The following is an 86,745-nucleotide window of genomic DNA, read 5'->3' as shown; positions in this document are numbered from 1 at the left end:
CACCACATCCCCCTTCTTCCACCGCCTGCTGATCACCGCATACCCTTTCTCCATCTTATACGCCACCATCTCCCCATTCACCTTTATTCCAACCTGCGCCCCCACACTATCCTTAAACCAATACAACCCACCCGGTATCGCCTCTCCTCTCACCCACCCCGGTATCCGCACATGCAAATCAAACTCACCCGCCTTCGCCGGATCCACCTTCAATAAAATATTCCCCTCCCACGGATAATTATGCTGCTGCGTAATCACCACCTCCGCATTGTTCACCTTCAATGAAGCCGTACTATTGATAAACAAATTCACATACACCTTATTCCCCTCCTGCGCATACATATATCCCGGTACCGAAGGCAAAAACCTCACTAAATTCGTCGGACAACATGAACACTCAAACCAACCCGACCTCGCTCCCTCCAAACTCCCATGCTTTACCCCATCCGTCACCTGCATCGCATTCGTATAAAAAAACGACTGCCCATCCAATCCCAATCCAGCTATCAACCCATTATACATCACCTTCTCCAACAGGTCTATATACTTCGCATCCCCATGCAACAAAAACATCCGCTCATTCCAAAACGCATTCCCTATCGCCGCACACGTCTCATTATACGCCGTCGCATTCGGCAACTCATAATCCTCTCCAAATCGCTCCCCATCTGGCACCGCACCAATCCCTCCCTGCACATAGATCTTCTTCCCCGTCATATTATCCCAAATCCTGTCTATCGCCGCCAGATACGCAGTATCCCTGTCTATCGCCGCTATATCTGCCATCGCCGCATATAAATACATCGCACGCACCGCATGCCCTTCCGCCTCGTCCTGCGCCGTCACCGGCCGGTCATCCTGCCAGTATTTCCCATTCTTCCACTCATTCTTACTATCCTTATCATATCCCCGCTTTCCCCTTTCATCTATAAAAAACTTCGCCAACGCCAGGTAATCTTTTCTGCCTGTAATACGATACAATTTCACCAACCCCATCTCTACCACCTCATGCCCCGGTGCCACCCCTCTCTTCCCCGGTCCAAATGTCTTCACCAGCAAGTCCGCATTCTTCAATGCGATATCCAAAAAATTACGCTTCCCCGTCGCCAGGTAATGCGCACTCGCCGCCTCAAACAAATGCCCGGAATTATACAACTCATGACTCAACACATGCTCATTCACCCAACGCTCAGGACCCGCCCACTCCGGTGGATGCAAAGGATCTATCGTCCTCGCCGTATACAAATACCCATCCGGCTCCTGCGCCTTCGCCACTATCGCTATCAATGAATCTACATACCGGTCCATTTTCTTATCCGGCGTCACCGCCATCGAAAACGATGCCCCCTCTATCGTCTTATAAATATCCGTATCATCAAATGTAAACTTCGTACAAAACTTCCCCGAACGCGCCGCCGCCATCTCAAAGTTCTTCACCCGCCCCGTATTTTCACACCGCGCAAACGATGCAGGGATCGTCACTGTATGGTTGATCTGTATACGCGGCAACCAAAAATTGTCTGCCAATTTTACCGCTGTAAAATTCACAGCCCGAATCGGATAATCTGCCTGCTGGGCAAATACACTACCAGCATAAAATAATGATAATGATAAAAATAATCGCTTCATAATCGTGCCTGTTTTTGATCAAAAGAAAAAGGGCCGTAGCCCTCTTCCATAAAAGACCTCCTGTAATAAACTAGTACCCTGTATTCTGTTTCAGATTCGCATTCTTGTTTAACTCCGTCCTCGGTATCGGGTACAGACTCCTGTAATCCCCATTCGGACTATGCGAAAACCAACTCTTCTTCGTAAATACACCAAACCGGATCATATCCTGGCGCCTTCTCCCCTCCTGGCTAAACTCCCATCCCAATTCATCCAGGAAACGTCCATACATCACATCATTCCCCCCTTCAAACGTGGAATCTTTATGATTTCTCAACCCGTAATTATATACACTCCCCTTCAGCAAATCTGCACCCGTCACCACTGCCTTTGCCGGATTGGTAGAGAATGAACGCTGACGCACCATGGTCACCAACGTCGCCGCATCACTGGTATTCCCCATTCGCAACAAACTCTCCGCCTTCATCATCAACACATCCGCATACCTGAACAAAGGCCAGTCATTACTCAACTGCACCTGCGCCTTCTGCTTGATCTCAAACTTCCCTAACCTGTATCCATGTATCTCCTCAGAGGCATCTATGCCCGGTACCGCATTGATGTAATTCAATGGCTTCCCTGTATAAGCCCCCATTGTACACATCAGTGGCTCACCCGCTGCACTGTACTGCGGCCCCTTGATCCAGTTGTCTCTCAGGCGGTCATCCTCCGCATCGTAAGTACTGATGAACTGCGGTATCGCACATATACCACCCCATGGCGTTGACTTCAGGTTATACGTCGCCTGGTTCGCCGGCTGTAAGGTTTCCATATGAATGTCAAACGCATTCCAGTTCGTTACATACGTATCATCAAACGGCAACGCAAATATGATCTCATGTGAGTTTTCATTCTCTGTAATGAACACATTCTTCTGCGCCGCCTCCAGAGCAAATCCTACATTAGAATTGATAATCGTATCGCACTGCTTGATACACTGCTGCCACGCCGGCGTACCACTATACACCTCCGCATTCAGGTACATTTTTGCCAGCAACGCATGCGCTGCCCACTTGTTGAATTTCCCATACGTCGTCCTGTCATTCTTATCACTCAACAATGGTAAATAAGTATTCACCTCATTGATGATAAAATCATATACCTCTTTACGTGTATTCTGTGTAGGCAGATAACCCGCCGGTACATTGAACTGCGTCACCAAAGGTACATTGCCGTAAAAATCACACAACACATAATAATAGGATGCACGCAACACATGCAACTCCGCTATCGTAGCCCGTTTCAATGCCGAATCTGTAACCGGAATGGCACCTGATTCCAGCTGGTAGATCACCCGGTTACAATTCGTAATACCTGCATATGTACGCCCCCACGTCTGCACCACTATATCATCATCCGCCGTCCAGGTATGCTCATGTATACGCAGGTAAATACCACCATCCACCCATCCATTCGGCCTAGCGGGTATCACCACCTCATCACCCGATACCTCCTCTGCGCGGAATAAGCCATTCCAGTCATTCAACACATGCCGCCAGTTCACATATGCAGCCCCTACCAGGCCCGCCAGGTCTTCCGCTGTTGGCTTAAACTGGCTGTCAATAATCTTATTATAACTGGTATCTTTTAGTTTGGTACAGGCCATCGCAAACAGCACTGCTACCCATATATATCTTCTCATTGCTTTGGTTTTAAAAGTTCAGGTTCACACCAATTGTATATGTTCTTACAGCAGGATATTTATCCCTGTCATCCACACCAGGTGCCAGTCCCAACCTGTTTACTTCCGGATCTATCCCCTTGTAACCTGTCAGCGTCAGCGTATTCAGTGTAGAAGCATATACCCGCGCACCATGGATGTACTTGCTCTGTATGTGATTGAAATTATAGCCTAAAGTGATGTTATCTATCTTCCAGAAATCACCATTCTCCACATAGTTACTGTTGAACTCCAGTGGCATATCAGTACCCAGTACCGCCTTGCCAAACACCTTGTCATATGCCGACCGCAGGCGGTTATACTGCTGTAACCCGGTGTTTTCATAATACATGCGCTGTACATTCAATATCTGGTATTTAAACGCACCACGCATCGTTACATTCAAATCAAAGCGCTTGTAACGGAACGTATTGTTCCACCCACCATAATACCGGGGTAAACCATTCCCTAATACCCGCTTGTCTTCAAATGCATGCTGGTATTGGCTATATGCTACCGGCTTACCATCACGCCCCTCATAGATCCATTTACCATCGCTGGAAATATCCACCACCTTAAAACCATAGAAATCGCCAATATTACGACCCACCCTTACAATATTGGTAAATGACTGGATAGGCTCTCCCGTACTCCCTGTGGTGATGTAATCCACACTTGATTGATACAGTTCATTGGAAAGCGTCAGCAACTTATTGGTGTTCGTAGAAAACATCAAACTGGTCGTCCACTCAAAATCGTTTGTCTTTACCGGGATGATATTCACCATCACCTCGAGTCCTTTGTTCTCCATCTTGCCCACATTGGCACGGGTACTATTATATAAGTTCGGCGGACTTGGTACTGCGTAATCATACAGCAAACCATTGATCCTCCTGATATAATAATCCACATTACCACTCACACGCCCATTGAACAAGGTATAGTCAATACCAAAGTTGGATTCATGCTTCTCTTCCCAACGCAGTTTATCATTCGGATTCTGAGAAGGCCCCAGCGTCTGTATCCACACACCATTGTTATACACATACTCACCATAACTCAGGATCCCCACTCCCAGGAACAGGTCTGTCGGCTGGGTACCTGTTACCCCATACCCCGCACGGAGCTTCAGGTCTGTCAGCCAGCTGATGCGCTTCATAAATGGCTCGTTGCTCAGTCTCCAACCCAGTGACACCGCCGGGAAATTACCCCATGGTTGTTTAGTACCGTACAACTGGCTCGCGGCCTCATGTCGTAAGCTGGCCAATAACAAATACTTATCATCATAACTATAGGTAGCCCTGCCAAAGAAACCAATCAGGTTTGTTTGTGACCGCTCACTGTATTGTACAGCCAGCCCCTGTTTCAATGCATACCCTATACCTATATTATTGTAGGAAAAACGATCAGTCGGGAAATCCCAGTTCTGCATATAAGCATTGCGATAATCAGTTTCCTGGTAACTATAACCGCCCATTACACTGAACTTATGCTTGCCGATATTCTTATTATACTGTGCTGTCAATTCCATCAGCCGCTGAATATTCTGTGAAGATCCGGTAGAAGCATATCCGTTCCTGCCATCACGCAGTGTTGAAATGTGCTGCTTGGTCTCCGCATAACCACGCTCTTCATTATACCTTGTATAAGAAAACAAGGCAGACAATTTCAGTCCTTCAACCGGTAGCAAAGTAATGGTACTGTTCATACGCGTATTCTGCGAAGTATTCTGCCCATCGCTTTCATACAGCCTGGACAAAGGATTCTCATAGTTGAACAAACCTGTTTGCTCAAACCACTTACCCGTTGAATCGTAAATGGGAGAAGTCGGATTCCGGATCAGCGCCTGCCTGTAGGTATAACCATTAAAACTATAACCGTCGCCAGTAGTGATAAATTGATTATTCGCATTCAATAATCCTACATTAATACGCAGTTTATCATCCAGCATACTGTGGTTGATATCTACCCTGCCTGTAAAAGTATTATTGTCAGATTTCTTCATGATCCCTTCCAGTGCACGATAGTTTACATTCGCGAGGTAATTGGTCTTGCTGTTACCACCACGGAAGGTCAGGTTATGCACATGAGTGACCGGCGTTTGTGAAATCGCTTTCTGCCAGTCTGTATTCGCACCCAGGTCCCACGACTTATCACGGGTACCCGCTGCAATCTGCCTGCGATAATCTGCGGCTGTCAACATATCCGGCTTACGCGCAATGGTCTGTGTACCCACATAACCACTATAGTCTACTGAACTGCTATATGCACCACTTGGTCTGCGGGTGGTAATGATGATCACACCATTCGTACCACGCGTACCATAGATCGCAGCAGCAGAACCATCTTTCAGTACATCCATAGATTCAATATCTTCCGGTGCCACTGTTTTCAGATCACCGGGAATACCATCGATCAGTACAAGCGGACTACTGTTCGCCCCTAACAACGTTGTATTACCTCTCAGCAGGATCTGTGTGCCACTGGTAGGATCACCACTGGGCGCTGATACGGTAAGACCCGCTACCTTGCCCTGTAACAGTTGTCCGGCATCGAGTACATTACCTTTTACAAAGTTTTCAGACTTCACCGTCGCCACAGCACTGGTCAGGTCTCCTTTCCGCTGACTACCATATCCAATCACCACTACGTCCTGCAGGGAGTTTTCACTGAGTGACAGGCGGATAGTCAGCTGACTACTGCCTTTTACGGGAATCTCCTGTGTTTTATACCCTACATAACTCACCACGATTGTATCATTATCGGCAGAACTATTCAGGGAAAAGATACCTTTCTCATTAGAGATCGTACCTGCATGAGACCCCTTGATAGAAATACTTACACCAGGTAACGGCTCTCCTTTTTCATCTGTCACCACACCAGAAATTGGCTTTGCAAACACAGCGGGAGCTGACTTCTTAATAATGACATAATGCCCGTTCTGCACATAAGCCAGGTCATTAGGGCCCAGTACAGCATCCAGGATCTCTTTCACAGAACGCTCTTTATCATCGAGCGAAGGCACAGCAGCCATCTGTGCAATACTCCCATCAATAATAAAAAGGAGTTCACTGTTGCGCTCAATTTGCTTGAGCACCTTATCCAGTTTGGCATCATGAATATTCAGGTGCAGTCGGATGGCGCTCAGATCCTGCCCGCGACTATCACGGGCTACTAACAGCAGCGTCGTTGTACATAAAACCAGTGTGACCAGGAACAGGAAGCGCATGATCTTTAATAACGGTTGAAAACGTTCGTATAAGGGAATAGGAATCCCACCTAAAATACCGCAGTATTTCATATCTTTAAATGCATTTTGTATGATGTAATAGAATACAGTGCCGTAGCGCTGACGCATCTGAAGTTTGCAGACCGTGGATGCTGAAAGCGCTATGTTCTTTTATTATGAAGAATCACCGGCGGGCATGCTGATAAATTTCATAACGGGAATATTTGATCAATAAAAAAACTATCCTTAATTACTACAGCCACTACCTGATATCGTCACCTCCCTCTTGTCTTCACTAATACGATATGTGGAATTGTTAATCTTACACAACATGGATAAAATGAACGGTAAATCGGCTGCCTGGTCAAAACTCGCCAGGAAAGTACAGTGCGCAAGTGATGCATTGTCAAAGTGAATATTTACATCATACTTCCTGCTTAAGCGGTGCGCGATTTCTTCAAATGTTTCATTGTTTACTTCAAAGCTGCCATCTATCCAGGCTTTATACACAACCGCATTTACCTGCTTTTCTTTGATCACACCTGTGATGGGTTCCAGGGCAATTTGTTTGTTGGCAGTAAGCACCTTCGATTGCTGGTGCTGATCCTGCACCTGTACCTTGCCGGTGGCGACGGTGATGAGTACTGTAGGATCATTCTTATAGGCTTTAACGTTGAAAGAAGTCCCTAACACAGTGGCCGTGCAGGCACCCGCTTTGACGACGAAAGGGCGGCCTGCTGCCTGTTTGATATTGAAAAAGGCTTCCCCTTCCAGTAAGACTTCCCTTCTATTGTTGGTTTCATTGTACGTCAGTTTACTATCTGCATTGAGCCACACGGCAGAGCCATCCGGCAGCACCAAACGATTCTGATGCTCACGCGGTACATAGACCGCCATCTGCCTCACCGGCTCACGGTGATTATTGTAATAATAACCGGCAGCAATCAATAACAACACAGCAGCCGCAGCAGCACTTATCCATTTGAATGGCCGTCTCTTGCTGCCCGGTTGAATATTTTTCCTGATCCGCTCCGCCATGGCAGCATCGGGTACAGGAGTAAGCATTACTTCCCTGTCATGGTACCACTGCTGCAAACGCGCTATTTCAGCCGGTGTAGCAGTGCCATTCAGCCATTTTTCAGCTAGTTCCTGAATATTTTCTTTCGACATGGAAGTTGCCCTTTTATAAGTAGAGTATATTTTAAAAGAGTTACCCTTGGTCTTTCAAAAAAAAATTATAAAAATAAAGTCGTGTACAAAGTACCCAGTTTCAGACGCACTGTTTTAAGTGCACGGGTCAGATGTCCTTCGGCGGTTTTCACGGAGATATTGAAAGATTGGGCAGAGGCAGAAAGGGAATGATCTTTTAGTTTGTTGTCAGCAAACACCTGGCGGCTTTTCTCAGGCAGTTCTGCAGCAACGGTATCCACCAGTTGTAACAGCAGGCGCGCGTTCACAATCGCAGAGATATCAGGAGCCGATTGCGTCATAGTAGCCATCTCCTGCATACGTGCACGGATAGTCTCCTGCCGGGCATGATAATGGAAAATAGCATATCTCGTAATGGCAAACAGATAACTTTTCAGCGTAGTGATTTCAATAGAATGACGCTTCTCCCAGAGAATAATAAACGTATCCTGTACAATTTCTTCTGTAATTTCTTTCGAGGGAAGTCGCTTATAAGCCACACGAAACAACACCTCCCAGTAACGGGAGTATACTTCATTAAAAGCCGGAATAGAATCCGCTTTTATCAAATTCCATAAATCGGAATCCTGATGAAGATGCGCATTTTTCACGTGGTACTTATAAAGTATATATTATAAGTGTGTAAGCTACAATTATTTTTCGTTTTCACCAATAGTCAGCATCCCTATCGTTTGCTCCGCCACATTGGCTGTTTTCTACCCGTTAGCTGGACTTATCCGGCGTTCACTGCATTCATCATTGTCACCCCCACCACACCCGCTGTTTCGGTCCGTAATCTTGTTTCACCAAGAGAAACCGGTTTAAAACCTTTGCCAAGGGCCAGCGCAATTTCTTCCGGCGTAAAATCCCCTTCGGGCCCGATCAGGAGCAATGTATCCCGCCCCTTTTCCATCGCCTGCCAGAGATGTTGCTTCTGCTCAGGAAGGCAATGTGCAATGAATAACTGATCTGCAGGAGGCGCTTTGACCAGTGTATCAAAACTGGCTGGCGCTGACAGCTCCGGCAGATAATATTGCTGGGATTGCAGCATAGCAGCAACGAGGATATTCTCCAACCTGTCTGCCCGGAACTTCTCCTTTTCTGAACGATGACTGACCAGGGGAATAATAGATTGAATACCAATTTCTGTAGCCTTCTCCAGGAACCACTCTATACGGGAGGTGTTTTTTGTAAACGCAATTGCTATTCTGACCGGTGCCGCGACAGGAGGCATTAGGGTATACCGGGATATTGTTACAACACACTTCTTACGGTTGTCGTCCGTTATAATGGCGGTATAATGCCCTCCCCTTCCATCTGTCAGGATCACCTCGTCTCCCGCTGTATGGCGCAATACCATAATGCAATACTTGGAGCCAGGTTCATCCATTGTATAAGTAGCCGCTGCCGGCAGCAATTCTTTCGCGTAAAACATGGGTGCAAAGCTATCTAATTGCCACGAGAAAATGAATGCAGGCCAGCATAAGAAGTGTCAAAAACGTGGTAGTCGCAAATCCCCCCAATTATTGACGTACCCGCCCCTCACAAAATATTACGAACAAAACTAAGTTTGCAATTGTAAATTATATCATATGAAAGCGACTAAAATCATCTACTGGGTTACGACCATTATCTTCTTCCTCTTCGAAGGTGTCATGCCTGCCATTTATGGGAATTCTGCCATGGCCAAAGAAGGCTTTGTTCACCTGGGATATCCGGACTATTTCCGGGTATTACTCACCATCTTTAAGGTAACGGGTGCGCTGGTATTAATTCTTCCGTTCTTCAAAGGCAGGATCAAGGAATGGGCTTATGCTGGCTTTACCTTCAACCTGATTAGCGCCGCTGTATCCCATGCTGCTGTCGACGGCTTGTCAAACGGTCAGACCTTCTTCCCTATTTTTGTCATGCTGATCCTGGCAATCAGCTATTTCACTTATCATAAAATATATGGCGTACCTTCACGGCTCTAATACAATACGATGCCAGGAAAGACGACCATTGTTTTATTTTTAGCATGCATTTCAGCCAGCGTACACGCACAAACAACCGCAATCCGGAAAACGATCGATTCTATTGCCACACATGCCAAAGCACGTATCGGCGTCTCCGCCTTACTGCTGGAAACCGGTGACACACTCACCTATCGTGGCAATGACCATTACCCGATGCAAAGTGTGTACAAGTTCCCTATCTCTATGGCAATACTGCATCAGGTAGACCTGGGGAAATATAAACTGGATGAAAAAATTACCATTACCAGCAACGACATCATGCCGCTAGGACATAGCCCTATTCGTGATGCACACCCACATGGGGGAGTAACGATGTCGCTCAGGGAAATTTCCAGGTATAACATCCAGGAAAGCGATGGCACCGCCTGCGATGTATTGCTACGCCTGTTGGGGGGCACTAAAAAAACAAATGATTATATCAAAAGCCTGGGGGTAAAGGGTATCAACATCGCTACTACCGAAAAAGAACAGCAAAAAGATGATACCACCCAATATCACAACTGGGCCACACCTATAGGACTGACCCAATTGTATAAAGTCTTTTATCAGGGGAAAGCATTGTCTAAACAATCATATGATCTCCTCTGGAAAGATATGGCGGAATCCTTCCCGGGGGCCAAACGCATCAAAGGGCTATTACCCCCTGGTACCATCGTTGCACATAAAACAGGCACCTCCGGCACGCATCAGGGATTTACCGCCGCTACAAATGACAGCGGTATCATAACCCTGCCAAATGGGAAACACCTTGCACTGGCTGTATTTGTGTCAGATGCAAAAGGAACAGAAGCTGAAAGAGAAGGCTATATCGCACAAATTGCTAAAGCATTATACGATTATTGGGCGACCAGGTAATTACCTGGTCCTCCATTTTCGAAACACATTTTCAAATATCCGCTGCAACACACTCTTGTCATCCACTATAATCTCACCTACCCCTTCCATCTCTCCCCTGTAATCCAGCCACTGCCTACGGGTTGTGTACAATCCCTTCTCCAGTCGCAGATCTGCTGTATATACACTGTCCTCCGCCTGGATAGTCGCTACACTGGCCTTCAACGCCCCATATTCCTCAAAAGGATATTCCGCAAATTTCAATAACACCTCCTGCGAAGGCTTTACCTTGCCTGATTTATACCTGCTGATCACCGCCTTTACATGGTACGTTGTATCCATCCCCCTCACCACACGGCTCAACCATACCTTCGATGGAATCGTATCAGGCAGTCGTATATATGCCCCTCCTACCAACACGATCATGACCCCAAAGGCAATCACGGTAATACCCCTCCTGATCACCCAGGAAGGTACCCGCCCGATAATCTCCTGCACTTCCTCACTATGTTCATTAAATTTCATACAACAAGGTTTTAATTGCCCAGTTCCAACTGATTCTTAACAAGCGAAAAATAATGGCCCCGCATCATTGTCAATTGCTGGTGATTGCCTATCTCCACTATCTTCCCCTTCTCCAACACCACGATCTGATCCGCATTTTTAACTGTACTTAACCGGTGGGCGATAATGAACACCGTCCTGCCCGTAAAAAACTTCTGCAGGTTCTCCATAATAATACGCTCATTGTTCGCATCCAGCGTACTGGTCGCCTCATCCAGGAATATAAACTTCGGCTGCTTGTAAATCGCCCGCGCAATCAATATCCGCTGCTTCTGCCCGGAACTGATATCATTGCCCGATGTACCAATCTTCGTATTCAACCCCAACGGCAGGTTGTTAATAAACTGCTCTATATTCGCCATCCGGACCGCATAGAACAGCCGCTCTTTATCAATCTCCTCCTGCACCGCTATATTCTTCGCAATTGTATCCGCAAAGATGTATCCATTCGTCATTACCACCCCACACTGATCTCTCCACCACCGCGCCGATACATTGTTCATATCCGTATTCCCTATATAGATCTGCCCTTCCGCCGGCTCATAAAATTTTAACAACAACTTCATCAATGTCGTCTTTCCACTACCACTTGTCCCCACGATGGCGGTCACCTTCCCCATGGTCAGATCAAGGTTGATATTACTCAACACATAAGCCGACGAAGGCCCCCCGTACTGAAAGGATATATCCTGCAAGCGGATAATCCCCTCCCTGGATGGCATCACCTCTTCCACGACCTCCCTGTGATGTCCATTTAAATGAGCCGGCTTATGCAACTCCAGCTCATGATCCGGCCGTAGCTCATCCGGCCGCTCCTCCTCCTCCCGCGTATGAATTTCACTCAACCGCTCCAAACTGATCTTTGCATCCTGCGCCCCCTGTATAAAATTGATCAACTGGTCCACCGGAGAATTCAACTGCCCTATCACATACGACACACTCAGCATCATACCCAGCGACATATGCCCTTCCAACACCTCCCGCGCCGCTATATAAGTAGCCAATATATTCTTCAACTGTGAAAAGAAATTCGATCCCACCAGCTGGTATTGATTCACCACCAACCCACTCACATTGATCTTGAACATCTTCGCCTGTATCCGCTCCCATCCCCACCTAAATGTCGTCTCACTGTTATTCATTTTAATTTCCTGCATACCAGACACAATCTCAAACAACGAATTCTGATTGTCCGTCAACTGCTGAAACCGCGCATAATTCAATTCCCTGCGCTTTTGCTGGTAAAACAATATCCACACGATTGCACATACCGACCCCCCGAAGAAAACCCAGAACACCGTCATACTATACACCGCCAATACCACAGAAAACACCACCAGGTTCACTAATGAAAACAACGTATTAAAGGAAGTCCCCGTCAGAAATGCCTCTATCTTGTTGTGATCTGCTATCCGCTGACTAATGTCACCCGGCATCTTCGTATCAAAAAATCGTACAGGCAACCTCATAAGTTTACCGAGAAAATCAGATATGATCGAAATATTAATCCTGCTCCCAATATGCAGCAACAACCATCCCCGTATTACATCGATGGCCGTATTTCCTGCAAACAATGCCAGCTGTGAGATCAATATCAACGACACAAATTCCGGATGCTGCTGATTGATTCCATAATCTACCAATGCCTGCGTCAGAAAAGGAGCAATCAGCGACAATACACTCCCCACTATCATTCCCAGCAATAACTGGAGAAAATAGTACTTATAAGGCCGCACATAATTCAGCAGGAACGAAAAGCTCTTTACCTCTTTTTTTTCCCCTTCGTTATCATAAAATGATGCCGTAGGAGACATTAATAAGGCGATCCCGCAATTGTCTGCCGTCCTGATCCATGCCTTCAGAAAGGTGGCCTTGTCTACTTTCACCAAGCCATAGGCAGGATCCGCTACCAATATCTTCCCATTCCGCCGGCTGTTATAATCCTGCGGAGGTAATACTACAAAGTGATTCTGGTTCCAATATAAAATACACGGCAACGTCGCCTCACTATCCAGCTGCTCAAACGACAATTTCGCACCTACCGTACGAAAACCCATCTTGGTAGCCAGGTCACTGATGTTCTTGAGGTTCACACCTTCTCTCGTCATATAAGACTGGTCCCTTAATGTCTGCAATGAATAATGCTTGCCATACCAGGCTGCTATCATCTTCAGACAGGTAGGTCCGCAATCCATTTTATCCAGTTGCCTGTATATAGGAAATTTTCTACGCATTCAGAGGCTGCTTATGGCTGTTAAAATCATTCAGGGCAAAGTTAGTGGCACTGATATCCTTTCTCAGGTTCTCCTGCAACTGTAGTTTCTCATCCAGGTGATATTTCAGTTTCGCCAGCAACTCCTCCTTCCGCGGATAATCACCCTGCTGGATCAATAGCTGCATATCCTGGAAGAGGGAGATCTTCAGCAGGTCAAACATCATACTCGTGGGCTCATTCATAAACTCAATAAAATTTTCCACGAACAATGGATAGTCCCGCTTTCTGAAAGTATTCTTCACTTCGAGCCAGTTGGATATGATCACTCTTTCTATTGTATCAGGTGCTATCTCCAGCCCCTCAAAAATTGCCGTATACATATCAGGACAATCCGGGAAATCTGCCGCCATACGAATAGTAATCGCCACCATTGCCCGGAAAGTCTCATAGGTATAATACTCCCTTGCATACGGAATAGCACGCCATACCGCCGGGTCCTGGTAAATACCACCTTTCAGTGAACCAGGCGTACCATTAAACAGGTACTTCATAAGGTCTTTCGCGACCTTACACCCCTCCTGCCAGTTACCACTACGTAGCCAGGAACGGGATATATTCCGGTACTGCTCAAGACTCCTGAAGAATAAGGAATGTATCCCGATGCTAACGAGATAATCATTCATTGCCACACATTCCATACTGAAATCGATCGCCTTGTCATGTCGTTTTATCTTATGATAATAAAGTGCTTTTACAGAAAGTCCCCATTGCTTGGCATAGAGATACAAATGTCCGTTCAACTGCTTTTCTATCGTATTTTCCAACTCATAAAAACCCGCCAGCCCTACCTCGCCCTTCGAAAGCACAATATCCCTCGCAATCGTCCCGAACTTACGGGTCAGCACATACACACTTTCCATTTCTTCTTCGCCCGTGCTATAAGGCAGCATTTCCTTGTGCTGCAGAATAGCAATCAGTTTTCCATAGTTATACAGCATCGTGATCTCCCTCGAGGATACAGGGAATTCATCACATACTGCCATTAATGTATCAAGAGAACGATGAAGAGCTTCCATACAAACTACATTTTTAAAAATTAAGCGATCATAAGTAACTTCCCTAACGGCGGCAATGACTTGTCATCATACCGCATCAATGCAGTACCAATTCCAATCACTCCCCAGCCAAAACATACATGCCAGTATTCAGAAGCGTTGAGCAGCCTGCTCCTGTAACCTGCATAGTCACCCCCGTGTATGCCGTAAAAAGGTATCTGCCGATACCAGTAATCTGCCCTTTCCAGGTACCTGGTATCATTCGTTTTCTCATACACTTTTTCAAACATCGCAGCTACGCCAGCTGCACCGTATATAAAACCGGCATCGAGGGTCAGCCCGTCCTCACGCGATCGCAGCAGACAATCTTCCATAGCCGCTTCCGCTTTCTTTTTCAAGGTGGCATCCTGCAACGCCACTGCCGCCCTGTACAACCCATAGGCCGTACCCAGATCTCCATAACATAGGGCAAACTGTTTGGGCTCAACCTTATCATTCCATATCAGCGGAAAAATACCCCGCTCCTGCGTCCGCATCTGCTTACTGACAAAATGGGCCGTCTTTTCCAACAGATCCCTGCACACATCTACCTCAATACCCGCTTCCATAATGCTGCTTACAATGTTCATGACAGCAGCACTACCATGCGAAATACCAATATATACCCTGTTATAAATGGAAGGAGACTTCCAGTAATAATCACCGTCATCATCCGTAAAAGCCTGCTTCCGCAGCCCCCTCACCAGTACACCCAAACTCTCTGCCACCAAAGGGTTCGTCTGATACCTGTACATGAAATAATGACCTGCTGCCAGCGCACCACTATTGTAATCAAAATCCCCCATCTCTATTTTGCTTTTCATCAGCGTAGCCAGGGCGGCATCAATGTCCGGCAATACATTGTCTGTATCCACATCCAGCAAAGCAGTCTCCTTCAGGAATAATAGCATCCGCCCGGTCTGCCCCAGGTGATTATCCAGTGAATCCGTCGCATATACACGCTTGTAACTTTCGCTCAGGAAAGCCAATCCTTCTTCTAAATATTTCATGGCAGGTTTCAGGTAACTATCATCCCTGGTATACCTGGCGTAATAACTGTAAAACAAGGTGAGCCCCGTTAGCCCAGTGTCAAATGCAGCATTCTGTAACAGGTGATCCTTCCCGGTAAACCCCTGCCTGATACGTTCAATCTCTTCACTGATCACAACATTTTTCTGAGTAATTGTATCCATAGGTTAACGCTCATTTATTGATAACGATAATTGTCTGCCCATTGCTACCAGTGAATCATAATACCTGTAAAGTGTATCATATATCACCAGCTCATGAATCCGGTGCCGGGCCAGGAACGTCCGGTTCATCGTCATATGAATATAACTGTTCAGTAATCCATCCAGCCGGTCCCCGTCTACCTTGTTACATATACTTTCTATAGTAGCCGCATGTTGCTCCCTTCTCTCATTATAACTTTCCATCGCGGCCAGTACCTGCGTAGTCCGCTTAGCCGGTACAAACACCTCCTGTATCAATGCTTTATTGTTCCTGTATTTATTGCTGAGCGACTGATCAAACCGGATAGCACTTTCTTTCGTTTTACCTGAAAACTCCCTGAAAAAGTAATTCCGCAGCTGCTTCATAAAATCCCGCTTGCGGTGCAGGTCATATTTAAAATCATCCAGCAACTGATCTACATTATACAGCGCCATCTGCCAGCGCAACTGTTCCCCCTTCTGCCCCTGCAGATGATCCAGCATATTGATCACAGCTTCACTGTCATAATAAAAAATGCTTTCACTGTCTTCCATCGTCAACGCACCATACCGCTCCAACTCACGCTGATAAGTATCCATCATACACCTGGTAACCTGTCCCGACTCTATAAGCGGCTCAAGCTCCCCATTCAGCTTTTCCACTATGCTATGCCACCCCGCTATATCAGTGCCTTTTAATAACCGCAACCGGATATGACTCTCAGGATCATTGTACCGGATATAAAACCACTTATCAATCGCACCACTGGCCTTCCACTCCTGCACCAGCGGCTGTATAATATCTCTAAGCAACAGATCCATCGTCTTAAAACCACTATAGATCTTGAAGTACATCCACTCGCTGCCGGGACCAAATGTACGCTTACACTGCACGGCCCCATCTACCAGTTCTTTTGCCGGTTTCTCCTCAAAGACAGGATGTGTCACAGACATCGGTACAATGATCTCATTGCTGTAACTGCCCTTCTCATCCTTTATAAAACAATTCTCAGGCGTAAATACATGTTCCATAAAAGTTACCCCTCCCTTCCTCATCGCCTGTATAACATGCCCCTTACAAAACTCATTGGTCGTATCTATCAGCAGTTCGTTATCACCTTCCGACAGGATCACATACCGCGGTACCTGGTATTTCTCCAGGAATGCATCCAGTGACGCTGCCAGTACCTCAACACTGCTATCGGCTGCCCGGGCGAGGTACCACCGCTCCCTGCCAAGAATAATGTTCTTATATTCAACCCGTGGTAAATGTGGCTCCAGGGTGTAATTATACCACTGCCACCTGAAACCCACATTTACATACATGGATTGCAGATCATTCAAAAAACGCACAAAAGGCTGCGCCAGGTCCGTATTAAAAGCATTCGTATGACACGGCAATATTTCTTTGTTCAGTCGCTTTGACCTGATCACAATCCTGTTTCCCCGCACTGATACAAGTATGTCATTCACATCAATTCTATAAGCAGGTTCCACGCTGGACTGGCTCAGGAAAGCAATTTCATATGCACGCTGTGTAGGACGGAGTGACAGGTTTGCAAAATGCCCTTCCGGCACATAAGCGATCTCCGCCATCACCCGCTCCTTGTTTACATCTTGTTCCCGCTGTGTAATAGCAAGCATCTTTTCTTTGAGGATCTCATCCCCGTGTGCAAACCGCGATATCAGTTTGGCAGCAGAAGGCGCATGCAATTGGGTGGCGAGAAATCTATATGCCCCCCTGTCAATCGCTTCACAGGAACTAGCCAGCAAACTGCCAAACAGGTAACAGGAGGCATTCTGCACCGGCCGCTCCGGCGTGTTGCTCCTTGCACGCAACATCGCCAGGTCCTCCGCTGTAATCGTTACTACCGTTTCACCACTTTGCCACCAACTACGTAATTTCTTCTCCGCCAGCTCCTCCTGCGCAGTCTTCCTCCTTCCCATATCCGCACCAGCGGGAGGAGTGATGGAAAGCTGCTCTATCAATGGCATGTATTCTACATTCCCGGTAGTAGCCAGTCCATAACCAATCCCCACATCAGGATCTAACGCCATGACCAACGGCACCTCCTGTTGTTCATACCGCTCCGAGAATTTTTTCATAAACGTCTCCAGCAACGGGGACAGGTAAGACGGGATAGCACTCGTCAGCTCATACGAAGCTGCCGCCAGCTCACTGATCACCTGTTTATTGATATTGTTTTGTTGCATTTGAAAGAACATATCCATCTGCAACACCTCCAGGTCCTTTATGGGAATAACGCTACCAGCCTTCTCTTCCACCGCCTGGTATCCCTCCAGGGAAATGTCTTTCATCAGCTGCAATGACTCTTCCAGGGGAACACAAAACTGATCCTGCCCAAGTTCTTGCAAACGCTGAATCAATGCAGGTACAAAATTTTCATTGGCAATGGCAGGGGTCAACTCATGGGTAAGCACCTGCGACTGGATCAGCCCGTGGATAAAATTGCTGATCGCCTGCTCATCGGCAATCGTCTTCCTGATCTCATTTGTCAGTGTATCGATCGTCACACCATCCCTGGCCAGCGCCAGTACCATATCGATATAGTCACTCGCCGTCAACGCACTCAGTGTATGACTACGCTTACCTGCCTTCATCGTATACTCGACATACAAATAGCGATACCCGATCCTATACAGGGTGTTGTTCACATAGTACCTGATCTGTCCCCTTAATGACGTATGCTTCGCCAGCCGCTCCGTCAGTTCATTGATATAACTCATATCAAACCGGGCAACCTTCCGCACCTTGTCAGCGTCGAAATGCACTCCACTCTCCCCTTCCAGTATAGTACCGCAGGCAGATCCGGCGAACAAACCAAATGGCGTACTACGGGTACACATCCGGGAATAGTATTTATGAAGACCAGTCAGCAGCTTCTTTAACTTCTTAGGGGATAACTCTTCTCCTTCCAGCCATCTTTGCAGAGACAGGTACAAATCCCTGGATGAAATATAAATCGCCTCCAAAAAATGAGGGTCACTAAACAGCTGTTTCACCACCGTCATATCTCCCTTATCCAACTGTGCATTCAGATACAGGATGTTCTCAATAGGCCTGGCCGGGGCACGCAGCAGATAAAAATCTTCTAACACGTAATCCTTCATACAAAAAGTTTAATAGGTTCTACCTTTTTCTTCAGTATTACTTAGCTTACTTTGCTGTCTGGCTTTCGTTTTACCAAACTTGTAAGAGATGGAAACACGAACTTTACGCGCATCAAAATAGTTATTGTAATAAGTAGTCACACCATTCACCGTACTATGGAAATGCGTCTTCATTGTCCTGAAAATATCTGTGGCATTCAAACCAAGGGATAACCGCTTATGGTAACACAACATGGTAAGCCCCATATCAATACCATAATAAGCATCAAATTTATTCACACCGGAAAGTTGAGGAAAGATATAAGAAGCATCCAGGCTGCCCATCAATGTCTTTCCCTTATTAAAATAAAAAGTATTGCTGGTCGATACATCCGCCCCCCATCCATGCTGACTGGCAGCATTTGCCACCCTGGAGCGCGTATCCAGGTAGTACACAGCAGCAGTATTAGAGTTCTCCAGCCAGTTGCCCACATTGAAATTCACCGTTTCGTTCACACCATAACTACGCTGTGAATAATAGTTCTGCCTGGTCAACCGCGATACCTTCGTCACATCGTCAGTAAGCAGTATCTGGTCATACACATTATTCAGCACATTTACCATCACCCTTGTGATGAGCATATTATTATGAATGTAATTCAGCTGAAAAGTATTGTTATAAAAGGGTTGCAGGTAAGGATTCCCTTCGTAATAAAAATACTCGCTGATGTATTGCTTAAATGGATTCAGGTACCAGTAGTTCGGCCTGTTAATACGCTTTCCGTAAGAAAAAGAAAAACTGTTCTGCTTGTCTTTCGTATACCCGATATATACAGTCGGAAATAACTTCAGATAATCATTTTTTGTGGTCTGCCGCTGCGTTACGGAGTAACCTGTCGTTTGTGTGTACTCCGCCCGCAAACCGACCTGGAAACCCCATTTGCCTTTATTTTTTACCGCATTGATATAGGCCGCTTCGATCCGCTCTTTATAGGTAAATGAATTACTCCTGGTCGTATCGTATTTATAACCAAGATCAGTATAATTATAATAATTGGTGCCGCTCTTTGTATCAATATAACTGAACTTACCACCAAAGGAAAAAGTCACAAAACGAGGCCGCAGGTTTACATCCGCCTGTAAAGTGTAAGCCTGTACATCCTGGGGAGCCGTGTTCTTGAACCTATATTGATTAGTAAGTTCATTGTCAAGATCAATCACATCACTTTGTGTAAGCTGTTCCAGTTTGTTATTAAAAGTGAAGTAACCACCATCTACACTAAACTTACCCCCCAGCGTATCGAATTTATTTTCATAATGCAGGTTAAAATCATGACTCTGGGTATGCCGGTCAATATGGTTCTGTGCATCTATCAGCGAATCTAACTGCTGCAATCCAATAGTGGTATTCGAATGTTCACGGGTGATAGTTTTCCTGCTGGAATAAATATAAGTCAACCCAATGAGCTGTCGTTTGTTAATATTGAAATCAACAGAAGTACGGGACAAAATATTTTTATTATCGTTCACTGATTTTCTTTGCTGATTCCAGGTCTGGTCAGTATAATAGGTAATAGGGTTGGTCAGCTCATTGTACAGGTTTTTTGTACCATTCAGACTGGTACTGATATTCCATTTATTCCTGTTCAGGTTCAGTAACCCACCTCCGTTAACGCCACTGTAAAATGCCTGGGTAAAAGCACCATTCACACTCCCACTAAACCCTTCCTGGCGTTTCTTTCTCGTCACAATGTTAATTAACCCATAACTGCCACTGGCATCATACTTTGCCGGAGGATTAGGGATCAGCTCAATTCTCACAACTTCACCCGCAGGCATGGAACGTAACAGGTTGATCAGGTCTTCACCTGATACATGAAGTAAGCGATCGTCCAGCAATACGTTGAGCATGCCGGTACCACGCAGGGAGAGTGAGCTGTTGCTGACTCTTACACCCGGCATTTTTGCTACTGCATCCAGTGCAGTCGCGCCGGTTAACGCTACATTGTTTTCTACATTCAGTACAGTTCTGTCCAGTTTTTCTTCCAGCACGGGCTTCCGGCCATTCACCGTAACATTCTTCAGGGTAGTCACAGCAACCGCCAACACAATCGGAGGAAGCGTCACATTGGTATCACCGACCGTGATCGTATTCAGGTATTCGTTAAAAGCAAGATGTTGAATGTGTAAAAGATAACTTCCCCTATCAATATTCTTCAGAACGAAAGTACCATTGTCACCAGACTTCACAGCATTCACCACCTGTTGACTGGCACTGTTCAGCAATTCCACACGGGCCCCCGCCACAGGCAAATGAGCACTGTCATACAATGACCCGGAAACAGATAATTGCTGCGCAATAGCAGGCAACAACAAGAATAAAAGCAGGAATAAAAAAAGGATAGATTTGATTCTAAGCATCTGAAAAAAATGTAGTAACATCCCTCTGTATGTACGTACAGAGGGATGATAAAAATTATGATTATATAAGCTTATTCTTCCTCCGCAAAGCAAGTGCTTGCACCAGAACCACAACCTGTAGAACCACCGCTACCACAGGTGCTAGCGCCAGAACCGCAACCAGTAGAACCAGCAGCTAATTCTTCGCTTACACCGCCAGTGATTTCCAATAATTGCTTTTCATCAAGCTTTGCAATGGTCTCTTTATCGAGAGATAATGGGTTTAATACTACCTTTTTCATAATCAATGAATGATTTTTTCAGATGATTAAATGTGAGATAAATAATTATTCAGCAACAGGAGATTCTACAAAACATTGGCTACCACCAGAACCGCAACCAGTGGATGTACCAGTAGAGCATTTGCTGCCACCAGAACCGCATCCTGTAGAACTACCGTCGGCTTCTTCACTGATACCACCAGTGATTTCCTGCAATTGCTTTTCATCAAGCTTAGCAATCGTTTCTTTATCGAGCGCTAAAGGGTTTAATTGGAGTCTTTTCATTTTTTTGCTCTTTTAAAAATCCAGGGTTAAAACTCCATGCCCGGACAGCAGGGAGGAATTACAGGGTCTATAATTAAGCTTCATCTACCAGGCACTGGCTGCTTCCTGAACCACAACCGGTTGAACTACCGGTATCAGAATCGCTGCTGGTACCACCAGTGATTTCTAATAATTGCTTTTCATCAAGCTTGGCAATTGTTTCCATGTCGAGGGCTAAAGGGTTTAACGCGATTTTTTTCATATTAGATGATTTTAAAAAATGATGAAGTCTCTACTCTTTGGGTCAGGATTTTCGAGTTCCACCTGTGTTGCGCAACAATAAGTTTCTGAGTTTATATGCAGATAAAAACTGGTTCCGATAGGAGATAACAATCCCATATGCCTTTACATGTTGTAAAGCACATCACACCCCTCATTGTAGACGAGAAAGAAATAACAGGCCGTCCCCTAAGCAAGGAAGTAAATTGCATCACGACGACATTACATCCCCGCAAAGTTGTACATAGCTATCTCAGAAAAAAATACTACCCCACAGCAAAATCACTGCACTGTTCGTACATTCAATTCTACCTAAATGTTACTGTATGAAATTAAATGAAGTTCCCCTTGGCTAAAGGATAAATATATTGCGTCTACTCCTTTACAAACTCATCATCGGTTAATACGGGATAACTCTCTGAATAAGGGCTAAACTATTCATCGAATTTTTGGCTTAGATTATTATGAAATTAATGGCTAATAAGATGATTATTTCGACTGGTTGTAATCGACTACATTCCAAAAATAACAAGAAAATGATTTCAAAAAATTGATTTTGGAGAATATTTTTATCATGTGAAATGGAACAAAAATTGCACTTAGCGGGGTACATTCTCAGGAAGTATTAAATACACTGGCATAGGGATGTGTAAGCGAATCAAAAAATCGAAGTTTCTCGACGAAAAATACCGGGAAATCACGGTATCTGGCAACCCGCAAAATAACGTTACGCCCGATTTTAACTTTTCTTTTTTTATTAAGTATTTCGTCCTGTAACTGCCGCTTAATGATCGCTGTCTCCAACCCATCCTTCAGCATGCGTTTTACACGCCCTACCAGGTTCCTGTATAGCTTTACATCCTTGATACCCAATGAACGATACACAACTGATGCCAGCGGAGATGCTAGCTTCATCAAAGCCGCATCTGCCATCAATGGTTTGAATGCCGGGTCCGTCTTCACCCGCGTCGCAGACAACGAACTTTTAGCACGCAGCACAAACCTGCCGCTCCTTAACGGAGCGATCGTCAACCCCTGGCGGGTACGTTGCTTAAAAGGTCGTTGTCCATTGATGATCATACCATGAATATACCACTAAAAGCTCATGATACCGTCGTTAAAGCGTTCAATTGAGTGGTCTTATGCTGAAAGCGCAGGAACAATAATACGGAGGCCGTGAGTAGTCCCAATAATAATCCCCACCAGATTCCCTGTATACCATATCCTAAATGAATACCTAATAAATAAGCACCCGGTAATCCCAATACCCAGTAAGCGAGCATAGTGATCACTGTAGGTATCTTCACATCTCCCAGTCCACGCAGTATACCCAGTCCTACCACCTGTGTGCCATCGAACAACTGGAAGAACGCTGCTATCAGGATCAAGTGTGCAGCGATCTCTATCACCGCCGGATCATTGATATACATCAGTGGCAATACCCTGCATCCCACCAAAAAGATCAAGGCGGTCGCTCCCATCATGATCAACACCATATGATAACTCGCTATCGCTGATAAACGTAATTCCTTCAACTGCTTCGCACCAAAATGATTCCCACTCTTAATACCCGCTGCCGCCGAAATACCACTCGCCATCATATAAGTAATAGAAGCCAGGTTGATCGCTATCTGGTGCGCTGCCTGCTCCCTCGCACCAATCCACCCCGCCATAATGATCGCACTACTGAACGCACTGATCTCAAATACATATTGCAACGCGACCGGTGTGCCAATCCCCAGGATCTTTTTAATGCTCTCCCAGGAAAAATACCTGTTCGTAAACTCCTGCAGGTAAGGCTTAAAACGATCGGCTGTCAACACATACCAGCACATAGCCACCGCCATCAGAATACGGTCTGTCAGTGTACCAATCCCTACCCCGATCACTCCCAATCTTGGCAATCCTGCTACGCCATATACCAGCGCAATTCCCACTACAATGTTGACAATATTCCCGATGATACTGATGTGCATTGCCTGCTTGGTAAATCCTAATCCCTCCGCAAATTGCTTAAAGGATAAAAATACCATCAAAGGAAAATAAGAGATCCCGAGTAACTTCAAAAATGGCCTTGCCTGCACCACCACTGCAGGTACCTGGTCTAACGTATACAGGTAATTACTCCCTGCATAGATAAGGGTACTCATCAACAATCCCATCACGAGGTTAATAACCAGGCTATGGCGCAGCAGGTTGCCACAGGCAACCTTATTTTGTCTGCCATATTCCTGCGCAATCAGGGGCGTCAGTCCATAAGACATCCCGATGCCAATCACCATACAGATAGAAAAAATACTACTCCCCAGCGCAACAGCTGCCAGCGGTACATCCCCCGTATGCCCGATTATAATGGTATCAGACAGGGCGACCATCGTATGCCCCAGCTGACTGATGACGACCGGGTATGCCAGTTTAAAATTGTCCTTATAATAAGCTTGATATTTAGTCCACACGTTGATAAAATTTGACAGGTTATGACTCATATTCAGGAATAAGTCACACCCGGATGTTGCTACAATTTGATTGAAATAAAAAAAGGCGCTTCGATGAAGAAGCGCCTTATATCTTGAACCTTTTTATTGCTAAAAAGGCGCCTCTTCATCGAAGTCCATATCATTCATACGGGATCCTTTCTGGATGTACAGTTTTGCTTCGTCCGTAGCACCATATGGATCATTATTACCCGCACTGGAGATCGGCATAAAGTTGCCGCCACCGCCACCAGGGTTCTCCAGACTACCATCGTCCTCAAAGCGCTGGAACTCCAGGATAGCTCTCAGTTTGATCGTGTCCAGCTGACCATTACGGTGTTTGGCTATACGCACGTGGGTCTCACCTTTATTGGATTCTCCCATCTCGTTGGTATTGATCTCATAATACTCAGGACGATACAGGAACATTACCATGTCAGCATCCTGCTCGATCGCACCGGATTCACGCAAGTCAGACAGCTGTGGCATCTTGTTACCATCCTTTCTTTTTTCCACATCGCGGGACAACTGTGACAGCGCAATGATCGGTACGTGCAGTTCCTTTGCCAGCCCCTTCAGGTCACGGGAGATCTTGGAGATCTCCTGCTCACGGTTACTACCCTTACCATCCGCACTACCACTCATCAGCTGCAGGTAGTCAATGATGATCACACCTACACCATGATTATGTACCAGACGACGGGCTTTGGCACGCAACTCGAAGATGTTCAGTGCCGGGGTATCATCAATAAAGATGGGCGCCTTGGCCAACCTTTCAATACCATGCGTCATCAGCTTCTTCATCTCGTATTCTTCCAGCTTACCACGGGTGATCTTTTCCAGCTTAATTTCTGACTCGGCAGAAAGAATACGCTGTACGATCTGCCCGGAAGACATTTCAAGGCTGAACACAGCTGCACCCTTCGGAAAACGGGGATGCAGGGCGGCATTTCTGGCCAGGTTCAGTGCAAATGCAGTCTTACCCACCGCCGGACGTGCCGCGATGATGATCAGATCCGTTGACTGCCAGCCATATGTTACCTTATCAAGAGAAGGGAACCCGGAAGGTACCCCTGTGATATCATCGCCTTTATTACGCAGATCCTCGATACGCTTCATGGTATTCACCAATACACGGTCGATACTGTCATAGTTTTTACGCAGGTGATTATTCGTCACCTCGAACAACTTACTTTCGGCGGAGTCGAGCAGGTCGAATACGTCGGCAGTGTCTTCGTATGATTCAGATAAAATTTCCCCGGAAATACGGATCAGCTCACGCTGAATGAACTTTTGCAGGATAATACGGGCATGCGCTTCAATATTGGCAGACGAAACCACCATATTTGTAAGACGGGTAATATAATAGGGACCGCCCACTATCTCCAGTTCCCCCATTGACCGTAACTCTTCTACCACTGTGAGGATGTCCACAGGCATGGACTTACCCGCCAGGCGGGTCATGGCAGTAAAGATTTTCTGATGTGCCTCTACATAAAAACATTCACCTTTCAAGATCTCTACCACGGTGTCAAACGCCCCTTTCTCCAGCATAATGGCTCCCAATACGGCCTCTTCCATTTCCTTTGCCTGAGGTGGAATTTTACCGTACATCATGGTAGATACGTCAACGGACGGCTTACGACGTACATTGCGGTCTTTCTTTACATTGAGATCCATTTATTTATAATCTGATTCTGTTAGCTAAATAGTATCGTATATGTCGTGGCTATCCTTAGTTTCTTTTACAATTTTTTGTACCCGTTATGTCCTTATCGATTGTCGAAATTGTAAAGCTTTTTAGGGCCGTAAAAACTAAGGTAACCGCATTTATTCATTTAACAAGGTTTGATTGTCTATATAGTTTATAAGACCAAATTCACAGGATATACACCCGCAAAATGTCAGTTATCCACTGACTCCAAAGCACTTATTCACATATTTAACGTCAAATCCCCATACAAAGGTGCACATAATCACAAACATTGTTAAAAAAGTTTTTCCCCAATGGTTTGGTGAAATCCCGGATGTGCGTATTACCGGACTTATCCACATACTGCAAAGATCGCTCCTTATTAGCAGAGATTGCTCACACTTCTTAGTCAGTTTTGTGCACAGTGGATAAAAATTATGCAAAACTAATCCCGGTTCACAAATCTGCCCCCAAAACATTCTTATTCTCGCGGGATATCCTGCTGATCCTGTCAATTAATTACCCTTCCGGCAGCCGAAAAAGTACCTCATTGACCCCTCAATTGCAACCGTTCATCGCATTCTACCTCCTTCCTCCCCCAAAAAGGCCCGTATTACCTGCCCTCATTCCCACATCCCCCTCCAATTCCACCCCTTCTACTGCCAGCATTGGCACATTCGTACATGAATATTACTTTTACGGACTTATTAATAAATGCCCCGTATCGCCTGCCCTCATCCCCATTCCCCTCCAATTCCTACCCATCTCCTGCCAGCATTGGCACATTCATACATGAATTTTACTTTGACGGACTTATTAATTAATGCCCCGTATCGCCTTCCCTCATCCCGGCAATTCCACCCCTTCTCCTGCCAACATTGGCACATTCGTACTTTAATTTTACCTTTACGGGCTTACTAATAAATGCCCCGTATCGCCTGCCCTCATCCCCCATTCCCATCCAATTCCTACCCATCTCCTGCCAACATTGGCACATTCATACATTAATTTTACCTTTACGGACTTATTAATTAATGCCCCGTATCGCCTGCCCTCATCCCGGCAATTCCACACCTTCTCCTGCCAACATTGGCACATTCATACATTAATTTTACCTTTACGGACTTATTAATTAATGCCCCGTATCGCCTGCCCTCATCCCCCATTCCCATCCAATTCCTACCCTTCTCCTGCCAACATTGGCACATTCACACATTAATTTTACCTTTACGGACTTATTAATTATACAAATGACTATTTCATACAATTGGCTGTGTGACTATTTGCCGGTGAAACCAACACCGGAGGAACTATCTGTGATCCTGACACGCATAGGTCTGGAAGTTGAAAGCCTGGAAAAATTCGAATCCGTAAAAGGCAGTCTGGAAGGACTTGTTATTGGCGAAGTGCTCACGACAGCACCACACCCCAATGCAGACAAACTGAAACTGACAACTGTCAATATCGGCGCCGCCGAGCCCCTCAATATCGTTTGTGGTGCTCCCAACGTAGCTGCAGGACAAAAAGTAGTGGTTGCTCCTATTGGTGTCACCATCTACCCCGCTTCCGGTGAGCCACTCACCATGAAAAAGGCAAAGATCCGTGGCGAAGAAAGCCATGGCATGATCTGCGCTGAAGATGAGATCGGCCTGGGCAGCAGCCACGCAGGTATCCTCGTTCTGGATCCTTCCCTTACCCCAGGTACCCCCGCCCGCGAAATATTCCACCCTTTTGAAGACTGGGTGTACGAAATCGGCCTCACTCCTAACCGCATGGATGCCATGAGCCATCTGGGCGTGGCAAAGGATGTGTGCGCTTATCTGAACAATACCGGTAACACGCTGGAGAACAAAGCAAAAATGCCAGCACTGGCAGCATTGCCAGAAGCAAAAGAGCGCTACGACATCAGCGTTACCATCGAAAATACTACTGCCTGCCCCCGTTATGCAGGTATCACCCTTACAGGTGTCAGGGTGGGCCCTTCTCCAGAATGGCTTACAAATCGCCTGCAGGCTATCGGTATCCGCTCCATTAATAATGTAGTGGATATCACCAACTTCATCCTGCATGAAACCGGTCAGCCATTGCATGCTTTCGATGCGGATACCATCAAAGGCCGTAAAGTGATCGTTAAAAACCTGCCACAGAATACGCTCTTCACCACCCTCGATGAAAAAGAACGTAAACTGGACGCTGCAGACCTCGTGATCTGCAATGGAGATAGCGAACCTATGGCCCTGGCAGGTGTATTCGGTGGCCTCCACACAGGAGTAGCCGATACCACTACTAATATCTTCCTCGAAAGTGCCTGCTTCAGCGCGGCCAGCATTCGTCCTACCTCGTTCCGTCATGGACTGCGTACCGACGCTGCCGCCCGTTTTGAAAAAGGCGTGGATATCTCCGGTACCGTCTACGTATTACAACGTGCCGCTGCCCTGATCTGCGAACTCGCCGGTGGCCAGGCTGCCTCAGGTATTGTAGATATTTATCCGCAACCTAAGCCGGCCGTAGAAGTGGAGACTTCCTGGAATTATATTCAAAAGTTAAGCGGTAAATCTTACCCTGCTGACAAAATTGAACGCATTCTCGTTAGCCTTGGATTCACCTTCCTGTCTAAAACGGAAGAACGCTTCCGCGTAGCGGTTCCATTCAGCAAACCAGATATCAGCATTCCGGCCGATATCGTGGAAGAAGTGATGCGTATAGATGGCCTGGATAATATTGACATTCCTACACAGGTATTGATCACCCCTTCTCCGGCATCCCGTCCTGACAAGGAAAAGATCCGTGAAAAGGTCGCGAATTACCTGGCTGCGAATGGTTTCAATGAAATCTTCACCAACTCCATCACGAATAGTAAGTACTATACACCTGAGGTATTGGCAACCACCGTTCGTATGATCAATAGTCTTACAGAAGACCTGGACATCATGCGCCCCTCTATGCTGGAAACCGGCCTGGAAAGCGTCGCCCACAACCTGAACCGCAGAAATGATAACCTGCTGTTCTTCGAATTCGGTAATACCTACGCCACCACAGGTGAACATAAATATGAAGAAACAGCACACCTGAGCCTGTACCTTACAGGGCAGAAAGTGGCTGAAAGCTGGCTGCACAAAGCTGCGCCGGTCGACTTCTACTTCCTGAAAGGATATGTGCAAAACGTATTACAACTACTGGGAATCAAAGGATTACAGTATAAGGAAGGTGATCAGCACACCTGGGAGATTCTGGTAAAGAATAAATCTGTAGTCACCCTCGGTGCTGTGGACAACGCAAAACTGAAACAGTTCGATATCAGACAACCCGTTTGGTTTGCAGACTTCAACTGGGTCAATGTGTTAAGCTTGTTGCAGAAAACGGAAAGCTTCTATAAGGAAATTCCAAAATTCCCTTCCGTACGTCGCGACCTGGCCCTGATCCTGGACAAACAGGTGAAATATGCAGCAGTAGAGGCAGCCGCTAAAACGGTGAAATCTCCACTCCTGCAGGACCTGAACCTGTTCGACGTATTCGAAAGTGAGAAACTGGGTAACAATAAAAAGTCTTACGCCGTGAGCTTCACTTTCCAGGATGCACAAAAGACGTTGACTGACAAGGAGATTGATGCAGTAATGGAAAAACTCATCAAAACCTTCCAGACACAACTGCAGGCTGAGATCAGAAAATAATGTAAATGCTCCACGCTGGAATAATAACCGGGGTGGAGCATTTTGTTAAAATCTCTTGAATATTAATCTCCGGTAGTTTCTATTATCAATTCATAATCCGTAATTTGTACTCACAAGTACATTTGAACATTGGCTTTGGAGCAACACATACTGAGAATTGAAGAAAAGCTGCAACAGTTGCTGAAAAAACTGCAACAGGTGCAGTCAGAGAATGTATCGCTCAAAGAAATGCTTCAAATTAGAGACAACGAACTGATAATGAAGCAACAGCAGCTCGATGAGCTGGATAATAAGTTACATTTGGCCAGGATCGCGGGGGCTGCCCAGGGTACTCCCGGAGATAAGGAAGACGATGAGGAGTTTAAAAAGGAAATGCGCAATAAGATCAACGAGTATATCAGGGAGATTGACCGGTGTATCGCCTTATTAAACATCTAAATGACACGACATGGAACCGCTGATCCCCATCAATATCGTCGTAGCAGACAGGTCCTACAGGATAAAAATCAAGCCGGAAGAAGAAGAGGAAGTACGCCGGACAATGAAGGAAGTGAATGAAAAGATCATAGAATTCAAGACTGCGTATGCGGGCAAAGACTTACAGGATTACATCGCCATGGCGCTGATCATGTACGCTACCCATCCTGTCACCCACGGCGGAAAAGTGCAGGCTGGCCTGCAACCATTTCTGGAGGAGAAACTGCAACATCTGGAGACATTGATCGATGAGCACTTAAAATAAAAATCAACCAACCTCGGTTCAGGAAATGCAAAAGAGTCCCTATTAATAATTTAAAAATGAAGGAAATATATTAATATGCACCCTGAAAAGAAGATGTTTGTAATAAAAAATGTTGAGTCTGGTAAGTAAAGGACCTACGGAAGGGACTGAATATCTTGAAAAAGTGGATTTCTAGTAAGTAATATATTCATATATAAATACGAAATAGCAATTTAAGTTTCAGCAAATTATTGTCGCTTCCCCGTTCATGAAAGCTACGCCTGACGGCCCGTCCAGGGAACAGGCCTGCCAAATAAGCCTACCAATCCTCAACAGTACTTCATTGCAGCGCATTCTTTTTTGTATTTTCGCGAATCGGTTCTAAACCCTCTACCTATTCCACGGATTAGGGATGTGGCCAGGAATGCAACATAAATCAAGTTAAAATTATTGAAATGGAATCTACTTTAATCGTAGCAATAACAGCAGTAGCTGCGTTGATCATAGGAATACTGCTAGGCAAGGTCATATTTGCTAAGAATACACAGATAAAAATACAGGAAGCTGAAGCACAGGCACAAAAGATCGTAGAAGATGGGAAAATAGCCGCTGAGAATGAGAAGAAGAACAGGATACTGGAAGCAAAGGAGAAATTCCTGCAGTTGAAAAGTGAACATGAAAAAGAAACCCTGCAGCGCAATCAGAAAATGGCAGATGCAGAAAACCGCATCAAACAGAAAGAACAGAGCCTGACACAAAAGACAGAGAACTTACAGAAACAGATGCAGGAGAATGAGGCGATCAAGGAAAATCTGAACCGCCAAATGGAACTGGTAGCTGTAAAACGCTCAGAACTCGAAAAGCACCAGGAAGAACATATTCGCCGTCTTGAAAAAGTTGCGGCGCTGACAGCAGAAGAAGCCCGTCACCAACTCATTGAAAGTCTGAAAGAAGAAGCCCGCTCACAGGCCCTCAGCCACATTCAGGAGATCATCGAGGATGCTAAACTGAAAGCAAACAAAGAAGCAAAGAAAATCATTATACAGTCCATCCAGCGTACGGCTGCTGAGCAGACCATCGAAAACGCCATCACTGTTTTCAACCTGGAAAGCGATGAAATCAAAGGTCAGATCATTGGCCGCGAAGGTCGTAACATCCGCGCTATCGAAGCCGCTACCGGTGTTGACCTGATCGTAGACGATACCCCTGAAGCAATTGTATTATCTTCTTTTGACCCACTGCGTCGTGAAATTGCCCGCCTGTCACTGCAAAGACTGGTACAGGATGGCCGTATTCACCCTGCACGTATCGAAGAAGTAGTAGAAAAAACCAAGAAACAACTGGAAGAACAGGTAATGGATATCGGTGAAAGAACCGTGATCGAACTGGGTATCCATGGTCTGCACAAAGAACTGATCAGACTTGTAGGTAAGATGCGTTTCCGCTCTTCTTATGGTCAGAACCTGCTCATGCACTCCAAGGAAACAGCTAACCTGTGTGCAGTCATGGCAGCAGAACTGGGGCTGAACCCTAAACTCGCTAAACGTGCGGGCCTGCTCCACGATATTGGTAAAGTACCTGATGAAGAAACTGAACTGAGCCACGCATTGCTGGGTGCTAAGCTGGCTGAGAAATATGGTGAGCATGCAGCCGTAGTCAACGCGATCGGTGCACACCACGATGAAATGGAAATGCAATATGTGATCTCCCCAATCGTACAGGCTTGTGACGCCATCTCTGGTGCACGTCCGGGAGCCCGTCGTGAGATCATGCAGAGCTACCTGCAGCGTATCAAGGATCTGGAAAACCTGGCCCTGGCCCATGATGGTGTGGAAAAAGCCTACGCAATCCAGGCTGGCCGTGAACTGCGCGTAATCGTTGAGAGCGAGAAAGTAACAGATAACGATGCAGATCGCCTCTCTTTTGAAATAGCAAACAAGATCCAGAATGATATGCAGTATCCTGGTCAGATTAAGGTGACTGTAATCAGGGAGAAACGTGCTGTTAATGTAGCGCGCTAATCCAGTAGAATTAATATATTTAAAGCAGGCTTGAAAGGCAACTTTCAGCCTGCTTTTTTAATTCCACTAATCACTTAACTCAATGATTATGCATCCCTTAGAATCACAAATCGAAGCCGCTGTCAGTTATCTCAATGAATTTAATGCCGACAAAGCCCGCGTGGGGATAGTATTAGGTACTGGTCTGGGCCAGTTAGTACAACACATCGCTGTGAGCAGAACAGTCCCGTACAATGAGATTCCCCATTTTCCCCTGTCGACGGTAGAGTCGCATAAGGGTCAGCTGATCTTTGGCAAGATTGGTGAGACCCCTGTAGTGGCAATGCAAGGGCGATTTCATTATTATGAAGGGTACTCTATGCAGCAAATTACATTTCCGATTAGGGTGATGAAGGCACTGGGGGTGCAGCAGTTATTATTGAGTAATGCAGCAGGCGGGATGCGACCGGCTTTCAAGAAAGGAGATATGGTGCTGTTGGACGATCATATAAATCTACAACCGGAAAACCCGCTTCGCGGGCTGAACTCCCCGTTATTCGGGACGAGATTTCCGGATATGAGTATGCCATATGATGAGGAATTGGGAAAGAAGCTGAAAGCAGCAGCGCATAAGGTGGGGTATTTCCTGAGAACAGGGGTGTATGTCGCAGTGATGGGGCCGAACCTGGAGACGAGAGCGGAATATCGGTTCCTGAGGATGATAGGGGGTGATATGGTGGGTATGAGTACCGTACCAGAGGTGATAGTGGCAAATCAGATCAAGTTGCCATGTGCAGCGGTTTCAGTGATTACGGATGAGTGTGATCCGGATAACCTGCAGGCAGTGAGTATAGAGGAGATTATCGAGGTGGCAGGCAAAGCAGATAAGCGATTGAGTGAGATAATGGTGGAGGTGATAAAGCAGTTGTAACACTGTTTTTTATAAAGCTGGCAGCAGGCCTTAGGGCCTTTGCTTATAAACTAAAACGCTTTTGCCGGATGGCAAAAGCGTTTTAGTTTATTTTGAACGGGTGTCATCTTCTTCATTTTCGTCTTGCTCATCGTCATCTTCGTCCTCCTCGTCATCCTCTTCAAAATCATCATCTTCGTCTTCATCCTCATCGTCTTCATCAAAATCCTCATCGTCCTCATCCATATCCTCATCCTCGTCTTCCTCGTCATCTTCTTCATCCTCATCTTCATCCAAGTCCTCTCCGTCCTCCAATTCCAGGTCTTCATCCTCATCCTCCCCATTGTCCTCCTCATCTTCATCAAAACCCTCTCCGTCCTCACCTGCTGCCTCCGCCACCTCACTATCTTCTCCCACTACCTCACCATTTTCCATCTCTTCATCCATCGGATCAGGAACATCTACTATTTCCTCAATATACACATGTTCAATAATCACATTTTCCGGGTAAGCTTTCTTATCGATTTCACCTGCTGGCTCTTCTCCTTCCGGCAACTCCGGCGACTCCGCCGGCTCCTCTTGCCCGGCTGACTCATCACTCTCCCCCTCTACCTCGTCTTCCGCCTTCGGCTCATCCACTTCTTCTACTTCTAACCCTGCCACTTCTTCAGGCGCCTGTCCCAACGGTAACTCCAGCTGCCCACTCACCTCATCTTCAATCACCGGCAAAATCTCCTCCTCTACCAACTCCCCATTCTCCGACACCCGCATACTCATCGCATCCGCGTCCTCACCGTTCCCATTCTCCTCCAAACCCGTCATCAACGTCGGTTGCACCCCTTCATCCTCAAATACCTCCTTCAACTTCGGCAAATCCTTCGGTGAATTCAACCCGAAATAATCCATAAACGCCTTCGAAGTAGAATACAGCAATGGCTTCCCAGGCAAAGTCTCACTACGCCCCGAAATCACAATCAACTCCTTCTCCAGCAATTTCGTGATGGAATAATCCGTACTCACCCCACGAATATGCTCAATCTCTCCTTTAGAAATAGGTTGCTTATATGCCACAATCGCCAGCGTCTCCAGCGCTGCTGTCGACAACCGCTTCAGGAACTTATCCCCATTCAGTTGCGCAACCGTCTGGTAATATTCCTTCTTGGTCAGGAACTGGAACCCACCCCCACTCTCTCTCACTTCAAACGCATAAAACTCCGTGCTATACTTTTCCCGTATAGCCTCAATGGCCGTCTCCACCTGGTCAACAGTTACCCTGTCTTCCAGAAAAGCCAGCGCATTATTTAACAAGTCGGTGATATCCAGCACAGGCAGGGGTCTGTCAGCAGCGAATATCAGTGATTCAACATGAGGTATGATCTGTGAGATTTCCATTATCCGGTTTTCAATTGCTGGCGCCAGCGCCTATAAGCTAAAAAGTCAAAGACCGAAAATACAGTCTTTGACCTTTATGATAAAATCTAAAAATATCGGTGTTAATACGATGTGTATAAGTCCGGTATTAACCCATGGGAAGAATATACCAACCACAATCAACCTATTCAAGCGTCCTTGTGGTCGTTATCCACACAGGATTAACCTTCCAGCGCAGCTGCACCACTCACGATCTCAGTCAGCTCAGTTGTAATCGCTGCCTGACGTGCACGGTTGTAGCTGATCTTATAGTTACGCAACAGCTCATTCGCATTCTCAGTTGCTTTATCCATCGCAGTCATACGCGCACCATGCTCAGATGCATTCGCATCCAGCATTGCTTTGTATAACTGGGTATTCAGGATCTTAGGCATCAACTCAGCAATCAGGGTCTGCTTTTCCGGTTCAAAAATGAAGTCAGCTTTAGCAGCTTTCTTACCCTTGCCAGCTGGAACTTCCTCCTCTACCTTAGCGATCGGCAGGAACTGTTCAGCGATATAGAACTGAGTAGCCGCATTTTTAAACTGGCTATAAATGATCTCAACAGCATCATATTGACCGCTGGTGAAACCTTCCATAGCAGTTGCAGCCGCTTCTTTTACATGATCGAAATCCAGGTGAGCAAACAGGTGCCAGTAAGTATCGTTCATCTTGTAACCATTCTTACCAAAATGCTCCCAACCCTTCTTACCGATAGGCAGGATAGTTACATGACCTTTCTCAAACTGTTCCTGGTACTTTTCACGGATCACCTGCTTAGTCAGCTTGATCAGGTTTGAATTGTAAGCACCACATAAGCCCCTGTCCGAGGTAATAACAATCAATAATACCTTTTCAACAGGACGCTCTGCTGCCAATGCCAGGTCAATGCTGCCTTCACTGTTGGAAACAATGTTTTGCAACATCTCCTGCAATTTAACGGCATAAGGACGCATCAGTAAGATAGCATCCTGCGCACGACGAAGTTTAGCAGCACTCACCATTTTCATGGCCTTAGTGATCTGCAGGTTAGACTGTGTGGACTTAATTCGGTTGCGAACTTCTTTAAGCTGACCGGACATAATGTTTTATGTATTACGTAAAGTTTATATGACTAAAAGCCCTTTGGGAGCTCCTGAATTTGGCTGCAAAGGTAATAAAAACAAATTAAGATTCGTAGGATTGTGGATAGTTTGGTGGAGAAGAGGCATTGATCCTCGTCATATAATCATAAATGTGTATAATTGCTTGCAACAATAAAATAATCCTTTCTCGAAAGCCCCTTATACCCGCTAATTGCACGGATATTTTCCTGGCAATCTACCTGAATAACCTAATTATCAGCCCGGTAATTCATAAAAACCTATTTCTTCACCTCTTCCGGCGGTGAATCCGTCCAGGTTTCCTTCCCTTCCTTATCCACAAATCCTACCCTTCCGTTTAACTTCACCAGTCCTCTCCCGTTCTGGAAAATGATCGCATTATCATACTTAGGCGCAATCACGGTTTTATTAGCCATATCAATAAAACCAAATTTACCGCTCACGCCAATGGGAGCAACCCCCTCGTTAAAGTTCCCCACCCTGTCATACATAATAGGAATCACCACATCCCCCTTGTCATTGATAAATCCAAACTTGTTCTCCTGCTGCACCCAGGCCAGCCCATCCTTAAATGGACCCACCTTATCGTATTGTGCACCAATCACCTTCCCGGTTTGCAGGTCCGCCCGACCACACTTATCCCCATTGTAAATAAGTACACTATGATGACTCACTCCACTGATCATGTCATACGCCGGTTTCAGGATCACCTTCCCTTTGCTATTCACCATTCCATATACTTCTCCTACTCTGATCCTCGCATATCCATCCCGCTCCGGTTTCACTTCGTCATATACCGGTGCTACCCACTCCTTTCCGGTACTGTCCAGTAACCCCTGCTTCTGCTTCCTGCCCACGAAAAGAAACTTTCCTTTTACCCAGGCTGTGTCATACTTATAAGCAGTATGTTTTCCATTTGCAAACACAAATCCCTGCTTCCCTTTCACCTTTACAGGTGCCACCCCATGCACAAATTCACCCACTACATCATATTGAGCAGGAATGATTTCCTGGCCAGCAGCATTGTTGAAGCCATATTTTCCACCTTTCTGGAATTTTACCAGCGTATCAGCTTGCTGTGCATGGGCAAAGAATGCCGGGCATAGGAGGAAAGAGAGTAGGAAATATCGTTTCATAGGAAAAGGATTGTATACCAAAAATAATAAATATCATCGAATTATGAATAAAAAAGGCCTGTACCCTAAAGTGAAGTGCCCCTAAAAGTGTATAACCTTTTGGGGGCACTTCAAAGTAAGATACAGACCGCATGTTTTCTAAAAAATGTGCGCATTCCCGAATACATACTACCCGGCGGAAATACCTATCACGCTAAATCATCTGAAGCAATAGTTGTACGGCGACATAGTCGCTTTATCAATTTCCCATCTCCTTACAACCTGATCTCCGTTCCCAACACCTTTAAAAAAGCTGCTATCCACTGAGGATGTGCGGGCCATGCCGGCGCAGTCACCAAATTTCCATCCGTTACCGCTTCATCTACATTCACATTCGCATAATGCCCTCCCGCCATTGTCACCTCAGGCCCTACAGCCGGATACGCCGTCAATGTTTTTCCCCTCACCACATCCGCCACTGTCAGAATCTGGATACCATGACAAATCGCCGCTATCGGTTTATCCGCATGTGCAAAATGCCTGACCAGTTCAATCACTTTCGAATTCAATCGCAGGTACTCAGGAGCTCTTCCTCCTGCTATCACCAATGCATGGTAGTTCTCAAACTTCACATCCGCAAAGGATGCATTCAGAATAAAATGATGCCCGCGCTTTTCACTATATGTCTGGTCTCCTTCAAAATCATGAATGGCAGTAATGATCTTATCCCCTGCTGATTTATCAGGACATACTGCATGTACATTATGACCTACCATCAGCAGCATCTGAAAAGGGACCATCGTTTCATAATCTTCTGCATAGTCTCCGGTGAGGAAGAGGATGTTTTTCTGAGCCATGAGAATAGGGGGTTTAAAGGTGAGATTTAAAGATAGTGAATAAATTTTTTTATCAACAGGTGAAACCTTTTTACAATGAAAAGCAACTAATAAATAACAAGAAAAACCAATTTTATGGAGACACAATTCGACGAAGTCATTTTGCTGATAAAACAAGCAAGAAGCAATGCCATTAAGCAGGTTAATATTGAGTTGATCAATTTACACTGGCAGGTAGGAGCATATATAAGCAGCAAAGTTGCTAATGCTATTTGGGGTAACAAAACGGTAGCTGAATTAGCAGCACATATTGAAAAACATCATCCGGATTTAAAAGGTTTCACCAAAAGAAACCTGTACAATATGAAGCTATTCTACGAAACCTACCAACCAACACTAAAAACTGATAACCAATCAGATACAATTGTGCAATCAGCGATTTCACAATTTAAAGGAATTGATATAAAGAACACTGACCTGGTTAAATTAGGTTGGACACATCATCTTGTCTTAATTTCCAGAACCAAATCTCTGGAAGAACGTCAGTTCTATTTAAAACTCACCATCCGTGAAAACTATTCAGTCAGAGAATTGGAGCGTCAGATCAATAGTTGTTTATTCGAAAGGGTAATGCTTGGCAATACCAACCTCCCCAAAAATATCAAGTCTAAACAGAAAGACATCTCTAATATCTTCAAAGACAGCTATGTTTTCGAGTTCCTCAATCTACCAAAACCTCACAATGAAAAAGATCTGCAAAAAGCACTCATCAAAGGCATCAAAGACTTCATCATTGAATTAGGGAAAGACTTCCTCTTCATAGGAGAAGAATACAAAATCCAGGTAGGCACCAAAGACTTCTACATCGATCTGCTTTTCTATCACCGTGGCTTACAATGCCTCATCCCATTCGAATTAAAAGCAGATGAATTCAAACCTGAATACCTTGGTAAATTAAACTTCTATCTCGAAGCCCTGGATAGAGACCATAAAAAACCGCATGAAAATCCAAGCATTGGCATCATGCTTTGCAAAGGGAAAAATGATGATGTAGTTGAGTACTCCTTAAGCAGAACACTCTCCCCTGCAATGGTAGCCGACTACCAAATGCAACTCCCGGATAAAAAATTACTGATGAACAAATTACACGACATTCTCTCATAAACAAATAAACAAACAATCTCAATTGTGCAGACGCTGTCTGCACAATTGAGACCTATAAAAATCAATACCCCGGGTTCTGCCCAAACTCATTACTACTCCGATCAATCTGATCCTGCGGAATCGGCCGCAACAAATGCTTCTCCTCTATATTCGGCCCTCCCTGCGGATTATGCAACCGTACCCGCTCTAACAACTTCCCCGTCCTTACCAGGTCAAACCACTGCAACTGCTCCCCTACCAACTCTCTCCCCCGCTCATCCAATATAAAATCAATACTCAAATCCGCCGCCGTAATCTTCATCGCCTCCTGATGCGCCGCCGTCTCCACATCATTCGCCCCCACCTTCGCCGCACGCACCCGCAACGTATTGATATACCCCACTGCCGTCGCATTATCCCCCTTCTTCATATACGCCTCCGCCGCGATCAAATAATCCTCCGCTAACCTAAAGGCTATAAACGGCCGCACACCCGACGCCTGGTTATCCGGCCTTAACGCATCCGCAAACTTATTCAACGACGGATACAACTTCTCCGTATAATTCCTCGGTGGCACATACAAATACTTCTTACCCGCAATCTCCGCATCCGTCACATCCACGCCCGGCATATACACCGACGTATCCCCCACCTTCAACTTATCTGTCGCCGTATTACAAAACCATACCCGCTTAAAAAATTTCTCATAACGACTATCATTCACCCGATCCTTATACAACGTATCCAACAAAAACTTCGTAGGCCTGAATCGCTTCCAGGGCGTACCATTCGCCAGATCCCGCTTCATCCCTGCCAACACATCATACTGCATCAAAAAGAACCTGCACGCATTATTATCCGCCGAATTATACAACGCATCATTGATATACTGCACCGCAAACACCGTTTCATTATTCCGCTCATTCCCCTGTGCCCACACCTGTCCTACATCCGGCAACAACTGAAAACCATACTGAGAAATTACACGCGTTGCATAGAGCGCCGCACTATCATAATCCGTACCCACCGCCGACTTTGAAGAAGCACGCGTCAAATAAACACGCGCCAGCAACTGCTCCGCCGCCGGCTTCGTCGCCCTTCCCCAGTCCGTTTGCGATACCGGCAACACCGAAGCTGCATATTGCAAATCACTGATCACCGCCCCATAAACCGCCGCCACCGGATCACGATGCGCCTCCGTTGCTATCGATGTATTCTCCTTTAAATTCAACGGCACCTCGCCAAACAACTGCAACAGGATAAAATAATAATTAGCCCTGCAAAAACGCGCCTGCGCCACCCCGGATACCTTCACAGCTGAATCTAATCCCTGTATCGCATCCGCCCTCGTCGTCACTACATTACACACATTGATCGCTTGGTAAAACCCATTCCAGATCTCCCTCAAATGCGCATAACTAGGATTCAACTGCGATGTATACTGATTCGCAAACTTGAAATCTCCATCCGATCCATTTGTATACGTATCCGTTCCAAACACACTCACCGTCATCCCACGCTCTGTACTGTAAAAGTTTCTCAGGCCCGCATACCCCGCACTCACCGCCGTCGAAAACCCGGCCGGCGTGTTGTAAAAATCATCTGTCACATTCGTCACCACATCCTCATCCAACATCTTATTACACGATACCACAACTATTAATATTAAAAACAGGAACTTTTTCATCTTCAATAATTTTAAAATTAAAACGTTGCATTTACACCAAACTGCAGCATCCATGTTGCCGGCGCATCAATACCGATCGTATTCACATCCTCCGGATCTATCCCCTTCCACTTCTGCCTGTAAGGAGCAATGATCAATGGCTGCTTTACATCCACCGAAAACCGCAGGGACTCCATCTGCCACCTGTCCATCAGTTTCTTCGGCAAAGCATATCCCAACCCGATATTCCTGATCTTGAAATATGACCCGTCAAAATAACTCAGGGTATTGTAGTTATTCGGCCGCTCCTGGTTCGAGTTTGGACGAGGAAATTCATTCGAAGGATTTTGTGGCGTGTAGTAATTCACATCCAGGTTATTATATCGGCCAAACAAGGTGTTATAGGTTGCATAGAAATCACTCTTGATCATACTTCCCATTCGTGCAAATGCAACGATCGATAAATCAAATCCCTTGTAACTAAAACGCTGCGTCATACCTCCAGACCACTTGGGCTGTGATGACCCCAGGATCACCCTGTCTTTATCTGTAATCGCTTTATCATTATTCACATCTGCCAGCTGAATCTCTCCCTGGTGTTGCTTATACACCTGCGCCGCCGCTTCCGTTTGCCAGATGCCCACTTTCTTATAATCATAATACACATAAGTAGGCTGCCCCACAAACCATCCGTTACCAATATCCTGTGTCTTGCCTTCGCCTAATGCCAGGATCTTTTCTCTGTTGATAAAGAAATTCACATCCATGGTCCAGTTAAACCCACTCTTCGATTCTATATTCACTGTCGAAATGCCCACTTCTATACCCTTGTTCTGCGTCATCCCCGTATTCTCTAACACATAATCAAAACCATTACTGAACGGCAGGAATTTCTGTAATAACAGGTCTGTCGTCTTCTGCTTATATACATCCACTGTACCACTGATCCTTCCCTTCAGCACACTAAAGTCCAGACCAATGTTCGTAGATGTCGTCGTCTCCCACGTCAGGTTAGGATTACGTAATAAAATGGGAGAATACCCCAACGTCCCCTTGTTATTAAACGAATAAGTTGTTCTTCCCAGCAAACCCTGCGTGGCGTAAGGAGGTATACCCGTATTACCGATCTTACCATAACTCGCACGCAGTTTTAAATTATCAAACAAGGTGCTACCTTCCATAAACCGCTCCTTCGTTATATTCCAACCTACAGCCACCGAAGGAAAATATCCCCACTTATGCCCCGGTGCAAAACGGGAGGAACCATCTGCCCGTAAAGTAAGTGTGACAAGGTATCGGTCATCATATCCATAGTTCACACGGCCCATGTAAGACAGGATGGTCCAGGTACCCAGACTACTCCCTATCCCTGTCACATTTGCAGCCTGCCCTAAACCATAATATTCCTGCCACTCCACCGGAATCCCTCTCACCGAAGCAGAAGAACTGTCCTCCCGCTGGCGTTGTACACTGTATAATGCAGTTACACCTACATTATGTTTCCTGTTAAACGTCTTGTTGTAAGTCAGCAGGTTTTCTACTGTATATGCCCATACAAACTGGCTTTGTTTCGTAGCTGTTGCATCTCCTCCTCCAATGAGTAAATCAGTACTGTTCTTTCCCAAAAACAATCCATAGTTATTCTGTTGCAGATCTGTACCTACATTCAGGCGATATTTCAATCCATCAAGAATAGTCACTTCACCATACAGGCTATTAAAGAAACGCAGGTGATAGAGGTTCTCCACCCTGTTGCCCGGTACATAATTCAACAATGCATTCGGCTGCTGGTTATCCCCGGTCGGGTAGGTAATGAGCTTTCCATTGGCATCATAAGGATCTGCAATCGGCAACATCTTCAATGCATCGCCCATACCATTGTAACTACTGCCTTTGCGTGTGCTGTAAGCAGCCAGCATAGAAGTACCCACAGTAATACGTTTATTGATCTCCTGGTCCACTGCTACATGCAGGTTGTAACGTTCGTAACTCTGTAACTTCAACACGCCCTGGTCCTTGAAGTAACCACCTGTTACCGCATACTTCGTTTTATCAGTTCCTCCACTTACCCCCAGCGAATGCCGGGTTTGCCAGCCTGGACTGATCAACAACTCCTGCCAGTCTGTATTTACACCTCTCTTGATGTTGGCCAGCTCTGTAGCATTAAAGATTTTGGCGTCAGACGCATCCGGGTTGTTATCATCATAGCCACCCGTAGTCCGGTAAGCTTCCCGCTTCATGTCAACATACTGCTGACTGTTCATCATATCTGTGCGACCCAGTGCATGCACATAACCATACAGACCGCTATAACTTACCACCGGTCTGCTCCCACTTTTTCCTTTCCGTGAAGTGATCAGTACTACACCATTTGCACCACGTGATCCATAGATAGCTGTTGCAGAAGCATCCTTGAGAATGTCCATGGAACTGATATCCGAAGGATTGATATCATTCATCGCCCCTGCGAATGGGATGCCATCTACAACATACAATGGATCATTTCCCGCAGAAAGCGATCGGGTACCTCTTACCCTTACCCGGGGTTCATCACCGGGCTTGGCACTGTTATTAATCACGTCGATACCAGGCGTCCTTCCCTGTAGCGCCTGTTGTGCATTTGTAACCGGCACTTCCATGATTGTTTTGCTGTTGATAGAAGCAATAGACCCGGTTACATCTTTCTTTTTTTGTTGCCCATAACCAACAACAATGACCTCTTCGAGTTTTTTGTTGTCTTCGGCCAACTTCACATCAATCGTTGTTCTGTTGTTGACCGGAATTTCCTGTGGCGAATAACCAATAAATGAAATGACAATGGTGGCGCCGGGCGAGACTTTTAGCTTATAAGCCCCCATGTTGTCAGTGACGGTTCCGTTCGATTTCCCTTTTACGGCTACCGTAGCCCCGATAACAGGACTACCATCTGGCGATGTCACCCTTCCCGTGAGATTGACTGGCTGTTGTGCACGAATGAGGGTCCCCAGCAATAGCAGGTACAGGAGTATCACTCCCGTTTTCGATAACGTGTTTTTCATTACGTAGAATTTTAGAGTAACAGAATAGTGATCAACGTTTATTTTGAGTGTACAATGACCTCTTCTTCCCGGCAGTTAACAACTACAGTTTCATTCTTTAAATAGGTGCGCTTTTATCCTAAGGTTTTTCTAACAATTCCGGGTCGAGGCAATACAAGTTAAGTAGATTCGTTATAAATTGCAAACGATTGCATAACTTTCAGTGAAGTTAGCACTCCTTGTTTAGAAAGGAAATTCTACCGCTCATCACATAAATAGTGCAATCGGTTGAATAAATGGGTGTTATTATTTATTTTTAAAACTAGTTTTGGTTCAATGTTATGAAAAACACGTTACTGGTCTGTAGTGTCCTGCTCATCAGCAGTTGGGCAACTGCACAAAAGAAAGCTCAATGGCATTCACTCTACAATGGTAAGGACCTCACAGGATGGAAAGAAGTAAATGGGACAGCTACCTATGAGGCCAAAAAAGATGAGATCGTGGGCACATCCGTTACAGGAAGCCCTAATTCCTTTCTTGCTACCGAAAAAGACTACGGTGATTTTATTCTGGAGCTGGAACTCAAACTTGATGCGGAAATGAACTATGGTATTCAATTCCGTAGCGAAAGCAAGCCTGACTATAACAATGGCCGGGTACATGGTTACCAGATGGAAGTTGACCCCAGCGACAGAGCATGGAGTGGTGGAATATATGATGAGGCGCGCCGTGGCTGGTTATATCCGCTGGACCTGAATCCGGGAGCGCAAAAGGCGTTCAAAAAGAAAGACTGGAACAAATATAGAATCGAGTGCAGAGGATCGGAGATCAGAACATGGATCAATGGTGTTGCCTGTGCACATGTAATTGACGACATGACACTCAAAGGCTTTATAGCACTGCAAGTACATCAGATCTATAAACCTGAAGATAAAGGGAAACAAATTCACTGGCGTAATATCCGCATTTTGGAAAACCCGGATGCTTCACAATATTCTCCTTACGATAATATCTATGTGGTGAATAATGTACCGAACACGGTTTCTCCTCAAGAGAAGAAAAACGGGTATGCTTTATTATGGGATGGTAAAACATCCACCGGTTGGAGACGGGTGAATAAACAGGATTTCCCAACCACCGGCTGGACCATGGAAGATGGTTTACTCACTATCCACCAGTCTACAGGCGATGAAGAAGGTTCTGGTGGTGACATCATTACTGACAAACAATATGGCGCATTCGACCTTGAGTTCGATTTCAAACTCAGCGAAGGCGCTAACAGCGGTGTCAAATATTTCGTAAAAGAAGACTACGATACCAAAGGGAAGTCAGCCATAGGCCTTGAATACCAGGTGCTGGACGATGAGCGTCATCCCGATGCCAAACTTGGCCGTGATGGTAACAGAACGCTGTCCTCCCTGTACGACCTGATACCAAGGAAAAAGGATGCTAACCAGAATGCATTTAGAAAGATTGGCGAATGGAACCATGGCCGCGTGATCGTGTATCCAAATAATCATGTGGAACATTGGCTGAATGGCATAAAGATGGTGGAGTATGAAAGAGGGTCCAAAGAATTTAAAGACCTGGTGGCGATTTCTAAATACAAAAATTGGAATAACTTTGGTCTCTGGCCAGAAGGGCACATCTTACTCCAGGATCATGGAAATACCGTGTCCTTTCGTAGCATAAAAATCAAAAATTTAAAATAGGTTAACAAGTTGCTTTTAATTATTAACCTAATTTTGCAGCGGGTATGTAAAGCCGAAGTCGACCGTTATGTGTAAATTTCTAGTGATACCAGGCTGGAGCTTAAACGATTGAGTCATCCGGCAATCATTTGGAAATGATAGAAATTGAGCTGATAAGTACCTGATATTAATAAGTTTTCATTGTTCACTGTTCTATATAAAACATTCCGATTCTTCGGAGTGTTTTTTTATTTTTAGCCCATCCGTACACATCAACAAAATCAAAAGATAAATGCTGTTTAAAAAACACTATCTCCTGCTGCCCTCGATACTGTTGGCAGTAGCTTGTGGTCAACCCGGCAGGAAATCTGGCAATGATGCCGATTCTCTGCACCACCTCGTTCAACAGTACTACGATGACAGAATGAAACTGTTTCCACTGGAAGCAACAATGAATGGAGAACATCAGTATGATAGCCTCCTGCCAATTGATATCAGCGAGCACTTTCGTCATCATGCCGATAGCTTCTTCGCCAGCTACGAAACAGCACTCCAGGGCGTAGATACTGCCGGCCTTACACCCAATGACCTGATCAGTTATCTCATGCTGCAGCGGGACCTCAGCCTTAGCAGGGAACGACTGAAATTTCCTGACCATTACATGCCCTTTGATCAGTTCAGTGGCCTTACACTGCAACTGCCCCTGTTAGGTTCCGGCGCTGCCGCACAACCTTTCAAAACGGATGACGACTACCGCCACTTCATGTCCCGCATGAAAGCATTCTCTGAATGGGCAGACACCGCTATCGCCAATATGCGCAAAGGCATGGAAACAGGGGTTGTTTTACCAAAGGCTCTGGTGGTAAAAATACTCCCGCAACTGGCAGACATCGCCAAAAAAGATACCGGGAATGTATTCTACGCACCCCTCAGAACACTGAAAGACACCGCACTGGCAACAGCTTACAAGGCAAGTATTGAACAGTACATACTACCTTCCTATGCACGCCTGCATGACTTCATCGAAAAAGAATACCTGCCCAAAGCCCGCACTACCAGCGGATATGGTGCCCTGCCAAACGGTAAAGAATGGTATGCACTCTACAGTAAATACTGGACAACCACTAACCTGACACCCGACGAAATCTTTGCAATCGGTGAGAAAGAAGTGGCCCGCATCAAAGGAGAAATGGAACAGGTCATGACAGAAACAGGCTGGAAAGGCGATCTGCCCTCTTTCTTTAACTACATCAGAACGGATAAGAAATTCAAAATCTTCTCCACACCAAAGCAGATCCTGGATAGCTTCGCTGCAATCAAAGACCGGATTATGCCTAAGGTAAAAGAGATGTATGGCCACCTGCCAAAAACACCTTTTGAGATCAGGCAAACAGAAGCATTCCGCGCAGCCTCCGCAAGTGCAGAATATATGCAGGGTGCCGCAGATGGTTCAAGACCTGGTGTCTTCTACGTACCTATCCTGAATGCAAAAGAATTTGGATATACAGGTATGCAATGCCTGTTTCTACACGAAGCAATACCCGGTCACCACTTCCAGATCTCTATCCAGCAAGAGAACGATTCGTTGCCTAAGTTCCGCAGATTTAACTGGATCGGGGCATATGGGGAAGGTTATGCACTATATTGCGAAAGTCTTGGAAAAGAATTAGGAATATATACAGATCCCTACATGTACTTCGGCAGATTAAGCGACGAAATTCACCGCGCCATCAGACTCGTTGTGGACGTGGGTTTACACTACAAAGGATGGACCCGTGAGCAAGCCATCAAGTATATGCTTGATTATGAACCAACCAGCGAGCAGGAAGCAACAGCAGAAATAGAGCGTTATATGGCATTGCCGGCACAGGCTTTGTCGTATAAAATTGGCGAAATGAAAATCCGCGAACTGAGGAAAAAATATACTGCTGAGTTGGGCGATAAATTTAACATTAAAGATTTCCACGACGAATTGCTGAAAGATGGTTGCGTACCATTGGACGTGCTAGAAGAAAAAATGGCAAGGAAATTTAAATAAATAGCTATTTACCTTTTGCAGGATGCCCTCACCCTGCAAAAGGTAAATATTATAATAAAATCTATACACCCCAATTAATGTACAGCTTCCTGATATTGCGGATTTAACAATAAAATATGTATCTGCTTTGAGAAAGAATACTTAAATTTATAGTGGGAATTTTATTATTTCAGGGAACACGGAACCTTTGAGGTTTTAGGACGTTGCCACATCACTAAGATACTCTTCTATAACGAAAGCTATTCCTTCAACGAGCCTTTTACCATTTCACGTTTTAAAATTATTGCACGCTTGTGTGAACATTGCGCTTTATAATTTCACAGAGAGACGTTTTAATATTTCACTGAGAGATAGGAATTTTTATTAAACTTTTAAGCTGCCAGTATTATGTTTGACATGACCCTTAATTACTGCCTTGCTTTCCCTGCCGTTGTGCGGGAAGAGAAGTGGGATGACGATGTACGGTTTTCCGTAGGTGAAAAACTCTTTTGCATGATCTCAAAGAGTTCTCCTCACCAGGTTTCCCTGAAATGCAGGTTGGAAGATTTTCACCGCCTCATTTCTCAACCGGGCATTGTACCTGCCCCCTATTTGGCCCGTTACCACTGGGTACAGATCAAACAATTGGACACGTTACCTGTACCGCAATTACAAGCCTTATTACAGAGTGCCTATGACCTGGTGGTAAATTCATTGCCACCGGAAGAAAGGGCGCAGATTATGCGGGAGCAAAGGGTATAACAAACCCTGGATTTTTTGTGGTAGGAAGGTTTGCGCCTGACGCTGGCAGCGTTAAGGTCCCCTATATACCCCTTAAAATATTAAAAGCTTTTACCCATGCAGGTAAAAGCTTTTTTATTTGGTGGGTGGCCCAGGGCCGACATTTTAAGAGAAAACAGTGTAGATGATATCATACACCCCGAAAACGATCAGTGTACACGCAAACACCTTCTCCAGTAATGGTGACTTCATCTTCACCGCCGTTTTGGCCCCTAAATAAGAAGAGGGGATAGCAGTCAATGAAAGCAACAATGCAATATTCCAGTCAATATGGCCCAGGTACCAGTGCGCGATTGCCCCGGGTATAGAAAGTATCGCCGATAATACGATAGAACACGCCAACGCCTGCTTAATAGGCATCTTTAAACGCTTAATAAAGAAGCTGCTGAACAATACACCTCCGGCATTTGCCAGCAAACCCGATAATAGCCCAATGCCTGTAGCCGCCACAATCATTAAACCTGTGTGAAACTCATTGTCTGCAGGTACATCAGTACGCTTTTTCCTTAAAAAAGAAATCAACAAACTCGTACCAATCGCCATGATGAACAAAGCTGTACAGATCATCAAAGTTTCACCCTTCAGGTAATGACTGAAATAAGCACCTAATACAGTAGCAGGCACGCCAAATAATGCCCCCAATCCTATCACTCTCTTATCAAACAGTTTCTCCTTACTATAAACTGCTGTCGCAGAAATTGTACTCGTAATAGCAGCTGGTAATGGGGAAGCCAGCGCATAAAAGGGATTAATCCCGGCAAATATCTGTAACGCTGGTGTACTCACAGCACTACCTCCTTTGCCCAGTAAACCGGAAAGATAACCCACGATCAATCCGATGGATAATATTACCCAATAATCAGTCTGTTGAAATAACGCAATCATATACAGGTTAGACACACACGTGCCGGTTGGCAGGTCGTCGGTTGGTTTTGATGAATTTCCTTTTTAGCAAATAAGTGTCGCGGACAAGCCAAAAGTACAGTGTTGGCGCAGGTTCAACAAAATAATCAGGGTCATTAGGTCATTAATAAAAGTTATGGGATATAACTTTAGGTTATAATTCTGACTGTCTTGAGTTTGAAGGGGAATAGCCTACCAAGTCTAGGAATTATAGGAAATCAGGGGATTTGGTAGCCAATCCCCTGACAACCCATTTATTGCATTGTTTGCCAGATCACATCGTACACATCTACTGCTTCCACCGGGCTTGTCTCCTCCCCCCTCGCAGTGATCAACACCGGGTGATACCGGCTATCTTCTGAAATACGGCCATGAGAACCTTTGATTAAGGTCGCATCCAGGGGAATCACATTCATGAGATACCGGAAACCCAATTTCTTCTTTAAAAGCTTAAAACCTGCCTTTAACTTGATCAAAGGATCTGCAGGGTTCATAAACATCTCTACCGGATCATACCCCGGCTTACGATGAATATCCACCAATCGCGCAAAATCCGGTGCCTTGGCATCATCCTGCCAGTAGTAATAGGTAAACCAGCTATGGGTATCTGCTACCAGCACCAGCTCACCACTTCTTGCATGATGCATATTATGCTGACGCTTGCCTTCGCGATCCAGCACCAGCTGTATACCCGGTGTGTTTTCCACAATCCCTCTCACCTTTTTGTATACCGCAGGATCATTGATATACACATGCGCGATCTGATGATCTGCTACCGCAAATGCCTTGGAAGCACCTGCATCCAGCAGTTCCAGTCCCCGCTCAACCCTGACCGCAATCAAACCTTCCTGACGGAAAATGCGATTCAGGTGGATCGGGTTATTCACATTGGTGATTCCATATTCTGAGAGAATGATCACCCGGGTATCCTTCTTTTCATAATGTGTAACAAGTTGTTTCACGACTTCATCTATCTCATGCAGCTCCTTGCTGATGCGGGGCAGATCCTGTCCAAACTTTTGCAGACAATAATCCAGATGCGGCAGGTAGATCAATGTCAGCGTTGGATCGTACATATCATCTGTCATCACCGAAGCATCGGCAATCCACTGGGTAGACCGTATGTTTGCACCTGGCCCCCAGAACTGAAACAGCGGGAACGTGCCCAACTCCTTTTGCAAATGATCACGCAATGAAGAAGGATGTGCATAACAATCCGGTGCCTTACGGCCATCAGATAAATACTGCGGGCGAGGTGTCACAGAATAATCTGCACTGGAATACATGTTGTACCACCAGAACATTTTGGAAACAGTGAAGTCCGGATCGATCCGCTTCGCCTTTTCCCAGATTTTAGGAGACTCCACCAGCTTATTTGATTGTTTCCAGAACTTCACTTCACAATCCTGACGGTCATACCAGCCATTACCTACAATGCCATGCTCCGCAGGCCATTGCCCGGTGACATAAGTACTTTGTACTGCCGTGGTGACCGCAGGCACCATCGGCTTAATTGTGCGCAACTGGTGCTGCTGTACATAGGCCTTCAAAAAAGGCGTATGCTCCCCAATCAGAGAGGAGGAGAGTCCTACGACGTCAATAACAACTGTCTTTTTCATGATCGTTGAGCCATTCTTAAGAAAAAAATCGTGCTCAAATCTATACTTCCTTTTTCTGAATTCCAAGCTGTTCCATGACCCAGCTAACTTCACGGGAAACTGATTGATCCATAGGCAGTTTTAACTCCGCAGGGAGTACTCCCCAGGTATATGTTTCAACTTCCATATGCTGCGTAAACAATTGTTCACGCTGTAATTCCAGTACTTCCCGGATATCCGACTGGGTGGAGTATAAAAGTTCGTAGTGTTCTAAAAATACGGGTACATGGAAATGTGAACGCCACTCTACTACCTCCCTGTTATTCACGTCTTCCAATGCCTGAGGCAGATCGGGATAATGCAGAAAATCTCCATTCGATTTCCTGGCTATTACCTGGTGTAAATAAGTCGGTTCATTGAACGTACTGAATGCCTGCGCCACTGCATTCCTTTCTGTCGGCGCCGCTGGCATAGCCGCTTTCAGTGCTGCACTGATCTGTAACTTTCCTACCTTCAGCCCGTACTCTTTCAACTTACCTAGTACAAATACCGGTGACTCGTACACCAGCGCAAAGTGGCATACGTCATAGCATAACTGGATATGCCTTTTTATGGCTGCCCCGGCCTCCTTTTCACTCATATCAAACTGGTCCAGCAGGTAGTTGATACCTAAAGGCATCAGGTAAGCAAAGTACCAGTCAATATACTCCTGTATATTCTCCATCAATCCATCCGGCTCCGGTTCTATATCCAGGTGCATGACAGGACCACCTGCCCGATGAATTCTTACTAACTGTCCCAGTACCTGCAGCATATTCAATGTCGCAGTTTCCATCGCCGCCTCCGGATCATCATGCCATAATTTGTATGACAATGGCGCAGTAGAAATACCGCCTTCCATCCCTGCCGGCAACAACGCAGCGAGAATGCGGAACAGACGACTCGTATACTCCACACGATCAGCCGTTGTCCAGTCAGGCGTATGCACCTGGTCCTTCACCACTGTATGATGAAAACCACCGTATGGAAAACCGTTCATTGTAAATACATAACAATCCTGTTCTTTCAGCCATTGCCTGAAAGCGAGCAGATTCACTTCTTTAGACAGCTCCAGACTGGCGGTGTTAGCCAATCGCAAGCCAATACCAAAAGGTTGATCAGGAGAAACAACTGATTTAATAGCGGGAATATATTGTTGCAATTGCGCGAAATGATCCGGCCAGGTTTCACCCGGGTGAATATTCGTGCAATAGGAAAGATGACCTGTAACTGTTCGCATGAAATTAGTTTTTTTATGAAAGCGATCTTACTGTTTCGACAGCTTTGTCCAGCCGTGTCAGATCCATTGCATGCACCTCTGCTGCTACACCGATCCCTTTTAATAAACAAATGGTTAGTCTGCCACCAAGATGCTCTCTGAACTCTTCCAGCCCTTTTATCACGGGCGAAGGCACCCCATCTTTATTTTCCATCAATGGATGGTATACCGGCAGCTGTAACTGCTGTAACAACTTTACTATCCGCAAAGCAGATGCCTGATCGAGCCACCCCAGCAATGAAGCGTAGATACTATCTACAGCCATACCGATGGAAACAGCTTCTCCATGGCGTAATTCAAAATTGGATAACTGCTCTAGTTTATGTGCACTCCAATGACCAAAATCCAAAGGTCTGGAAGAACCACTTTCAAATGGATCGCCGGCACCACCGATGTGTGCCATGTGTAAAGCAGCACAACGATACACCAGTTCCTGCATGAGCGGGAGGTCCCCGTTTGCCAGTGCGGAAGCATTTGCTTCCAGCCATTCAAAGAACGGTGCATCTTTGATCAATGCCACCTTCACTGCCTCCGCAATACCTGCACGCCAATCTTTGGGATCGAGCGTCGTCAGCAGATGTGCATCGTTAAATACAGCTGCCGGCGGTGCAAAGGTGCCCAGGAAGTTTTTCTTCCCTTTGTAGTTGATACCATTCTTCACACCTACACCAGAATCGTTCTGAGACAAAACGGTACTCGGTATACGAATATGGCGCACACCACGATGAGAAACAGCGGCAGCAAAGCCAACCAGGTCCAGCACAGCACCCCCACCGATGCCGATCACAAACGAATGGCGGTCGATAGAATACTGATCAATGGCATCCACGAGACGATAGAAAAGTGGCATATCGTTTTTAGCAGCTTCACCACCAGGTATCACCTGGATATCGCCAGCCAGTTCAAATCCCTGCACTGATCCGCAATAGTGCCTGATTTGTGCCGGAAGGTTGGGATGATGTCTGATCAATCCCTCATCTGCAATGACGAGTAAGCGCTTGCTAAGGTTATTGGCAGCCTGAGATTCCAGGTAATTTTTAAGCAGTGGATTTCCTGAGTCGAAGAGATGCGTGGTAAAGAATACTTCGTAGGAATATGGGACGCTGAATGTCTGTTGAATAACGTGCATATCTTTGGTTGAGTGCTGATCAAATAATTAAAGCCGTTTTAAAAGTACAAAACTGCTACCAGCAAAAAAAATCGCTTTTACCTGCGGTAAAAGCGATTTATGAGTGTGGGCCTGCATCGGGCCTGAAGTAAAAAATCAGGTAACAGCAAACGCCTTCGCTATCAGCAATGAAATTGGTAACAATACCAACACCATCAACGCATGTGGCAATGTTGAAAACGCAGCTACCCATGCCGCATTCATAGCGATCAAAGCGATGATTCCACCTTTCACTGCCTTCCCGATATTAGGACCAGTAGGGTCTTTCATCGCTATCCACAGTGGCCGGTTGATCATTATGATGAATAAAATAATGAACGGAGATGCAATGAGCAAATGCTCATTGTAATACGCCAGGGCGAACATCGTACCATATACCACCGCATAACAAACAGCCGCAATCCGCATGGTAGCAGCGGTTCCACCATGGACTTCACCACGACTGATATAAGTCACCGCAGCAATAAAGATGACAGGAATAATTCCCATCCACCAATATGTTTGTAATGCAGGCATTACAATACTAATACCCAACAATAAATTTAATCCCCTGCAAAGGCCCATATTCACAGGTCCCCATACCTGGTGTTTCCCCCATTTATTGTAAATAAGTGCACTTGCAGTAATACCTAATGCAATAAAACCCGTCACACGGCTGACAGTAAATGCCGCCAGTATCCCAACCAATAAGAGATACGAACCCAGCACAATTGCCTGGGCCATAGAAATAATGCCACTTGGGATCGGACGTTCAGGACGCTCCGTTTTATCCAGCTTTGCATCCATCACATCATTGAATACTACACCTCCACCGTACAACCCTATAGTTGCCAGGCACAGGCAAAGTATTGGCAACAGCTGATCCAGGTAGTTGACAACTTCAGCTCCCAAAAAACCGGATATAGCGATCCCTGCCAACACATCTGCCACGGCAGTTACGATATTTGCAGGACGCATTAAACGTAAATATCCTAGTAATTTGCTAATAATATAATTCACCGGGTACACGGGTTTTCTCAATGACGAATGACGAAATACGAATTGCAACTGATCCATATTCACATACTAGGTTTAATTTGTCAGCACGACGAACAATCTCCAGCCGGGTTGAAACACCTGGCTATGGCTTACGACCTGCCTGGTTATAATCAGGACATCCGTCAATTTTTAATACTGCTGTTTAACTAATAATAGTAGACTGAGCGTTACGGAAAGGTTGTTGACCACCGCGTAATACAGTGCTTCCGTTGAACTTCAGACTCTGATCTATCTGCTTTACCATCTCAAAATCTGCCTCATTAATTTGCCCACTTTGGGCAAAGGCTGTAATAGCATTGCGGAAAGTTACCAAATGAATGTCATTCGAGTCAATACCACTTTCGTGCATGAGGGCCGCTGTTTTAGGTACAGCCAGTGGATCACTGATGCCCCAGTCTGCCGCCGAATTGATCATAATCCGCTCACTGCCATACTGTTTCACAACTTCCACCATGCGTTCATTGCCCATTTTAGTAAATGGATAAATGGTAAAGGCAGCCCAGAAACCCCTGTCCAGCACCTCTTTCACGGTCTCTTCATTGTTATGGTCTACAATCACCATTTTAGGATCAATACCATGTTCAATGGCAATGTCCATACTCCGTGTAGTGCCTTTCTTTTTATCTCTGTGTGGCGTATGTATCTGCACCGGCAAACCCGCTTCCTTAGCCAGTTCCAGCTGTGCACGATAATATTTTTCTTCAGCTGGTGTCTGGTCATCAAAACCAATTTCACCTACGCCTACTACCCCCTCTTTATAAATAAAAAGAGGCAATACTTCCATCACCGCAGCTGCCAGCTTCTCGTTGTTGGCTTCCTTACTGTTCAGCCCTATCGTGCAGTAATGCTTAATGCCAAATTGTGAGGAACGGAAGCGTTCCCAGCCGATCAGGCTGTTGAAATAATCTTTAAAAGTATCAACGCCTGTACGAGGCTGTCCCAGCCAGAAAGCAGGTTCAATAACAGCAGTAATACCAGCCGCTGCCATTGCCTGATAATCATCAGTAGTGCGGCTTGTCATGTGGATATGCGGGTCAAAGAATTGCATTCCTTTTATACGCTCCATAAACGTGGGTACTGTCGTCAAAGGTTGAATTGTTTCTTTTAGTTCGTGACTACAACACATGTCAAATTAATTTCTTGAGACCTGATAAATAAGATTAAAATACAATGTTAGCGATGCAATTTTACAGGTTATACATTTTATGTGTGATACACGTTTATGTTATTTGGTGCAATTGCTGCTTTTTTCGAAGGCTCATATCATGAATTCCGGTTATACCTTTTCACACCTATGCATTTGCCTGTTCAGCCACCGTCATCCAGGTCAGCGAATGATCCGCAATGGCACCCGCCAGTTCCGGCGATTGCTGCAAAAGTGCTTTTGCAGGCGCAAACCCCGTCTGTGCACAGGCTAACGCCGCAGCTTCCCGGTCAATGAGCTGATCCGACACCCAGATCCGATTGATATCAGGCATCAGCTCACTGTCAATGAAAGGTGCTATCAATCGCCATAACATGGGATTAATTTTCCTGCCTGCAGCCCATCGCTCATGTACATAATCCCGGAGAATATGCGCCAACCGCGGATTCGCACGTTCATCCAGACCATGAATGAGATGTACCGGCTTATCAGTAAAAATAGCCTTCATCACCAGCTGATTCCACGCCGCTTCATCCAGGTACCTCCCCGGATAAGCATTGTGTACCATAATGGCTTCCAGCACCCCACCTATGTTCGAACGGACACCTTCAGCAGTACGCAACTTCCACTCCTCAGCATAGGCCAGTAGCGGCAGTGCGCCATACAGCGTAATCTGCTCATTCATATCGGCTGCCGAGAAAAGATCCTCAATCGCAGCAACATAATAAGACCGGTCCTCCGAGGGCAACTGGAGCAACCACCAGATGCGGGCAAGGCGGTCTAACGTATATCCATAAATGAAAAAGTTATTCGCCTCGGGAATATATACATCCGATATAACTTTTTTGCCCGTGAAACGAGGCATAGCAGTGAAAGTAATGTTGAAGCGCTGAGTACTTTTCGCTTCCTGTAGCAACTGCAACTGTTCCTGTAACCAGTTCAGTGCCTGTGGCGTGGCATGCGCTGCAATGATGGCTTGTATTCGACTACCAACCAACACACAGTCATAATTATATGGTTCCATCTTTATCTTTGAGACCTTGGTTGTCTGACTTTAAAGTTAGCGGAATATGATGTAAAATAACAAAAGAGTTACGAAAGGTAGCGTGGTCATTTAAATGGCTTTTTCATAGGTTATTTAAATAGGTTGCAAATAAAAGAGAGGCACACTGTGCCTCTCCTTCCGCCATTCTAAAACCTGATCAGTTCAATCAGGAGTATCTTTATTATTTCAACACAATACAAGCGTATTGTTCATGTTTCTAATTGTATATGTCCAGGAAATATAATCAAGAACTGGGCCTAATCTCTTAGTCAGCAAGCCACGATTTAGATTTCTTACCTGTTGTTGTGTATGCAATATAAGCATTTATTTGTTACAACTGCGATCTAACATGTAAAAATAATGTCAACTTGAGTTACTATTTAATAGATGAGTAAAGCAGGGCCTGGTCATTTTTTCCTATTTTCCAGCAGCACAAGCGGAGTATAGATATTCCAGGCCGGCTCATAGCCATCCTGGATGATAAAACCCCGCGAATAACTCCCCAGCACCAGGTCTATATCCCCATCTTTATCATAGTCTCCCGCCGCCATACAGATCCATCTGCCAGCCGGCGCAAGTCCCGCAACTATATGAGGTTCAAATGATAAGGGCTTCTTCTGTTCAAAATAGATAAACTTCTCCCCCGGATTATGCCGCAGGTCCGCAAAAAATGCAATCGTCGCAAGGTCCAGGTCGCCATCCAGGTCAAAATCTGCGGCAATCACCTTTGTACAACCATTCACAGGGTAAAAGAAATCCGGTTTATCCACATCAAATTTGAAATTCCCCTTATTCAGGAAAACATATACCCCATGATAAGGCTTCAGCACCATCGAGTAATCTCCATTATCACCCGCCGTGTAGATAATATCCAACTGACCATCCTTATTCAGGTCTGCCAGTTGAAAACTGGTAGATCCATACACCGGCGGAAAACGGAGAATATGTTCACTCGTGAATCCCCCTTTCCTGTCATTCAGGAACAACCAGATCCCCTCATCATCGTAAGCAAATAAAACCATCAGGTCAGGATAGCCATCATGATTGAAATCACCTGTTTCTGCATGAATTGCACCCGGAACATCCCGGATCGTTTTCCGGGTTTCCTCATTCAAAAGATAAAGCCCGCCATATTTATGCCCAAAGCCAAGGGTAACAAAGTCCCTCCCAAATGCAAGCGTCTGCACAGGCCTTGGCAATGCCATCGCTATGGTATGCACCTGCTGCTCGGCTGCCGCCTTTGGGGTGATCTTCCAGATCACGCCCGCCAGTTGATCAACCGCTCTCAGGTTACCAATACAGGTGAGAATACCAGTATCAGGTGCTATCCATGCCAGGTCCACACCAGTAGATTGCAGGTCCGTTACCTTTCGTGGCGTTACCCCCTCCCACCGAAACAACGATGCCGTTTTGCCATTCTCTGAACTGGAATACACACCTCCTGTAAATGGATCAATTGACACCATCGTGGTAGTCGCCCGGTAAGTCGTATCTGTTACCTCCGGTACATGTACCATAAACAGCGAACTGTCTTCTTTCAATACCGGCGTAGCCACCTTCAGTGAATCTGGCGCCAACTCTTTGTAGTAGTTCACAATATCATTCCACTCATTAATAGTAATTCCTCCTTTACCCGGATAATACTTATCGCCCTCCCATACACCGATGCCTAATTTAGGCGCCATCGCCGGCAATACATGCTTCAACCAGGTGTTCTTATCCAGCAAGGAAGGATCAACAGCCATATGACAACTACTGCAATATTTAACAGCCAGCGCCTCGCCTTTCGGCCTGCTCTTACAGGAAAAAATAACAACGAGGAATATAAAGGGGATATATCTGATCATACATTACAAGTTAAAAAAAATTACGAATGGCAGCACATGGCCGCCATTCGTAATTCAACTGCCCCGGATTAAGAGGCTCCCGTGTGAACGGGCTCATTCATCACTCAATGAGTATTTTTAATAGTGTTTATTAATAACCTTTATTTTGCTCCAATGTTTTTGTATTACCACTCACACTCAGATCAATCTGACGCTGAGGAACCGGGTAATGTTCGTTTCTGCCTGACACAAACTTACCACCTGTAATGTCAGTCGTAATCTTAGACTCATACGCAAAGAACTTCGTCAGCTCTGTAGCCGCTATACCCCAACGTACCAGGTCGAAATAACGCTGCCCTTCCATCGCCAGTTCCAGCTTACGTTCAAAGTAGATCGCCTTCAGTGCATAATCTTTACCACCCGCAGCAAAGTTGCCGGCAGGATAAGTCTGTACTACATATTTAGCCGCCGGTGTTGTTGAAAAACCACCCATCGGCGTAGCATCATTTATATACTTATACACTGCTGTAGCTGGCTTACCTGCCCTGGTACGCACCTGGTTTACATAAGCCTGTGCCGCATCAAAGTTACCCAGTTGCGCTTCTGCCTCTGCTGCCTGCAACAATACATCTGCATAACGGATCAATACTATATTGATAGCAGATCCTGGTGCCCATGAATTCGGATCTTTATACTTATCCTGGTTATACTGCCAGTATACATTCTTTTTAGGTGCATATGGACCAGCATAATCCTGGTCACGTACCCATGAACGACCCGGATGATTACCCCAATCCAGGTAAGGAATACCACGACGACCTACCGTCCAGTCTAATCTTGGATCCAGGTTACCCGCATCAGGTGTAAATGGCTCTGTTGACAGGATCTTCATATCATTCTTCACGGCATGATCATTATAATCATCCAGGTAAGGTAAACCACCCGCATCTGTACGATAAGAATTCACCAGCTCCTGCGTAGGCTGATAGAATCCGCAACAACCAAATGGACTGTTATACGGGAAGTTCAGCATCTCACCCTGATTCGCATTGGAGATAGAACCAGTACCATCATTGGCCGTCATCTGAATGGCAAATACTGACTCCTTGTTATTCTTGGCAGTAGGATCAAAGTTGTCTTCAAAGCGATCTACCAGCCCATAAGGCAAGCCATTGGACGTCTGGCCTTTGACAGTGATCACATCAAAGAGCGCCTTGGCATCTGCCCATTTCGCCTCATATACATAAGTCTTTGCCAGGTAACAGGCTGCTGCCCATTTATTCACACGACCTACACTACTCTGCGTTTCCGGCAGGTTATCATAAGCATATTTAAAATCTGCTTCGATCTTCGGCCAGATATCCACATTATTAGGTTGTTTATAATCTGCCAGGTTCGTTTCATCGATCCATGGAACTTTGTCATACATTTTCTTCAGCTCAAAGTAGTAGTGACCACGCAGGAATACGGCCTGTGCCTTCACACCCACTTTATCTGCATCTGACATTCCTGTCGCGTCTGGCAATAACGACAACAGCACATTTGCTCTGGCAACCCCTTCAAACAATACCTGCCATTTGGTATTGAAAAAACCATTGCTGGGATCAAAGTTGCCAATGGCAATCTGGCTCACCGGCGGCTGGTCAGTAGCATCACTACCCTTGTGTGCATCACCGGCAGCTACACTACCATAGATCCAGTTACTCGGTGCAGCTTCCCATGGGTTGCCACCATTGAGTGCCGTCACTCCACTATTCTGACCATCCAGCGCAGCATACACACCTACGAGCAAAGCCTGGATACCATCTTTATTCTGCAGGTCAGTACCCTGCAATGCACCCTGGGGACTGCGCTCCAGGAAACTCTTGCTACACGCATCTACCAGTATGGCAGTAGACATCACTGCCGCTATGACTATATATTTTGACTTTATCATTGTTAGCGATTTTTAACAGTTTCAGAATCCAACATTTACACCCACCAGGTACTGACGCTGATTAGGATAAGCACCTTCATCCAAACCAAAGTTGGTAGTACCACCAGAGATCTCAGGATCGATACCTTTATACTTCGTGATCGTGAACAGGTTCGCTGCCTGTACATAGATACGGAAGCGATCTATACCAATCCTCTTCAGCGATGAAGCAGGAAGTGTATAACCTAATCCGATGTTCTTAGCCCTGAGGTAAGAACCGTTTTCTACGAGGTAAGAGTTAGGCACGTTGCTCGTACTGAAAGAGTTGCCATTCTCCTGGATAGGTGCTGTTGCATTGTGATGGTCAGGTCTCCATGAATCGTACAGCGCTGTCTTGCTCTTTGCACCGGCAAAGTTTGCATAGAAGTCAGTCCACCAACGTACCTGGTTCCAGATCTCATTGCCCTGTACACCGTACATGAAAATGGTAAAATCAAAGTTTTTATAATCGAGTTCCAGGTTCAGACCATAGCTGAAGTCCGGGTTTGGATTACCAAGGAATGTTCTGTCTGCTTCAGTGATATGGCCATCGCCATTGGTATCAGCATAGCGGAAACGACCCAGTGCTGCCTGTGACTGATATTCTGCACCCGTCACACCAGTAGATGCCTCTGCTTGCTTATTAGCTGCTGTGATCTCACTTTGATCATTCCAGAAACCAATCACTTTGTAACCATAGAAACTGGAAACCGGTTGACCTACCGCGTTACGAATGATAAAACTACCATTGAAACGACGTGACTCCTGGTCGAAGTAAGGTGCATCATATGAAATAGCTACGATCTTGTTTTTGAACGTAGTAAATGTTCCATTTGCTTTCAGGGTCAGGTCTTTGGTCAGGTGTACACCTGTAGCTGTTAAGGAGAGATCAATACCGTGGTTCTCCATCTGCGCAATGTTCACAGTAGGAGGATCAGTACGACCCGCAGTAGCAGAGATCTCAGGTTTGTACAGCAGATCCTTTACCTTCTTGCTGTAGTAATCCACACTCAGTTCCAGTTTACCTTTCAGGAAACTCGCATCGATACCGATGTTAGAGTTGGTATTACTTTCCCATTTCGCATTCGGGTTACCAATATGCGTCTTCATGAAACCTGATACCAGTGTATTAGACGTACCATTCAGGTCATAGAAAGAAGACCCTTTGTTCAGACCATACTGTGTAAAGGCATTCGCACTTTCTACATTCAACTGGTTACCCATGATACCATACCCCCCTCTGATCTTTAAATCAGACAGCCATGATACATCTTTCAGGAAAGCCTCCTGGGAGATACGCCAGCCTGCGCTCACAGCCGGGAACCAGCCATAACGGAAGTTCTCACCAAACTTACTGGAACCATCACGACGAATCACCGCACCTAACAGGTAACGATCATGATAACTGTAATCCACACGACCAAACAGTGAGAACAAACCATCTGAATACACACCACTGCCATTTGTTACAGTACCTGTACCTGTGGAAAGATTGGTGAAGTTAGGATCGAAAATGAAGTAGCTCTGTGTCGTACCGGTGAGTGACCGGCCATGGTTGTCGTACGCTTCCGTACCTACCAGCGCTGTGATATTATGCCTGCCATATGTCTGGTGGAAGGTCAATGTATTGGTCCAGGTCCAGTTATAACCACTGCTGGCACCTTCGGTAAATGAGTTTACTTTATTGTTTTCTGCATTCTCATATTCAGGGAAGGTGAAAGTATGTGTGCTGGCTGAGAATATTTCACCACCAAATGATGTACGGAGGGTGAATACTTTCAGCACATCTGCTTCCAGGTACATGTTACCCAGCAGGCGGGTGCCGATACCTTTGTTGTTACGGATACGATCCTGGATAGCAACAGGGTTACGCGCGTTACCCAACTGCGCACTGTTTGTACTGAATGAACCACCATAGTTACCTTTGATGTCGTACACCGGAATGATCGGCTGCTCGCGGAAAGCCATACCAATTCCACTGCCTTCAGTGAGTGCATCGATCTGCGGATTGTCTATCACAGAGTATTCCAGGTTCTCACCTATTCTCACATGCTCGCCAATATTGAAACTGCTATTAGAGCGGATGGAGTAACGTTTCAGGTAAGTATTCTTAAGAGTACCCTGCTGATTGGAATAAAAGAAAGAGAGGAAATAACGACCCTGATCGCTGGCACCACTTACAGAGATATTGTGACTGGTAGTAGGCGCTGGCTTGAAGATTTCATGGAACCAGTCAGTACCTTGCTTGTTAGCTTTGGTAATGCGGTAGAAACCATCCAGGTCTGAAGGGTTTTTATAATAAGGATCTACATTATAAAGAGATGGATCAGTACCCGGATCACCTTCTTTCAAACCTCCCGGTGCAATGTAATCAGGCAACACAGGCGTAGCACCGGAGCCATACAAACCATCGTTGTACACAACATTCGGATCTGTATTTTTCAGCGCCATCCATTTCAGGTTAGCCTGTTCCTGGGAGTTCAGCAGGTGCCATACGTTGCCGCCTTTCGGCACCTGGCGACCGTAATAAGCATCGTAAGTTACCCTCACTTTGCCGGGCTTTCCTTTTTTAGTAGTAATGATGATCACACCATTTGCCGCCCTGGCACCATAGATGGAGGCAGAACCTGCATCTTTCAGTACCTGCATAGACTCTACGTCGTTCGGGTTAATATCTACAATGTTTTGAGTTGGCACTCCATCAATTACATAGAGCGGGGTGTTGTTACCAAATGTGTTCACACCACGGATACGTACCTGTGGCTCTTCACCAGGCTGGCCGGAGCCGAGTACCATGATACCTGAAACCTGGCCCTGCAGCTGGTTACTCACCTGTGCTGTAGGTTGGCGGGTGATCTGATCTACATTTACAACAGATACAGCACCTGTCAGGTCTTTTTTACGTTGCACAGCATAACCTGTTACAACCACCTCATCGAGGGAACCGATTTTTTCCGCGAGCGTAACGTCGACTGTAGGACCATCACCAACAGGTGCTTCCTGTGAATTGTAGCCGACAAAAGAGAAAACGAGGACATCACCTTTCTTCGCCTGTAATGAATAATGTCCATTGGGGTCGGTGGCTCCGCCTCTGTTTGAACCTTTTACTGCGACAGTAACACCAGGCAAGGGATTACCAGTGGCTTTGTCAGTAACTTTACCAGTTATACGGGTTTGGGCAAGGACGTTACCGGCAAGCAGCAACAAGGCCCAGCACCATATAATGGTGCGGCATACATGTTTCTTCATAACGTGAAACGTTGTTTTTTTTAGGTGAATGAATGGCCTGATCGAGGTCTTCCTGTTGAGAAAAAGACGCAGCGATGAGAACCGGTTACAGCATAATCCGGGTAATTAAAGAGGGTTTGTAATAATTCCAGTCGTTGAAATACTAATGCTCAGCGCACTGCCCGCGAACGCAGTGTGGGTGTGTCACAATTCCGGTCAGGGTTTATTTTTAAAGGGTATTTTAATACTACAGCACATTTTCTTGAGGGCACATTGCACAGGCTTGCAAACTACATACTACTACAGCTTGTTGTCATGTCATAACGTTTATAAAATTCGTGGATATTAGACTTTGGTTACGTCTGGCAAATTAACACATTCATTTGTTTTATGCAAAGAATTTTTTCTGAATAATAAAATGCTCGCTTTTACCATATGGTGAAAGCGAGCATCTATGGAAGGTATCTTGTACAACTACTCACTGCTGAGATTTTTCACTGGAACAACATTCACTGCCGTAATCGCCCTGCATTATTCCAACACTTCTTCTATTGTCTTCACTGCACGGCCACGCTCCAGTTCATTGTGCTCCTGCCATTGCTCCTGTTGCTGCGCAATGAGTTGCTCGCCTTGCCACGCCTGTACTTTTGCCTCCAGTCTTTTCAGGCAAAGCTGCTTGTTCTCCCATTGAGAACGGCTATCCATTGCCAGCACCTGTATACCTGAAGGCAGGTGCGTACCACGCACCGCTGTCTCTACTTTGTTAACATGCTGGCCACCAGGACCAGACGCCCTACAGGTATCCAGTTTTACATCCGCCAACCTGAACGCCATTTGTTTGGCGATATCAAAAAATGCCACACCTACAAACCAGTTCTTTCGCTTGTGAAACTTTCTGTAGGGACTGCGGGCAATCCATTGTACCGTGCCCGCCCATTCTTTTGATAACCTGTCTATGTCACCACGTACTGACAACAGCGTGGATAGAAAAGTACCCTTCAGGTCTCCAGGTGTACTATCCAGTAAATTCACTTCAATGCCCTCTTTACGACATTGTGCAAATATCTTTTCGGTTACCCTGGCAACTACCCTGCTACATTCTACAGGTCCCCTGCCAGCCGTTATTTGTATGATTGCTTTGTCCATTACTTACTCTTTATACATTCTTACAATGCGGGGTACAAATCTCCCCTCAATGTTTACCAGTTCCTGCTGCGCATCTATCACTCGTTCAATGTCTTTGTATGCCAGCGGATTTTCTTCCACACTCCCTCCTATCAGCGTGACATCTGCATCTGCCAGCATCTTCTTCAAAGCTGACATAGTCACACTTTCTTTGGCGCGCTTACGGCTCATCGCCCTGCCTGCACCATGCGAGGCGGAGTATAACGAGGCCGGTACTCCCTTGCCAGATACGAGATACGCAGGCGTCGTCATACTGCCGGGAATAATACCTAACTCCCCAGCATGTGCAGGCGTAGCCCCTTTCCGGTGAATGATCACCCGGCGACCATCTGCCAATGTATCTTCCCAGGCAAAGTTGTGGTGGTTCTCTATAGTGGCCAATGCCTGCAAACCCGTTGCTTTCAGCAGGTTTGCATGGATCCTGTCATGACATGCCCTGGCATAATCTCCGGCCAACTGCATACTCATCCAGTACTCCTGCCCTGCTTCCGTATCCAGATCTAACCAAGCCAGTTGCTGTGCTTCTCTGGGCAACTTACAGGTATCCATTGCGATGCGGGTATAATGCTGTGCAATGCTGGCCCCTAACCCCCGGCTACCTGAGTGAGATAACAAAGCAAGATACTCCCCTGCCTGTATGCCCAGCGCATTTCCTTCATTCAGCGTGATCAGGCCGAATTCCACAAAGTGATTCCCTGTACCGGATGTACCCAGCTGCCTTTCAGCTTTAGACTGCAACTTCCTCAACAGGTCTGTCGCCTGAAATGTCGGATGATCCAATACTTCATGTTCCTGCACTGTATCCAGTCCACCCTCCAGGCCGAAGTGTGTACATGCTTTCAATGCCGTCTTTACCTGGAAAGCATATCGCTTCAGAAAACTTTCACCGGTATCTAAAATAGAGAGCGCCATTCTACAACCAATATCCACACCTACGGCATAAGGGATCACCGCATTTTGCGTAGCGAGTACCCCGCCAATAGGTAATCCATAACCTGTATGCGCATCAGGCATCAAAGCCCCCTGCACAGATACAGGCAAGGTCATAGCTGTTTCCATCTGTCTCCTGGCACCGGCTTCTATTTCCCTGGCACCGTATACCTTTACATCACCGGCTACCTCCAAAAGATTGTGTGCACGGAAGGGCTTCACGGTTACCTCCTGCAGAAAAGTAGCGGCTATTTTTCCCAATACTTCATCATCTCTGTAAGTAATGGGATGCTCTTTGATATCATTCAAAAGCTTAATCGCTTCGTCTTTTGTATGATGCTTAAAATGTTTTGAAAATATATTTATCACAAGGCTCCGGGCACGATCGTCTGTATAGCCGATCTTGCTGAGCTCTTTAGCTTTTAAACTGCTCATAAGAATGCTTCGTGCGGGCATAGCAATGCCGCAACTAAATTTTTAATAAGGAAAAATTAATTGGGAAACGGGGTGTCCGGCCGGACTAAGCGGCAAGATCGATGGGTGATATGTTGGTACGGTTCAGCATGATTCCTTGTGTTTTAAAAAGATGAAGAAATAAGGAATTCGGCGCAAAGGTATATTTTTTTTATATATTGGTGAAATGAAATTATTCAACATCATCTGGTGCATCCTTTTCATCATTTTCGCGGGATTGCAATACAACGATCCGGATCCATATGTATGGATGCCTATTTACCTGTATGGTGCCACATGTTGTGCATTGGCAGCCAGGGGTAAATATTACAGAAAGGCCTACCTCGTAGGGGTAGTAGTATACCTGTGTTATGCCATCTATAAATTCTTTGATCAGAATGGCGTATTGGATTGGGCAACCAAACATCATGGTGAGAACATCGCAGAGACGATGAAGGCCTCTCAGCCGTGGATTGAAGAAACCCGTGAATTCTTTGGACTGTTCATCCTGATCGCAGTACTGATGATCAATTACTTTTATGCCGGACGTAAAAAAGGAGCAAAATAAGCACGATACTATATGCCTGGTTTTTCCATTCTGCCTGTTCGTTATTCAAAAATTGTAGCTGCTGCCGAAGCAATCGTCTGGCCAATTACCGGCGTCAGTGGTAGCGCTGTAGGTATGGTCGATTATTGCATCACTGAATGCGATCGTATCCCCGTATCTATTCAGTTTACCCTCGGTCAATCCATCTACGGGCCTTACTATTTTATAGACCAGGGAAATGGCGAACACCTGGCCATTGGAATGATGGAAGAACTGGACATCTCCGGTGTGGTCCTGATCATTGGCGAATGGGTGACGATCGAGATTGTTAGCATTTATTCCTGAAAGAAGTACGTGATTTCCCTACCTATATAAAAAATTCATACCAGTCCCCAATAGCCTTGCCTGATAATGTCTTTCAATGAAGTCGTTCACTTCGCTCAAAATAAAAAAGAGGATGGCTCATAAGTAAAACGGATACCCGACTCCATCAGGGATACGAATAAAAAAAGGCTGTATCGTACTTATGATACAGCCTTTTTTTATTGAAGTGTAAAGCAACTATTTTGATTGTAACTCAAACCGGCTGATACCCAGTGACGTTTTTTCCGCCGGATCTGCCGCTACAATTTTGATGTACAGATTATGCAGCTTACCATCTGCTACCGGGGCAAAATTGATCGACGCCGTATTGGGCATCTTCACTTTCGCGCCAGGCCCAATCACCACCTCTCCCAGCTTAGTACCGCCTTCTTTATCCAGGAATACCTGTACTGTATATCCATACTGCAATGCTTCCTGTGAATAATAAGCGATCCCGATACCTGTTACCTCTGTCAGATCCAGGTTGTTGTAAGACACCCAGCTATTAGCCGTTGGAATCAGGAACTTCATGCCATCTGCTTCAAACGTCGTTACACCAAAAGACTGATCGTAGTTTGCAGCTACCAGTTTAGGACTTCTCAGTGTCGCCGTAGCCGTCCCCGTTAGCGGACGAATATTAGGACCACCCTGATCAGTATAGCTGGCTATCAGGTATAATATACCATTGTCTTTCTCCGGTTTACCTGCAGTTGGAGCAACCGTACCCTTCTGTGGCAGGGAAGGTGCCACCTTGTTCTCCGCACCCTGAGACATTACGTATTCTGCCAGTTGATGTGCTTCTCCCGCTGTAAGCGTAGGATGGGCTGACATCGCAGTCTCTCCCCATACACCACCACCACCTTTGATGATCTTATTCGCCAGGTAATCTTTTGCATTCGGATCATCTTTATATTTCGCTGCTACCTGTTTGAAAGCAGGTCCTATTGATTTTTCATCCAGCTTATGACATGTTTTACAATCTCCTGATTCAAACAGGTTTTTACCTGCAATCACACCGGTAATGATCTGATGCCCCTGCTGCGGAATCGCTGCCTGGTCACTTCCTTCCATGTATTCTGCCCGGATGTACATGTTCTCAGGCTTGATATTACCTGCATCTTCCTTGTCAGTTACCTGCACATCATATGCGACTTGTTTGCCCGGGAAATAGAACGTTTTATTACCAGCGATATTGATCTTCACCTCAGGCGTTTCATTACCTGCATACAAGGCTATGCCTTCACTGCGGGTACTGGTACCCTTGTCGTCCACCACTTCTACCGATACGGCATATTCACCTGCTGTTGTATAAGTCACTTCCGTTTCCGGCTCCTTCGTCTCTTTCTTATTCCCATTACCCAGGTACCAGATGTAAGTAAGCTGATCATGGTCGGGATCAGAAGAACCTTTTGCACTCAGTTTCACTTTGAATGGTAAACCACCTGACAGTTTGCTCGCCTGGATCTTTGCTATAGGCGCACGGTTACCACCATTGAAATCGATCCTTGACAAACCTGCATCTTTATTCTTACTAAACCAACCATTACCATACTCCAGTACATAGATCCTGCCGTCAGGTCCCAATTCCATATCAATGATCGCATTAAACTTCGTATGAGGCATGAATGGTTCTGTCTTGGAGAGATTCCCGTCTTTATCAAATGTCACCGCTTTGATCCAGCCTCTCACCCAATCATAAATAAAGAACTTACCATTATAGTAATCCGGGAAACGGGTTTCAGCTGGATAAAACTCATTGTAATACACAGGACCCGCCATCGCATTGCGACCGCCACTACCCATAGAAGGGAAGTCTGGCGACTTATCATATGGATACCAGATCATAGCCGGTACAGCCGGTGGCAGATCCCTGATACCAGTATTGTTACGTGATTCATTCACAGGTTTTGCAGGATCAAATGCGGCACCTGCCTTGCCTGTTTCATAATCATACCGATGATAAGCATAGTTATTACCAACAAACATCGGGTAACCATAGTTCCCCGGCTTCTTTGCCTGGTTGATTTCATCATACCCCCTGGGGCCACGCTCCGGATCATCATTGTTCGCATCAGGCCCTACTTCTCCCCAATATACATACCCCGTCTTACGATCAACAGAAATACGATAAGGATTGCGGGTACCCATCGCATAAATTTCCGGGCGGGTTTTATCTGTACCTTTCTTAAAGAGATTGCCTTCAGGTATCGTATAAGTACCATCCGGGTGAATCTTGATACGCAGGATCTTTCCTCTCAGGTCATTGGTATTCGCGGATGTACGGCGACCATCATAATTCAGGTGCCCCGGCCGGTCATCCAATGGCCCATACCCCTTCGTTACATACTGCTGACCCGGTTCGTCAAATGGCGTGGAATTATCACCTGTAGACAGGTACAACAAATGATCTGCGCCAAAGGCAATCGAACCACCTGTATGACAACAGATATTCCGCTGAGAATACAGTTGCAATACAATCTTCTCTGAAGCACTGTCGATCTTACCGTTTTCAAATGTAAAACGGCTCAACCTGTTGACAGAAGTATCAATCGGAGAATAATATATATATACATAATGGTTAGTAGCAAAATCAGGATCAGCACTGATACCCAGTACACCTTCCTCTGCGTTCACATTCGGTACTTCTGTTTTGTAATAAACCCGTAAAAACCCGGCCTGCGTGAGCTTGTGCGCCTGCTGGTCAAAGTACATGATCTCACCCCTGCGCTGAGCAATGAGAATATTAAGATCCGGCAGAATGGTCATTTCTGTAGGCTCAAAGAATTCACCGGATACCAGTGTATTCTTTGTAAAACGATCCTCTTCCGGTACACGCAGGGTAGTCGCCACATTGTAATCCAGCAGTTGGTTCTTGCCAATGGCATATTTGATACCGCTCAGGAGCAGTTTCAGGACATTCTCCTCTTTATAACTGGCATCTGTATGCCCCAGTTCTGTATAGAACGCACGGCCACCATCATAATCATGGTACCAGCTGATGGGATGATTATCTCCGTTCTTCCCCCCTTCATACGTCTTCTCATCCACAGTCATAATGACTTTGATATTGGGACTGATCTTTTTGAAATTATACCATTCGTCTTCGTGTTCCCATTTGTCGGGCAACTGACCAAAGGATTTATCCTTTACAGTCAATGTTGCCTTGTGAGTGCCAGGAGGATGGTTATCAAAGTAAGCGCCTGCAAGGCCTCCATACCAACCCCACTCGTACTCCGTATCGGTCGCAGCATGTACACCTACATAACCGCCACCGGCCTGTATATATCTTTCAAAGTCTGCTTCCTGGTAATTGTTCAGTACATCGCCGGTAGTGTTCAGGAAGATAACAGCAGCATATTTCTGCAGGGTATCTTCTACAAACATGTCAGCATTTGTGGTCGTATCCACATCAAATCCATTTTCCTTACCTAGTTTTTCAATAGCCGCAATGCCAGCGGGAATAGAGGCGTGGTGGAATCCGGCCGTTTTCGAGAATACCAGCACCCTGGGGTTACCGGGTCTGATCTTTGACTGGCAACCGGAAAGGATAATTCCGCAAAGCACAGCCAGGTAAAATACATACCTTAATCGCATGTTAGTTGTTTTCGTTAAAAAGGGCTGTCTCAAAACGTAATCTGACGGCCCAGAGAATAACGCAACCGTACTCCCTCTCCGTCAGATACCCGAATGAAGCCGGATAAAATTTACATTTGAGACAACCTTTTCTGTATGATTAGTAATAGGTCCCTGTCTTGCCGGCATCAGCATCGGTAGCTTTCAAGCCCATCACATACCTGAGTCCTCCCAGCACATGCCGCATGTACGTTTTATCGCTATACGATTCTTTGGTATGCCCCATCTCCGTGTAAAATGCCCTGCCACCCTCAAAGTCATGATACCATGCCATAGGATGGTTATCGCCATTCTTACCGCCTTCATAACTGCTCTCATCTATTTTGATGAGTACATGAACATCGGGATTCAGGTCTTTAAAATTATACCACTCATCCCACCTGGACCATTTATCGCCCAGGTGACGGGTAGCATCGTTATTCTTATCTACTACTATCAGTGAAGCTGTTTGTTGTTTAGGGTGGCTGGTGAACCATGCACCTACCAGCTTATTGTACCATGGCCAGTCATACTCTGTATCGGTCGCAGCATGAATGCCCATAAACCCACCGCCTTTATGAATGTACTTTTCCATAGCAGCCTGTTCTTTGTCATCTAAAACGTTGCCTGTTGTGTTTAAAAATAGCACAGCAGCATACTTCTTCAGATTTTTGTATTCAAAAGCAGCAGCATCTTCAGTGGTATCCACATCAAAGCCATTCTCCTGCCCCAGTTGCATGATAGCTACTTTGGCAACAGGTATGCAATCATGACGAAAACCCATTGTTTTGGAAAACACCAGCAGACGTGGACGCGCTGCTGCCATCAACCGGGTCATAGGATACAGCATCAATAACGCGGTGGTACATACAATACCAACAAACAGTTTTTTCATATTTTATTACAGTGTTTTGATCTTGATACTGCGGTAGCTTACTACGTTGCCATGGTCCTGCAGGGCAATGTGGCCCTTAGAAAATTTCATAAACCCTTCCCAGGTTTTGAACTTGCTGTTGGCTAATAACTCTTTCCACTCGTCACTGCCAACAGTAGTTTCAATGGTTTTGGTGCCATTGAGCCAGAAAGTGAGATGACCGTCTTTTTTCAGAATGCGCGCTTTGTTCCATTCACCTACCGGTTTTGCAGCGTTCCTGGTAGACTTCTTCAGGTCATACAGATCGCCGGAATTATGTTTGGGATATTTACCATCCGGATGTTTAGCATCATCCAACACCTGCATTTCAGCACCAGTCAGGTAAGTAGCACCATATTTGGGATCTTCATGCACACTGAAGATCAGGCCACTGTTACCACCTTCAGAGATCTTCCATTCGTAGGTAAAATCATAGTTTTCATATTCATCATTGGTCACAAGGTCACCACCACCTTTTTTCACAGCAGTATCGAGCACAAAAGCCCCATCCTGCACCTTCCATCTGTCGGTAGCGCCAGATTGCAGGTAAGTATGCCAGCCAGTAGTCGTTTTACCATCAAATAATAATTTCCAGCCGTCCTTTTGTTCCTTTGCAGATAAAGTATTGGGTTGTTGCGCGAAAACAGTGGCCGACGAGAGACTGAACGCCAAAACGGGAATAAGCAATTTCATATAATGAATGGATTTGTTTGGGTTTGGAATTTTAGCAAAGCGGATTACGAAACAATCAATCAACGAGGTACAATGGTTCCGCAGATCACCCACAGAATGACATAGTTGAGACCCGTAAATTTATTGCCTCCGTAATCCGCTACGGATAATTATGTAAACTACTTTAAAGACAGAATGTACTTCACCATTTCAGTGGCGTCTTCTTTAGATACATTCGGGTGTGCCTGCATGGGCACTTCCCCCCAATGACCGCTACCACCGGCAATGATTTTCGAAGCAAGCATTTCGATGTTCGCATCGTTGGCTTCATACTTAGCTGCTACTTCCTTGTAAGCAGGCCCAACTACTTTCATGTCTACTTTGTGACAGGTCAGACAGTCCGATTTCGAGATCAGCTCTGCACCTTTTGAAGCGGCTGCTTCAGCCGCACCAGCTTTCACCATTGAATTATCAGCAGGTGCCTCATTGCTGCTGCTTGCTGCTGTGTCTTTTTTTTCGCTGCTGTTATCGCTGCCACCACAAGCCGCAAAAAAGAACGTACTTAATACGAATGGTGCCAGATAACGCATTCTCATTTTAGATTCCATTTTATAAGTCCTATTTCAGATTATGACAAATATGTATAGGTTGACATACTCCGTAAGATAAGCAACCTTCTTATTTTTATCAGATAATTATGATGAAATGCCCGCTACTCCAGTCCGAGTACTCTTCTGTTCAGGCTTTCGTCCGCTCCTGCACTGGCAAAATCGTCGAACGCCTTTTCAGTCACACGGATGATGTGATCTTTGATGAACGGCGCGCCCTCTCTTGCACCATCTTCCGGATGCTTCAGGCAACACTCCCACTCCATCACAGCCCAGCCGGAGAAATCATATTGAGTCAGCTTGCTGAACACCGCCTTGAAATCAACCTGGCCATCACCCAGTGAACGGAATCTGCCAGGGCGATCTACCCAACCCTGGTAACCGCCATATACACCAGAACGGCCGGTGGGATTGAATTCCGCATCCTTTACGTGGAACATTTTGATCCGCTCGTGATAGATGTCGATATACTCCAGGTAATCGAGACATTGCAATACAAAATGACTTGGATCGTACAGCAGGCAGGCACGCGCATGATTGCCGGTAGCCTCCAGGAAACGCTCATAGGTCGCGCCATCATGCAGGTCTTCACCTGGGTGAATTTCATAACAAAGGTCTACACCATTCTCATCAAATTCATTGAGGATCGGCAGCCAGCGGTTCGCCAGTTCTTTAAAACCGGTTTCTACCAGCCCTGCAGGGCGCTGTGGCCATGGATATACCGTATGCCAGAGCAATGCGCCACTGAAGGTAGCATGTGCATTCAGGCCCAGGTTACGGCTCGCCTTTGCAGCATATTTTAATTGCTGAACCGCCCATTCAGTACGCGCAGCAGGCTTACCTCTTTTATCAGCAGGTGCAAAAGCATCAAACAGATCGCTGAATGCAGGATGTACTGCCACAAGCTGTCCCTGTAAGTGGGTAGAGAGTTCAGTGATCTCCAATCCGGTAGATTGCACCAGCCCTTTGATCTCATCAGCATAAGTCTTGCTCTCAGCTGCTTTTTGCAAATCAAAGATCTTAGGATCAGAAGTAGGGATCTGCACACCTTTAAAACCTAAGCCGGCAGCCCATTTACAAATGCTTTCCAGGGAGTTGAAAGGGGCAGTGTCTCCGAGGAACTGCGCCAGAAATATTCCAGGTCCTTTGATAGTTTTCATAATAGATTAGATTTCAAATTTTGTCCATTTTTCGTTGCTCTGTCCGGATTTTACGACGTTCTCAATGAAGGCCATACCTCTCACACCCTCTTCCACACCTGGAAAATCAAGTGCTTCAGGAGCAGGTGTTTCACCTTTCAGCTTAGCCAGCAATGTCAGCGCAAAGTTGCGATACAGGTTGCCAAAAGCTTCCAGGTAACCCTCCGGATGTCCGCCGGGCGTACGGGTATTATGAATAGCATAACTGCTTTGTAATGCACCGTAGTTATTGCCCGCACGATAAATTTCTGCAGGTTTGTCCAGCCATTTTACAATCAGGGTATTAGGTTCCATCTGTGACCATTCAATGCCACCCTTTTCACCATAGACGCGGATAGTCAAATCATTTTCTTCACCAGCAGCTACCTGTGAAGCAATGAGCACACCGGAAGCCCCATTATCAAATTTCAGTAACACACCACCATCATCATCCAGGGCACGACCCGGAACAACAATATTGAGATCAGCACACAGTTTGTCGATTTTCAATCCACTTATATACTCAGCCAGATTGGCAGCATGTGTACCAATATCGCCCATACAGCCTGCTTTTCCCGAACGGCTGGGGTCTGTACGCCAGGCAGCACCTTTACTGTCTTTTTCAGAAAAAGTGCTCAGCCAACCCTGCGGATACTCGACATAAATCTTTCTGATTTTACCAAATACACCGTTCTTCACCATCTGCTTTGCCTGCTTTACCATCGGGTAACCAGTGTAAGTGTGGGTGAGTAACAATGAAAGACCAGTGGATTCAACCTTAGCTTTCAGTTGTTTCGCTTCCTCAAGCGTAAAGGTGATGGGCTTGTCAATAGCTACATGGAAACCTTTTTCCAGTGCAAGCATGGCGGGTTCAAAGTGTACATGATTGGGCGTAACAATAGCAATAAAATCCAGTTTCTCATCTGCTGGCTTATTGGCTTCAGCTTCCAGCATAGTCTTGTAGTCAGGATAGGTCCTGTCTGGGTGAAGAAACAACATTTCGCCGGAGGCTTTGGAAATCTCCGGATCAGAACTGAATGCTCCGGCTTTCAGTTCAATCAGACCATCCATGTTCGCAGCAATCCTGTGAATAGCACCAATGAAGGCATTCTTTCCGCCCCCAATCATACCCATTCTTAACTTACGGTTCATTTGCAATAACTTTTTGTTCTTTATAATAGGTTTGAGTTGTTTTTCGCATCCCGCAGCATGAAACGGGAAGTTGTGCACGTGTTTTTATTCATAACGTCATTACTCCACAGCTTTTAAATGTAGAAAACTCCGGGGAAATTCCATCATGAAATTTCTCATTTAACTGAAATAGGAAGATTATAATTGACTTTAGAGTTCCTTTGTATTATAAATTTATTATAGTGGAAAGGAAAGAAAACTGTAAGTAGAAAGAATACAGAACTATAATAAACAGAATCTTATATAAAAAGAAAGAGCCTGATACGACTATCCGGCTCTTGTTTTACTATCCTATGAAAACCCTAATACTGTAAAGGTAGACTGTTGTAACAAGTGAAGGTGTTAAACGGTCGTTAACGACATATTTTTTTTAGAGTGTATTTTTTACCCCTCATACCATTACAACCAGGATAATACAAATGAAGGAATTGATCATATGGGCAAATAAAGACGCATAATGCAATCGGTTGTAACTTTATAAATAAATGTTAATCAAATAATTACAATAATTAAATTTATTACAGAAAACAACTCAGAATAAGCGGACTAAGCATTGATTTGTTTTAATACAACCATTACTGTGAATGTGTATACGTATGGCATTTAGTTGATTAATCACACTGATGCCATTATTATCATTCCGTGGTTTTAAATGTGAGGGTTGTGCGGTTCTACTCATTTTTGTACATTGAGAAATATATATCTATACCTATGAGCAAAGTGCTGTTATTCTTTGCGGCTGTCACCCTCCTGTTTTCCTGCTCCTACTTTGGGAAAGAGGTACCTATCAGTGAACAGGATCGTATGCTGGCCGATTCCCTTCATATTGACCGGCACGCAATTGCTGCCATCCGAACACTCACTACTGCCCCCTTGCATATCCTGGGCGAAGCCGAAGGGTTGGAGTTTGAATACCACCCAAAATCCGGCAAATACGAACGCGTCCGGCAAAAACTCCGGTCAGCAGGTTATCTTCTCTTTAAATCAGCAGAAAATTACGGGAACCTCCCGGACCAATTCGCCGTAGTAAAGTCCAGGGATCAGTTTGATATAATTAAATTAAAATGTACCAGTGCCCCTAATTATGATATTTCCAACGACAGCCTGCTCATCAGGCTACATAACTGGGATAGCCGCTATTCACTGGAGATCCTGGGCGCCGGAAGTGACTGGCTGGAAGCCAGATTTAGTAAAATACCCCCTGCAGACCTCGATTCCTTTGCCCGTGAGATCCATGCTTTTTGTCCGGATATAGCTGAAGAAGGTGTTGGAAATGTGGAAGATCTGGTCCAGGAGCTGAAAGAGACAAGAACTTTGTACCTCTGGTGGGACTAAAATATATTTTTTCTGTTTAAACTGTCATCCTACAGCATTACGGCTTCACTATGTGCAAATAATTCCTAATTTTACGGGCCTTGCCGGAATCCCGGATAGCTGACACCTTGTCATCGGTCGCTTCCAAGCATAATATTTGGGTAAGGAAACGGATTGGAACATAGGTATCCTATGGCCCTACAACTATTTTAACAATCATTCGTAATAAACTAGACATGTTAGGTTTTTTAACAAAGCTTTTTGGCGGGCATAAATCGGAGAGAGACATCAATACGATCATGCCTGTGGTGAAAAAGATCAACGAGGAGTATGAAAAACTGCAATCCCTGCCTGTAGACCAGCTGCGTAATAAAACGCAGGATTTTCGCCAACGGATCAAAGCCCATTTGTCGAAGATTGACGGAGTAATTGCTGATAAACAGGCGGAAGCTGAACAGACTGAAGAAGTAACTGAAAAAGATACTATCTATCAGGAAGTAGACAAGCTGAAGAAAGACAGAGATAAACAAATTGAAGAAATACTGAAGGAAATTTTGCCTGAGGCTTTCGCAGTGGTAAAAGAAACTGCCCGCCGCCTCACCAACAATCCTACCATCACTGCCACAGCAACCCAGCTGGACAGAGACCTGGCAGTAAGAAAAGATTACCTGACCATCGAAGGTGACAAAGTGACGTGGAAAAATACCTGGACTGCTGCTGGTAGCCAGGTTACCTGGAACATGGTACATTATGATGTACAGCTGATAGGTGGTATCGTACTGCATGAAGGTAAGATCTCCGAAATGGCAACAGGTGAAGGTAAAACCCTTGTATCTACCCTGCCTGCTTACCTGAATGCACTGGCTGGCGAAGGTGTGCACATTGTAACAGTGAACGATTACCTCGCCCGTCGTGACTCCGAGTGGAATGGTCCCCTCTTTGAATTCCTGGGTATCACCGTGGATTGTATCGACAAGCACCAGCCTAACACCGCTGAACGTCGTGCAGCTTACCTGGCTGATATTACCTATGGTACAAACAACGAATTTGGCTTTGACTACCTCCGTGATAACATGGTGCATACACCAGACGAAATGGTGCAACGCAAGCACCACTTTGCCATGGTGGATGAGGTGGATAGCGTACTGGTGGATGACGCCCGTACCCCACTCATTATCTCCGGTCCTATCCCCCGTGGTGAAGAACAGGAGTTCCATGTATTAAAACCTCGTATCCAACGTCTGATCGAAGCACAACGCCAGGCTGCTACCCAGTACCTGCTGGAAGCTAAGAAACTGATCGCTGAAGGTAAAGATGATCCTAAAACAGGTGGTCTGGCCCTGATGCGTGCATGGCGTGGTTTGCCTAAAAACAATGCACTGATCAAGTACCTGAGCGAACCAGGTATTAAAGTATTATTACAGAAAGCTGAAAACTATTACCTCGCCGACCAGCAGCGTGAAATGCCGAAGGTAGATGAGGAACTGTACTTCAGCATCGACGAAAAGAACAACACCGTAGACCTGACAGATAAAGGTATTCACCTGATCACCCAATCCGGTGAAGATCCAAACTTCTTCATCCTGCCGGATGTAGGCTCCGAGATCGCCGAGATCGAAAAGATGGACCTGTCTGCCGATGAGAAGCTGCATCGTAAAGATGCCCTGCTGCAGGACTTCGCGCAGAAATCTGATCGTATCCACTCCGTACAGCAATTGCTGAAAGCATATACCCTCTTCGATAAAGACGTGGAATATGTGGTAATGGATGGAAAAGTAAAGATCGTAGATGAACAGACAGGTCGTATCCTGGATGGCCGCCGTTATTCTGATGGCTTACACCAGGCAATTGAAGCGAAAGAGAATGTAAAAGTGGAAGCAGCTACCCAAACCTTCGCTACAGTTACCCTGCAGAACTACTTCCGTATGTATCACAAACTGGCAGGTATGACCGGTACAGCTGTAACAGAAGCCGGTGAGTTCTGGGAGATCTACAAACTCGATGTTGTAACCATTCCAACTAACCTCCCTATTACCCGTAAGGATAATGAGGATTTAGTATACAAAACAAAGCGCGACAAATACAGGGCAGTTATCGAAGAAGTGAAGAAACTGCAGGCTGAAGGCCGTCCGGTACTGGTAGGTACTACCTCCGTAGAAGTATCCGAACTGCTGAGCAAAATGCTGACCTTCGAGAAAGTTCCTCACAATGTATTGAACGCAAAACAACACGCCCGCGAAGCACAAATCGTCGCAGAAGCAGGTTTGAAAGGTGCAGTGACCATCGCTACCAACATGGCAGGTCGTGGTACGGATATCAAGCTCGGACCTGGTGTGAAAGATGCAGGTGGTCTGGCTATCATCGGTACTGAACGCCACGAAAGCCGCCGTGTAGACCGCCAGTTACGTGGTCGTGCCGGTCGTCAGGGAGATCCGGGTACTTCCCAGTTCTTTGTATCACTGGAAGATGACCTGATGCGTATGTTCGGTTCTGATCGTATCGCAGGTCTCATGGACCGGATGGGCTATAAAGAAGGCGAAGTGATCCAGCACAGCATGATCACCCGTTCTATCGAAAGAGCACAGAAGAAAGTAGAAGAAAATAACTTCGGTATCCGTAAACGTCTGCTGGAATACGATGACGTGATGAACAAACAACGTACTGTGATCTATGCAAAACGTAATCACGCATTGTTTGGCGAACGTCTGGCAATTGACATCGACAATTCATTCTACGATGTAGCCGAAAGCATTGCCAATACACACAGGGAAACCGGTGACCTGGAAGCACTGAAACTGGATGCCATCCTCAACTTCGCGATCGATGTAGATGTAACCCAGGAAGAACTGACCAAAGGTGATGTAAATGCACTCGCATCTAAACTGTACCATGCTGCGAAGGAAAACTACCAGCGTAAAGTACAGGATATCGCACAGAATACACTGCCGGTGATCAAACAGATCCACGAAGAGCAGGGTCACCACATCGAGAATATCTCTATTCCATTTACAGATGGTAAGAGAGGTGTCAATGTACTGGCCAACCTGCAGAAGGTAGTTGATACCAACGGTTTTGAAACGATCAATTCCCTGGAACGTAATATCACCCTGTCACTGATTGACGACGCGTGGAAAGAGCACCTGCGTGCGATGGACGACCTGAAACAATCTGTACAGAGTGCAGTATGGGAACAGAAAGATCCGCTGCTGATTTACAAGTTCGAAGCATTTAACCTGTTCAAAGAGGTGACTGCAGAAACCAGCAAGGAAATCGTATCTTTCCTGTGTAAGTGTGGTATTCCCGTACAGGAAGATGGCCGTTCACAGCAACAACAACGCCAGCAGGCACCACCGCCGATCAGAGAGGCAAGAGAACAGAAGACTGATATGAGCAAGATGAAAGCGACACATCAGGATTTTGAATCCACCAATGGTCATGAAGCACAGGAGTATGCAACGAATGCAGAACCGATGAAGCAGGACCCGGTGAAAGTAGGCCCTAAGGTAGGAAGGAATGATCCTTGCCCTTGCGGAAGTGGAAAGAAGTTCAAGAACTGTCACGGAAAGGACCTTTAGTCCTTACTTGATGAAAATAGTAAAAAGGGTGTCTCTGCTGAGGCACCCTTTTTTGTTTGTTTAGTAAAGGTCTACGCAGCTAGATGAAAGGGGAGGGTATGGCGGGGACGGAAAAAAGCGAGGATGGAATTGGGGTTACGAACACAGATCTGGATATGGCTTTTGAGTTTGATACCGGCACCCGGGAAAGCAGGAGCGCCTTCGATAAATGCACAACGAACAGTGTCAAAGCTGGGTGTGAAAACGAAACCAAACTTTTGCTTCTCCATTTCCTGCTCGCATCGCATATAGTAATGCATATGTTCAATTACGCTACAATCTAATTCGCGCAGTAATTTATCATTGTATAAATCTGACTTAGCGTTCCTGTTTATAGGTAAAGAATCCATACTCCTTCCCATACTCAGATAATAATTGGATAAACTCTCTGTATACTTTGAATCCAGAAAATTACAGCAATGCCCAGGATTGATGACAGCCCCTAATACAGCTGGCTGCTTTATTTTACCCTGTTTACATTTTTCATGGGCCCATTGCCAGGCCCTCTTTTCATTATTCTCCCAGAAGTACATTCCATGCCCTAACCAATCGTAAGGATTTTTCTTAAAATAAAACTCATTGGGAGCATTAATTAACCGAAGGCAGGTTTCCTCGTCACATCCATGGAAACCCAGAATAAGATGGTCTTTGATGTGGTACATAAAACATGTTGGATTATTCGTTCTTAAAATCAATATAATTCCATACTTCATACTGCCGTGTAAACTTCCCATTTTCATCGACAATACCGGCATCCTGAAGGTATTTCAAACTTTCTTCAGGAGTACGCTGCTTAGCATCCTCCAGGGCCTTTTTCGCGATCTCACTAACTCTATTGACCTGAAAATCCGGATGAAAAATATCCATCATACTTTCTGTTTTAATTGTGAACAATAAATTACTCCACAAATTTACCCCCAATCCCCCTCCCAGCCTAGCTTTCCGCGATCCAATTTTGTTCATTCTGCATATATCTTTTCTCACTTCAACCATTCCCGTTCATTCCTGACAATCCTACAATTTTCCCTACCTTCGCACCCGAAAACCACTTCACTATGCAGCTGAACAAATACATTGACCACACGGTCCTCAAACCTACCACCACCCTCGAAGACATCAAAAACCTCTGCATGGAAGCCGTTGAATACGACTTCGCCGCAGTATGCGTTCCCCCTCCCTTCGTAAAGGTAGCCAAGACCTTCACCAGCAGCACTACCACCAAAGTGGCCACCGTTATCGGCTTCCCCTTCGGCTACTCGGCCATCGAAGCCAAACTCGCCGAACTCGTCCTCGCCATCGTCGACGAAGCCGACGAAATCGACATGGTCGCCAACCTCCTCGCTATCCGCAACAAAGACTGGGACTATATCGAAAAAGAAATCAATAACATCATGGCCGTGATCCGCAACCAACCCAGAAAAGTGGTACTCAAAGTGATCATAGAAAGTGGCATATTATTGGAAGAAGAAATCATCAGGTGTTGCGAGATCTACGCTAAATACGGCGTTGACTATGTCAAAACATCCACCGGGTACGCCGAAAAAGGCGCCTCCGTTGAAGCCGTAAAACTCATGCGGGCCCATCTGCCGCAAAATATTCAGATAAAAGCTTCAGGCGGAGTTCGTACATTTGCCTTCGCCCAGGAGCTGATCGCTGCAGGCGCCACCAGGTTGGGAACTTCCAGCGGCGTGGCACTCATGAAAGAGGCAAAAGGGGAGGCGACTAATGGTGCCGCAGGCACATATTAACCATCATCCCCATCAGCTAAAAGACTGAACATGAAACACATAATCATATTATTATCCGGATTACTGATCGGTACCCTCGCTTCCGCTCAGGACAATACCCTGGCCACTGCCAATACCGGCGGCGTAAAAGTGGTGAAAGACAGCCGGCTCGATCTGCTGATAAAAAAACAGATCTATATCAACACCCTCGCTATCCGCAACCAACCAGGTTTCAGGGTACAGGTCATTTCTACCAACAAGAGAAATGAAGCTACCGATATGAAAGCCAAGGTCATGCAACTTTACCCTGACTACCGTACCTACCTGGACTACCAGGCTCCTTACTTCAAAGTACGCGTAGGTGACTTCAAAAGCCGGGACGAAGCTGCTGACCTGAGAGATAAATTATCTTCCAGCTTCAACGGCGGCGTGTTCGTTGTACCTGCCATTATTAATCTACAACCAGAGAAAGAGGCAGGGAATGAAGAATCGTATTAAGGAACTCGCACACAAATACGCGCCCGAGTTCATCGCTATCAGAAGACATATTCACGCCAATCCCGAACTCTCCTTCCAGGAGTATGAAACGTCAAAGTACATTCAGCAACAACTGGATAATTTCGGGGTGAAATATACTGCCGGCGTCGCCGGTACCGGGATCGTTGCCATCATTGAAGGAAAAAACCCTTCTAAAAAAGTGATCGCACTCCGCGCCGATATCGATGCCCTTCCCATCACTGAAGCCAACGATGTGCCTTATAAATCATTGAACACCGGCATTATGCATGCCTGTGGACATGACGTGCATACTACCTGCATTTTAGGAGCTACCCGCATCCTCCAGGAACTGAAAGATGAATTCGAAGGCACCATCAAGATCCTCTTCCAGCCAGGTGAAGAAAAACACCCCGGTGGAGCAAGTCTCATGATCAAAGATGGCGCGCTGGAAAACCCACGCCCCGATGCCATCCTCGGTATGCACGTGCAGCCTTCTATGGAAGCCGGTTTACTGGGCTTCCGCGCAGGCCAGTATATGGCCAGTGCCGATGAGATCTATATCACCATCAAAGGCAAAGGCGGCCACGCTGCCCAACCTCACCTCACCACCGATACAATTCTCGTAGCATCACACCTGGTCGTGAGCTTACAACAGGTGATCAGCCGTAATAATAATCCTTTCTCTCCTTCTGTGCTCAGTATCTGTGCATTCAATGGTGGCTATACCACGAATGTAATTCCCAGCGAAGTGAAACTGATGGGCACCTTCAGGGCAATGGATGAAACCTGGCGCTTTAAAGCCCACGAAATCATCAAAAAACAGGCAACTGAATTAGCACACGCCATGGGGGCAGACATCGACATCGATATCCTGGTAGGCTATCCCTGCCTGTATAACAATGAAGAAGTGACCGAACGCTCCCGTGCATTGGCAGGGGAATATCTTGGACAGGAAAATGTACAGGATACAGAAGTCAGAATGGGGGCGGAAGATTTCGCCTTTTATAGCCAGATCATCCCGGCTTGTTTCTTCCGGTTAGGAACCGGTAATATAGCAAAAGGTATCACATCCGGTGTACATACACCTACATTCGATATCGACGAACGTGCTATTGAAACAGGGATCGGAACAATGGCTTATCTAGCTACACAAATCTAAAAAATTGACAGCGCCCGCTTTTAAGCGGGCGCTGTCAACATGGCTTTGCTTATAACCAATCAATTATCATTATCTTTCAATATCATTCTTCATTGTATAATGGTTGTCCAGCTTCGTTAACTTTAATAAGCCCCACTTATCGATACTTAATTCCCGCAAACTATCCGCCTTCACACTCAAACCCATCAGCTTTAAATTGCTGAAATCTATTTGCCCATACAAGCCCAGCTCAATTTTCACCGAATCAATATCACTCCTGGTCCACGAGTTAATCATGTTATTTTTTCCTCCTTTACAAGTCAATTGATGAAGAAATACCTCTGAAAAACCTATTGAGAAATCATCCAATCCAATCACTTCCAGCGATGGCTGCTTAAACCCGGAAACTCCCATATTTATATTATTTGCAGCAGCCCTGATAAAATGTACAGAAGGACAATACACAAGTACTTTGTAAGCCTTATTTGGCAACAGGTATAACGTATCACCTTCCTGTTTGTAATGGAATTGCCCACCATCCAATCCCATAGGAACCACCTTAAAATTTGAATCAGCCATCACTTCCAGCTGATTCCCCTGGCTCGGATGGACTACAATCGCTTTAAAAGGTCGTAACGCAATCTCTTTATCCACATCATCACCCTGGAATCGCAAGGCCTTCCCATCCCCATTTATCCCCTTCTTAAAATAGGCCCACAACAACACATCTGACGCCAGCATCAACAACACGATGATGCCAACGAAAACAAGTAACATTTTTATACTGGTCTTCATAATTGTAAAATTTAATTACCTGAAATGTGAACGCTTATACTTCTCATAATGCGTCTTCAGCTCATCCAGTTCTATATCCAGCAGGTAGATACTCCGAAAGAACTGCGGCAATTCATTCTCCATGAACCGCTCTTTCTTCAGCTGTTTTATCCGCTTCATCGCATCCGATGCTACGAAATATCCAATCCCCCTTTTATTGTAAATGATCTCATATTGCTGCAAATACTCACAGGTACGCATCACTGTATTGGGATTGACTTCCGTCTGCACCGCCAGCTCCCTCACGGATGGCAGCCTGTCATCTGCCTGCCACTTGTCTAACAGGATCTGTTCGCAGATATAATCTGCAATCTGCAGGTATATCGCTTGTGATTCTTTAAATTCCATGAGTTTAAAATTTAAATCTCCTTATCCTTTAACCTGAAATATGCCAATACCCACAATGCCACCGGAAATATGTAACCCATTGCAAAATATAGTACATCCAACAGCCATTTAGGTGATTGCAAAAAGATGGAGATATGAGATACATTACCTGGATTGCCAACAAGCGATACCCCAAAGAATGGAGCAGATGCTGCCCAATCCATCAAATGACCATAAAACAGGATGTTCATAAAAACCGTATTGATGGCCCATATCAGCAAAACACTAATAAATACGGCAAACAATGTTTTGACAATACTGTACTTAGGAAAGTAAACTGATCCCAACAGGATAATTGATTGGCACATAAACCACCAATGATACAGCACCATGACATCATCTCGCAGATCTTTAGAAAAATCAAAATTGATCACATGTTTTTCACTGCTCAGAGACAAGATAAACGTACCAATGAGCGTCGCTGTCCCAAAAGCTATATGATATACCAGTAAAAAACCTACCGTCGTAATCAACAGCGTGGTGAGGAACTTTTCAAAATGAGAAGCAGGCAACAATAGATAATCAATTCCCCTGGGTTTGTCGGCTAACTGGATAAATGAAAAACCGGTAAAGATCAACCCCGTGCCATACAACAGGACACCATAAAAAGGAAAGATAAAGGAAAGCTTTACCACCTCCCTGGAATTCGTTAAAATACCAAACAGTCCTAATGCAACTAGCACACCTACCAATACCACCAAAGACATCAGGTACAACCGCAGATTGTCTACAATATGCTTTTTAAAATACGCCCCAAACCTGGGCGCATGAAATACATTGCTCGTTTGCATAAGGGAAATTAAAAGAGTTGATTAATCCGTCCGGAAGGCTCCAGCACGGCATTAAAGAGCAGTTCCATATCCAGTCTGCCAGGTATGCCACCAGTATTCTCTGTGATAATAGCATGCCCCAGTCCTGAACTTTCTGAGAACAACACGTTCTCTGCCTCTTCCAGTTGCTTTACATTTCTGAAATGCAGCCGCTCCGTCACCGTCTCTACATCCTGCTTAAAAATAATCTTGTGATTGTCTATCACCACAATGCTGTCAATGAGGTTATCCAGGTCTCTTACCTGGTGCGTGGAAATCACAATACACTTCTCCTCATTCACCGCAGCAGCAATCACCTTGCGGAACTGGCTCTTGGACGGAATATCCAGGCCATTTGTCGGCTCATCCATGATCAGGCATTTCGTATTGGTAGCCAGACCAAAACTGATGATTACCTTTTTCTTCTGCCCATAACTCATATCAGTGAGCTTCTGGTCACGAGGCACTTTAAATTCATGCAGGTATGCCTGGAATGCGCTCTCATCGAAATTGGGATAAAAAGGTGCATAGGTGTTCACATAACGGCTGATAGTCACCTGCGGCAGGTAAAACTCTTCAGGCACCAGGAAAAGATGACTGAGGAAAGCAGGCTGCCGACGTTGGGACTCATAGCCCATCACCGTACATGTCCCGCTTTTGGGAAAAAGCAACCCTGCTATGTGCTTCAGCAAACTGGATTTGCCGGCCCCGTTCCTGCCCAGAAGACCATAAACATGACCCGCCTCCAACGCTAAATTCAACCCCTCAAACAATGGCCTACCCTTTTTGTAGTGGAAATGAAGATTCTGGATAGTTATCATATAAAGTGATTTAGTGTACTACTTAACTAGTACACTACAAAGATAGAGAAGGGACTGATATTTCCAAATTCAAATAAAAATATTTTTTATACAATTCAGGCCCCCCCGCTACAACCTGACAAAACGCCCCTGCATTTTCCCACAAGCACGCAACACATCCTCCTGTATTAACGCATCCACCACCTCCCATTCTTACTCCCTCACCCTTGTCCCTACCCTGCCCTCCCGGCTGCCACCCGCTAATACGCTAACCCCTCCCTGCTTCCTCAAACAAACCATCTTCCCACTCTTACTCCCTCAACCCATATCCGTCTCCTGTATCCTACCTCCCCCCGCTAATACGTTACCTGCCCCCTGCTTCCTCAAACAAAACCATCTTTCCCATGCTCACCCATTCTTACTCCCTCAAACAATATCCCTTCCCCCTCCCTGCTTCCTCAAACAAAAC

General features: G+C 45.6%; 65 protein-coding genes and 1 pseudogene. 18 read left to right on the top strand and 48 right to left on the bottom strand.

The window, feature by feature from the left end; genetic code table 11:
• The 6 genes from ABDW33_RS26500 to ABDW33_RS26475 all read right to left on the bottom strand — a co-directional run.
• Positions 1-1,629 (bottom strand): beta-L-arabinofuranosidase domain-containing protein (locus ABDW33_RS26500; RefSeq protein ID WP_343693128.1); only part of this gene is annotated, 1,629 nt, incomplete at its 3' end.
• Between the two features lie 70 nt (positions 1,630-1,699).
• Positions 1,700-3,310, bottom strand: a complete 1,611-nt coding sequence (locus ABDW33_RS26495; RefSeq protein WP_343693127.1) for a RagB/SusD family nutrient uptake outer membrane protein — start codon at positions 3,308-3,310, stop codon at positions 1,700-1,702.
• A 10-nt stretch (positions 3,311-3,320) separates the two neighbouring features.
• Entirely contained in the window at positions 3,321-6,629 is a 3,309-nt protein-coding gene (locus ABDW33_RS26490) for a TonB-dependent receptor (RefSeq protein WP_343693126.1), read from the bottom strand.
• 174 nt (positions 6,630-6,803) lie between these two features.
• Positions 6,804-7,727: a FecR domain-containing protein gene (locus tag ABDW33_RS26485; RefSeq protein ID WP_343693125.1), complete on the bottom strand. Its 924-nt coding sequence runs from the start codon at positions 7,725-7,727 to the stop codon at positions 6,804-6,806.
• A 65-nt stretch (positions 7,728-7,792) separates the two neighbouring features.
• Positions 7,793-8,314, bottom strand: a complete 522-nt coding sequence (locus ABDW33_RS26480) for a sigma-70 family RNA polymerase sigma factor (RefSeq protein WP_343693124.1) — start codon at positions 8,312-8,314, stop codon at positions 7,793-7,795.
• A gap of 164 nt (positions 8,315-8,478) precedes the next feature.
• A complete protein-coding gene (locus ABDW33_RS26475) occupies positions 8,479-9,180 on the bottom strand; it encodes an RsmE family RNA methyltransferase (RefSeq protein WP_343693123.1) in 702 nt (233 codons plus the stop codon).
• Between the two features lie 157 nt (positions 9,181-9,337).
• On the opposite strand from ABDW33_RS26475, the gene ABDW33_RS26470 reads away from it, so the two are divergent.
• Together ABDW33_RS26470 and bla are read left to right on the top strand one after the other, a co-directional pair.
• The gene (locus tag ABDW33_RS26470) at positions 9,338-9,718 is read left to right on the top strand and encodes a DoxX family protein (protein ID WP_343693122.1); all 381 of its coding nucleotides are present in this window, start codon (positions 9,338-9,340) and stop codon (positions 9,716-9,718) included.
• A gap of 9 nt (positions 9,719-9,727) precedes the next feature.
• Positions 9,728-10,615, top strand: a complete 888-nt coding sequence (gene bla, locus ABDW33_RS26465; protein WP_343693121.1) for a class A beta-lactamase, subclass A2 — start codon at positions 9,728-9,730, stop codon at positions 10,613-10,615.
• Here the strand turns inward: bla and ABDW33_RS26460 are convergent, their stop codons facing one another.
• From ABDW33_RS26460 to dnaB, 12 genes are all read right to left on the bottom strand, one after another.
• Positions 10,616-11,119, bottom strand: coding sequence for a hypothetical protein (locus ABDW33_RS26460; RefSeq protein ID WP_343693120.1), 504 nt, complete (start codon positions 11,117-11,119; stop codon positions 10,616-10,618).
• Positions 11,120-11,130: 11 nt separating this feature from the next.
• A complete protein-coding gene (locus ABDW33_RS26455) occupies positions 11,131-13,392 on the bottom strand; it encodes a peptidase domain-containing ABC transporter (RefSeq protein WP_343693119.1) in 2,262 nt (753 codons plus the stop codon).
• Positions 13,385-14,449, bottom strand: coding sequence for a hypothetical protein (locus tag ABDW33_RS26450; protein WP_343693118.1), 1,065 nt, complete (start codon positions 14,447-14,449; stop codon positions 13,385-13,387). The genes ABDW33_RS26455 and ABDW33_RS26450 overlap by 8 nt, the downstream gene beginning before the upstream one ends.
• Before the next feature lie 20 nt (positions 14,450-14,469).
• Positions 14,470-15,660, bottom strand: a complete 1,191-nt coding sequence (locus tag ABDW33_RS26445) for a lanthionine synthetase LanC family protein (protein WP_343693117.1) — start codon at positions 15,658-15,660, stop codon at positions 14,470-14,472.
• Between the two features lie 3 nt (positions 15,661-15,663).
• Entirely contained in the window at positions 15,664-18,810 is a 3,147-nt protein-coding gene (locus ABDW33_RS26440; protein WP_343693116.1) for a lantibiotic dehydratase, read from the bottom strand.
• A gap of 9 nt (positions 18,811-18,819) precedes the next feature.
• Positions 18,820-21,210 (bottom strand): outer membrane beta-barrel protein, encoded by a 2,391-nt coding sequence (locus ABDW33_RS26435; RefSeq protein ID WP_343693115.1) that lies wholly within the window; start codon positions 21,208-21,210, stop codon positions 18,820-18,822.
• Between the two features lie 71 nt (positions 21,211-21,281).
• The gene (locus tag ABDW33_RS26430) at positions 21,282-21,491 is read right to left on the bottom strand and encodes a class I lanthipeptide (protein WP_343693114.1); all 210 of its coding nucleotides are present in this window, start codon (positions 21,489-21,491) and stop codon (positions 21,282-21,284) included.
• 45 nt (positions 21,492-21,536) lie between these two features.
• Positions 21,537-21,755 (bottom strand): class I lanthipeptide, encoded by a 219-nt coding sequence (locus ABDW33_RS26425; protein WP_343693113.1) that lies wholly within the window; start codon positions 21,753-21,755, stop codon positions 21,537-21,539.
• Between the two features lie 73 nt (positions 21,756-21,828).
• Positions 21,829-21,996 (bottom strand): class I lanthipeptide, encoded by a 168-nt coding sequence (locus ABDW33_RS26420; RefSeq protein ID WP_343693112.1) that lies wholly within the window; start codon positions 21,994-21,996, stop codon positions 21,829-21,831.
• Positions 21,997-22,628: 632 nt separating this feature from the next.
• Positions 22,629-23,093, bottom strand: coding sequence for a hypothetical protein (locus tag ABDW33_RS26415; protein WP_343693111.1), 465 nt, complete (start codon positions 23,091-23,093; stop codon positions 22,629-22,631).
• A gap of 23 nt (positions 23,094-23,116) precedes the next feature.
• Entirely contained in the window at positions 23,117-24,469 is a 1,353-nt protein-coding gene (locus tag ABDW33_RS26410; RefSeq protein WP_343693110.1) for an MATE family efflux transporter, read from the bottom strand.
• Between the two features lie 129 nt (positions 24,470-24,598).
• Positions 24,599-26,167, bottom strand: a complete 1,569-nt coding sequence (gene dnaB, locus ABDW33_RS26405; RefSeq protein WP_343693109.1) for a replicative DNA helicase — start codon at positions 26,165-26,167, stop codon at positions 24,599-24,601.
• Between the two features lie 1,263 nt (positions 26,168-27,430).
• On the opposite strand from dnaB, the gene pheT reads away from it, so the two are divergent.
• From pheT to ABDW33_RS26380, 5 genes are all read left to right on the top strand, one after another.
• Positions 27,431-29,851: a phenylalanine--tRNA ligase subunit beta gene (gene pheT / locus ABDW33_RS26400; protein WP_343693108.1), complete on the top strand. Its 2,421-nt coding sequence runs from the start codon at positions 27,431-27,433 to the stop codon at positions 29,849-29,851.
• 135 nt (positions 29,852-29,986) lie between these two features.
• Complete coding sequence (locus ABDW33_RS26395; RefSeq protein WP_343693107.1) at positions 29,987-30,289, top strand: hypothetical protein; 303 nt, start codon at positions 29,987-29,989, stop codon at positions 30,287-30,289.
• Between the two features lie 10 nt (positions 30,290-30,299).
• Complete coding sequence (locus tag ABDW33_RS26390) at positions 30,300-30,593, top strand: cell division protein ZapA (RefSeq protein ID WP_116854158.1); 294 nt, start codon at positions 30,300-30,302, stop codon at positions 30,591-30,593.
• A gap of 434 nt (positions 30,594-31,027) precedes the next feature.
• Complete coding sequence (gene rny / locus ABDW33_RS26385) at positions 31,028-32,593, top strand: ribonuclease Y (protein ID WP_343693106.1); 1,566 nt, start codon at positions 31,028-31,030, stop codon at positions 32,591-32,593.
• Positions 32,594-32,681: 88 nt separating this feature from the next.
• On the top strand, positions 32,682-33,503 hold the full coding sequence (locus ABDW33_RS26380) for a purine-nucleoside phosphorylase (RefSeq protein WP_343693105.1): 822 nt from the start codon (positions 32,682-32,684) through the stop codon (positions 33,501-33,503).
• Positions 33,504-33,590: 87 nt separating this feature from the next.
• On the opposite strand, the gene scpB is transcribed toward ABDW33_RS26380, so the two are convergent.
• The 4 genes from scpB to ABDW33_RS26360 all read right to left on the bottom strand — a co-directional run bounded on the left by scpB (position 33,591) and on the right by ABDW33_RS26360 (position 37,967).
• A complete protein-coding gene (scpB, locus tag ABDW33_RS26375; protein WP_343693104.1) occupies positions 33,591-34,874 on the bottom strand; it encodes an SMC-Scp complex subunit ScpB in 1,284 nt (427 codons plus the stop codon).
• 200 nt (positions 34,875-35,074) lie between these two features.
• Positions 35,075-35,974 (bottom strand): ATP synthase F1 subunit gamma, encoded by a 900-nt coding sequence (gene atpG, locus ABDW33_RS26370; protein ID WP_343693103.1) that lies wholly within the window; start codon positions 35,972-35,974, stop codon positions 35,075-35,077.
• 281 nt (positions 35,975-36,255) lie between these two features.
• Positions 36,256-37,131 (bottom strand): WG repeat-containing protein, encoded by an 876-nt coding sequence (locus ABDW33_RS26365; RefSeq protein WP_343693102.1) that lies wholly within the window; start codon positions 37,129-37,131, stop codon positions 36,256-36,258.
• A 254-nt stretch (positions 37,132-37,385) separates the two neighbouring features.
• Positions 37,386-37,967 carry a DJ-1/PfpI family protein gene (locus ABDW33_RS26360; protein WP_343693101.1) on the bottom strand — a complete coding sequence of 194 codons (582 nt, stop codon included), beginning with the start codon at positions 37,965-37,967 and terminating at the stop codon, positions 37,386-37,388.
• Positions 37,968-38,081: 114 nt separating this feature from the next.
• Between ABDW33_RS26360 and ABDW33_RS26355 the strand changes: the two genes are divergently transcribed.
• Positions 38,082-39,110, top strand: a complete 1,029-nt coding sequence (locus ABDW33_RS26355; RefSeq protein WP_343693100.1) for a PDDEXK nuclease domain-containing protein — start codon at positions 38,082-38,084, stop codon at positions 39,108-39,110.
• 61 nt (positions 39,111-39,171) lie between these two features.
• Here the strand turns inward: ABDW33_RS26355 and ABDW33_RS26350 are convergent, their stop codons facing one another.
• Entirely contained in the window at positions 39,172-40,776 is a 1,605-nt protein-coding gene (locus tag ABDW33_RS26350; protein WP_343693099.1) for a RagB/SusD family nutrient uptake outer membrane protein, read from the bottom strand.
• Between the two features lie 17 nt (positions 40,777-40,793).
• Complete coding sequence (locus tag ABDW33_RS26345) at positions 40,794-43,793, bottom strand: TonB-dependent receptor (RefSeq protein ID WP_343693098.1); 3,000 nt, start codon at positions 43,791-43,793, stop codon at positions 40,794-40,796.
• Positions 43,794-44,113: 320 nt separating this feature from the next.
• On the opposite strand from ABDW33_RS26345, the gene ABDW33_RS26340 reads away from it, so the two are divergent.
• From ABDW33_RS26340 to ABDW33_RS26330, 3 genes are all read left to right on the top strand, one after another.
• A complete protein-coding gene (locus ABDW33_RS26340) occupies positions 44,114-45,484 on the top strand; it encodes a DUF1080 domain-containing protein (RefSeq protein ID WP_343693097.1) in 1,371 nt (456 codons plus the stop codon).
• A 271-nt stretch (positions 45,485-45,755) separates the two neighbouring features.
• On the top strand, positions 45,756-47,501 hold the full coding sequence (locus tag ABDW33_RS26335) for a DUF885 domain-containing protein (RefSeq protein WP_343693096.1): 1,746 nt from the start codon (positions 45,756-45,758) through the stop codon (positions 47,499-47,501).
• A gap of 396 nt (positions 47,502-47,897) precedes the next feature.
• Positions 47,898-48,242, top strand: a complete 345-nt coding sequence (locus ABDW33_RS26330) for an MmcQ/YjbR family DNA-binding protein (RefSeq protein ID WP_343693095.1) — start codon at positions 47,898-47,900, stop codon at positions 48,240-48,242.
• 144 nt (positions 48,243-48,386) lie between these two features.
• Here the strand turns inward: ABDW33_RS26330 and ABDW33_RS26325 are convergent, their stop codons facing one another.
• From ABDW33_RS26325 to ABDW33_RS26270, 12 genes and pseudogenes are all read right to left on the bottom strand, one after another.
• Entirely contained in the window at positions 48,387-49,166 is a 780-nt protein-coding gene (locus tag ABDW33_RS26325) for a sulfite exporter TauE/SafE family protein (protein WP_343693094.1), read from the bottom strand.
• 272 nt (positions 49,167-49,438) lie between these two features.
• Positions 49,439-50,803 carry a nucleotide pyrophosphatase/phosphodiesterase family protein gene (locus ABDW33_RS26320; protein WP_343693093.1) on the bottom strand — a complete coding sequence of 455 codons (1,365 nt, stop codon included), beginning with the start codon at positions 50,801-50,803 and terminating at the stop codon, positions 49,439-49,441.
• A gap of 40 nt (positions 50,804-50,843) precedes the next feature.
• Positions 50,844-52,061, bottom strand: a complete 1,218-nt coding sequence (eboE, locus tag ABDW33_RS26315; protein WP_343693092.1) for a metabolite traffic protein EboE — start codon at positions 52,059-52,061, stop codon at positions 50,844-50,846.
• A gap of 13 nt (positions 52,062-52,074) precedes the next feature.
• Positions 52,075-53,232 (bottom strand): annotated as a pseudogene (locus ABDW33_RS26310) (3-dehydroquinate synthase); the annotation flags it as partial.
• Positions 53,233-53,364: 132 nt separating this feature from the next.
• On the bottom strand, positions 53,365-54,225 hold the full coding sequence (eboC, locus tag ABDW33_RS26305; protein WP_343693091.1) for a UbiA-like protein EboC: 861 nt from the start codon (positions 54,223-54,225) through the stop codon (positions 53,365-53,367).
• A 223-nt stretch (positions 54,226-54,448) separates the two neighbouring features.
• Complete coding sequence (locus ABDW33_RS26300; protein WP_343693090.1) at positions 54,449-55,372, bottom strand: TatD family hydrolase; 924 nt, start codon at positions 55,370-55,372, stop codon at positions 54,449-54,451.
• 226 nt (positions 55,373-55,598) lie between these two features.
• Positions 55,599-56,474: an EboA domain-containing protein gene (locus ABDW33_RS26295; RefSeq protein WP_343693089.1), complete on the bottom strand. Its 876-nt coding sequence runs from the start codon at positions 56,472-56,474 to the stop codon at positions 55,599-55,601.
• A gap of 428 nt (positions 56,475-56,902) precedes the next feature.
• Entirely contained in the window at positions 56,903-58,342 is a 1,440-nt protein-coding gene (locus tag ABDW33_RS26290; protein ID WP_343693088.1) for an FG-GAP-like repeat-containing protein, read from the bottom strand.
• Between the two features lie 130 nt (positions 58,343-58,472).
• A complete protein-coding gene (locus ABDW33_RS26285; RefSeq protein ID WP_343693087.1) occupies positions 58,473-60,257 on the bottom strand; it encodes a RagB/SusD family nutrient uptake outer membrane protein in 1,785 nt (594 codons plus the stop codon).
• 21 nt (positions 60,258-60,278) lie between these two features.
• Positions 60,279-63,524 (bottom strand): TonB-dependent receptor, encoded by a 3,246-nt coding sequence (locus ABDW33_RS26280; RefSeq protein WP_343693086.1) that lies wholly within the window; start codon positions 63,522-63,524, stop codon positions 60,279-60,281.
• Positions 63,525-64,034: 510 nt separating this feature from the next.
• Positions 64,035-64,649, bottom strand: coding sequence for a peptide chain release factor H (gene prfH / locus ABDW33_RS26275; protein WP_343693085.1), 615 nt, complete (start codon positions 64,647-64,649; stop codon positions 64,035-64,037).
• 3 nt (positions 64,650-64,652) lie between these two features.
• Entirely contained in the window at positions 64,653-66,053 is a 1,401-nt protein-coding gene (locus ABDW33_RS26270; RefSeq protein ID WP_343693084.1) for an RtcB family protein, read from the bottom strand.
• Positions 66,054-66,258: 205 nt separating this feature from the next.
• Between ABDW33_RS26270 and ABDW33_RS26265 the strand changes: the two genes are divergently transcribed.
• Both ABDW33_RS26265 and ABDW33_RS26260 read left to right on the top strand, forming a co-directional pair.
• Positions 66,259-66,639: a transmembrane 220 family protein gene (locus ABDW33_RS26265; RefSeq protein WP_343693083.1), complete on the top strand. Its 381-nt coding sequence runs from the start codon at positions 66,259-66,261 to the stop codon at positions 66,637-66,639.
• A gap of 12 nt (positions 66,640-66,651) precedes the next feature.
• On the top strand, positions 66,652-66,963 hold the full coding sequence (locus tag ABDW33_RS26260; protein ID WP_343693082.1) for a hypothetical protein: 312 nt from the start codon (positions 66,652-66,654) through the stop codon (positions 66,961-66,963).
• A 216-nt stretch (positions 66,964-67,179) separates the two neighbouring features.
• Here the strand turns inward: ABDW33_RS26260 and ABDW33_RS26255 are convergent, their stop codons facing one another.
• The 6 genes from ABDW33_RS26255 to ABDW33_RS26230 form a co-directional block, all read right to left on the bottom strand.
• Positions 67,180-70,575, bottom strand: coding sequence for a ThuA domain-containing protein (locus tag ABDW33_RS26255; protein WP_343693081.1), 3,396 nt, complete (start codon positions 70,573-70,575; stop codon positions 67,180-67,182).
• Between the two features lie 139 nt (positions 70,576-70,714).
• Positions 70,715-71,488 (bottom strand): ThuA domain-containing protein, encoded by a 774-nt coding sequence (locus ABDW33_RS26250; RefSeq protein WP_343693080.1) that lies wholly within the window; start codon positions 71,486-71,488, stop codon positions 70,715-70,717.
• Between the two features lie 6 nt (positions 71,489-71,494).
• Positions 71,495-72,199 (bottom strand): DUF1080 domain-containing protein, encoded by a 705-nt coding sequence (locus ABDW33_RS26245; protein WP_343693079.1) that lies wholly within the window; start codon positions 72,197-72,199, stop codon positions 71,495-71,497.
• A 158-nt stretch (positions 72,200-72,357) separates the two neighbouring features.
• The gene (locus ABDW33_RS26240) at positions 72,358-72,774 is read right to left on the bottom strand and encodes a c-type cytochrome (protein ID WP_343693078.1); all 417 of its coding nucleotides are present in this window, start codon (positions 72,772-72,774) and stop codon (positions 72,358-72,360) included.
• Positions 72,775-72,890: 116 nt separating this feature from the next.
• The gene (locus tag ABDW33_RS26235) at positions 72,891-73,946 is read right to left on the bottom strand and encodes a sugar phosphate isomerase/epimerase (RefSeq protein WP_343693077.1); all 1,056 of its coding nucleotides are present in this window, start codon (positions 73,944-73,946) and stop codon (positions 72,891-72,893) included.
• A gap of 6 nt (positions 73,947-73,952) precedes the next feature.
• A complete protein-coding gene (locus ABDW33_RS26230; RefSeq protein ID WP_343693076.1) occupies positions 73,953-75,116 on the bottom strand; it encodes a Gfo/Idh/MocA family oxidoreductase in 1,164 nt (387 codons plus the stop codon).
• Positions 75,117-75,866: 750 nt separating this feature from the next.
• Here ABDW33_RS26230 and ABDW33_RS26225 point away from each other — a divergent pair.
• Complete coding sequence (locus ABDW33_RS26225) at positions 75,867-76,490, top strand: DUF4253 domain-containing protein (protein ID WP_343693075.1); 624 nt, start codon at positions 75,867-75,869, stop codon at positions 76,488-76,490.
• Between the two features lie 215 nt (positions 76,491-76,705).
• Positions 76,706-80,044, top strand: a complete 3,339-nt coding sequence (gene secA, locus ABDW33_RS26220) for a preprotein translocase subunit SecA (protein WP_343693074.1) — start codon at positions 76,706-76,708, stop codon at positions 80,042-80,044.
• Positions 80,045-80,115: 71 nt separating this feature from the next.
• On the opposite strand, the gene ABDW33_RS26215 is transcribed toward secA, so the two are convergent.
• Both ABDW33_RS26215 and ABDW33_RS26210 read right to left on the bottom strand, forming a co-directional pair.
• A complete protein-coding gene (locus ABDW33_RS26215) occupies positions 80,116-80,745 on the bottom strand; it encodes a hypothetical protein (protein ID WP_343693073.1) in 630 nt (209 codons plus the stop codon).
• A 13-nt stretch (positions 80,746-80,758) separates the two neighbouring features.
• Entirely contained in the window at positions 80,759-80,953 is a 195-nt protein-coding gene (locus ABDW33_RS26210; RefSeq protein WP_343693072.1) for a hypothetical protein, read from the bottom strand.
• A 185-nt stretch (positions 80,954-81,138) separates the two neighbouring features.
• Between ABDW33_RS26210 and deoC the strand changes: the two genes are divergently transcribed.
• From deoC to ABDW33_RS26195, 3 genes are read left to right on the top strand one after another with little or no spacing between them, the layout of a single operon-like run.
• On the top strand, positions 81,139-81,831 hold the full coding sequence (gene deoC, locus ABDW33_RS26205; protein WP_343693071.1) for a deoxyribose-phosphate aldolase: 693 nt from the start codon (positions 81,139-81,141) through the stop codon (positions 81,829-81,831).
• Between the two features lie 30 nt (positions 81,832-81,861).
• Positions 81,862-82,308, top strand: a complete 447-nt coding sequence (locus ABDW33_RS26200; protein ID WP_343693070.1) for an SPOR domain-containing protein — start codon at positions 81,862-81,864, stop codon at positions 82,306-82,308.
• Complete coding sequence (locus tag ABDW33_RS26195; RefSeq protein ID WP_343693069.1) at positions 82,292-83,467, top strand: M20 family metallopeptidase; 1,176 nt, start codon at positions 82,292-82,294, stop codon at positions 83,465-83,467. Before ABDW33_RS26200 ends, ABDW33_RS26195 begins: the two co-directional genes overlap by 17 nt.
• Positions 83,468-83,536: 69 nt before the next feature.
• On the opposite strand, the gene ABDW33_RS26190 is transcribed toward ABDW33_RS26195, so the two are convergent.
• Genes ABDW33_RS26190 through ABDW33_RS26175 form a run of 4 tightly spaced genes read right to left on the bottom strand, consistent with a single transcriptional unit; the run spans position 83,537 to position 86,297 of the window.
• A complete protein-coding gene (locus ABDW33_RS26190) occupies positions 83,537-84,241 on the bottom strand; it encodes a hypothetical protein (RefSeq protein ID WP_343693068.1) in 705 nt (234 codons plus the stop codon).
• A gap of 15 nt (positions 84,242-84,256) precedes the next feature.
• Positions 84,257-84,628 carry a GntR family transcriptional regulator gene (locus ABDW33_RS26185; protein WP_343693067.1) on the bottom strand — a complete coding sequence of 124 codons (372 nt, stop codon included), beginning with the start codon at positions 84,626-84,628 and terminating at the stop codon, positions 84,257-84,259.
• Between the two features lie 11 nt (positions 84,629-84,639).
• Positions 84,640-85,458 (bottom strand): hypothetical protein, encoded by an 819-nt coding sequence (locus ABDW33_RS26180; protein WP_343693066.1) that lies wholly within the window; start codon positions 85,456-85,458, stop codon positions 84,640-84,642.
• Between the two features lie 8 nt (positions 85,459-85,466).
• Positions 85,467-86,297, bottom strand: coding sequence for an ABC transporter ATP-binding protein (locus tag ABDW33_RS26175; RefSeq protein WP_343693065.1), 831 nt, complete (start codon positions 86,295-86,297; stop codon positions 85,467-85,469).
• Positions 86,298-86,745 lie beyond the last annotated feature (448 nt).

Source organism: Chitinophaga sp. (assembly GCF_039596155.1).
Taxonomy (GTDB): Bacteria; Bacteroidota; Bacteroidia; order Chitinophagales; family Chitinophagaceae; genus Chitinophaga.
Note: the sequence above shows the minus strand (reverse complement) of the source record. Positions and strands in the feature narration are given on the sequence as shown.

Excerpts from the sequence above, each read along its gene's own strand:
- ABDW33_RS26280 (WP_343693086.1), bottom strand. The coding sequence starts at position 63,524 with ATGAAGAAACATGTATGCCGCACCATTATATGGTGCTGGGCCTTGTTG.
- ABDW33_RS26260 (WP_343693082.1), top strand. The coding sequence starts at position 66,652 with ATGCCTGGTTTTTCCATTCTGCCTGTTCGTTATTCAAAAATTGTAGCT.
- deoC (WP_343693071.1), top strand. The coding sequence starts at position 81,139 with ATGCAGCTGAACAAATACATTGACCACACGGTCCTCAAACCTACCACC.
- ABDW33_RS26335 (WP_343693096.1), top strand. The coding sequence starts at position 45,756 with ATGCTGTTTAAAAAACACTATCTCCTGCTGCCCTCGATACTGTTGGCA.
- ABDW33_RS26320 (WP_343693093.1), bottom strand. The coding sequence starts at position 50,803 with ATGAAAAAGACAGTTGTTATTGACGTCGTAGGACTCTCCTCCTCTCTG.
- ABDW33_RS26495 (WP_343693127.1), bottom strand. The coding sequence starts at position 3,310 with ATGAGAAGATATATATGGGTAGCAGTGCTGTTTGCGATGGCCTGTACC.
- bla (WP_343693121.1), top strand. The coding sequence starts at position 9,728 with ATGCCAGGAAAGACGACCATTGTTTTATTTTTAGCATGCATTTCAGCC.
- ABDW33_RS26425 (WP_343693113.1), bottom strand. The coding sequence starts at position 21,755 with ATGAAAAGACTCCAATTAAACCCTTTAGCGCTCGATAAAGAAACGATT.
- ABDW33_RS26455 (WP_343693119.1), bottom strand. The coding sequence starts at position 13,392 with ATGCGTAGAAAATTTCCTATATACAGGCAACTGGATAAAATGGATTGC.
- ABDW33_RS26270 (WP_343693084.1), bottom strand. The coding sequence starts at position 66,053 with ATGAGCAGTTTAAAAGCTAAAGAGCTCAGCAAGATCGGCTATACAGAC.
- ABDW33_RS26245 (WP_343693079.1), bottom strand. The coding sequence starts at position 72,199 with ATGAAATTGCTTATTCCCGTTTTGGCGTTCAGTCTCTCGTCGGCCACT.
- ABDW33_RS26250 (WP_343693080.1), bottom strand. The coding sequence starts at position 71,488 with ATGAAAAAACTGTTTGTTGGTATTGTATGTACCACCGCGTTATTGATG.
- dnaB (WP_343693109.1), bottom strand. The coding sequence starts at position 26,167 with ATGGATCTCAATGTAAAGAAAGACCGCAATGTACGTCGTAAGCCGTCC.
- rny (WP_343693106.1), top strand. The coding sequence starts at position 31,028 with ATGGAATCTACTTTAATCGTAGCAATAACAGCAGTAGCTGCGTTGATC.
- ABDW33_RS26330 (WP_343693095.1), top strand. The coding sequence starts at position 47,898 with ATGACCCTTAATTACTGCCTTGCTTTCCCTGCCGTTGTGCGGGAAGAG.
- ABDW33_RS26360 (WP_343693101.1), bottom strand. The coding sequence starts at position 37,967 with ATGGCTCAGAAAAACATCCTCTTCCTCACCGGAGACTATGCAGAAGAT.
- ABDW33_RS26485 (WP_343693125.1), bottom strand. The coding sequence starts at position 7,727 with ATGTCGAAAGAAAATATTCAGGAACTAGCTGAAAAATGGCTGAATGGC.
- ABDW33_RS26190 (WP_343693068.1), bottom strand. The coding sequence starts at position 84,241 with ATGAAGACCAGTATAAAAATGTTACTTGTTTTCGTTGGCATCATCGTG.
- ABDW33_RS26215 (WP_343693073.1), bottom strand. The coding sequence starts at position 80,745 with ATGTACCACATCAAAGACCATCTTATTCTGGGTTTCCATGGATGTGAC.
- ABDW33_RS26475 (WP_343693123.1), bottom strand. The coding sequence starts at position 9,180 with ATGTTTTACGCGAAAGAATTGCTGCCGGCAGCGGCTACTTATACAATG.
- ABDW33_RS26390 (WP_116854158.1), top strand. The coding sequence starts at position 30,300 with ATGGAACCGCTGATCCCCATCAATATCGTCGTAGCAGACAGGTCCTAC.
- pheT (WP_343693108.1), top strand. The coding sequence starts at position 27,431 with ATGACTATTTCATACAATTGGCTGTGTGACTATTTGCCGGTGAAACCA.
- ABDW33_RS26355 (WP_343693100.1), top strand. The coding sequence starts at position 38,082 with ATGGAGACACAATTCGACGAAGTCATTTTGCTGATAAAACAAGCAAGA.
- ABDW33_RS26180 (WP_343693066.1), bottom strand. The coding sequence starts at position 85,458 with ATGCAAACGAGCAATGTATTTCATGCGCCCAGGTTTGGGGCGTATTTT.
- ABDW33_RS26230 (WP_343693076.1), bottom strand. The coding sequence starts at position 75,116 with ATGAACCGTAAGTTAAGAATGGGTATGATTGGGGGCGGAAAGAATGCC.
- ABDW33_RS26240 (WP_343693078.1), bottom strand. The coding sequence starts at position 72,774 with ATGAGAATGCGTTATCTGGCACCATTCGTATTAAGTACGTTCTTTTTT.
- ABDW33_RS26200 (WP_343693070.1), top strand. The coding sequence starts at position 81,862 with ATGAAACACATAATCATATTATTATCCGGATTACTGATCGGTACCCTC.
- ABDW33_RS26235 (WP_343693077.1), bottom strand. The coding sequence starts at position 73,946 with ATGAAAACTATCAAAGGACCTGGAATATTTCTGGCGCAGTTCCTCGGA.
- ABDW33_RS26185 (WP_343693067.1), bottom strand. The coding sequence starts at position 84,628 with ATGGAATTTAAAGAATCACAAGCGATATACCTGCAGATTGCAGATTAT.
- atpG (WP_343693103.1), bottom strand. The coding sequence starts at position 35,974 with ATGTCCGGTCAGCTTAAAGAAGTTCGCAACCGAATTAAGTCCACACAG.
- ABDW33_RS26430 (WP_343693114.1), bottom strand. The coding sequence starts at position 21,491 with ATGAAAAAGGTAGTATTAAACCCATTATCTCTCGATAAAGAGACCATT.
- ABDW33_RS26225 (WP_343693075.1), top strand. The coding sequence starts at position 75,867 with ATGAGCAAAGTGCTGTTATTCTTTGCGGCTGTCACCCTCCTGTTTTCC.
- ABDW33_RS26415 (WP_343693111.1), bottom strand. The coding sequence starts at position 23,093 with ATGATCATCAATGGACAACGACCTTTTAAGCAACGTACCCGCCAGGGG.
- ABDW33_RS26365 (WP_343693102.1), bottom strand. The coding sequence starts at position 37,131 with ATGAAACGATATTTCCTACTCTCTTTCCTCCTATGCCCGGCATTCTTT.
- ABDW33_RS26285 (WP_343693087.1), bottom strand. The coding sequence starts at position 60,257 with ATGATAAAGTCAAAATATATAGTCATAGCGGCAGTGATGTCTACTGCC.
- ABDW33_RS26350 (WP_343693099.1), bottom strand. The coding sequence starts at position 40,776 with ATGAAAAAGTTCCTGTTTTTAATATTAATAGTTGTGGTATCGTGTAAT.
- ABDW33_RS26340 (WP_343693097.1), top strand. The coding sequence starts at position 44,114 with ATGAAAAACACGTTACTGGTCTGTAGTGTCCTGCTCATCAGCAGTTGG.
- eboE (WP_343693092.1), bottom strand. The coding sequence starts at position 52,061 with ATGCGAACAGTTACAGGTCATCTTTCCTATTGCACGAATATTCACCCG.
- ABDW33_RS26380 (WP_343693105.1), top strand. The coding sequence starts at position 32,682 with ATGCATCCCTTAGAATCACAAATCGAAGCCGCTGTCAGTTATCTCAAT.
- ABDW33_RS26440 (WP_343693116.1), bottom strand. The coding sequence starts at position 18,810 with ATGAAGGATTACGTGTTAGAAGATTTTTATCTGCTGCGTGCCCCGGCC.
- ABDW33_RS26300 (WP_343693090.1), bottom strand. The coding sequence starts at position 55,372 with ATGGAGCGTATAAAAGGAATGCAATTCTTTGACCCGCATATCCACATG.
- ABDW33_RS26445 (WP_343693117.1), bottom strand. The coding sequence starts at position 15,660 with ATGGATACAATTACTCAGAAAAATGTTGTGATCAGTGAAGAGATTGAA.
- ABDW33_RS26290 (WP_343693088.1), bottom strand. The coding sequence starts at position 58,342 with ATGATCAGATATATCCCCTTTATATTCCTCGTTGTTATTTTTTCCTGT.
- ABDW33_RS26210 (WP_343693072.1), bottom strand. The coding sequence starts at position 80,953 with ATGATGGATATTTTTCATCCGGATTTTCAGGTCAATAGAGTTAGTGAG.
- scpB (WP_343693104.1), bottom strand. The coding sequence starts at position 34,874 with ATGGAAATCTCACAGATCATACCTCATGTTGAATCACTGATATTCGCT.
- ABDW33_RS26175 (WP_343693065.1), bottom strand. The coding sequence starts at position 86,297 with ATGATAACTATCCAGAATCTTCATTTCCACTACAAAAAGGGTAGGCCA.
- secA (WP_343693074.1), top strand. The coding sequence starts at position 76,706 with ATGTTAGGTTTTTTAACAAAGCTTTTTGGCGGGCATAAATCGGAGAGA.
- ABDW33_RS26265 (WP_343693083.1), top strand. The coding sequence starts at position 66,259 with ATGAAATTATTCAACATCATCTGGTGCATCCTTTTCATCATTTTCGCG.
- ABDW33_RS26295 (WP_343693089.1), bottom strand. The coding sequence starts at position 56,474 with ATGGAACCATATAATTATGACTGTGTGTTGGTTGGTAGTCGAATACAA.
- ABDW33_RS26345 (WP_343693098.1), bottom strand. The coding sequence starts at position 43,793 with ATGAAAAACACGTTATCGAAAACGGGAGTGATACTCCTGTACCTGCTA.
- ABDW33_RS26470 (WP_343693122.1), top strand. The coding sequence starts at position 9,338 with ATGAAAGCGACTAAAATCATCTACTGGGTTACGACCATTATCTTCTTC.
- ABDW33_RS26460 (WP_343693120.1), bottom strand. The coding sequence starts at position 11,119 with ATGAAATTTAATGAACATAGTGAGGAAGTGCAGGAGATTATCGGGCGG.
- ABDW33_RS26255 (WP_343693081.1), bottom strand. The coding sequence starts at position 70,575 with ATGCGATTAAGGTATGTATTTTACCTGGCTGTGCTTTGCGGAATTATC.
- ABDW33_RS26435 (WP_343693115.1), bottom strand. The coding sequence starts at position 21,210 with ATGCTTAGAATCAAATCTATCCTTTTTTTATTCCTGCTTTTATTCTTG.
- ABDW33_RS26420 (WP_343693112.1), bottom strand. The coding sequence starts at position 21,996 with ATGAAAAAAATCGCGTTAAACCCTTTAGCCCTCGACATGGAAACAATT.
- prfH (WP_343693085.1), bottom strand. The coding sequence starts at position 64,649 with ATGGACAAAGCAATCATACAAATAACGGCTGGCAGGGGACCTGTAGAA.
- ABDW33_RS26195 (WP_343693069.1), top strand. The coding sequence starts at position 82,292 with ATGAAGAATCGTATTAAGGAACTCGCACACAAATACGCGCCCGAGTTC.
- ABDW33_RS26490 (WP_343693126.1), bottom strand. The coding sequence starts at position 6,629 with ATGAAATACTGCGGTATTTTAGGTGGGATTCCTATTCCCTTATACGAA.
- eboC (WP_343693091.1), bottom strand. The coding sequence starts at position 54,225 with ATGCGTCCTGCAAATATCGTAACTGCCGTGGCAGATGTGTTGGCAGGG.
- ABDW33_RS26325 (WP_343693094.1), bottom strand. The coding sequence starts at position 49,166 with ATGATTGCGTTATTTCAACAGACTGATTATTGGGTAATATTATCCATC.
- ABDW33_RS26450 (WP_343693118.1), bottom strand. The coding sequence starts at position 14,449 with ATGGAAGCTCTTCATCGTTCTCTTGATACATTAATGGCAGTATGTGAT.